Source organism: Kitasatospora sp. NPDC036755, from assembly GCF_040636595.1.
Taxonomy (GTDB): domain Bacteria; phylum Actinomycetota; class Actinomycetes; order Streptomycetales; family Streptomycetaceae; genus Kitasatospora.
Genome location: NZ_JBEZUT010000002.1, coordinates 1 through 95,817 on the forward strand (window position 1 = coordinate 1; position 95,817 = coordinate 95,817).

At 73.4% G+C, this 95,817-nt stretch carries 66 protein-coding genes, 1 tRNA gene and 3 pseudogenes; 38 read left to right on the forward strand and 32 right to left on the reverse strand.

The features are described 5' to 3' along the window. The 5 genes and pseudogenes from AB0E96_RS00615 to AB0E96_RS00635 all read right to left on the reverse strand — a co-directional run. Positions 1 to 332, reverse strand: a 332-nt coding sequence (locus AB0E96_RS00615; protein WP_359816884.1) for a hypothetical protein, incomplete at its 3' end; no start/stop codon positions are given. A 217-nt stretch (positions 333 to 549) separates the two neighbouring features. Beyond that, a complete protein-coding gene (locus tag AB0E96_RS00620) occupies positions 550 to 1,557 on the reverse strand; it encodes an asparagine synthetase A (RefSeq protein ID WP_359816886.1) in 1,008 nt (335 codons plus the stop codon). 388 nt (positions 1,558 to 1,945) lie between these two features. Beyond that, positions 1,946 to 2,134: pseudogene (locus AB0E96_RS00625) on the reverse strand (helix-turn-helix transcriptional regulator); the annotation flags it as partial. Positions 2,135 to 2,920: 786 nt separating this feature from the next. Further along, positions 2,921 to 3,154, reverse strand: coding sequence for a hypothetical protein (locus AB0E96_RS00630; protein ID WP_359816888.1), 234 nt, complete (start codon positions 3,152 to 3,154; stop codon positions 2,921 to 2,923). A gap of 180 nt (positions 3,155 to 3,334) precedes the next feature. Further along, a complete protein-coding gene (locus AB0E96_RS00635; RefSeq protein ID WP_359816890.1) occupies positions 3,335 to 3,559 on the reverse strand; it encodes a hypothetical protein in 225 nt (74 codons plus the stop codon). A 330-nt stretch (positions 3,560 to 3,889) separates the two neighbouring features. Between AB0E96_RS00635 and AB0E96_RS00640 the strand changes: the two genes are divergently transcribed. The 4 genes and pseudogenes from AB0E96_RS00640 to AB0E96_RS00655 form a co-directional block, all read left to right on the forward strand. Then, complete coding sequence (locus AB0E96_RS00640) at positions 3,890 to 4,897, forward strand: LuxR C-terminal-related transcriptional regulator (RefSeq protein WP_359816892.1); 1,008 nt, start codon at positions 3,890 to 3,892, stop codon at positions 4,895 to 4,897. A gap of 264 nt (positions 4,898 to 5,161) precedes the next feature. Continuing rightward, on the forward strand, positions 5,162 to 5,452 hold the full coding sequence (locus AB0E96_RS00645) for a hypothetical protein (protein ID WP_359816894.1): 291 nt from the start codon (positions 5,162 to 5,164) through the stop codon (positions 5,450 to 5,452). A 16-nt stretch (positions 5,453 to 5,468) separates the two neighbouring features. Continuing rightward, positions 5,469 to 5,933 carry a hypothetical protein gene (locus AB0E96_RS00650; protein WP_359816896.1) on the forward strand — a complete coding sequence of 155 codons (465 nt, stop codon included), beginning with the start codon at positions 5,469 to 5,471 and terminating at the stop codon, positions 5,931 to 5,933. A 188-nt stretch (positions 5,934 to 6,121) separates the two neighbouring features. Beyond that, positions 6,122 to 6,280: pseudogene (locus AB0E96_RS00655) on the forward strand (restriction endonuclease); the annotation flags it as partial. A 133-nt stretch (positions 6,281 to 6,413) separates the two neighbouring features. On the opposite strand, the gene AB0E96_RS00660 reads toward AB0E96_RS00655, so the two are convergent. Then, positions 6,414 to 8,618, reverse strand: a complete 2,205-nt coding sequence (locus AB0E96_RS00660; RefSeq protein WP_359816898.1) for an MMPL family transporter — start codon at positions 8,616 to 8,618, stop codon at positions 6,414 to 6,416. Positions 8,619 to 9,187: 569 nt separating this feature from the next. On the opposite strand from AB0E96_RS00660, the gene AB0E96_RS00665 reads away from it, so the two are divergent. Further along, positions 9,188 to 10,417: a sensor histidine kinase gene (locus AB0E96_RS00665; protein WP_359816899.1), complete on the forward strand. Its 1,230-nt coding sequence runs from the start codon at positions 9,188 to 9,190 to the stop codon at positions 10,415 to 10,417. Further along, positions 10,414 to 11,115 carry a response regulator transcription factor gene (locus AB0E96_RS00670; protein ID WP_359816901.1) on the forward strand — a complete coding sequence of 234 codons (702 nt, stop codon included), beginning with the start codon at positions 10,414 to 10,416 and terminating at the stop codon, positions 11,113 to 11,115. Before AB0E96_RS00665 ends, AB0E96_RS00670 begins: the two co-directional genes overlap by 4 nt. Positions 11,116 to 11,325: 210 nt before the next feature. Here AB0E96_RS00670 and AB0E96_RS00675 read toward each other — a convergent pair whose 3' ends face one another. The 3 genes from AB0E96_RS00675 to AB0E96_RS00685 all read right to left on the reverse strand — a co-directional run bounded on the left by AB0E96_RS00675 (position 11,326) and on the right by AB0E96_RS00685 (position 14,508). Further along, complete coding sequence (locus AB0E96_RS00675) at positions 11,326 to 12,444, reverse strand: serine hydrolase domain-containing protein (RefSeq protein ID WP_359817001.1); 1,119 nt, start codon at positions 12,442 to 12,444, stop codon at positions 11,326 to 11,328. 182 nt (positions 12,445 to 12,626) lie between these two features. Continuing rightward, entirely contained in the window at positions 12,627 to 13,730 is a 1,104-nt protein-coding gene (locus tag AB0E96_RS00680; protein ID WP_359817003.1) for a serine hydrolase domain-containing protein, read from the reverse strand. A 556-nt stretch (positions 13,731 to 14,286) separates the two neighbouring features. After that, positions 14,287 to 14,508, reverse strand: coding sequence for an MbtH family protein (locus tag AB0E96_RS00685; protein WP_359816903.1), 222 nt, complete (start codon positions 14,506 to 14,508; stop codon positions 14,287 to 14,289). Between the two features lie 689 nt (positions 14,509 to 15,197). Between AB0E96_RS00685 and AB0E96_RS00690 the strand changes: the two genes are divergently transcribed. The 8 genes from AB0E96_RS00690 (at position 15,198) to AB0E96_RS00725 (ending at position 24,646) form a co-directional block, all read left to right on the forward strand. Further along, positions 15,198 to 16,019, forward strand: coding sequence for a winged helix-turn-helix domain-containing protein (locus tag AB0E96_RS00690; protein WP_359816905.1), 822 nt, complete (start codon positions 15,198 to 15,200; stop codon positions 16,017 to 16,019). Between the two features lie 773 nt (positions 16,020 to 16,792). Continuing rightward, positions 16,793 to 17,947 carry a pyruvate carboxyltransferase gene (locus AB0E96_RS00695; RefSeq protein WP_359816906.1) on the forward strand — a complete coding sequence of 385 codons (1,155 nt, stop codon included), beginning with the start codon at positions 16,793 to 16,795 and terminating at the stop codon, positions 17,945 to 17,947. After that, positions 17,947 to 19,350, forward strand: a complete 1,404-nt coding sequence (leuC, locus tag AB0E96_RS00700; protein ID WP_359816908.1) for a 3-isopropylmalate dehydratase large subunit — start codon at positions 17,947 to 17,949, stop codon at positions 19,348 to 19,350. Before AB0E96_RS00695 ends, leuC begins: the two co-directional genes overlap by 1 nt. A gap of 8 nt (positions 19,351 to 19,358) precedes the next feature. Next, complete coding sequence (leuD, locus tag AB0E96_RS00705) at positions 19,359 to 19,994, forward strand: 3-isopropylmalate dehydratase small subunit (protein ID WP_359816910.1); 636 nt, start codon at positions 19,359 to 19,361, stop codon at positions 19,992 to 19,994. Beyond that, positions 19,991 to 21,166, forward strand: coding sequence for an aminotransferase class I/II-fold pyridoxal phosphate-dependent enzyme (locus tag AB0E96_RS00710; protein WP_359816912.1), 1,176 nt, complete (start codon positions 19,991 to 19,993; stop codon positions 21,164 to 21,166). The genes leuD and AB0E96_RS00710 overlap by 4 nt, the downstream gene beginning before the upstream one ends. Positions 21,167 to 21,175: 9 nt before the next feature. Continuing rightward, complete coding sequence (locus AB0E96_RS00715; RefSeq protein ID WP_359816914.1) at positions 21,176 to 22,204, forward strand: isocitrate/isopropylmalate dehydrogenase family protein; 1,029 nt, start codon at positions 21,176 to 21,178, stop codon at positions 22,202 to 22,204. A 106-nt stretch (positions 22,205 to 22,310) separates the two neighbouring features. Then, the gene (locus AB0E96_RS00720) at positions 22,311 to 23,333 is read left to right on the forward strand and encodes a TauD/TfdA family dioxygenase (RefSeq protein WP_359816916.1); all 1,023 of its coding nucleotides are present in this window, start codon (positions 22,311 to 22,313) and stop codon (positions 23,331 to 23,333) included. Continuing rightward, positions 23,330 to 24,646: an MFS transporter gene (locus tag AB0E96_RS00725; protein WP_359816918.1), complete on the forward strand. Its 1,317-nt coding sequence runs from the start codon at positions 23,330 to 23,332 to the stop codon at positions 24,644 to 24,646. The genes AB0E96_RS00720 and AB0E96_RS00725 overlap by 4 nt, the downstream gene beginning before the upstream one ends. Positions 24,647 to 24,699: 53 nt before the next feature. Here AB0E96_RS00725 and AB0E96_RS00730 read toward each other — a convergent pair whose 3' ends face one another. After that, positions 24,700 to 25,362: a response regulator transcription factor gene (locus AB0E96_RS00730; RefSeq protein WP_359816920.1), complete on the reverse strand. Its 663-nt coding sequence runs from the start codon at positions 25,360 to 25,362 to the stop codon at positions 24,700 to 24,702. After that, positions 25,350 to 26,642, reverse strand: coding sequence for a sensor domain-containing protein (locus AB0E96_RS00735; protein WP_359816922.1), 1,293 nt, complete (start codon positions 26,640 to 26,642; stop codon positions 25,350 to 25,352). The genes AB0E96_RS00730 and AB0E96_RS00735 overlap by 13 nt, the downstream gene beginning before the upstream one ends. 282 nt (positions 26,643 to 26,924) lie before the next feature. Between AB0E96_RS00735 and AB0E96_RS00740 the strand changes: the two genes are divergently transcribed. The 7 genes from AB0E96_RS00740 to ddaH all read left to right on the forward strand — a co-directional run bounded on the left by AB0E96_RS00740 (position 26,925) and on the right by ddaH (position 56,338). After that, positions 26,925 to 27,641, forward strand: a complete 717-nt coding sequence (locus tag AB0E96_RS00740) for an ABC transporter ATP-binding protein (RefSeq protein WP_359816924.1) — start codon at positions 26,925 to 26,927, stop codon at positions 27,639 to 27,641. 3 nt (positions 27,642 to 27,644) lie between these two features. Continuing rightward, positions 27,645 to 30,215, forward strand: coding sequence for an FtsX-like permease family protein (locus tag AB0E96_RS00745; protein ID WP_359816926.1), 2,571 nt, complete (start codon positions 27,645 to 27,647; stop codon positions 30,213 to 30,215). Between the two features lie 344 nt (positions 30,216 to 30,559). Beyond that, positions 30,560 to 31,837 carry a serine hydrolase domain-containing protein gene (locus AB0E96_RS00750; RefSeq protein WP_359816928.1) on the forward strand — a complete coding sequence of 426 codons (1,278 nt, stop codon included), beginning with the start codon at positions 30,560 to 30,562 and terminating at the stop codon, positions 31,835 to 31,837. 147 nt (positions 31,838 to 31,984) lie between these two features. Then, on the forward strand, positions 31,985 to 38,332 hold the full coding sequence (locus AB0E96_RS00755) for an amino acid adenylation domain-containing protein (RefSeq protein WP_359816930.1): 6,348 nt from the start codon (positions 31,985 to 31,987) through the stop codon (positions 38,330 to 38,332). Between the two features lies 1 nt (position 38,333). Further along, a complete protein-coding gene (locus AB0E96_RS00760) occupies positions 38,334 to 50,825 on the forward strand; it encodes an amino acid adenylation domain-containing protein (protein WP_359816932.1) in 12,492 nt (4,163 codons plus the stop codon). A 3-nt stretch (positions 50,826 to 50,828) separates the two neighbouring features. Next, on the forward strand, positions 50,829 to 55,421 hold the full coding sequence (locus tag AB0E96_RS00765) for an amino acid adenylation domain-containing protein (protein ID WP_359816934.1): 4,593 nt from the start codon (positions 50,829 to 50,831) through the stop codon (positions 55,419 to 55,421). A 71-nt stretch (positions 55,422 to 55,492) separates the two neighbouring features. Further along, complete coding sequence (gene ddaH / locus AB0E96_RS00770; RefSeq protein ID WP_359816936.1) at positions 55,493 to 56,338, forward strand: dimethylargininase; 846 nt, start codon at positions 55,493 to 55,495, stop codon at positions 56,336 to 56,338. Positions 56,339 to 56,740: 402 nt separating this feature from the next. On the opposite strand, the gene AB0E96_RS00775 is transcribed toward ddaH, so the two are convergent. Beyond that, positions 56,741 to 57,259 carry a SigE family RNA polymerase sigma factor gene (locus tag AB0E96_RS00775; protein WP_359816938.1) on the reverse strand — a complete coding sequence of 173 codons (519 nt, stop codon included), beginning with the start codon at positions 57,257 to 57,259 and terminating at the stop codon, positions 56,741 to 56,743. Positions 57,260 to 57,409: 150 nt separating this feature from the next. Here AB0E96_RS00775 and hrpA point away from each other — a divergent pair, with 150 nt between their 5' ends. Together hrpA and AB0E96_RS00785 are read left to right on the forward strand one after the other, a co-directional pair. After that, positions 57,410 to 61,390, forward strand: coding sequence for an ATP-dependent RNA helicase HrpA (gene hrpA, locus AB0E96_RS00780; RefSeq protein ID WP_359816940.1), 3,981 nt, complete (start codon positions 57,410 to 57,412; stop codon positions 61,388 to 61,390). A gap of 141 nt (positions 61,391 to 61,531) precedes the next feature. After that, positions 61,532 to 61,605: transfer RNA gene (locus AB0E96_RS00785), tRNA-Asp, on the forward strand. A 357-nt stretch (positions 61,606 to 61,962) separates the two neighbouring features. Here the strand turns inward: AB0E96_RS00785 and bldC are convergent. Further along, the gene (bldC, locus tag AB0E96_RS00790) at positions 61,963 to 62,169 is read right to left on the reverse strand and encodes a developmental transcriptional regulator BldC (protein WP_014137253.1); all 207 of its coding nucleotides are present in this window, start codon (positions 62,167 to 62,169) and stop codon (positions 61,963 to 61,965) included. A 487-nt stretch (positions 62,170 to 62,656) separates the two neighbouring features. After that, positions 62,657 to 63,595 (reverse strand): hypothetical protein, encoded by a 939-nt coding sequence (locus AB0E96_RS00795; RefSeq protein WP_359816942.1) that lies wholly within the window; start codon positions 63,593 to 63,595, stop codon positions 62,657 to 62,659. Positions 63,596 to 63,821: 226 nt separating this feature from the next. Here AB0E96_RS00795 and AB0E96_RS00800 point away from each other — a divergent pair, with 226 nt between their 5' ends. Next, the gene (locus AB0E96_RS00800) at positions 63,822 to 64,937 is read left to right on the forward strand and encodes a Glu/Leu/Phe/Val dehydrogenase dimerization domain-containing protein (protein WP_359817005.1); all 1,116 of its coding nucleotides are present in this window, start codon (positions 63,822 to 63,824) and stop codon (positions 64,935 to 64,937) included. 386 nt (positions 64,938 to 65,323) lie between these two features. Next, positions 65,324 to 65,581 (forward strand): DUF3073 domain-containing protein, encoded by a 258-nt coding sequence (locus tag AB0E96_RS00805; RefSeq protein WP_359816943.1) that lies wholly within the window; start codon positions 65,324 to 65,326, stop codon positions 65,579 to 65,581. 151 nt (positions 65,582 to 65,732) lie between these two features. On the opposite strand, the gene purM is transcribed toward AB0E96_RS00805, so the two are convergent. The 3 genes from purM to AB0E96_RS00820 all read right to left on the reverse strand — a co-directional run bounded on the left by purM (position 65,733) and on the right by AB0E96_RS00820 (position 69,715). Then, the gene (purM, locus tag AB0E96_RS00810) at positions 65,733 to 66,866 is read right to left on the reverse strand and encodes a phosphoribosylformylglycinamidine cyclo-ligase (protein ID WP_359816945.1); all 1,134 of its coding nucleotides are present in this window, start codon (positions 66,864 to 66,866) and stop codon (positions 65,733 to 65,735) included. Positions 66,867 to 66,967: 101 nt separating this feature from the next. After that, positions 66,968 to 68,551, reverse strand: a complete 1,584-nt coding sequence (gene purF / locus AB0E96_RS00815) for an amidophosphoribosyltransferase (RefSeq protein WP_359816947.1) — start codon at positions 68,549 to 68,551, stop codon at positions 66,968 to 66,970. A 318-nt stretch (positions 68,552 to 68,869) separates the two neighbouring features. Continuing rightward, the gene (locus AB0E96_RS00820; RefSeq protein WP_359816949.1) at positions 68,870 to 69,715 is read right to left on the reverse strand and encodes a diacylglycerol kinase; all 846 of its coding nucleotides are present in this window, start codon (positions 69,713 to 69,715) and stop codon (positions 68,870 to 68,872) included. Between the two features lie 126 nt (positions 69,716 to 69,841). Between AB0E96_RS00820 and AB0E96_RS00825 the strand changes: the two genes are divergently transcribed. Together AB0E96_RS00825 and AB0E96_RS00830 are read left to right on the forward strand one after the other, a co-directional pair. After that, entirely contained in the window at positions 69,842 to 71,125 is a 1,284-nt protein-coding gene (locus AB0E96_RS00825) for an adenylosuccinate synthase (RefSeq protein WP_359816951.1), read from the forward strand. Between the two features lie 148 nt (positions 71,126 to 71,273). Further along, entirely contained in the window at positions 71,274 to 71,876 is a 603-nt protein-coding gene (locus AB0E96_RS00830; RefSeq protein WP_359816953.1) for a GNAT family protein, read from the forward strand. Between the two features lie 70 nt (positions 71,877 to 71,946). Here AB0E96_RS00830 and AB0E96_RS00835 read toward each other — a convergent pair whose 3' ends face one another. Then, positions 71,947 to 72,102 carry a hypothetical protein gene (locus AB0E96_RS00835; RefSeq protein ID WP_359816955.1) on the reverse strand — a complete coding sequence of 52 codons (156 nt, stop codon included), beginning with the start codon at positions 72,100 to 72,102 and terminating at the stop codon, positions 71,947 to 71,949. Positions 72,103 to 72,427: 325 nt separating this feature from the next. Here AB0E96_RS00835 and AB0E96_RS00840 point away from each other — a divergent pair, with 325 nt between their 5' ends. The 3 genes from AB0E96_RS00840 (at position 72,428) to metG (ending at position 75,373) form a co-directional block, all read left to right on the forward strand. Continuing rightward, a complete protein-coding gene (locus AB0E96_RS00840) occupies positions 72,428 to 73,276 on the forward strand; it encodes a helix-turn-helix transcriptional regulator (RefSeq protein WP_359816957.1) in 849 nt (282 codons plus the stop codon). Then, positions 73,273 to 73,476: a DUF397 domain-containing protein gene (locus AB0E96_RS00845; RefSeq protein WP_359816959.1), complete on the forward strand. Its 204-nt coding sequence runs from the start codon at positions 73,273 to 73,275 to the stop codon at positions 73,474 to 73,476. The genes AB0E96_RS00840 and AB0E96_RS00845 overlap by 4 nt, the downstream gene beginning before the upstream one ends. 163 nt (positions 73,477 to 73,639) lie before the next feature. Continuing rightward, the gene (gene metG, locus AB0E96_RS00850; RefSeq protein WP_359816961.1) at positions 73,640 to 75,373 is read left to right on the forward strand and encodes a methionine--tRNA ligase; all 1,734 of its coding nucleotides are present in this window, start codon (positions 73,640 to 73,642) and stop codon (positions 75,371 to 75,373) included. A gap of 51 nt (positions 75,374 to 75,424) precedes the next feature. On the opposite strand, the gene cutA is transcribed toward metG, so the two are convergent. Continuing rightward, the gene (gene cutA, locus AB0E96_RS00855; RefSeq protein WP_359816963.1) at positions 75,425 to 75,775 is read right to left on the reverse strand and encodes a divalent-cation tolerance protein CutA; all 351 of its coding nucleotides are present in this window, start codon (positions 75,773 to 75,775) and stop codon (positions 75,425 to 75,427) included. Positions 75,776 to 75,898: 123 nt separating this feature from the next. Between cutA and AB0E96_RS00860 the strand changes: the two genes are divergently transcribed. After that, on the forward strand, positions 75,899 to 76,738 hold the full coding sequence (locus AB0E96_RS00860; protein ID WP_359816965.1) for an alpha/beta hydrolase: 840 nt from the start codon (positions 75,899 to 75,901) through the stop codon (positions 76,736 to 76,738). A 36-nt stretch (positions 76,739 to 76,774) separates the two neighbouring features. Here the strand turns inward: AB0E96_RS00860 and AB0E96_RS00865 are convergent, their stop codons facing one another. The 3 genes from AB0E96_RS00865 to AB0E96_RS00875 form a co-directional block, all read right to left on the reverse strand. After that, positions 76,775 to 77,725 (reverse strand): class I SAM-dependent methyltransferase, encoded by a 951-nt coding sequence (locus AB0E96_RS00865; protein WP_359816967.1) that lies wholly within the window; start codon positions 77,723 to 77,725, stop codon positions 76,775 to 76,777. A gap of 110 nt (positions 77,726 to 77,835) precedes the next feature. Then, the gene (locus tag AB0E96_RS00870; protein ID WP_359816969.1) at positions 77,836 to 78,858 is read right to left on the reverse strand and encodes an NAD(P)/FAD-dependent oxidoreductase; all 1,023 of its coding nucleotides are present in this window, start codon (positions 78,856 to 78,858) and stop codon (positions 77,836 to 77,838) included. A gap of 80 nt (positions 78,859 to 78,938) precedes the next feature. Then, positions 78,939 to 79,874, reverse strand: coding sequence for a hypothetical protein (locus tag AB0E96_RS00875; RefSeq protein ID WP_359816970.1), 936 nt, complete (start codon positions 79,872 to 79,874; stop codon positions 78,939 to 78,941). A 175-nt stretch (positions 79,875 to 80,049) separates the two neighbouring features. Between AB0E96_RS00875 and AB0E96_RS00880 the strand changes: the two genes are divergently transcribed. Continuing rightward, positions 80,050 to 81,105, forward strand: a complete 1,056-nt coding sequence (locus AB0E96_RS00880; RefSeq protein ID WP_359816972.1) for an aldo/keto reductase — start codon at positions 80,050 to 80,052, stop codon at positions 81,103 to 81,105. 111 nt (positions 81,106 to 81,216) lie between these two features. On the opposite strand, the gene AB0E96_RS00885 is transcribed toward AB0E96_RS00880, so the two are convergent. Then, positions 81,217 to 81,786 (reverse strand): GNAT family N-acetyltransferase, encoded by a 570-nt coding sequence (locus AB0E96_RS00885; RefSeq protein WP_359816974.1) that lies wholly within the window; start codon positions 81,784 to 81,786, stop codon positions 81,217 to 81,219. Positions 81,787 to 81,809: 23 nt separating this feature from the next. Continuing rightward, complete coding sequence (locus AB0E96_RS00890) at positions 81,810 to 82,709, reverse strand: NAD(P)-binding domain-containing protein (protein WP_359816976.1); 900 nt, start codon at positions 82,707 to 82,709, stop codon at positions 81,810 to 81,812. Positions 82,710 to 82,813: 104 nt separating this feature from the next. Between AB0E96_RS00890 and AB0E96_RS00895 the strand changes: the two genes are divergently transcribed. After that, positions 82,814 to 83,161, forward strand: a complete 348-nt coding sequence (locus AB0E96_RS00895) for a helix-turn-helix domain-containing protein (protein ID WP_359816978.1) — start codon at positions 82,814 to 82,816, stop codon at positions 83,159 to 83,161. Positions 83,162 to 83,264: 103 nt separating this feature from the next. On the opposite strand, the gene AB0E96_RS00900 is transcribed toward AB0E96_RS00895, so the two are convergent. Next, complete coding sequence (locus AB0E96_RS00900) at positions 83,265 to 83,687, reverse strand: DUF350 domain-containing protein (protein WP_359816980.1); 423 nt, start codon at positions 83,685 to 83,687, stop codon at positions 83,265 to 83,267. A gap of 137 nt (positions 83,688 to 83,824) precedes the next feature. Then, positions 83,825 to 84,313 carry an LURP-one-related family protein gene (locus AB0E96_RS00905; protein ID WP_359816981.1) on the reverse strand — a complete coding sequence of 163 codons (489 nt, stop codon included), beginning with the start codon at positions 84,311 to 84,313 and terminating at the stop codon, positions 83,825 to 83,827. Positions 84,314 to 84,507: 194 nt separating this feature from the next. Here AB0E96_RS00905 and AB0E96_RS00910 point away from each other — a divergent pair, with 194 nt between their 5' ends. After that, positions 84,508 to 85,020, forward strand: a complete 513-nt coding sequence (locus AB0E96_RS00910; RefSeq protein WP_359816983.1) for a GNAT family N-acetyltransferase — start codon at positions 84,508 to 84,510, stop codon at positions 85,018 to 85,020. 92 nt (positions 85,021 to 85,112) lie between these two features. After that, on the forward strand, positions 85,113 to 86,957 hold the full coding sequence (locus tag AB0E96_RS00915; RefSeq protein ID WP_359816985.1) for an NHL domain-containing thioredoxin family protein: 1,845 nt from the start codon (positions 85,113 to 85,115) through the stop codon (positions 86,955 to 86,957). 163 nt (positions 86,958 to 87,120) lie between these two features. Here the strand turns inward: AB0E96_RS00915 and AB0E96_RS00920 are convergent, their stop codons facing one another. Together AB0E96_RS00920 and AB0E96_RS00925 are read right to left on the reverse strand one after the other, a co-directional pair. Continuing rightward, on the reverse strand, positions 87,121 to 88,428 hold the full coding sequence (locus AB0E96_RS00920) for a M18 family aminopeptidase (RefSeq protein WP_359816987.1): 1,308 nt from the start codon (positions 88,426 to 88,428) through the stop codon (positions 87,121 to 87,123). A 291-nt stretch (positions 88,429 to 88,719) separates the two neighbouring features. Then, positions 88,720 to 90,549, reverse strand: coding sequence for an acyl-CoA dehydrogenase (locus AB0E96_RS00925; RefSeq protein ID WP_359816989.1), 1,830 nt, complete (start codon positions 90,547 to 90,549; stop codon positions 88,720 to 88,722). A 282-nt stretch (positions 90,550 to 90,831) separates the two neighbouring features. Here AB0E96_RS00925 and AB0E96_RS00930 point away from each other — a divergent pair, with 282 nt between their 5' ends. Both AB0E96_RS00930 and AB0E96_RS00935 read left to right on the forward strand, forming a co-directional pair. Beyond that, positions 90,832 to 91,266 carry an SseB family protein gene (locus tag AB0E96_RS00930; protein WP_359817007.1) on the forward strand — a complete coding sequence of 145 codons (435 nt, stop codon included), beginning with the start codon at positions 90,832 to 90,834 and terminating at the stop codon, positions 91,264 to 91,266. 124 nt (positions 91,267 to 91,390) lie between these two features. After that, positions 91,391 to 92,350: a pirin family protein gene (locus AB0E96_RS00935; protein ID WP_359816991.1), complete on the forward strand. Its 960-nt coding sequence runs from the start codon at positions 91,391 to 91,393 to the stop codon at positions 92,348 to 92,350. Positions 92,351 to 92,506: 156 nt separating this feature from the next. Here the strand turns inward: AB0E96_RS00935 and AB0E96_RS00940 are convergent, their stop codons facing one another. Beyond that, positions 92,507 to 93,328, reverse strand: a complete 822-nt coding sequence (locus AB0E96_RS00940) for a protein phosphatase 2C domain-containing protein (protein WP_359816993.1) — start codon at positions 93,326 to 93,328, stop codon at positions 92,507 to 92,509. A 202-nt stretch (positions 93,329 to 93,530) separates the two neighbouring features. Between AB0E96_RS00940 and AB0E96_RS00945 the strand changes: the two genes are divergently transcribed. After that, positions 93,531 to 93,689: a hypothetical protein gene (locus AB0E96_RS00945; protein WP_359816995.1), complete on the forward strand. Its 159-nt coding sequence runs from the start codon at positions 93,531 to 93,533 to the stop codon at positions 93,687 to 93,689. A 34-nt stretch (positions 93,690 to 93,723) separates the two neighbouring features. On the opposite strand, the gene AB0E96_RS00950 is transcribed toward AB0E96_RS00945, so the two are convergent. The 3 genes and pseudogenes from AB0E96_RS00950 to AB0E96_RS00960 form a co-directional block, all read right to left on the reverse strand. Next, on the reverse strand, positions 93,724 to 95,046 hold the full coding sequence (locus AB0E96_RS00950) for an amidase (protein ID WP_359816997.1): 1,323 nt from the start codon (positions 95,044 to 95,046) through the stop codon (positions 93,724 to 93,726). 68 nt (positions 95,047 to 95,114) lie between these two features. Then, on the reverse strand, positions 95,115 to 95,348 hold the full coding sequence (locus AB0E96_RS00955; protein ID WP_359816999.1) for a hypothetical protein: 234 nt from the start codon (positions 95,346 to 95,348) through the stop codon (positions 95,115 to 95,117). Between the two features lie 167 nt (positions 95,349 to 95,515). Further along, positions 95,516 to 95,817 (reverse strand): annotated as a pseudogene (locus AB0E96_RS00960) (hypothetical protein); the annotation flags it as partial.

Genomic DNA, 95,817 nt, shown 5'->3' on the forward strand with positions numbered 1-95,817 from the left:
CGGGCCAGCTCCGGCAGGGTGGCGCCCGGGGCCGGGTCGAGCCGGACGGGCAGCGCGCGGTGGCCGGGCGCCGGGACGGCGACGAGCGGGTCGGCTCCGGGGCGGATCCGGCCCAGGAAGGCGGCGGTGAGCGCGACCAGCACGGCCTCCGGGCCGGTGCCGGCCAGCTCGGCCAGCTCGTGCAGGCCGGCCACCGCGCTGTCCGTCAACTGTCCGGTCACCGGGGCGGGTTCGCCGTCCTCCGGGGTGACGGGCAGCAGCGGCCCGGTCTGTCCGGTGAGTCCGGCGAGCCGCTCCTGCCACCACTGCTGCTCGTCACGATCGGCCGACATCTCGCTCACTCCGCCTTCTCTGCTGCTGTCTCTCGGTACGGTGATGTGTTCGCCCGGCCCCGGGCGTTTTCCCGGACCGGTGTTCCGGGGCCGGTGTTCCCGTTCGGTGTTCCGCGTTCGGTGTTCGGTGTTCCGTGGGCGAATCGTTGGACCGAAACACCGGACCGAAACGCCGGGCCGAAACACCGGCTCGAACCTCGGCCCGGGAATTCCGGGATCAGGCCGAGTGGACGCCGGGGACCTTCGGGTAGGCGCTGGCCTGCCAGACGTATTCGACGCCGGTGATGTACCGGGTCAGCCGCTCGAATCCGATGCCGAAGCCGGCGCTGCCCGGAATTCCCTCCCGGACCATGTCCAGGTACCAGCCGTACTTCGCCGGGTTCTCGCCGGTCTCCCGCATGCGGGTCACGATGCGGGCGTACTCGAACTCGCGCTCGCTGCCGCTGGCCAGCTCGCCGTAGCCCTCGGGGGCGAGCAGGTCGAAGTTGCGCAGCAGGCCGGGCTGTTCGCGGTTCTCGCGGTCGTAGAAGCCGCGGGAGCCCTTGGGGTAGTCGACGACGAAGAACGGGCGGGAGGCCTCGCGGGAGATCTCGGCCTCGGCGGCCCAGTCGATCTCGGCGTGCGGGTCGCCGCCGGTCCGGTCGATCGCCGCGGTGTGGGTGATCACGTCGAAGGGGTTCTCCAGCAGGTCGGCGAAGGCCGCCGGGTCGCGGTCGAGCTTCTTCAGCTCGTCCGGCATGGTGGTGACGATCTCGCGGACCGCGGCCACCACGACGTCCCGGGCGACGCCCATGATCTGCTCGCGGGTGTAGCCCGCCACCTCGACGTCGATCTGGTGGAACTCCGCGAGGTGCCGGCTGGTGTTGGCCGTCTCCGGCGGCTCCAGGCGGACGTTGGGGGCGATGCAGAAGATCTTGTCGAACGCGTTCAGCGCGGCCTGCTTGTAGAGGATGGCGCTGGTCATCAGCTTGTAGGGGCGGCCGTAGTAGTCGATGTCCACCTGCTTGGCGCCCCGGCAGCCCGGGTCGGTCACCGGGCCGATCACGGGGGCGTGCAGCTCGGTGAATCCGTTCTCGTCGAGATGACGGCGGATCGCCATCAGCATGCGGTGCTGAATTCGCAGGACGGTGCGGGTGGTATGGGAGGAGAGGTGATCGCGGGGGGTCCCGGGAAGCGGGCGCTCCACCGTCGCGATCGGTGATTCCTGCTGCTCGTGCTCGGACATGCCGGGGCCCTCGCTTCTTTGTGGGCGTCTTCGTGGAATTCCTGCAGGGGTGAATCTAGGCGGTGGAATTCCGGCCGGGCGGCAGTTCCGGGCGGCAGCTTCCCGTCACCCTTCAGCGGCGGATTTCCGGCCGGTGGGGGAGGGTTCACCCCTGGTCGAGCCGGCGCTCCAGGAACGCGACACCGCGGTCGACGGTGACCAGTCGCCAGTTCTGCTTGGCCATGTCGTTGAGCGCCTCGGCCCAGTCGCCGTCGCCGGAGTCGACGGACAGCGATTCGAGCAGCATCGTGGCGTACTCGAACTCGATCTCCCTGGGCGATAGCCGGAGCTCCACGTAGTCGGACCGGTCGATGTCGGGGCACGGAATCGCGGCGCGCTCGAAGGCGTCGCGCCGGTCGGCCTCGAGCCGCAGGGCGTCGGCGAGCATCCGGACGGTGTCGCGGCGGGGCCGTTCGGCCCGGCCGCGCTCCAGATCGCGGATGGCGCGGACGCTCATCGCGGAGAAGTCGGCGAGCTGTTGCTGGGTCATGCCCTCCTCGGCGCGGAAGAGCTGGAGAAGGGATCCGAAGCGATTCACCTTGTGAGACGTCTGCACTGCTTCTCCACTGGGGTGGCTGGTACGAGGTGAGGGTGGTGTCGGGTGGTCGGCCCGTGCGGCCCGTGCGGGCATGGGGGCGGGGCGGCGCGGGCCGCGGCGGCGTTCGGTCGACGGGCGCGTGCGGGCAGGCGAGTGCTGCCCTCCGGGGCCGGGGTGTGCTCGGCGGCCCGTCCCGGCTGTCCCGAGGCAGGGGTCAGGCCGGGGCTCCGTCGGTCGTCGGTGGGGGCCCTCGACCCTGGCCGGTTGCGGCCTCGGCGGTCCGAGCGGTCCGAGCGGTCCGGGCGGCTCGGCGTGACGAGCAGCGCGACGGCGCGGGCACGCGGGCACGCGGACGGAGGGCCGGGGTGAGCGGCGTGAACGAGGCGGATGAGGTGATCGAGGTGGATCGAGGTGAACGGACCGGACGGGGACGTCACCGACCGGTGCGCGGCGTGACGGCCCTCCGGTCCGGCGGGCGCGCGGTGCGACGGCGGTCCGGCGCGACGGAGCCGCGCCCCGGGCGGGAGCGATCGCTGTGACTGCTGTGACTGCTGTGACTCATGGGGCCTGTGGGGTGGCTGGGATCACCGTCGCTCGTCGGGGCACGGCGTTCGCGTCGGCGGATGGCCGGTTCACGCCTTCAGTCGCCGACGGTGATGTGGTACAGGACATTCCGGTTCCGGGTGGTGCCGGGACGCTCCGGATTCTGGCCGGAAAGGGCCGGTGGCGGCCGGAAGGGGTCGGCGGGGCCCTTTCCGGCCAGGGGTGCCCGGGCGGGGCCCGCGGTCAGTCCCAGCCGGTGGTCTTGGTGGCGGTGCTGCTGGGGGTGGGTGTGGCGACGGCCGGCGCCGGGGCCTGCCGCTGGGGGGTCGTCGTGTCCGTCTCGGTGGACGAGGCCGAGGTCCGGGCGCCGGTGTGGGAGCCGGTGGCCGCGGACGTGGTGGCGGCGAGGCAGAGGATCGGGGCGGCGACGAGGGTGATCACGGCGGCGGACTTGACGGACGACAGACGGCTGAACACGACGGGCGTCTCCTCGTTTCGTTGGGGGTGCGTGTCGGTGGATCGGGGGCACGTGCGGTGGTGCTCGCGGCGGCCGGGCCCGGTCGGGACCTGGTGGTTCCGGCCCGGCCCGGGTTCCGCGGTTCGCGGAGGTCGCTCCCCGGCCGGTGACATCAGGTTCCCGTGCCGGAGCGTTCCACGCTAGCTCTGATCGCTGTCCTGAAGCGGCAGTCGCATAGTCCGTCCATCACGACCGGGGAGTTCGAGCAGGCGGTCGTAGTACTCGGTCACCAGGGCGCCCGAGCAGGTGAGCAGGACGGACCCCCGCAGGACCGCCTCGCGTTCCAGGGCGCGTTCGGTGACGGTGCGCGCGACGCGTTCGGCGGTGATCAGTGACCGTGTCGCGACGTAGAAGCTGATGGTCACCTCTCCTGGGTCCAGGAGGTGGACACAGAGGTGTTCGACTTCCGTCTGTGGTGTGGCGTGGCGGAGGAAGGCCTCCGTCAACGGCTCGGGCTCGGCGGGCGCTGTGGCGAGTCGGACTCGCGCCTGGACAAGATGCACCGTTCGAGCTTGGGTACGGGGCCCCGGCGGGGGCAAGGCGGGTCGGCGTCCGCTGTATGCAGGGTCATAAACCGGCCAGTGTGGACGGCGGTCGCGTCGATACGCCCCGGTTCAAGAAGGATGGCACCAATCGACTTTATGTTCGGCGTGTTTTGATGCGACCCTCGTGGCAATTGCGTGACTCAAGGGGGGGTGAGTTTCGTGCTGGACGCGCTGGGCCTGGACGGCACCTGCACGAATGTCTATCGGGCACTGCTCGCGAATCCGGATGCCGGGGTGGGGGAGCTCTGCGCCATCCTCGGAATGGCCGAGAGTGACCTGAGGGCGGCCCTCGACAAGCTCGGCACGCTGGCGTTGATCCGCCCGTGTCAGGACGAGCGGCGGGTCTACCGCGCGGTCGACCCGGAGCTGGGTCTCCAGGCGCTGATCGTCCAGCAACAGGAGCGGCTGGCGGCCGAGCAGCAGCGGGTCGAGCAACTCCGGCTGGCCGCCGTGCAGTTGGCGGCCGACCTGGCGGTGCACCGGCCGCGGCACAGCGTGCCGGACATCGAGCGGCTGAACGGCATCGCCGAGATCCGGGACCGGATCCGGGTGCTGGTGCGAGAGGTGCGGAGCGAGGTGATGACGCTCGCTCCCGGTGGCGCCCAGAGCGCGGCCAGCATGGAAGCGGCCAAGCCGCAGGACGAGGAGCTGCTGGGCCGCGGGGTCCGGATGCGGACCCTCTACCTCGACAGCGTGCGCAACAGCCCCGCCACGGTGGCGTACGCGAAGTGGCTGTCGGCGCTGGGCGGTGAGGTCCGTACGGCGCCCTCGCTGCCGATCCGACTGATGATCATGGACCGGAGCGTGGCGATCGTGCCCACCGACGGGGAGAACAGCGCTGCCGGCGCGCTGGTGGTGACCGGCAACGGCACGCTCACCGCGCTCTGCGCGCTGTTCGACTCGGTCTGGGACCAGGGCGTCCCGCTCGGCTCGGCCGCCCGCGACCGCGACGGGCGCGGCCTGACCGCCCAGGAGTCCGAGGCGCTGAGGATGCTGGGCCAGGGCCTGACCGACGAGGCGGTGGCCAAGCGGCTGGGTGTCTCGCCGCGCACCGCCCGTCGGATCGCCGCCGACCTGATGGAGCTGCTCGGTGCCCGCAGCCGCTTCCAGGCCGGCACCCGGGCGGTGACGCGGGGGTGGCTGACGGGCGAGGAGTGAGCCGGCGCGGGGACGGCTGACCGGCGGGGAACACGTCGGCGCGGGGCGCGTCGGCAGGAGTGCTTCGGCAGAGGCGCTTCGGCAACGGGGAGCCCCGGCGGAGCCGGCACCGGCAGGGCCCAACTGCCGCCGCCAACTGCCGTCCCCCGGCACCGGACCTTCCTAGAGTGGCGGCCGGCCGAGGACAGGGCGCTACTCCTGTTGCCTGCGCCCGAAGTCCGGTCGTTCGACCCCACTCGACCCGCTCGACTCAGGAGAGGCTCCATGAAGCACACCCGAATCACCGCCACCGGCGCGGCCGCGCTGATCGCCGCCGGTCTCGCCGTCGCCGGCGCCGCCCCGGCGAGCGCCGCCCCCGTCAAGGCCGAGCGCATCACCTCGGCGCAGCAGCTGCACGAGAGCCTGCGGCAGGCGGTCGCGCTCGAGCAGACCCGGATCGGCGAGCCGAGCGCCGGCGCGGTGGCCGGCGGTGCCCCCGTGCTGAGCCAGAACAGCGTCGGGCGGGTCGCCCAGGCGAGCATCGGCGCCGGTTCCGAGATCCCCACCCCCTGCTGACCCGGAGGTGAGCACCGTGGGAACCGACGAGTCCACCCGGTCCTGGTGTCCGAGCGGCGACGCGCACGCCCCGGAGGCGGTCGTCCTCGGGGTGCGCTCCGGCGCGGACGGCCAGGTGACCTACCTGGCCGACCCGGTGCCGGCGGCCGACGTACTGGGAGCCGTCCCGGAGGGGATCTCCCCGACCCGGGTGCTGCGGTTCGCGTCGCACTGCGTCTCGAACTGCATCAACCGCGAGGGCGACAGCTGCACCCTGGTCGACCGGGTGCTGACCGTGCCGTCCACGGCCGAGGCCCGTGCGGTTCCCCGGTGCCACCTGCGGGCCCAGTGCCAGTGGTGGCGCCAGCGTGGCGTGGACGCCTGCCACCGCTGCCCGGCGGTCTCCACCTCCCACTACCAGGACGACGAACTGTCCGAGCTGGTGGCCGATCCGGCCACCACGCCCGAGCAGCTGGCGGCCTGGATCGCGGAGACCGGCTGACCGCCCGAGACCGCCCTGCCACCCGGGGCCCGGCCCACCACGGACCGGCCCCGGGCCTTCGCGTGCCCGCGGTCAGGCGAATCACGGGCGCGGCCTGACGTTCGCGGTGCCCCCAAGGGGGGGATGGTTGTGCGGCTGTGGTGGTGTCGGTGCCGCGGAACACGCTGGGCGGTCATGGACCGGCTGGAGCGGGTGGCGAGCTGCGGTACAGCGCGGTCGAGGGGGAGTCGAAGCGGCTGCTGGAGGAGTACGGGCCGTCCCATCCGGCCACCCCCGCGTACCCGTTCCATCATCCGGTGAGTGACGGCGTGTGGGAGGTCGGGACCGATCAGGGGCTCGGGAGCCCCTGACCGTGGCTCGTGCCGGCTGACGGAGGCTGCCCGGGCGCCGCATGCGGAAAGTGCCTTCCGGGCCGGGACGGTGTGGGTCGTCCGTACCGGCGGGAAGGCACTTTCCGTGTGGGTGCTACCCGGTCGCGTTTTACGGGTGGTGGCTCGGTCGGGCCCAGGTGTGGTCCGTGCCGTGGTCCTCCTGCGGCGCGTACGGCTGGGGGTAGGGGTAGGGGGAGGGGTAGCCGTCCTGGTGGGGCGGCGTGGGCCACTGGGGCGCGGGCGGTGTGTCCGTGTGCTGCTGGGGGGTGGGCCGGGGGGTGGTGCGTCCGGGGCGCAGGGGCCACCACAGGCTGCGGCCGAGGATCGCGGCCAGGGCGGGCACCAGCACGATGGACAGCAGGAAAGCGGAGAGCAGGATGCCGAGTGCGGTGGCGAAGCCGATCTGCTGGTTGGAGGGTTGCGGGGTGACCGCGAGGCTGGCGAAGGAGCCGGCCAGGACGAGGCCCGCCGTCGCGATGGCCGGGGCGGTGTGCCGCAGGGCGCGCGCGACCGCTGCCCGGGGCGGTCCGGGGTGTTCCATCTCCTCCCGGATCCGGTCGCTGATCAGGATGTTGTAGTCGGTGCCGAGCGCGACCACGAACAGGAACAGGACCAGGGGCAGCATGAAGTTGACGCCCGGCTTGTCCATCGCGTGCTGGAACGTCAGGGCGGCCGCGCCGAGGGTGGCCGCGAAGCCGAGGCCGACGGAGAGCATCAGGACGACCGGCGCCAGCAGGCTGCGCAGCAGCAGGAGGAGGATCACCGCGATCAGTGCCGCCGCGACCGGGAAGACCAGCCGGAGGTCGCGCCCGGCGGCGGTGGAGACGTCGGCGAAGATGGCCGGGGTGCCGCCGACGTGCGCGTTCAGTTCGGCGGGCGTGTTCTGGGCGACGGCGGCGCGGATCGGGCCGGAGACCAGGTCGCGGGCCTTCTGGGACTGCGAGTCCTCGGTGAGGAAGAGGTCGATCCGCGCGGCCTGTCGGCTGTCGTTCAGGACCGGCGCGGCCACCTGGCCGACGCCGGCGACCCGGGTGAGGTGCTGGGTCAGGCCGTCGAGTGCGCCCGGGGAGAGGGGGGCGGCGTTCTTGGTCTCGACGTAGACGCTGGTCGGGTCCGCCACACCGGCGGGCAGCGCGCGGGCGATTTCGAGGGCGGTGGTCTGGGACGCGGTGCGCGGGCCGCCGCCGCCGACGCCGTAGTCCATCTTGATCCCGGCCAGCCCGCCGGCCAGGGCGCCCAGGAGGGCGAGCGAGGCGACGACCATGGTCAGCGGCCGGCGGGTCACCAGGTCGGCGAACCGGGCCGCGGCGCCGGCGCGGGGTTCGGCGTCGAGGGAGCGGGAGGGCCAGAAAAGCTTGCGTCCGCAGGCGGCGAGCAGGGCGGGCATCAGGGTGAGGCTGGCCAGCAGCATGACCAGGACCGAGATCGCGACGGCCGGGCCGAGTATCCGGAACTGACCGAAGCCGGCGACGCCGAGGGTGGCGAAGGCGGCGACGATGGTCAGCGCGGCCGAGGTGATCGCGGTGCCGACCTTCTGGCTGACCTCGGCGGCGGTGGCGCGGTGGTGGCGGTCGGGCCGGGCCCGCAACTGCTCGCGGAACCGGAACATCAGGAACAGGAAGTAGTCGACGCCGATGCCGAGGAGCACCACGCTGATGAGGCTCGGGACGGAGGCGTCGAGCTTGATGCCGGTGAGCAGCGCGGCGCCCACGACCGCGCCGGCGGCCACGCCGCCGATGAGGGTCACCGCGATCAGCGGCAGCAGGGCGGCCAGGACGCTGCGGAACACGAGGACGTGGAGCAGCACGATCAGCGCGAAGGAGCCGACGGAGGCGATGATCTTGAGGGTCTTCCCGTCGTCGGCGGCGTCGATCTGGTCGGGGAGCATGCCGGTGAATCCGGTGCGCAGGCCCTGGGCGGCGAACTCCGCCCTGGCGTTGTCCCGGAACGCCCGGAAGGTGTTCTCCAGGCCCGGGTCGGCGGGGTTGCCGGTGAGGTTGACGGAGAGCAGTTGGAAGGTTCCGTCGGGTGCCGCCATGGCCGGCCCGACCTCGGGGACCTGCGAGTAGTCCCGCTGGAGGGGAGCCGCGTCCTTGGGCTTGGGCATGGTGACCTTGAGGCGGCTCAGCCGCTTCGCCCCGGCGTCGATCTGCTCGCGGTCCGCGGGGGTCAGGGCCCGGCCGTCGGTCCGCGCGACCAGGACGGTCACCGGGTTGGCGTCGGGCTTCGTCCCGAAGCGGTCGTGGGCGATCTGCATGGCGGCGGCCGAGTCGTAGCTCTTCGGCAGGAAGTCGGCCGTCTGCGTTGCGGTCACCCGGTAGATCAAGGTTTGGCTCAGGACGGTCAGGAGCATTCCCAGGACCGCCCATACGGCGATGACCTTCCACGGATTCCTGGTGGAGAATCCGGTCAGGGCGCGGATCACGATGTCCTCCGGCTTCGGTGCTTCAGCCGGGGAGTTCCGGCACGTCTCCAGACCATCACGGCGTACCGGGCGTTCTCGTCCGAGCGGGGGAGGAGAACGCGGTCGGGACCGGGGCCCGGTACACGGCTCCGACCAGGACCAGGGTCCTGGTCGGGGATCGGTCCGGGGTACGGGCCCGGGTCCGGGCGCCGCTGCGAGAATGGGCCGCGAAGGCTTTTCCCCGGGGGCCTCGGACCGTCGCGGGACCGGCACCCGGCACCCGGCACCCGGCACCCGGGATCCGGCTCACCTCACGGCTCAGGGCTCAGCGCTCAGGGCTCACGGCTCACGGCTCAGCGCACACGGCTCAGGGCACAGGGAACGCCGCACAGGGAACGCGGCTCACGCAGGACGGACGACGGTCACGGTGAACGGGCGGAGGCCGGCGCCGACCGGCCACAGAAAGGACCAGCACCAGCATGTCGACGCACCACGAGCCCCCGCCGCCGGCGCCGAGAACCGACGGCCTGCCCTGGACGGCCGGTGACGCGCTGCTGGCCGTCGGCGCGGCCGTCCTGGACCTCCTCGGCTACACGGTCGGCGGTCCGGACGGAAGCCGGCCGGTCGCCCTGACCGCGCTGGTCCTGCTCGTACTGGCGGCCATGCCGCTGCTCACCAGGCGCCGCTACCCGCTGGCGTCACTGGCGGTCGTGCTGGTGCTCGGTCTGGCACTGAACCTGAGCGGGCCGGTGCCGCACCACTTCAACTGCACGCTGTGCGTCGCGCTGTTCGCGGTGGCCCGCTCCCGCGGCCTCGCGGTGGCGGCGCCGGCCGGCCTGGCGGCGGTCGCCGTGCCCCTGGTGGGCCCGGGGCACCCGCTGCCCCCTCCGGTGGGGGACGTGGCGGCCAACGTGCTCGCCGCGGCGCTGGTCATCCTCGCCGCCGAGGTGCTGAAGCGCTGGCAGCAGGAGGTGGAGGTCAGGCGCAGGCTGCTGGCCGACCGCGCGGTGGCGCAGGAACGGCGCCGCATCGCACGGGAGCTGCACGACATCGTGGCCCACCACATCACCACCATGCAGCTGATGGCCGGCGGGGCCCGGGCGAACCTCGGGCGTGACACCGAGGTGGTGCGCGACGCCCTGGTCACGCTGGAGGGCTCCGGGCGGATGGCGCTGCGCGAGATGCGCCAGCTGCTCGACGTGCTCCGGGCCGGCGACGCGCTGGAGGAGGCGGACGGTGTTCCGGCCGCGCCGCAGCCAGGTGTCGGGCACCTCGAAGGGCTCGTCGAGGAGTCCCGCAGGGCCGGTCTGCCCACGGAGTTCGCCGTCCTGGGGGAGGAGCGTCCGCTGCCGCCGAGCACCGGCCTGGCGGTGTTCCGGATCGTCCAGGAGTCCCTCACCAACACCCGCAAGCACGCCGGCCCGGCCCAGGCACGGGTCCTGCTGACGTACCACCCGGACCGGGTCACCGTCGAGGTGTCCGACAACGGCGCCGCCGTGCCGGCCGACGCCCTGGTGGGAGCCCTGGCGGGGGCGGGTGGTGCGGCCGCACCGGGGGCGGGCCGCTCCGGGTACGGTCTGATCGGCATGCGCGAACGCGTCGCGCTGCAGGGCGGCAGCTTGGTGGCCGGCGGGGTCGACGGAGGTGGCTTCCGGGTGGTGGCCAGCCTGCCGGTGGCGCCGGCCGGCGGAGAGGAACGACTCGGATGACGGGAACCCCGGAGCGGATCAGGGTACTGATCGCGGACGACCAGCCGCTGGTGCGGCGGGGCCTGGCCCTGATCCTGGGGCCGGACCCGGCGTTCGAGGTGGTGGCCGAGGCGGACGACGGGCAGCGAGCGGTCGACCTCGCGCACCTGCACCGGCCGCACGTCGTGGTGATGGACATCCGGATGCCGGTTCTCGACGGCGTCCAGGCGACCGAGCGGATCGCGCGGGAGCTGCCCGAGTGCCGGGTCCTGGCGCTGAGCACCTTCGACATGGACGAGTACGTGGTGGCCGCGCTGCGGGCCGGCGCCTCCGGGTTCCTGCCCAAGGACGTCTCGCCGGAGGAGCTCGCGGCGGCCGTGCGCACCGTGCACACCGGGGAGGCGGCGGTGGCGCCGCGCCTGCTCACCCGGCTGATCTCCACCTACGTCACCACGCCCAGCCTGCCGCGGACGCCGTCGCCGGTGCCGGTGTCCGACTTCGGTGAGCTGACGCCGCGTGAGGTCGAGGTGTGGCACCTGCTGGCCACCGGGCTCGACAACGCCGAGATCGCGTCGGCGATGGGCATCAGCGTCTCCACGGTCAAGAACTACATCACCAGCATCTTCGCCAAGCTGAATGTCCGCGACCGCGCCCAGGCGGTGATCGCGGCCTACGAGTCGGGCCTGGTGGAGGCCCGGGGCGCGAACCCGGCGGGCTGAAGCGGGCCGGACGGGGTTCGGACCGGACCGGACCGGGTCGGGTCGGACCGGGCCGGACCGGGTCGGCGCTCGGCCGGCAGGTCGCGCAGAGGACGGGGGGAGAGCGGGCAAAGGCCCCGGCCGTCACGGAGTCGTCCGACGTTCCGTGACTGCCGGGGCCTGGCCGTGCGCCCCACCCCGAGGGGTGGGGCAGGCGACCCGAGGGGCGGGTCAGCGACAGAGGGCCGCGTCCAGGGCGTCCGCCATGTGCTGTGCGGCGACCTCGCCCGGGACGGTGGTGACCGTGATGGCGGCGGCGCGGCCGTCGTCGGTGACCCCGTTGCGGGAGCGGTAGCTCGCGGTGGTCCCGCCGTGGCCCCAGAGGACGCCGCCGCAGGAGAGCGGCTTGCTCTGCAGGCCCAGCCCGTAGCGGACCCCCGGGCCCAGGAGCTCGGCGGGGACGGTGGTGCGCATCTCGGCGAGCTGCGCCGCGGGCAGGAGCCGGCCGCCGAGGAGCGCGGTGTAGAACGAGATGAGGTCGGTGTTGGTGGAGACGATCGCCCCCGTCGCCCAGGCCGCCGAGGAGTCCGCCTCGGTGTAGTCGACCAGAGCCGCGTCCGGCGAGCTGCGGTAGTAGCCGTGCGGGTGGGCCTCGTGGATGCTCATGTCCCCGGGCGTGGGGAAGTAGGTGTGGCGCAGGCCGATGCGGTCGATGACGCGCTTGGTGATCTCCTCGCCGACGGGCCGGCCGGTGACCTTCTGGACGAGGAGTCCGGCGACGATGTAGTTGGTGTTGCTGTACTCGAACTTGGCGCCCGCGGGGAAGCGGGCCTTCAGGGCGAGGGCGCCGTCGAGGAGGTCGCGGGGCTCGAAGTAGCGGTACTGGATCGTGGCGAAGTCCGAGACCGACGGGTCCTCCATGTAGTCGGGCAGGCCGCTGGTGTGCTGGAGCAGCTGGCGGACGGTGATGGCGCGGCCGTCGATGCCGTCGCCGCGCAGCAGGCCGGGGAGGTAGGTGTCGACGGGGGAGTCCAGGCCGACCTTTCCTTCGGCGACGAGCTGGAGGACGACGACGGCGGTGAATGTCTTGGTGTTGCTTCCGGCGCGGATCTGCCCGTCCATGGGGACCTTGGCTCCGGTGGTGAGGTCGCCGACGCCGGCGGTGTAGGTGCGGGTGCGGCCGTCGCGGCCCTTGACGGAGGCCAGCGCGGCGGGCATGCCGTCGTCCTTCACCAGCGCGTTCAGGCCCGCCTGGACGGTATCCGGCCTGCCGCCGGCGACCGCCGCGGTGGGTGTCACTGCCGAGGCCGCCACGACGCCGACGGCCAGGGAGGCCACGGCCGCCGCCAACCCGCGCCGGCCGCGCCCGCCGTGGCGGCGCCGGTCGGCCCGGTCGTGCTGTACGTGCTCGTTCACGGAGGAACTCCTGTGCTGCGAAAGGGAATCGGTGGGGAGGGCGGGTTCTGCGCGCAGGTGCGCGCAGAACCCGCTGCTCGTTCCGGCGCGGATGCTCAGGCCGGATCGGGGGAGGGTCAGCGGCACAGGGCGGAGTCCACGGTGGCCCCCACGTGCTTCTTGACCGTCTCGCCCGGGATCATGGTCACCGTGAGGCTGATGGCGCGGCCGTCGTCGGTGGCGCCCCCCGCGCTCTCGTAGCCCGGAATGGTCCCGCCGTGGCCCCAGTACACGCCGCCGCACGACAGCGGCCTGCTCATCAGGCCCAGTCCGTAGCCGATGCCCGGATCCATTCCCTCGGCGGGGACGGTGGTGCGCATCTCGGCGAGCTGCGCCGCGGGCAGGAGCCGGCCGCCGAGGAGCGCGCCGAAGAACGCGTTGAGGTCGCTGTTGGTGGAGATGGCGGCGCCCGCCGCCCAGCCCCAGGACGGGTCCAGTTCGGTGTACTCGCGGAACGAGCCGTCGGCCTCCTGGTGGTAGCCCTTGGGGTGGGCCTCGCGGATGCTCATGTCGCCAGGGGTGGGGAAGTAGGTGTGGCGCAGGCCGATGCGGTCGACGATGCGCCGGTTGATCTCCTCGCCGAGCGGCCGCCCGGTGACCTTCTGGATGATCAGGCCCGCCATCAGGTAGTTGGTGTTGCTGTACTCCCAGCGCGCGCCCGGGGCGAAGTGGGCCTTCTGGGCGAGGGCCAGGTCGAGCAGCTCACGCGGCTCGTAGTACCGCGTCGGCCCGGAGAGGATCATGTCCTTGTTCACGTACTCGGGCAGGCCGCTGGTGTGCTGGAGCAGCTGGCGGACGGTGATGGCGCGGCCGTCGATGCCGTCGCCGCGCAGCAGGCCGGGGAGGTAGGTGTCGACGGGGGAGTCCAGGCCGACCTTTCCTTCGGCGACGAGCTGGAGGACGACGACGGCGGTGAAGGGCTTGGTGTTGCTGCCGATCCGTATCTGCCCGTCCATGGGGACCTTGGTCCGGGTGGTGAGGTCGCCGACACCGGCGGTGTAGGTGCGGGTGCGGCCGTCGCGGCCCTTGACGGAGGCCAGCGCGGCGGGCACGCCGTCGTCCTTCACCAGCGTGTTCAGGCCGGCCTGGACGGTGTCCGGCTTTCCGCCCGCGAACGCCGCGGTCGGCGCCAGCGCCCCGGCCGTCACGACCCCGGCGGCCACGGCGGTCACGACCGCCATCGCCCGGTGCCGGCCGCTCCGGCGGGAGAGCGGGAAGCGGCTGTGCTGTGCGTGCTCGTTCACGAAAGGACCCCTCCGATGAATGGCGCGGGTGATTCCCGGCCTTCATCAAGAGGACCATTCGGGGGCGGGGGAGTTCGTCCGCACGCGGAACGAGACCGCGCCCGGGAGCAGACTCCGGGAGGCGCCCCGGGCCGGGACCGTGGTCCTGGTCATCGGTGCCGACGCCGGAGGCCGCCGGGTACGTCGAGGTGCGCGGGGCCTGCGGTGGAAGGCGCGGTCGTGCCCGGCTCTCCCCGCCGTTGCCGGACTGGCCGCGGTGGAGCGGTTCCTGACGGCCTGTCGGAAGATCGGGGCCGGCCCTCCGGGGCTGATGCGTCGGCGTGAGCCACCGGCGGGCCCGGAGCGGAGGAAGGGGCTTCCGGCCGGTGGCCTGTCGGCCCTGGGTGGCTGTGCCGCGATGGCGGCGGGTCCGGGGCGGTTCAGCGATCGGGGTCGAAGTCGAGGCCGAGGTCGAGGCCGAACAGGGCGGCCGGGGCCGGGAGTCGGCCCGGCGTCAGGACTCGGTCCGGGGGTCGATCGCCCCGGCCAGGCTGCGGGGGCGCAGGTCGGTCCAGTGCTGCTCGACGTAGTCGAGACAGGACTGGCGGTCGTCCTCGGGGTGGGCGGTTCGCCAGCCCGCGGGAGCCGGCAGGGCGGCGGGCCACAGTGAGTGCCGGCCCTCGTCGTCGACCAGCACCAGGAAGCGGCCGTCGGGGTCCTCGAAGGGGTTCGACACGGTGGAGGTGTTCCTTTCGTTCCGGGGTGCGGTGGGTCCGGGCATGCCGCTGCCAACGCTCGGAGAGGAGGACCTCTGCCAGCCTGCCTCCGCACCGCTGCGGGCCGCCACGTTTTTTAGGTGGGGTGAAACAACACAGGTCAGGGGCGGTCGATAGAGCCGGGGCGCGGACGGCTCCGGGTGTCCAGGGGCAGTTTTCTGCACCCCAAGACGGCAGCCCACCCCCCTGCCCCGTCCGTCGGGCCGGGCTAGGGTTCGCTGAGCGAAAACCCGGAACCCGGCAATCCCTTTGTGGCCGAATCTGTTCATGCTTCTCCACCTGTCCGCCATGGTCAACTGGCGTGCACAGTGGGGTTGTTGACCTACCGTGAGAGGCCGTGGAAGCATGCACAGATCAACTTGTGGACGAATCACGTCACCTGGTAGGAACGTTCACATTGTGAAGATTCCCAGTGGATCGTCGATGGTCGCCGGTTCAGTCGGCCGACTCGACCCGTTCAACCCCTCCGCCGTCCGGCAGAGGGGTTGCTTCGCGGTGGAGTGGTGGCTGCAGAAAGGTTAACTCACAGCAGATCGGAAGAAGCGCAGAGCTGTCGTTTGCCATATACGGGGGTGGGAGAGTGACACGCCTTATACTGTCGTCTGCGAGTCTCGCGAAGACGCGAATCCTGGATGAGCCGGAAGAGCTCGTGGAGACGCTTCTCGCACTGGAATTGTTGGGTTCCGGAAGAGGTAGCCAGGAATTCGCGCCATGGCGGGCGCACGCCCTGGCCTCACCTGGTCTCCGGGCCCTTTTCAAGCTGACACCGACCCTGCGCCCGCTCCCGGACATCCATGACATCGTCAGACGCGCGATCGGCCGGGAAAGCGCTCCCGAGGGGCAGTCGGGTGAATCCGGCGCCCGGATCCTCCGGGAGGTCAGGGAGTTCTACCGGCACGCGATCGCGCCCTACTGGCAGCGCATCGGCGGCCGGCTCGCCATCGACCGCGCGGCCCGCGGCCAGGTCATGCTCAGCGGCGGCATGGAGAAGGTGCTCAGCACCCTGCACCCCGCCGTGCACTGGGACTCACCCGTCCTCGAAGTCCCCGGCACGGACGGAGAGCTGAGGATCGGTGACGACGGGCTGCTGCTGGCGCCCTCGCTCTTCCTGCACTCGCGGGCGCCCGTCCTCCTGAACGCCTCGTCGGGGGCCGGCACGCCGGTGCTGGTCTACCCGATCCCGGTGAAGCAGAAGTGGATGGCCGCCATGTGGGCGGACGACCCGGCCCAGGACAACGCGCTCGGCGCCCTGCTGGGCCGCACCCGGGCCGCCGTCCTGCGGGCCCTCGCCGACAGCTGCAGCACCACCGAGCTCGGCAACCGGGTGGGCATCTCCGTGGCGGCGGCCAGCCAGCACGCGTCCATCCTGCGGGGCGCCGGGCTGGTGACGACCCTGAGGTCCTTCAACACGGTGACGCACACGCTCACCCCGCTGGGCAACGCCCTCCTGCGCGAGCAGCTCATCGCCTGAGCGGGGGCGGCGGCGGACGGGACGCGATCGGCGTCCCGTCCGCCGGCGTGCGCACTCACGGGAAACCGCGGCACGCCGCGGAGGCCGACGGCCGGGGGAGAGCCGTCGCCTCGTTCGCGGCATGCCGACGGGACGGCGCGCGGGGGCGGCTGGGGAGTCGGCCGGCCCCGGCCGTCGTACGGACTGCGCGGGGTGCTACGCCAGGCTGAGCGTCACGTTGATGCAGACGCCCACCACCACGATGGCGAGCAACACCCAGGGCCACAGCGGACGTTCTTTTTGGGGTCGCCATCCAGACATCGCATTTCCTGTTCGCCTGAGGGGTGGAAGGTGAAGGTCAGCGGCTGGTCGCCCGCTGCTCTTCGAGGCTAACCCGGCGGAGCGGCCCTGACAGTCGGGTTCCCTGCCGTCCCGAGGTGCAGTTCTCTGCACCCCGCGGCCGGGCCGGCGCCCCTCCGCGGCCGCCGCCGAACGCCCGTGCGACGGCCTCGCCGGAACTCCTCGAACACGATTCGACCAGGGCTATTCGGTCACTGCGAAAAGACGTAGCGACGTCCGGCGGGGTGATCTTAAATCAAGGGTGTGCTCAGGGTGACGGGGAGTTCCCCCGAGCATTCCGACAAGTCGGCATGCCGGTTTCCGCGCCGCGGTTCCGGCACCCATTTCCACAGATCACCGTTGTCGCCGAGGCGAATACTGGACGACCGCGCCGGCGGTAATGGGGGAAGGCCTTACAGGTGGTCACGAAAACTGGAGAGACCCGCCGCATTTCCGTGTTCGACACCACGCTCCGCGACGGCGAGCAGGCGCCCGGAAACGCCATGACGGCAGAGCAGAAACTCGACGTGGCGCTCGCGATCGAGAGCCTGGGCGTCGACGTCATCGAGACCGGCTTCCCGGCGGCCTCGCCGACGGACTTCAAGGCGACCCGGATGATGTCCGACCAGCTCCGGAAGGAGACCAGGCTCGCCTCGTTCTGCCGGTCGGTGCCCAAGGACGTGGAGATCGCCGTCGAGGCCGGCGGCACCGAGCGGCACCAGATCCAGCTCCTGGTCACCGGCAGCGACCTGCACCTGGAGCACAAGCGCGGCATCACCCGCGAGCAGGCATACTCCGAGGTCCGCGGCGCCATCAAGGCCGCGAAGGAACTCGGCGTCACCGACATCTCGGTCGGCGTCGAGGACGCCAGCCGCGGCGAGCACGACCTGCTGCGCGGCTACTGCGAGATCGTGATGGAGTCGGGCGCCACGACGATCGCCCTGGGCGAGACCTCCGGCTGCATGGTTCCGGCCGAGTTCGCCGACCTCACCCACACGGTGCGCCAGTGGATCCCGGACGAGACCGTGCTCTCCGTCCACTGCCACGACGACTTCGGCCTCGCCGTCGCCAACACCCTGGCCGGCCTCGAAGCCGGTGCCGACGAGATGCAGGTGACGCTCGGCGGCATCGGCGAGCGCGCGGGCAACGCCGCCCTCGAGGAGCTCGCCGCCGTCCTGCTGTACAAGGCCGGCCACTACGGCTTCAGCACCACCATCAGAACCGAGCGCCTCTTCGAGGCCTACCAGGTGCTCGCCCGGGCGATCTCGATGGAGACCCCGCGCAACAAGTCCATCTTCGGCCAGTACTCCTTCGCCACCCAGGCCGGCATCCACCAGGCCGGCATGCTGGCGCGCCCGGAGACCTACGAGTACCTGGAGCCCACCCGGGTGGGCCGGGAGCGCTCGATGCTCGTCGGCCGCCACTCCGGCCGCGTCATCCTGGCGCACCTGCTGGAGCAGCTCGCCGTGCCCGCCACCCCGGAGCTCCTGGACGAGCTCTACCAGGAGTACATCGCCAGCCGCACCGGCGGTGAATGCGACGAACTGCACGTCGTGCGCGCTAGCCTGGCCGAGCGGTTCGCCGTCCAGTCGATCGGGACCCCCGCGTGATGACCAAGGCCCCCCTCACCCTCGCCGAGAAGCTGTGGGACGCGCACGTCGTGCACCGGTCCGACGGCGAGCCCGACCTGCTGTACATCGACCTGCACCTGACCCACGAGGCGACCTCCCCGCAGGCGTTCGACGGCCTGCGGCTGACCGGCCGCACCGTACGGCGCCCGGAGCTGACGGTCGCGCTGGAGGACCACAACGTCCCGACCGACTCGACCGTCATCGAGGACCCGGTCAGCCGCCTCCAGATCGACACCCTGCGGCGCAACTGCGAGACCTACGGCGTCGAGCTCTACCAGCTCGGCCACCGCCGCCAGGGCATCGTGCACGTGGTCGGCCCGCAGCTGGGGCTCGTGCAGCCCGGCATGGCGATCGTCTGCGGCGACAGCCACACCTCGACCCACGGCGCCTTCGGGGCGCTGGCCTTCGGCATCGGCACCAGCGACGTCGAGCACGTGCTGGCCACCCAGTGCCTGGCCATCGGCCGGCCCAGGACGATGGCGGTGGAGTTCACCGGCGACGTCCCGCCGGGCGTGGGCGCCAAGGACCTGATCCTCGCCCTGATCGCGCGGATCGGGGCCAACGGGGCGCAGGGCCACGTCATCGAGTACCGCGGCGCGGCCGTCCGGGCGCTGTCCATGGAAGCCCGCATGACGCTGTGCAACATGAGCATCGAGGCGGGCGCCCGGGCCGGTCTCGTCGCCCCCGACGAGACCACCTTCGACTACCTCCGGGGCCGTCCGCACGCGCCGAGCGGCGCGGACTGGGACGCCGCCGTGGCCCACTGGCGGACACTGCGCACCGACGAGGGCGCCGCGTTCGACAAGACCGTCGAACTGGACGTGTCCGGGCTGTCCCCGCTGGTGACCTGGGGCACCAACCCCAGCCAGGCGGTGCCGCTGAGCGAGCGGGTGCCGGCCCCGGAGACCTTCGCCGACCAGGCCGAACGGGCCGCGGCCGAGCGGGCGCTGGAGTACATGGCCCTGGAGCCGGGCACCGCGCTGCGCGACGTCCCGATCGACGTGGTCTTCCTCGGCTCCTGCACCAACGGCCGGATCGAGGACCTGCGGGCCGCCGCCGGGGTGCTGCGCGGCCGCACGGTCGCGGACTCCACGCGGCTGCTCGTCGTGCCCGGGTCCGTGCAGGTGCGCGAGCAGGCCGAAGAGGAGGGCCTGGACAAGGTGTTCCTCGACGCGGGCGCCGAGTGGCGGCTGCCCGGCTGCTCGATGTGCCTGGGCATGAACACCGACCGGCTCACCGGGCCCCAGCGATCCGCTTCCACCTCCAACCGCAACTACGAGGGCCGGCAGGGAGCCACCGCCCGCACCCATCTGGTGTCGCCGGTGGTCGCCGCGGCGACCGCGGTGGTCGGGCGGCTGTCGGCTCCCGCCGACCTGGAATGAGAGAGGCCATGCAACCCCTGATCACGCATACCGGGCGGGCGGTGGCGCTGCGTCGCGACGACGTCGACACCGACCAGATCGTCCCCGCCGAGTACTGCAAGCGCGTCGTCAAGAGCGGCTACGAGGACGCCCTGTTCGCCCGCTGGCGCCAGGAGCCCGAGTTCGTCCTCAACCGCCCGGAGCACACCGGGGCGACCGTCCTGCTGGCCGGCCGCAACTTCGGCATCGGCAGCTCGCGGGAGCACGCGGTGTGGGCGCTGAAGGACGGCGGCTTCGTCGCGGTCGTCGCCACCGGCTTCGGCGACATCTTCCGGCGCAACGCCATGAACAACGGCCTGATCCCGGTCGACCAGCCGGTGGAGGTGGTCGAGGAGCTGATGGCCGAGGCCGAGCGCGACCCGGCCTTCGCCGTCACCGTCGACCTCCGGGAGCTGAAGCTCCGGGCGGGCGACCGCAGCTGGGACTTCGAGGCCGAGCAGCGGGCCCGGGAACTGCTGCTGCAGGGCCTGGACACCATCGAACTGACCGTACGGCGCGGCGAGCTGATCGAGGCGTACGAGCGCAACCGCCCGTCCTGGCTCCCCACCGTCCCCCGGGGATCGGGGGCCGAGTTCGCAGAGTTCGCCGCGGGGGGAGCACGGTGAACCCGTCCCACCCCCGCACCACCCCGACCAGCCGTCCGCTGGGGGCCGAGCGCGTGCGCCGGCTCCCCGGCGGCGGCCTGGTCGGGCTGCTCAAGGCGGCCGGCGGCGACGTGGTGAACCTCGCCGCCGGCACCCCCGGGTGGCCCGCCACCCCGCCCGAGCTGATCAAGCACGCCGTGCACGCGCTCCACGAGGGCGTGAACCAGTACGAGAACCCGGACGGGAACGCGCTGCTGCGCGAGTGGATCGCGTGCTCCCTCCCGGGCCGGCCCGACCCGGCCACCGAGCTGACGGTCACCGCCGGCGCCAGCGAGGCGCTCGCGGTGGCCCTGCTGGCCGCCGTCGACCCCGGCGACGAGGTCATCCTCCTGGAACCCTTCTACGAGAACTTCCTCAGCGCCGTCGCGCTGGCCGGCGGGGTGCCGCGGTTCGTGCCCGCCCAGGGCCCGGACTGGGCCCCCGACCCGGCCGCGCTCACCGCCGCCTTCGGCCCGCGCACCAGGGCGATCGTGCTCAACAGCCCGGCCAACCCGACCGGCCGGCTGCTGACCGACGAGGAACTGGACCTGATCGCCGAGCAGTGCGCCACGTGGGACGTGGTCGCCGTCTCCGACGAGGTGTACGCCCCGTACGTCTACGACGGCGCCCGGCACCGCTCGGCCGCCGAGGTGCCCGGGCTCGCCGAGCGGAGCATCGTGCTCGGCAGCTTCTCCAAGAGCCACTCCGTCAGCGGCTGGCGCCTGGGGTACCTGCGCGCCGCCGAGCCGTGGACCCGGCTGCTGCGCCAGGTGCACATCGCGACCACCGGCGGCGCCGCGGCGCCCCTGCAGCACGCCATGGCGCACGCCGGGCCGGCCCTGCACGACGGCTGGGACCCGGCCGAGTCGATGCGCACGATGCGCGACCACGCCGTCCGGGCGCTCACCGAAGCGGGCTTCAGCTGCTCCGCGCCCCGGGGCGGCATCTACGTGATGGCCGGGATCGCCGGCCTCACCGACGAGCCCAGCCCGCGGTTCGCCCGCGAGCTGGCCGAGCGGACCGGGGTGCTGGTGGCCCCGGCCACCCCGTTCTTCGCCGACCCGCGGCACGGCGACCCGTACGTGCGGGTGGCCTTCAACCGACCCGAGGCGACCCTCCTCGAAGCCCACCGCCGCCTGACCGGCCGACCCTAGGACGATCCCGTGCAGAAGATCATCGTGATACCCGGTGACGGCATAGGCCCCGAAGTGACCGAGGAGGCCCTCAAGACGCTCCAGGCCCTCGGCGCGGACCTGGAGTTCACCGTCCTCGACCGGATCAACGCCGACCGCTGGCTGCGGGAGGGCGTGGCCCTGACCGACGACGAGCTGGAGCTCATCCGCGGCACCGGGACGGTGCTGTTCGGCGCCGTCGGCGACCCGCGGGTGACCAGCACCGACTACGCCCGCGGGGTGCTGCTCAGGCTCCGCACGGAGCTGGACCTGTTCGTCAACTACCGCCCGGCGGTCCTGCTGGACGACCGGCTCAGCCCGCTGCGCGACGAGTCCCGCCGCGGCATCGACTGCGTCGTGGTGCGCGAGAACACCGAGGGCCTCTACAGCGGCGTCGGTGGCATCCTGCGGGGCGGCACACCCGACGAGGTCGCCGTCGACCAGGAGATGAGCACCTACCTGGGGGTGTCGCGGGTCGTCGAGTACGCCTACGGCATCGCCCGCCGGTCGGTGTGCGTGGTGGACAAGTCCAACGCGGTGCCGTTCGGCGGCCGGCTGTGGCAGCGGGTGCGGCGGGAGGCCGTCGCGCGCCACCCCGAGCTGGAGTCGACCCACCTGTACGTGGACGCCGCGGCGATGAAGCTCGTCAACGACCCCACGTCCTTCGACGTGATCGTCGCCAACAACTCCTACGGCGACATCCTCAGCGACCTGACCGCCGAGCTCGCCGGCGGGCTCGGCACCGCCGCCTCGGCGAACATCAACCCGCTGACCGGCGTCGGCCTGTACGAGCCGGTGCACGGCAGCGCGCCCGACATCGTCGGCAAGGGGCTCGCCAACCCCGCGGGCGCCGTGCTGAGCGCCGCGTTGATGCTGCGCGACCGGGGGCTGAAGAGCGAGGCCCAGGCGCTGGAGCAGGCGGTGCGCCGGACCATCGCCGAGCGCCGCTGCACGCCGGACCTCGGCGGCACCCTGACCACGCGTCAGGCCGGCGAGGCGATCCGGGCGGCACTGGACTGACCCCGGCACCACGCCGCCGGGCGGCGGGCCGAACGGGCGGCCGTCGCCCCTCCCCAACGGACCGAAGGATCCGGCAGGAGCCGGACAACAGGAGGAGCACGTTCCCATGACCTCAGCGATCACCCTGGAAACGGAGCGCCGGCTCGGCGGGCTGGTCTGCGGGGTGTCCAGCCCGGGCCGCCACGCACTGACCGAACTCGGCGTCCAGCACGGCCCGTTCATCCGCGAACGGGTCGTCGAGCACGGCGCCGCACTGCTGAGTGGATACGACTGGGCCGACTGGAACGACCTGGACGCCTTCGTCAAGCACGTCGTCGGCTCGCCGCTGGACTACACCGAGCGCTCCTCGCCGCGCACCGAACTGCACCCCGGCGTGTTCACGGCGACGGACCACCCGCCGACCGAGGAGATCTTCCTCCACACCGAGCAGTCCTACAACCTCACCGTGCCGCGCTACCTGTTCTTCTTCTGCCGGCAGGGCGCCCCCGTCGGCGGGGCGAACCGGCTCGCCGACTGCCGGGCCATCCACGACGCGCTGCCGCGCGAGGTCGTCGAGCGGTTCGACCGGGAGGGCTACCTCCTGGTGCGCAACTTCCTGCCCGGGCTGGGCCTGACCTGGCAGCAGGCGTTCGGCACCGAGGACCCGGACCAGGTGCGGCGCTACTGCGCGGACAACGGCATCGAGGTGGAGTGGCTGGCCGAGGACCACGTCCAGACCCGGCAGGTGCGCTGGGCGGTGGGAACCCACCCGGAGACCGGCAGGAAGACGTGGTTCAACCACATGACGTTCTTCCACTCCAGCTCGCTGGACCAGGACCTGGCCGAGCTGCTGCTGGAGGAGTACGGGCCCCGCAGCATCCCGACCAACACCTTCCACGCCGACGGCACGGAGATCGCCCCGGACGTCATCGAGGCGCTGCACGCCGGCTACCGCGACCACCAGCTCGACGTGACCTGCCGCACCGGTGACGTGCTGATCGTGGACAACCTGAGCGTGGCCCACGGCCGGGCGCCGTTCGTGCCGCCCCGCGAGCTGTTCGTGAGCATGGCGGACGCGCTGTCCTGGGCCGAGCTGCGCCCGGTGGAGCGGACCGCGCTGCCCGGCGGCCCCGCGGGACACTCGGGGTGAGGGAGCGGACCGAGCCGGCGGCGGCGCGGTCCGACGGGCGGGCGGAGGAGACGACGCCCGCCCGTCCGCTGGGCCGCAACCGCGAGTACAACCTGCTGTGGACCAGCAACGTGCTCTCCCAACTGGGCTCCCAGGCGACGCTGTTCGCCTATCCGCTGCTGGTGATCGCGATGACCGGCTCGGTCTTCCAGGCCTCGCTGGTGGAGTTCGCGGTCGCCGCCTCCCGGATGCTGGCGGGGCTGCCGGCCGGTGCGGTGGCGGACCGGTTGCCGCGCAAGCGGGTGCTGCTGGCGTCCGAGGCCGCGCGGGCCCTGGCCCTGGGAGTGCTGGCCGTCGCCATCGCCGTCGGGCGGGCGCCGCTCTCCCTGATCCTGGCGGTGGCCGTGGTCGAGGGCGTGGCCACCGCGCTGTTCAGCGCCGCCGACCAGGCCCTGCTGCCGATGGTCGTGCCGCGGGAGCAGCTGTCCTCGGCGGTGTCCCGCAACACCGCGCGCTACTACGTCGCCACGATCACCGGACCGGGCCTCGGCGGGGTGTTGTACAACGCGATGCGGGTGCTGCCGTTCGCGGCCCAGGCGGTGGCCTCGCTGGGCGCGTTCCTCACCCTGCTGTTCCTGCGGGCGCCCGAGCCGCGGCGGCAGATCGCCGCCGCCGGCTCCGGGGGCCTGCTGCACGACACCCTGGCGGGTCTGCGCTGGCTGTGGGCCCACCGCCTGGTGCGGGTCACGGTGGGGCTCACCATGGGCTTCAACGCGGTCTTCAGCGGGCTGCTGCTGGTGGCCATCGGCATGGCGCAGCAGGCCGGGGCCGGGGGACAGGTCGGGGCGATCGGGATGCTGATGGGCGCGGGCGGCGTCCTGGGCGCGCTCGCCGCGCCCCGGCTGCGGCTGCGGCTGACGCCGTACACCGCGCTGACGCTGCTGAGCTGGGGGGCGAGCGTCCTGGTGCCGCTGCTGGCGGTGCTGCCCGCCGGCTACGCGTACGGGGCGGTGCTCGGCTGCGTGGCGTTCCTCGCGCCGACCGCGACGGCGATCATCGTCACCCACCAGATGACGACCACGCCGGACGAGATGCGCGGCCGGCTGGCCGGGGCGATCGGGGTGAGCCTGGGGGCGGCCTCCGCCCTGGGCGCGGTCGCGGGCGGGGCGCTGCTGGAGTTCTCCGGGGCGGTCGCCACGGTGCTCTCCGCCACGGCGGTCCTGGTGCTGCTGGCGCTGGCGGCCACGTTCAGCGGCGCGATCCGCGCGCTGCCCGGGCCCGGTGCCCCGGCGCAGGCGCCGGAAGCGCCGGAGACGGCGGAAGCGGCGCAGTGAACGGCCGGGCCCGTGCCACGGGCCCGGCCGTTCCGTTCCCGCCGGCACCCGGCTCAATCGCCCTGTGCCGCTATCGAGTTCAGGTAGGTGAGCACGGCGCGGACCCGGCGGTGGCCGCCGTCCGCGGCCGGCAGCCCGAGCTTCACGAAGATGTTCCCGATGTGCTTGTTCACGGATGTCTCGGCGATGAACAGCAGCTTGGCGATGGCGCCGTTGCCGTGCCCCTCGGCCATCAGCGAGAGCACCTCGCGCTCGCGCGAACTGAGCGCGTCCAGCGGGTCGTTGCGCACCCGGCGCACCATCAGCTGGGAGATCACCTCCGGGTCCATGGCGACCCCGCCGCCCGCGACCCGGTCCAGTGCCTGGAGGAACTCCTCCACCCGCCCGACCCGGTCCTTGAGCAGGTACCCCACGCCGGAGGCGCCGTGGACCAGCAGCTGGGCGGCGTAGGCGTGTTCGACGTACTGGGACAGCACCAGCACCGGCAGGTCGGGGAGCTTCTCCCGGGCGGTCACCGCGCCGCGCAGGCCCTCGTCCCGGTAGGTCGGCGGCAGCCGGACGTCGAGCACGGCGATGTCCGGGCGGTGTTCGAGGAGCGTGGGCAGCAGGCTGTCCCCGTCCTCCACCGTCGCGCAGACCTCGTGGCCCACGCTGGTCAGCAGGAGTGACAGACCCTCCCGCAGCAGGGCGTTGTCCTCGGCGATCACGATCCGCACGGAAGCTCCACTCGAAGTACTGTCGGTCCACCGGGCGGGCTGTGCAGCTCGGTGACGCCGTCGAACGCGGCGACGCGGCGCTTGATGCCGCTGATCCCGCTGCCGGGGCCGGTCCTCGCCCCGCCCTTGCCGTTGTCCCACACGGCGATGTGAATCCTGCTCTCGGTGGTGCGCAGCTGCACCTCGCTGGCCTCGGCCCCGCTGTGCTTGGCGACGTTCGTCAGCGCCTCGGAGATGACGAAGTAGGCCGCGGCCTCCACGGCGGCGGGCGCCCTGGACCCCTTGCTGCCGTACTCGAGGTCCAGCTTGGTGGGGATCTGGCAGGACGCCACCAGGGAGCGGGCCGCCTCGGCCAGGCCGTGGTCGACCAGCACCGGCGGATAGATGGACCGGACGGCGGTGCGCAGCGACTGCACCGCCTGGTCGGTCAAGTCCCGGGCCTGGTCGATCATTTCGGGCAGCTTCTCGGGATTGTCCTTCAGTACCTGCTTCATCACGGCCAGCCGCAGCGAGACCGACACCAGCCCGGCCTGCGCCCCGTCGTGCAGGTCCCGCTCGATGCGGCGCAGTTCGGCGGCGTGCGCCTCCAGCGCCTCGGCCCGGGTGATGGTCAGCTCCTCGACGCGCTTGGCCAGCGAGGTCCGGCGCTTGCGGGGCTTGAGCAGGGCCCGGGTCATCAGGGCGTGCAACCGGGCGTACCAGGGCAGCAGATAGGCGGCGAGCACGCCGTAGGCCAGGCCGGCGAAGGAGGCCCCCAGCGCCGCGCCCCACGAGTCGATGTTCCAGACGATCAGCTCCGCCGGCCTGGGCACGATCTGCCACCACAGCGGGATGGTCAGCCAGCTGGCCGTCCCCGCGCACAGCCCTATGGCCAGCGCGGCACCGATCGTGCCCAGCACGGCGTGGGCGAACAGCCACAGCAGGTCGGTGTAGGTGGCCTTGTCGGTGAGCATCACCTGGGCGCGGACCAGGACCTTCCCGCCGGACTCGCGGTAGGAGGACGGGATCTCGCAGCCCAGCAGCTCCCCGGCGCGCCGGCGGTGGGCGTCGGCCACCCGGCGGAGCCGGGCCAGGCAGAGCGGTAACAGCACCAGCCCGGGGCCCACCAGGCTCAGCACGAACACGGCGAGGAGGGCGTAGAAGCCGAGGAAGGCCACCAGTGCGGTGCCGCCGGCGGTCACGAGGTACCTCAGGGAGAGGCCGAAGCGCTCGACGAACTCCTGCCGCACGACCGGCGGGTCCGCGTCACGGCGGACCGGCCGCTGAGGATCGTCACCCATCGTCGCCAAAGCCCCCAACCGCCCGTTTCCGCCCACGCTATCACTGCGGGGTGCTGACCGTGCGTCATCACCCGAACAGGGGGGCAGACAGCTGCACCTTTTGAACTCCAGTAAACGTCATGGTTCTGACGGGTCCCGACGCCCTAGCGTGAGTGCGGTACGTCGTGAGTGGTGCGGGAAGGGAGACGTGCGGTGGCGCACGGCGAGGTCACTAGGCAGCAGTTCGGCGGCACGCATCCTGGTGCTGAGCCCGGGGCCGGCGAGCCCCAGAGCCGCTGGGCGGTGGAGCTGCGATCGGTCAGCAAGAGGTACGGCCGGGACGCCGGGGAGGTCTACGCGCTGCGCGACCTCACCATCAACTTCGAACGCGGGTCGTTCACCGCGGTGATGGGCCCCTCGGGCGCCGGCAAGAGCACCTTCCTGCACTGTGCGGCCGGCCTGGACCGGCCGACCGAGGGCTCGGTGTGGCTGGGCGGGACGGATCTGGCGACGCTGGACGAGGCGCAGCTGACGATGCTGCGCCGGGAGCGGGTCGGGTTCATCTTCCAGGCGTACAACCTGCTGGGGTCGTTGACGGTGGCGGAGAACATCACGCTGCCGCTGATGCTGGCCGGGCGGATGGCGGAGCGGGACTGGCTGGAGGAGGTGGCCCGGCGGGTCGGGCTGTCCGACCGCCTGCAGCACCGGCCGGCGCAGCTGTCCGGCGGGCAGCAGCAGCGGGTGGCGGTCGCCCGGGCGCTGATCACCAGGCCCGAGGTGATCTTCGCCGACGAGCCGACCGGCGCCCTCGACAGCCGTACCGGCCGCCAGGTGCTCGCCCTGCTGCGGGAGATCGTGGACCGGGACGGCAACACCGTCGTCATGGTGACCCACGACCCGGTGGCCGCCTCCTTCGCGCAGCGGGTGGTGTTCCTGCGGGACGGCGCCTTCGCGGAGGTGATGGAAGCTCCGACTCCCGACCGGGTGGCCGCGCGCATGACCCGCCTCGAGGAGTGGTAGCAGGTGGAGTTCAAGCTCGTCCTGATGACCTTGCGGGAGCGCAAGGCAGGACTCGTCGGGGCGTTCATCGCCCTGGTCGGGGCGTCGATGCTGATCACGGCGTTCGGCGTCCTGCTGCAGTCGGGCCTCGGCTCGGGGGTGGCGACCCAGCGCTACGCCGGGGCCCCGGTGGTGGTCGGCGGCAAGCAGTCGTTCAAGGTCACCGACGGCAAGACCAAGTCGAAGTCGCTGCTCCAGCCCGCGCCGCTGAACAGCGACGCGGTCGACAAGGTGGCCTCCGTCGAGGGCGTCCAGCGGGCGGTGCCGGACGTCAGCTTCCCCGCCGAGGTGGTGGACGGGCACGGCGGGCTGGACGACGGCGGCGGTGAGCAGGCGTCGGCCGGCCACAGCTGGTCCAGCTCGGTGCTGGGCCCCTTCGTGCTGGACAAGGGGCAGGCGCCGCAGCGCGCGGGCGAGGTGGTGCTGGACTCGCGGCTCGCCGAGCGGGTGAAGGTCTCGCCCGGGCAGAAGGTGCGGCTGGCGACCACCCAGGAGGCGCGGGAGTACACCGTCACCGGCGTGGCCTCGCTGAAGGACCAGGGCGGGCCGCTGCGCTCGGCGGCGCTGTTCTTCAGCGACGGCGAGGCGACCACGCTCTACGGCCACCCCGGCAAGATCGACGCGGTCGGGGTGCTGGTCGCGCCGGGCACCGACCCGGGCAAGGTGGCGGACCGGATCGACAAGAAGCTGGCCGGGTCCGGCGCCGACACCTACCTGGGCGAGGACCGCAGCCAGGTGGAGTTCCACGACGTGGCCTCCGCCCAGTCCAACCTGGTCGAGCTGGCGGGCTCGCTGGGGGCGACGGTCGTGCTGATCGCGATGATCGTCGTGGCCAGCACCCTCGCCCTCAACGTGCACCAGCGCCGCCGGGAGCTGGCCCTGCTGCGGGCCGTCGCGGCCACTCCGCGCCAGATCTACAAGATGATGGCGGCCGAGGTCCTGATCATCTCCCTGGTGGCGTCGGTGATCGGGTGCCTGCCGGGCATCCTGGTGGCCAAGGTGCTGATGGGCGCGCTGAGCGTGATCGGCATGGTGCCCGGCGACTTCGCGTTCTCCGCCGGCCCGATCCCCTGTTTCGTCGCCGTCGTCGCGTCGGTGATCGCCGCCGAGGCGGCCGCCGTCGGGGTGGCCCGCAAGGCGGTGGCGATCAAGCCGGTGGAGGCGATGGGCGAGGCCCAGATCGAACCGGCGAAGCTGGGCCGGGGCCGCGCCTTCTTCGGTGTGCTGCTGTTCCTGCTCGGCGTCGGGGCGTCGCTGCTGCCGCTGTTCTTCGGCAGCGTCTTCGCGGTGGCCGGCGCGGGCACCGGCGGGCTCGTCATGATCATCGCGGTGCTGATGCTGGCGCCGCCGGTGGTGAGCATGGCCAGCCGGCTGATGTCCGGGCCGGTCCGCCGGCGCACCGGCCCGCACGGCTACCTGGCGGTCGCCAACACCCGGGCCAACGCCCGCCGGCTGGCGGCCGGCATCGGGCCGCTCACCCTGGCGATCGGCTTCGCCCTGGTGCAGCTGTGCATCCCGACGACGACCTCGGCGGCGGCCTCGGACCAGGCCGAGGCGGGCATCGTCGCCGAGTACACCCTGCAGGGCGGGCCCGGCGGGCCGCCGATCGGGGTGGTCAAGGAGGCCGCGGCCGTCCCCGGGGTCGCGGCGGCCACGGGGGTGATCCGGGTCCAGGTGCACGGCTCCCGGAAGGTCATCGACTCCCCGGAGATCTTCAAGTACCAGGCGCAGGGCGTCACTCCCGACGGGGTGGCGAAGACCATGGACCTGGGCGTCACCGAGGGCAGCCTGGACAACCTGCGCGGCGACGTGGCGGCCATCAGCGGCGGCGCGGCCGCCACGCTCGGCGCGCACGTGGGCGACCGGGTGCGGCTGAACCTCCCGGACGGGGCCGAGATCAAGCCCACGGTGGTCGCGGTGTACGACCGGGGCCTCGGCTTCGGCGACGTGACGCTCCCGCAGGAGACGGTGCTGGCGCACAGCACCCGCCAGCTGGAGGACGCGGTGTTCGTCAAGACCGCGCCGGGCGCCGACAAGGGGCAGGTCGGCAAGGCGCTGCGCGGCCTGTCCGGCCGGTACCCGGGCCTCAAGGTCCTGGACCAGGGCGGGCTCTCGGCCGCGCAGCAGGACCAGGCCACGTCGTCGGTGCTGACCAGCGCGCTGCCGCTGGCGCTGGTCTTCGGCTACCTGGCGATCTCGGTCGCCAACACGCTCGTCCTGGCGACCCTGGGCCGGGTGCGGGAGTTCTCGCTGCTGCGCCTGGTGGGCGCGCCGCGGGACCAGGTGGTGCGGATGATGCGGGTGGAGGCCGGGATGGTGGTGGCCATCGCGGTGGTGGTCGGCACCGTGGTGCCGCTGCTGCCGCTGGTCACGGTGAGCCTGGGGCTGACCGGCTCGCCGGTGCCGCACTTCCCCGTGCTGCTGTACCTGGGGATCGTCGCGGTGACCGCGCTCATCGGGCTCGGCGCGATCCTGGTGCCGACCAAGCTCGCGCTGCGGACCCGCCCGGTGGAGGGCATCGGTTTGCGCGAATAGCCGCCCGCCGGCCCGGTCACGGCCCGTGGCGCGTCCGTCCGGACGCGCCACGGGCTTTTCTCGTGTGATCGGCCCCACACGAATCTCCTCTTCCGGACACTCTTCCGGTGTGTAGCCCCCGGCAACCGCAGAATGCCAACCAGCGTTTTTCACAGTTGACTTAAGGACGCTGACCGGCGGAAAACCCCCGTGCTAGCCTTCAGGGAAACAAGTCGATCTTCCCGAGTCGCGGACCATGGCATCCCGTGGAATTCGCGGCTTTCCAGGCTGTCTGCTGCCCGTCGCGAAAAGCAGAGTAGAGGGGGTTCCTGGTGTCACCGGGACTTGTCGCCGAATTCCATCGAATGGCCGCCGATTTCGGCGTGCCGCACGCCCAGCTCGCGCTGCTCGACGACACGGGAGTGCGGACGGCCCACGTCGGCGGGCCGGAGGCGGCCGCGCTGCGCTTTCCCTTCGCCTCCGTCACCAAGCTGTTCACCGCCACCCTGGCGATGCAGCTGGTGGCCGACGGCGACCTCGACCTGGACGCCGAACTCGCCCGGTACGGCGAGGAGTTCGCGGCCGCGCCGAACGGTCTGGGGGCGGCGACCCTGCGCCACCTGCTGAGCCACACCAGCGGCCTGGTCGGTGACCTGGACGGCGACGAGTGGACGCCGCGCGGCTTCACGGCCGCCGCCGGAAAGCCCGACCTGCTCTTCCCGCCGGGCAGCGCCTTCTCCTACTCCAATGCGGGCTTCGCGCTCGTCGGCCGGCTGATCGAGTCCGTGACCGGACTGACCTGGCGCGAGGCCGTGGACACCTTCCTGCTCCGCCCGCTCGGCATCACCCCCGCCCACCTGCCCGGGCCGGGGCAGACCGCCGCCGACCCGTCCGTGGCCGTCGGCCACGCCGTCACCGCGACGGGCGCCGTGCCGGTGGAGGTCCTCGTCCCCGCGGCCCTGGCGCCGGCGGCGGCACTGGCCGGCACCGTCGAGGACCTGGTCGCCTTCGCCCGGTTGCACCTCGCGGTGCGCGACGCCGCGCACGACGCGCTGCTCGACGAGGAGGGCGTCGCGGCGATGCGGGGCCCCGCGCCGGGCGCCGAACCGTACGGGCTCGCCGACGGCTTCGGCCTGGGCTGGGCCCGGTACGGCGACCCGGACCGGCCGTGGCTCGGCCTGGACGCGATGGGCGGCGGCACCACCTGCAACCTGCGGATCCAGCCGGCCGACGGCACCGTGCTGGCCCTGGTCACCGACTCCACGGCCGGGCTCGCCCTGTGGCGCGAGCTCACCGACGGGCTGCGCGCCCGGGGCCGGGACGTCGGCTCGCCCCCGTCCGGACAGCCCGGGCCGGGCCCGGCCGCCGCCCCCGGCGGACCGGACCTGACCGGCACCTGGGCCAACGGCACCCTGGTCTACCGCGTCACCGGCGCCGCCGGCGGACCGCTCCACCTCGACGACGACACCGGGGCGCGCTACCGGCTCGACCTCGACGACCGGGGCCGCTTCTCGGCCCACCGGACCGATCTCCCGGAAGCCCCGTACGCCGGCCGGTTCCTGCCGCACCCGGCCCCCGGGAACGGCCCGCTCCTGCAGTTCGCCGGACGCGTGCTGCGCCGTGACGTGCCGTACGCGGAATGAATCGGGAACTCCTCCGTGAACAGCCCCTGAAATTCTCTGATCAATGCTGCCTCCCTTCTCGCGCGACTTATTCGGTGGAGTATGGAAGTGACAGGAACGAACAGCACCCGGCGCGTTTATCCGGAATCCGACGCCACGCCCGGCGGATTGTCCCCCGTCCAGCTGCGGCTGTGGTTCTTGAACCGGCTCCAGGAATCCGGTGCCGGAGAGACGCTCGCCCGCGCCACGAGGCTCGTCGGCGCCCTCGACCAGGCCGCGCTCAGAGCCGCGCTGGCCGACCTGCTGGCCCGTCACGACCTGCTGCGCACCGTCCACACCGAGCAGGACGGCCGCTGCCGGCCGGAGCCGCGCCCCGCGCGGGAGCCGTTCGCCGACCTGGCGGTGCGCCCCGCCGACCCGGACGGGCTGGACCGCGAGCTGGCGGAGGCGGCGGCCCGCCCCTTCGACCTGACCAGGGACGTTCCGCTGCGCGCCGAGGTGTTCCGGCTCGCCCCCGACGAGCACGTCCTGCTGCTGGTGCTGCACCGCATCGCCGGGGACGAGGCGTCCTGGCGGCCCCTGCTGGACGACCTGGCCGACGCCTACGCCGCCCGCGCCCGCGGCGGGAGCCCCGCACCGGACCGGCCCGTGCAGTACGCCGGGCCGGCGGCCCGGCAGGCCGAGGCGCTCGGCACCGTCGAACGGCCGACCCCGGTCACCACGACCGAACTGGAGTTCTGGCGCGGGGCCCTGGCCGGCGCGCCCGAACAGCTCCAGCTGCCGGCCGACCGCCCGCGCCCGGCCGTCGCCGGCTACCGCAGCGCCCGGCTGCGCCTGCGCCTGGACGCCGACGGCCACCGGGCCGTCGAGGACCTGGCCGCCCGCACCGGCACCGACTCCTTCGCCGTCCTGCACGCCGCGTTCGCCGCCGTGCTGCGCCGCTTCGGCGCGGGCGACGACCTGCCGCTGGGCACCACGCTCAGCGGCCGCGGCCAGGACGAGGCGGCCGTGGTCGGCCCGCTGGAGAACACCGTGGTGCTGCGCACCGCCGTGCCGGACGGCGGGAGCTTCGCCGACCTGGTGCGCGCCTGCGCGGCCACGGCCGCCGCCGCCCGCGCCCACGGCGCGCTGCCCTTCCCGTGGCTGGTCGACGCGCTGCGCCCGGACCGGGCGCTCAACCGGCACCCGCTGTGCCAGGTCGTCCTCGACCTCGCCCGGCCGGTGCCCGCCCCGGACGCCTTCGGCGACCTCGCCGCGCGGCCCCAGGACGTGCCCGCCACCAGCTCGCCGTACGACCTCCACGTGCGGGTGGTGCCGGAGCACCGGGACGGCGCCCCGCAGGGCCTGGACGTCCTCGTCGAGTACAGCCGCGAGCTGTTCGACGAGCCGACCGCGCGCCGCCTCGCCGAGGCCTTCCCCCGGCTGCTCGCCGAGGCCGTCGACGCCCCCGAGCGGGCGCTCGACAGCTTCGACGTGCTGGACGACGCCGAGCGCGAGCGGGTGCTGACCGAGTGGAACGCCACCGCCCGGCCGGTGCCGGACCGCACCGTCGCCGACCTCTTCGAGGAACGGGCGCGCGCCTGCCCGCAGGCACCGGCCGTGGTGCACGCCGGTCGCACCACCAGCTACGCCGAACTGGACGCCCGCGCCAACCGGCTCGCCCGGGCCCTGGCCGACCGGGGCGCCGCCCCCGGCGCCTTCGTCGCCCTCGCGCTGCCCCGCGGCACCGATCTGGTGGCGTCCCTGATCGCGGTCTCCAAGACCGGCGCGGCGTACGTGCCCATCGACCCGGAGTACCCGGCCGAGCGCATCGCCCACGTGCTGTCCGACACCGCGCCCGTCGCCGTCGTCACCGAGCGCGGCGCCGCGGGACGGCTCGCCGGCGACCCGGCCCGGCTGCTCCTGCTGGACGAGCCGGACACCGCGCGCGCACTCGCCGCGCTGCCGGACACCCCGCCGGTCGAGCCGGCGCGCCGCACCCTGGCGGGCGTCGACCAGGCCGCGTACGTCATCCACACCTCCGGCTCCACCGGCCGGCCCAAGGGCGTCGTCGTCGGCCGCCGGGCCCTGGCCAACTTCCTGTCCACCATGGCCGACCTGCTGCCGCTCGGCCCCGCCGACGTGTGGACGGCCGTCACCACCATCGCCTTCGACATCGCCGCCCTGGAGCTGTACCTGCCGCTGGCCCACGGGGCCACCCTGGTGCTCGCCGACCGCGAGACCGCCCGCGACCCGCGGGCCCTGGCCGAGCTGATCACCGGCACCGGCACCACCGTCGTGCAGGCCACCCCCAGCCTGTGGCAGGCGCTGTGCGAGCAGCAGCCCGAGGCCGCGCGCGGACTGCGGATGGCCGTCGGCGGCGAGGCGCTGCCCGCCGCCCTCGCGCGGACGATGCGGGAGCTGGGCACCGAGGTCGTCAACCTCTACGGCCCGACGGAGACCACCATCTGGTCCACCGCCGCCCGGCTCGACGACCGCCCCGGCGCCCCGACCATCGGCCGGCCCGTCGCCAACACCCGGGTCCACGTCCTGGACGCGGCGCTGCGGCCGGTGCCGGTCGGCGTGGCCGGCGACCTGTACATCGGCGGGGCCGGCGTCGCCCACGGCTACCTGGGCCGCCCCGGCCTCACCGCGGAGCGCTTCGTCGCGGACCCCTTCGCCGGCGAGCCCGGCGCGCGCCTCTACCGCACCGGCGACGTGGCCCGCTGGGGCGCCGACGGCAACCTGGAGTTCCTCGGCCGCGGCGACCACCAGGTCAAGGTCCGCGGCTTCCGGATCGAACTCGGCGAGATCGAGGCCGTCCTGGAACGGCACGCCGACGTGGCCCAGGCCGTCGTGGTGGCCAAGGAGCTCCGCCCGGGCGACGTACGGCTGGTGGCCTACGCCGTCGCGGCCGCCGGCCGGCAGCCCGACCCGGCCCGGCTGCGCGAGCACCTGGCGACCGCGCTGCCCGACTACATGGTCCCGGCCGCCGTCGTCCCGCTGACGGAGCTGCCGCTGACCCCCAACGGCAAGGCCGACCGGGCCGCGCTGCCGGTGCCCGCGCTCGGTCCGACCACGGCCCGGCGCGCACCCCGCGTCGCCCGGGAGGAGCAGCTGCACGCGCTGTTCTGCGAGGTGCTGGGAGTCGACGGGATCGGCATCGACGACAGCTTCTTCGACCTCGGCGGGCACTCCCTGCTCGCCACCCGGCTGGTCAGCCGGATCCGGGCCGCGCTGGACGACGAGGTGTCCGTCCGCACCCTCTTCGAGGCCCCGACCGTGGCCGCCCTCGCCCAGCGCCTCGGCGGCTCCGGCACCGGCGGCGGCCCGGTGCGCACGGCCGACCTCGACGGGCCGCTGCCGCTGTCGTACGGACAGCAGCGGCTCTGGTTCCTGCACGAGTTCGAACCGGGCGGCATCGAGTACAACTCGCCGCTGGCCCTGCGGCTGACCGGCGAGCTGGACGCCGCGGGCGCCGAGGAGGCGCTGCGCGGGCTGGTGGCCCGCCACGAGGCGCTGCGCACCACCTTCGACGTCGTCGACGGCCGGGCGAGCCAGCGGGTGCACGACACCGCGCAGGTGCCGGTGCGGCACCTGGACCTGTCCGCGCGCCCGGCCGCCGAGCGCGACCGGGAGCTCGACGCCCTGCTGCGCGAGCACGCCGCCCGCCCCTTCGACCTGCGCCGCGGGCCGCTGCTGCGGGTGGTGCTGGTGCGGCTGTCCGAGCGGGAGCACCTGCTGCTGCTGGACATGCACCACATCGTCACCGACGGCTGGTCCAAGGACGTGCTGGCGCGGGAGTTCTGCGCCCTGTACGAGCAGGCCGCGACCGGCGAGCCGGCGGCCCTGGCCCCGCTGCCGGTGCGGTACGCGGACTACGCCGTGTGGCAGCGGGCCGAGGAGGAGCGGCGCAGCGGCGCCGGACCGCGCGAGGACCTGGCCTACTGGCGGCGCCAGTTGGCCGGCGTCGGCCCGCTGGAGCTGCCGACCGACCGGCCCCGCCCGCAGGTCCGTACCACGGCCGGCGACCAGCACGTGTTCACCGTCCCCGCCGAACTCTCCGAGCGGCTCGCCGAGTTGTGCCGGGAGCAGCCCACCACGCTGTTCGGCACGCTGGTGGCGGCCGTCCAGCTGCTGCTGTCCCGCTACGCCCGCCAGCGGGACGTGGCGGTCGGCACGATCGTCTCCGGCCGCGACCGGGTCGAACTGGAGAACGTGCTGGGCTACTTCGTCAACACCCTCGTCCTGCGCGGCGAGGTCCGCCCGGAGGCGACGGTCGGGGAATTCCTGGCCGGGACCCGGCGCACCGTGCTGGAGGCCCTGACCCACCAGGAACTGCCGTTCGACCGGCTGGTCGAGGAGCTGCAGCCGGAGCGGGACCCGGGCCGCACCCCGCTGTTCCAGGCGGGGGTGACGCTCAAGCGGGTGCAGGCCGTCGAGTCGCGCGGGCTGCGGGCCGAGGAGGTCCGGCTGCCCAGGATCAACGCCATGTTCGACCTGGGCTTCGAGTTCGAGGAGCGGGACGGCGAGCTGTCCTGCCGGCTGGAGTACAACACCGACCTGTTCGACCGCACCACCGCCGAGCGGATGGCCGAGCACGTGCTGGTGCTGCTGGCGGGGCTCTCCTCCGGCGCGCACCGCACGCTGGGCGAGCTGCCGCTGATGACGGAGGAGGAGCGGCGGCTGGTCACCGAGCGGTGGAGCGGCCCCGCGGCCCCGCCCGCCGGGCGCGACCACCCGAGCGTGCCCGCGATGCTGGCCGAGCAGGTCCGGCTGCGCCCGGGGGCGACCGCCGTGGTGTCCGGCGACCGCACCCTCACCTTCGAGGAACTGCACGCGTGGGCCGACTCGCTCGCCCACCGCCTGGTGCGGTGGGGGGTCCGCCCGGGCAGCGTCGTCGCCGTGCGCACCCGCCGCGGCCCGGAGATGACCGTCGGCCAGCTGGCCGTCCTCAAGGCGGGCGCCGCCGCGCTGCCGCTGGACCCGGCCGTCCCGGCGGACCGGGCCGACTACATCCTGCGCGACGCCGCCGTGCGCGTCGTCGTCACCCAGCGGGAGCTCGCCGACGGCCCGGTGCCCGAGGACGGCCTGGTGCTGTACGTCGAGGACGACGACGGCCAGGACGCGGGCGGACCGCCCGAGGTCCGCACCGGCCGCGGCGACCTCGCGTACGTGTTCTACACCTCGGGCTCCACGGGCCGGCCCAAGGGCGTGCAGATCGAGCACGGCAACGTGCTGAACCTGATGCGGTGGTACCACGAGCACTACCGGGTGGGACCGGAGGACCGGGCCTCGCAGCTGGTCGCGCCGGGCTTCGACCCGACCGTGCTGGAGCAGTGGGCCAACCTCTCCGCCGGGGCCGGCCTGTGGTTCGTCCCCGACGAGGCGCTCGACGACCCCTACCTGCTCACCGAGTGGATCGTGGCCAACCGGATCACGCTCGCCGTCGTCCCGGCGCCGCGGCTGGAATCCGTGCTGGACCAGCCCGGCGTCTACCGGGGAGCGCTGCGCTACATGCTCACCGGCGCGGACGTGGTCCGCCGCCGGCTGCCCGCGGACGCCCCGTTCACGCTGGTCAACCACTACGGCCCGACCGAGACCACGGTGCTGACCACGGCGGCCGTGCTGCGCGAGCGCGGGGACGCCAGTGACGAACGGCTGCCGTCCATCGGCTCGGCCATCGCCGGGACCCGCACCTACGTGCTCGACGAGCACCAGCGCCCGGTGCCGGTCGGCGTGCCCGGCGAACTGTACGTCGGCGGCCTCGGCGTGGCCCGCGGCTACCTCAACCGGCCGGAGCTGACCGCCGAACGCTTCGTCCACACCGCGTTCGCGCCGGGAGAACGGCTGTACCGCACGGGCGACCTCGTGCGCTGGCTGCCCGACGGCGAACTGGACTTCATGGGACGCCTGGACAACCAGGTCAAGGTCCGCGGCTACCGCATCGAACTGGGCGAGGTGGAGACCGCCCTGCTGCGGCTGCCCGGCGTGGCCAAGGCCGCGGTGGTGGCCGAGACCGGCGGCTCCGGGTCCGCGGTGCTGACCGGGTACGTCGTGCCGGACGGCGCCGGCGAACCCGACCCCGAGCAGCTGCGGGAGAAGCTCGCCGCCGACCTGCCCGAGTACATGGTCCCGGCGCACCTGCTCGTCCTGGCGGCCTTCCCGGAGACCACCAGCGGCAAGATCGACCGCAACGCCCTGCCCAAGCCGTCCGCCAGGCCCGGCCACCGGCGCACCTACACCGCGCCCCGCAACGCGGTGGAACGGGCGCTGACCGCCGTCTGGGAGGAGGTCCTGGACACCGAGCGGATCGGCGTCCTGGACGACCTGGCCGCCCTGGGCGCCAGCTCCGTCCTCACCCTGCTGACCGTCTCCCGCATCCGCGAGGTCTTCGGCGTCACCGTCTCGGTGCGCGAGGTCTTCACCGCACGGAACGTCGCCGACCTGGCCGGCGTGGTCCGCACCAAGGCCCGCGCCCAGCTGCGCCGGCCCGAGCCGGACGCCGCCACCCGCACCAGCGCCCGAGGGGAATGACATGTACGACCAGACCGCCGGTGCACCCGAACCGGACGACTTCGACCTCATGGACGACGCCGCCCTCGACGCGCTGCTGGAGCAGCGGCTGAACGACCGGGCGGGCGCGGCGCAGGAGCGGACCGACACCCTCCGGCCCGTCGACGACGACCTGCCCGCCCCGCTCTCCTTCGGGCAGGAGCGGCTGTGGTTCCTCGACCGCTACGAGTCCGGCGGCATCGAGTACAACTCGGCCGTCGGGCTGCACCTGCGCGGCGAGCTGGACACCGCGGCCCTCACCGCCGCGCTCGGCCGGCTCGTCGAGCGCCACGAGCCGCTGCGCACCACCTTCGCCGTCGTCGACGGCCGGCCGCGGCAGGTGGTGCGCCCCGCCGCCCCGGTCGACCTCGACGTGCGGGACCTGACGGACCTGCCCGAGCGGGACCGGCCGGCGCGGGCGGACGACCTGCTGCGGGCCGAACTGGGCCGCCCCTTCGACCTCGTCGAGGGGCCGCTGCTGCGGGCCGTGCTGCTGCGCCTGGGCGCCACCGAGCACACCCTGCTGGTCAACATGCACCACATCGCCGCCGACGGCTGGTCCAAGGGCGTGTTCGCCCGCGAGCTGGGCGTGTTCTACGCGGACGCGGCGCAGGGCCGGGACGGCGGGCTGCCGCCGCTGCCGGCGCGCTACCGCGACTACGCCGCCTGGCAGCGCGAGCAGCTGACCGACGATCGGCTGGAGTCCGAACTCGCCTACTGGAAGGGCGCCCTGGCGGACGTCGAGCCGCTGGAGCTGCCCACCGACCGGCCCCGGCCCGCCGTCCGCACCACCAACGGGGCGCTGGCGCCGTTCCGCGTCCCGGCCGAGGTCGGCCGGGCCCTGGCCGACCTCGGGAAGCGGCACGACGGCACCCTGTTCTCGGTGCTGGTGGCCGCCACCCAGGTGCTGCTGGCGCGCTACTCCCGGCAGCGGGACATCGCCGTCGGCACCGTCTCCATGGGGCGGGAGCGCAGCGAACTGGAGCCGCTGGTCGGCTTCTTCGTCAACACCCTGGTGCTGCGCTCGGAGGTGGACGCCGACCTGCCCTTCACCGAGTTCCTGGGCCGGGTCACCGACACCGTGTGGGACGCCCTCGCCCACCAGGACCTGCCCTTCGACCGGCTGGTGGACGCGCTGCGCATCGAGCGGGACCCGAGCCGCACCCCGCTGGTGCAGGCCGCGGTCGTCCTGCAGAACACCCCCGCGGGGGAGGTCGAGCTGCCCGGCCTGGACGTGACGGAGTTCCGGCCGCCGTCGGTGTCCTCGATCTTCGACCTGACGCTGGAGTTCGCCGAGACCGCCTCAGGGGAGCTGACCGGCACCGTCGAGTACAACACCGACCTGTTCGACGCCGGGACGATGGCCCGCTTCACCGGGCACCTCGGCGAACTCCTCGCCGGTATCGCCGCCGACCCGGCCCGCCCAGTCGGGGACCTCCCGCTGCTGACCGCCGAGGAGGACCACCTCCTCGCCCGCGAGTGGGGCGACAACCGGATCCCGTACCCGGCCGACGCCACCGTGCACGGCCTCGTCGCCGACCGGGCCCGGAGCGGCCCCGACGCCGTCGCCGTCGACGGCCCGGCCGGCCGGCTGTCCTACCGCGAGCTGGAGGAGCGCGCCAACCGGCTCGCCCGCCACCTCGTGGCCCGCGGCGCCGAGCCCGGCGGCCACGTCGCGGTCTGCCTGCCGCGCGGCGCCGACTTCTACGTGGCACTGCTGGCCGTCCTCAAGGCGGGCTGCGCCTACGTGCCGCTGGACCCGGACCACCCGGCCGAGCGGCTGGCGCACATCCTGGACGACACCCGGGCACCGCTGTGCCTCACCGACCGGGACCTCGCCGGCCGGCTGCCCGCCGGCCGCACCGGCACCGTCCTGCTGGACGAGGAGGCCGAGGCGATCGCCGCCCTCCCGCAGGACGACCCCGGGGTGGCCGTCGGCCCCGGCGACGCGGCGTACGTGCTGTACACCTCCGGCTCCACCGGCACGCCGAAGGGCGTCGTCGTCGAGCACCGCTCGATCGTCCGGCTGGTCAGCGGCAACGACTACGCGCCGCTGCACCCGGACGACGTGGTGGCCCAGGCCGCCGACGTCACCTTCGACGCCGCCACCTTCGAGATCTGGGGCGCCCTGACCGCCGGCGCCCGGATCGTCCCGGTGGACCGGGAGACCCTGCTGGACGCCCGGGCGCTGACTGCGGCGATCGACCGGCTGGGCGTCACCACCATGTGGCTGACCGCCGGGCTGTTCGACCAGGTGGCGGCCGTCGACCCGGCCGCCTTCGGCAAGCTGCGCAACCTGCTGTTCGGCGGGGACGCCGTCAACCCGCGCCGGGTGGCCCAGGTCCTCGCGGCCGCGCCGCCGCAGCGCCTGGTCAACGGCTACGGCCCCACCGAGACCACCACCTTCGCGACCTGGCACCACGTCGTCGAGGGCGACGGGACCACCCCCGTCCCGATCGGCCGGCCCATCGCCAACACGTCGGTGCACGTCCTGGACGAGCGCCGCGCGCGGGTGCCGGTCGGCGTCCCCGGGGAGCTGTACATCGGCGGGCCGGGCGTGGCCCGCGGCTACCTCAACCTGCCCGAGCTGACCGAGGAACGGTTCTGCGCCGACCCGTACTCCGACACCCCGCAGGCCCGCCTCTACCGCACCGGTGACCTGGTGCGCTGGCGCTCCGACGGCACCCTGGAGTTCCTGGGCCGCACCGACCACCAGGTCAAGGTGCGCGGCTACCGCATCGAACCGGGCGAGATCGAGTCCGTCCTCGAACAGCATCCGGCGGTCTCCGCCGCCGTGGTGACGGTCCGTCAGGACGGCGGCCGCAAGCAACTCGTCGGCTACGTGCGGCAGTCCGACGGCGGTCAGGTCGACCCGGCCGGGCTGCGCGCCTTCGCCGAGTCCCGGCTGCCCGGCTACCTGGTGCCCTCCGCCCTCGTCGTCCTCGCCGAGTTCCCGCTCACCGCCAGCGGCAAGCTGGACCGGCGGGCCCTGCCCGTGCCCACCGAACAGCACACCCCCGGCGCCGACTTCACCGCCCCGGCCGGCGAGGCCGAGCAGGCCCTGGCCCGGGTGTGGACCGAGGTGCTCGGCATCGAGCGGGTCGGCACCCGCGACAACTTCTTCGACCTCGGCGGGGACTCCATCCTCAGCATCCAGGTCGTCGCCAAGGCCCGGCAGGCCGGGTGGGAACTCACCTCCAAGGACGTCTTCGCCCGGCAGACGGTCGCGGAGCTGGCGCGGGCCGCCGTCCCGGTCACCGCCGCGGTCGACACCGCGCCGGTCACCGGGGAGGCGCCGCTCACCCCCGTGCAGCGCTGGTTCTTCGCCCACCACACCCGCGCCCCGCACCACTTCAACCAGTCGGTGCTGCTCACCCTCGCCCCGGGCACCGACGAGCGGGCGCTGGCCGAGGCGCTGCGCGCGGTGGTCACGCACCACGACGCGCTGCGGATGCGCTTCCCCGGCCGGGGCGCCGCCCTGCGCCAGGTCAACCTGCCGGTGGGGGAGGACATCGCCCTGGAGCGGGTGGACCTCGGCCACCTGGCGGCCGGGGAGCGGCGCGACGCCGAGGCCGCGCTGGCCGAACAGGCCCAGGCCGGCCTGGACATCGAGGACGGGCCGCTGCTGCGCGCCGTGCTGTTCGCCGGCGCGCCGGACGAGCCGTCCCGGCTGTTCCTGACCGTCCACCACCTGGTCGTCGACGGGGTGTCCTGGCGGATCCTGCTGGACGACCTGGAGCGGGCGGTCTCCCAGGCGGCGGCCGGCCGGCCGGTGGACCTGGGAGCCAAGACCACCTCCTTCCTCGACTGGGCCCGCCGACTGGCCGGGCACGTCGCGGACGGCGGGTTCGACGCCGAAGCGGACCACTGGCGGCAGGTGGCCGCCCTGCCGGCCGCCTCCCTGCCGGTCGACCGCGACGGCGAGAACACCATGGCGGCGGTGCGCGAGGTGCGCGCCGGGCTGGACGCCGAGGCCACCGACGCCCTGCTGCGGCAGGTCCCGGCGGTCTACCGCACCCAGGTCAACGACATCCTGCTCGCCGCGCTCGGCCGGACCCTGTGCCGGTGGACCGGCGAGGAGCAGGTGGTCGTCGACCTGGAGGGGCACGGCCGCGAGGAGATCCTCGACGGGGTCGACGTCTCGCGGACCGCGGGCTGGTTCACCTCGATCTTCCCCGTCCTGCTGAGCGCCCCGCACGGGGCCGGCGCGGGCGACCTGATCAAGTCGGTGAAGGAGGGCCTGCGGGCCGTCCCGCAGCGCGGCATCGGCTACGGCGGGCTGCGCTACCCGGCCGACGGCCCGTCCGCGCTGCCCGAGTGCGCCCCCGCCGTCAGCTTCAACTACCTGGGGCAGTGGCAGGACGTCGCCGACGACGGCCTGTACGCGGCCGTCGAGTTCGACTTCGGCCGGGACCACAGCCCGCTCGAGCTGCGCCCGCACCTGCTCGACATCGTCGGCGAAGTACGCGGCGGCCGACTGGAGTTCACCCTCCACTACGCGAGCGACGTGCACGACGAGGCGACCGTGCGGGCCCTGGCCGACGGACTGGTCGACGCGGTGCGCGCCCTGATCGGCCACTGCCTGCGGCCGGGAGTCGGCGGCGCCACCCCCTCCGACTTCCCGCTGGCCGGCCTCGACCAGGCCGCCGTGGACCGCCTGGTCGGATCCGGCGACCGGGTCGAGGACGTCTACCCGCTCACGCCCATGCAGAGCGGCATGCTCTTCCACGCCCTCACCGAACCCGACGGCGCCTACCTCGACCACGTCTCCTTCCTGCTGGAGGGCGCCGGCGACACCGACGCGCTGGGCACGGCCTGGCAGCGGGTCGTCGAGGCGACCCCGGCCCTGCGCACCCACCTGGTGTGGGAGGGCGTCGACCGCCCCCTGCAGGTCGTCCGCTCCGACGTCCGTCCGGACGTCCGGACGCTCGACTGGCGCGGCCTCGACGAGAAGGAACAGGCGCGCCTGCTCGCCGAGTTGACGGCGCAGGAGCGGCGCGCCGGGCTGGACCTGGCGGCCGGCCCGCTGAGCCGCGTGGTGCTGGCCCGGGAGGCCGACGACGCCACCCGGGTGGTGTGGACCTTCCACCACGTCGTCCTCGACGGCTGGAGCATCTCCCGGATCCTCGGCGACCTCTTCGCCCACTACCGGGCACTCGCCGACGGCACGGCGGTACCCGAGGACACCCTCCGGGCCCGGCCCCCGTTCCGCGACTACGTCCAGTGGCTCGCCCGCCAGGACGCCGCCGCGGCCGAGGGGCACTGGCGCCGGGTGCTGGCCGGGCTGACCTCGCCCACCCCGCTGCCCTACGACCGCCGCCCCGCCCCGGGCCACCAGTCCGAGGCCGCCGACCGGATCCGGGTGGAGCTCGCGCCGGAGGACTGCGCCGCGCTCTCCGAGCGCGCCCGCGGCCACCGGCTCACCCTCAACACCATGGTGCAGGGCGCCTGGGCGCTGCTGCTGTCCCGCTACAGCGGCGAGGAGGACGTCTGCTTCGGCTCCACCGTCGCGGGGCGCCCGGCCGACCTGCCCGGCGTGTCGGAGATGGTCGGCAACTTCCTCAACACCATTCCGGTGCGCACCCGGGCGGCCAGGGACCAGGACGTGCTGGCCTGGCTGCGGCAGCTCCAGGACGAGCAGGTCGAGGCCCGCGGCTACGAGTACTCACCGCTGACCCAGGTGCAGGCCGCCTCCGAACTCCCGCGCGGCACCCGGCTCTTCGACAGCATCGTGGTCTTCGAGAACTACCCGGGCAACGGGCAGGCCGCGGCCGAGCACGGACTGGCCGTCACCGGCGTCACCGCGGTGGACACCACCAGCTACCCGCTGGACCTGACCGCCTACCTCGACGGGGACCGCCTCGCCCTCCAACTCGCCTACGACGCCGCCCTGTTCGACGGCGAGCGGGTGTCGCGGATGGCCGATCACCTGGCCGAGCTGCTGCGCGGCATGGCCCACGGACCGGACCGGACCGTGGCGGAGCTGCCGATGCTCCCCGAGCGGGAACGGGAGCTGCTGCTCGGCGGTCTGAGCGGATCGACGCTGCCCTTCGACCGCGACACCTGCCTGCACCAGCTGATCGCCCGGCAGGCCCGGCGCGTCCCGGACAACGACGCGGTGGTCTTCGGCGGAGCCACGCTGAGCTACGCCGAACTGGACGAGATGGCGGACCGGCTGGCCCAGGAGCTCGCCGCGCGCGGCGTGGGCGCCGGCTCGGTCGTCGCGATCTGCGTGGAGCGCGGGCTGCACATGGTCGTCGCCCTGCTCGGCGTGCTCAAGGCCGGCGGCGCCTACCTGCCGCTGGACCCGGCCCACCCCGCCGACCGGCTGGAGTACGTCCTGGCCGACAGCGCCGCCGCCCTGGTGATCACCCAGTCCGCGGTGGCCGGCCGGATCCCCGGCGAGGTGCCGCTGCTGCGCCTGGACGAGGAGTGGCCGCGGATCGCCCGGCTCCCCGCCCGGACCCCGGACTCCGGCGTCACCCCCGGCCACCCCGCCTACCTGATCTACACCTCCGGCTCCACCGGGCGGCCCAAGGGCGTCCTGGTCGAGCACCGCAGCGTGGCGTTCGCCGCCGAGTCCTGGAAGCTGGTGTACCGGACCGGGGAGGAACCGCCCGCCCGCCAGCTCAACGTCGCCAGCATGTCCTTCGACGTGTTCGTCTCCGACCTGGCGCACGTGCTCTGCCACGGCGGCGCGCTGGTCATCGCGCCCGCCGAGGCCACCACCGAGCCCGGGCAGCTGCTGGACCTGATGCACAGCGCCCGGGTCACCCACCTGGAGACCGTCCCCTCCCTGGCCAACGCGCTGGTCGAGGAGGCCGAGCGGCGCGGCACCGGACTGCCGCCGCTGCGCTTCCTCGCCGTCGGCTCCGACAACTGGCGCACCCAGGACTGCCGCCGGCTGCTCGCGCAGACGGCCGAGGGCACCGTCGTCCTCAACTCCTACGGCGTCACCGAGGCCACCGTCGAGTCCTGCGCGTACGTCGTGCACGCGGACCGGCTGCCGGACGGCCCCGGCGTACCGGTCGGGCAGGCGATCCCCGGCGTGCGCACCTACGTCCTCGACGAGGCGGGCCGGCCGGTGCCGGCCGGCGTGGTCGGCGAGCTGTACCTGGGCGGCCCCGGCGTGGCCCGGGGCTACCTGAACCGGCCCGAGCTGACCGAGGAGCGGTTCCTGCCCGACCCCTTCTCGGCCGAGCCCGGAGCCCGGCTGTACCGCACCGGCGACATGGTCCGGCGCCGGGCCGACGGCGACATCGAGTTCGCCGGCCGGGCCGACGACCAGGTCAAGATCAGGGGCTTCCGGATCGAACTGGCCGAGGTCGAGGCCGCCCTGCGGCGCCACCCCGCGGTGGCCGACGCGGTGGTCGCCGCGCGCACCGACGGCGGCACCCCGGCCCGGCTGGTCGGCTACGCCGTGACCGCGGCGGGACACCCGTTCGCCGCCGCCGAGCTGCGCGCCCACCTGGAGGACGTGCTGCCGCGCTACATGGTGCCCGCGGTGCTCGTCGAACTGGCCGCACTGCCGCTGAACAGCAACGGCAAGGTCGACCGCCGTGCCCTGCCCGCCCCGGCCCCGGAGGCGGCGCGCGGCAGCGGGCACCTGGCACCGCGCAACCCCGTGGAGGAGGCCCTCGCCGAGGTCTGGGCCCAAGTCCTCCGGGTCGACCGGGTCGGGGTCGAGGACAACTTCTTCGACCTCGGCGGCGACTCCATCCTGAGCATCCAAGTCGTGACCCGAGCACGGCAGAAGGGGATCACATTGTCGTCCAAGGACTTGTTCGCCCATCAGACGGTCGCCGAGCTGGCGTTCGCGACGACCGCCGCCGACCCGGCCGGGAAGACCGTCGAGACCCGGCGCTCCGAGCCGGCGGTGGGCCGGGTACCGCTGACCCCGATCCAGCGCACCTTCTTCGACCGCCACCGGGTCGCGCCCCATCACTCCACCATGTCGGTGCTCGTCACCCTCTCCGGGGCGCCGGACACCGCCGCGCTGCGCCGCGCCCTCGACGCCCTGCTCGACCACCACGACCAGCTGCGCGCCCGCTACACCAGCGCGTACGGGCGGTGGCAGCAGGAGGTGACCGCCCCGGGCGCCGGCTGGCCGCTGGAGGAGGTCGACCTGGCCGGGCACGACGCGCCCGAGGAGGAGATGCACCGGGCCGCGACCGCCGCCCAGGCCGGCTTCGACCTCGCCGCCGGCCGCCCGGTCGCCGCGGTGCTCTTCCACCCCGGCGAGGGCCGCGACCACCAGCTCTTCCTGACCGCCCACCACCTCGTGGTCGACGCGGTGTCCTGGCAGCTGCTGCTCACCGACCTGGAGACCGCCTACGCGCAGGCCGCGGCGGGCCGGACGGTCGACCTGGGCGAGCGCACCACCTCCTTCCGCGACTGGGCGCTGCGGCTGTCCGAGCACACCGCGGCGGGCGGCTTCGACGGCGAGCTCGACCACTGGGTGGCCACCGGCCGCCGGGCCGAGGCGGCCCTGCCGGTCGACCGCCCCGGCGAGGCGACGATCGCCTCGGCGGGCGAGGTGCGGGTGACCGTCGGCGAGGAGGACACCCGGGCGCTGCTGCACGACGTCCCGGCGACCTACCGCACCCAGGTCAACGACGTCCTGCTCACCGCGCTCGGCACCGCGCTGGCCGACTGGACCGGCCGCGGGAGCGTGCTGTTCGACCTGGAGGGCCACGGCCGCGAGGACCTCTTCGACGACGTCGACACCAGTCGCACGGCCGGCTGGTTCACCAGCGCCTTCCCGGTGGCCCTCACCCCGTCCGGCGCGGACTGGGGCGAGCGGCTGAAGCAGGTCAAGGAGCAGCTGCGCGCCGTACCGGGGCGCGGCATCGGCTACGGCGCGCTGCGCCACCTGAGCCCGGCCGGCTCGCCGGCCGAGATCCTCGCCGAGGCCCCGTCGGCGCAGGTGTGCTTCAACTACCTGGGCCAGGAGGACGAGCCGGCCGCCGACGGCGGACTCGTCCGCGGCGCCCGGCTGGGCTTCGGCACCGAGCAGGCGCCCGAGGAGACCCTGGAGTACCTCCTGGACGTCGTCGCCCAGGTCAGGGCCGGCCGGCTGGAGATCAGCCTGTACCACTCCTCGGCCGTGCACGACACCGCGACCGTCGAGCGGTTCGGCGAGCGGCTGGTCGCCGCGCTGCGCGGCATCGTCGCGCACTGCGCCGAGGCCGGGACGGGCGGCGCCACGCCCTCGGACTTCCCGCTGGCCAAGGTGGACCAGACGACCCTGGACCAGCTCACCGCGCACGGCGGCCGCATCGACGACCTCTACCCGCTGACGCCCATGCAGGGCGGGCTGCTGTTCCACAGCCTCAGCGAGCCCGGCGAGAGCATCTACCTGGGCCACCTGTCGTTCGTCCTGGACGGCGTCGACGACCTGAACGCGCTGGCCGAGGCCTGGCAGCTGCTCACCGACCGCAACGCGATCCTGCGCACCGCCGCCGTCTGGGAGAACGTGGACGACCCGCTGCAGGTGGTGTACCACGACGTCCGGATGCCGGTGCAGCTCCTGGACTGGACGGGCCTCACCGAGGCCGAGCGGGCCGAGAGCTTCGAGCGGCTCCTCGACGAGGAGCGGGCGCGCTCCATGGACCTCACGGTCGCGCCGCTCTCCCGGGTCGTCCTGATCGCCGAGACCGAGCGCAGCGTGCGCACCGTGTGGACCTCGCACCACGTGCTGCTGGACGGCTGGAGCAGCGCGGACCTGCTGGCCGAGCTGCTGGAGCACTACCTGCGGGTGCGCGGCCTCAAGGACGGCCCGCTGCCGGCCCGCCGGCCCTTCCGGGACTACGTGGCCTGGCTGGACCGGCAGGACCCGAGGGCCGCCGAGCGGCACTGGCGCGGCGTCCTGGAGGGCCACACCGAACCGACCCCGCTGCCGGTCGACCACGACCTGCCGGGCACCGAGTGGACCGGGTCGCGGGCGCGGATCTCCTTCCAGTTCGAACAGGAGACCTCCGACCTCCTCGCCGAGCTGATCAAGCGCCACCGGCTGACCGTCAACACGCTCGCGCAGGGCGCCTGGGCGCTGCTGCTGTCCCGCTACTCGGGGCGCACCGACGTGTGCTTCGGCTCGGCGGTGTCCGGACGGCCCGCCGACCTGCCCGGCGTCGAGACGATCGCCGGCATCTTCATCAACAACATCCCGGTGCGCACCCGGGTCACCCCCGAGAGCCGGCTGCTGGACTGGCTGGCCGAACTGCAGCGGGAGCAGACCGAGGCGCGCAGTCACGAGTTCGTGTCGCTGTCGCAGATCCGCGGCTGGGCCCAGGTCCAGGCCGGCACCAGCCTGTACGACAGCTACATCGTCGTCGAGAACTACCCGTACGAGGGCGAGATGGGCGCCGAGTACGGGGTGAGCCTGCGGGACCCGCAGGCCATGGAGTTCACCAACTTCCCGATGGTGCTGGCGGTGTTCCCGGCCGGGCGGCTGGCCTTCCGGCTCGCCTACGACCCGGTGCTGTTCGAGCCGGAGACCGCCGAGCGCGTCCTGAACGACCTGCGGGCCGTGCTGGAGGAGATCGCCCGCGAGCCGGAGCGCACCCTCGGCCGGCTCGGCGAGCTCAGCGCCGAGCACCGGCAGGAGGCCATCACCGCGCACCAGGGCCCGCGGATCGCCTTCGACGACCGCCCGGTGCACCTGCAGTTCGCCGAGCAGGCCGAGCGCACCCCGCAGGCCGTCGCCGTCGCCGACCGCGAGGGCCGGCTGACCTTCGCCGAACTCGACGCCGCCGCCAACCGGTTGGCGCACCACCTGGCCGAGCGGGGCGTCGGCGCCCAGACCCCGGTGGCGGTGCTGCTGGAGCGCGGCACGGACCTGGTCACCGCGCTGCTGGCGGTGCTCAAGGCCGGCGGCACCTACTCGCCGGTCGACCCGGCCGCGCCCGCCGAGCGGCTGGCGCTGCTGCTGGAGGACACCGCGGCCCCCGTCGTGATCACCCACGCCGCGCTGCGCGAGCGGCTGCCGCGGGGCGCCGCGGTGGTGACCCTGGACGAGGAGCGGGAGGCGATCGCGGCCCGGCCCGGCACCGCGCCCACGAGCGCCGTCTCCCCGGACGACGCCGCGTACGTCATCCACACCTCCGGTTCGACCGGGCGCCCCAAGGGCGTGGTGGTCGAGCACCGGAGCCTGGCCAACCTGCTGGACAGCCACCGGCGCACCGTCTTCGGCCCGGTCCGGGAGACCGCGCAGGGCCGGCCGGTCCGGGTGGCGCACCTGGCCCCGGCGTCCTTCGACGCCTCCTGGAACCCCGTGCTGTGGCTGGTCGACGGCAACGAGCTGCACATCGTCGACGACACCACCCGCCGGGACGCCCAGGCCCTCGCCGACTACGTCGTCGAGCACGGCGTCGAGTTCCTGCAGACCACCCCGTCCTACGTCCAGCAGCTGTTCGACACCGGCCTGCTGGAGCGGCCCGGGCTGCGGCTGCGCGGACTGGCGCTGGGCGGCGAGCCGATCGGCCAGGCGCTGTGGGACCAGCTGCGGGCCCGCCCCGAGCTGGTGAGCTTCAACTTCTACGGCCCGACCGAGTGCACGGTGGACGCCGTGATCACCCGGCTCGCCGACAGCACCCGCCCGGTGCTGGGCCTCCCCGTGCAGAACACCCGGGCCTACGTCCTGGACGAGGAGCTCAAGCTGCTCCCGGTGGGAGCCCCCGGCGAGCTGTGCCTGGCCGGCGCCGGACTGGCCCGGGAGTACCTGGGCCGGCCCGAGCTGACCGAACGCGCCTTCGTCCGCGCCCCGTTCGGCTCCGGCGAGCGGCTGTACCGCACCGGCGACCGGGTGCGCCGGCTGCCCGACGGCACGCTGGAGTACCTGGGCCGCCTGGACCACCAGATCAAGCTGCGCGGCTACCGCATCGAGCCGGGTGAGATCGAGTACGCGCTGGCCGGCCACCCCGGCGTCGAGGAGGCGGTCGTCGCCGTCCTCGGCGAGGGCGAGGCCAGGCGCCTGGCGGGCTACGTCCGGGTCGCCGACCCGGCGGCCTTCGACGCCGAGGCGGTGACGGGCCACCTCGCCGAGCGGCTGCCGGACTACATGGTGCCGCCCGTGCTGGTGCCGCTGGCGCAGTTCCCCCTCAACCCCAACGGCAAGGTGGACCGCAAGGCCCTGCTGGAGACGGGCACGCCGCAGGCCGAGGGCTCCGGCTACGTGGAGCCGCGGACCGACACCGAGAAGGCGCTGGCGAAGATCTGGGCCGACGTCCTGGAGGTGGACCGGGTCGGCGCCCACGACAACTTCTTCAGCCTCGGCGGGCACTCCATCCTCAGCCTGAAGACGCTCTCCCAGATCAAGCGGGCCTTCGGCGTCCGGCCGACGTTCCGCGAGCTGCTGGACACCCCGACGCTCGCCGGCTTCGCCGAGCTGATCGAGGAGACCCTGCTGCGGGAGCTGGAGAAGGCCGCGGCCGCGGACGCCGGGGCGGGCGACGCCGACACGGAACGGAAGGCCTGAGCCGTGACCACATCACGCGAAGACCGGATCGCCGCACTGCCCGCGCACCTGCGCGAGCAGCTGCTGCGCCGGATGTCCGGGGCGTCCGCGCCGGACGAGGGGGCCGACGCCGGGCCGGCCGAGGAACCGGCCATCCCGGCGGCCCCCCGGGACGAGCCGCTGCCGATGTCCTTCTCCCAGCAACGCCTCTGGTTCCTCAGCGAGTTGGACCCGGAAGCGGTCGGCTACAACTCCTGCTTCGGGCTGCGGCTGACCGGCGAGCTCGACGCCGGGGCGCTGCGGGACGCCCTCGCCGGGGTGGTGCGGCGCCACGAGGCGCTGCGCACCACCTTCGACACGGTGGACGGCCTGCCGGTTCAGGTCCCGCACGAGGAGGTCGAGCTGCCCTTCGAGCGGATCGACCTGAGCGCCCTCGACGACGCCGGCCGGCAGGCGGAGCTGGACCGCGCCGTCGCCCGGGACCTCTCCCGGCCCTTCGACCTGCGCACCGGCCCCCTGCTGCGGGCCCTGCTGGTCCGCCTGGCCGAGCGGGAGCACGTCCTCGTGCTGACGCTGCACCACATCAACCACGACGGCTGGTCGATGAGCGTCGTCACCCGGGAGCTCGGCGAGCTGTACCGGGCCGGCCGCGAGGGCCGGCCGGCCGACCTGCCGCCCGTACCGCTGCAGTACGCCGACTTCGCGGTCTGGCAGCGTGCCCAGCTCTCCCCGGAGGCGCTGGCGCGCTCGCTCGACCACTGGAAGGAGGAACTGGCCGGCCTGGCGCCGCTGGAGCTGCCGGCCGACCGGCCCCGGCCGGCCGTGCGCACCTCGGCCGGGGACGTGGAGTCCGTCGAGGTGCCGGCCGAGGTGGCCGACGGGCTGCGCGCGCTGTCCCGGCGGTGCGGGGCCACGCTGTTCATGACGCTGACCGCCGCCACCCAGGTGCTGCTGGCACGCTGGAGCGGCCAGTCCGACCTCGCGGTCGGCACCCCGGTGGCCGGGCGCAAGCACCCGGGCCTGGAGGATGTCGTCGGCTTCTTCCTGAACACCCTGGTGCTGCGCGCCCGGCTCGAACCCGGGCGGTCCTTCACCGAGCTGCTGGCGGGCACCCGCGAGACCGTGCTGGAGGCCTTCCAGCACGAGGACGTGCCCTTCGAGCAGGTGGTGGACGCGGTCCAGCCGGAGCGGGACCCGGCCCGGATGCCGCTGGCGCAGGTCCTGGTCGTCCTGCAGAACGCCCCGGAGGCGCGGCTGGAGCTCAGCGGGCTGACCGTCGAGCAGTACCGGCTGCCCCAGGCCAGCACCGGCTTCGACCTGGTCCTCGGCTACGAGGAGCGGCCCGACGGCACGCTCGGCGTGGACGTCGAGTACAGCGGCGACCTGCACGACGCCGCCACGGTGCGGCGGCTGTGCGGGCACCTCGTGACGCTGCTCGGCTCGATCGCGGCCGAACCCGGCCGCCCCTGGGACGAGCTGCCGCTGCTGACCGGCGACGAGTACCGGCAGCTGACCGAGGACTGGGCCCGGACCCCGGCCCCGGCCGTCGAGGACGCCGGCGTGCACGAGCTGATCGCCCGGCGCGCGGCCGAACACCCCGGCGCGATCGCCGTGGAGTGCGGCGATCGGCAGCTCACCTACGGCGAACTGGACGCGCAGGCGGGCGAGTTGGCCCGCCGCCTGACCGCGCTCGGGGTGGCCCCCGGCTCGGTCGTGGGCGTCTGCCTCGACCGCGGCCCGGAGCAGATCGTGGCCATCCTGGCCGCGCTGAAGACCGGCTCCGCCTACCTCCCGTTGAACGCGGACTTCCCGGCCGCCCGGCGGGCGCTGATGCTCACCGAGACCGAGGCGCCCGTCGTCCTGACCCAGCGCTCCCTGCTGGACGACTTCGCGGGCCTGGCCGCCCGCGCGGTCGCCGTGGACGCGCCGTGGCCCGGCGAGGCCGCCGCGGAGCCTGGCGCCACACCCCGGGTGACCGGGGAGGCGCTGGCGTACGTCATCTACACCTCCGGCTCCACCGGCACCCCCAAGGGCGTGCTGCTGGGGCACCGCGGACTGGTCAACCTGGTCACGACCACCGCCGAGCGGTTCCGGCTCGGGGTCGGCGGCCGGGTGCTCCAGCTCTGCTCGCCCAGCTTCGACGGCGCGGTGTGGGAGATCTTCGTCGCGCTCACCTCCGGCGCCACGCTGTGCCTGCCCGAGCGCGGAGCCGACACGATCGGCCCCGAGTCGGTCGGCCGGCTGGCGAAGGGCGAGCCGGTGGTGATGAGCCTGCCGCCCGCGGCGCTGGCGGCCCTGGACCCGGACGCCCTCGCCGCCGGCTCGACCGTCCTGGCGGTGGGCGACCGCTGCCCGGTCGAGCTGGCCCGCGCCTGGTCGGTCCGGCACCGCTTCGTCAACGGGTACGGGCCCACCGAGGCCACCGTCGGCACCGCCCTGTTCGAGGGCGGGATCCCCGCGGACGCCGTCCGGCTGTCCGTCGGCAGGCCGATCCCGGGAGCCGAGGTCTTCGTCCTCGACGAGCGGCTGCTGCCGGTGCCCGTCGGCGTGACCGGCGAGCTGTACATCGGCGGTCGCGGGGTGGCCAAGGGCTATCTCGGGCGCCCCGAGCTGACCGCGCAGCGCTTCGTCCGCCACCCCTTCAGCGACGACCCGCAGGCCCGGCTGTACCGCACCGGAGACCTCGGCGCCTGGCTGCCCGGCGGGGAGCTCGACTTCCGGGGGCGCACCGACGACCAGGTCAAGATCCGCGGATTCCGGATCGAGCTGGGCGAGATCGAGACCGCGCTGGCCCGGCTGTCCGGCGTGGACCAGGCGTGCGTCCTGGCCCTGGATCACGGCGGGCGCAAGCAGCTCGTCGGCTACGTCGTGCCGGCCGCCGGCGTCGAGCTCGAACCCGGCCGACTGGCCGACGAACTCGGTTCCGCGCTACCGGAGTTCATGGTCCCGTCGACCATCTCCACGCTCGCCGAGCTGCCGCTGACCGTCCACGGGAAGGTGGACCGCAAGGCCCTGGCCGAACTGCCGGTGGCCACCCGGACCGAGCATGTGGCGCCGCGCAACGGGCGGGAGGAGTCCCTGGCGGAGGTCTTCCGCACCGTCCTCGGCGTCGAGCAGGTCGGCGTGCACGACGGCTTCTTCGACCTCGGCGGCGACTCGATCCTCTCCACCCAGGTGGTCGCCCGCGCCCGGCAGGCCGGACTGGAACTGACGGTCAAGGAGCTCTTCCGGCTCAGGACCGTCTCCCGGCTCGCCGAGGTGGCGCGCACCGCCGGCACCGCCGGGGACCACCGGGACGAACGGCCCGAGACCGGGCCGGTGCCGCTGACACCCGTGCAGCACTGGTTCTTCGAGACCCACCCCGTCAACCCGCACCACTTCAACCAGTCGGTCCTGCTGGAACTCGCGCCCGGCACCGACCCGGCCGCCCTGCGCGCCGCCCTGGCGGCCATCGTGGACCGGCACGACGCCCTGCGGCTGCGCTTCGGCCGCGCCGAGGACGGCCGGTGGCACCAGGAGGTCGTCGAACACGCCGACGACCGCTGGCAGTTCACGCCCGTCGACCTCTCCGGCGCGGCGGACGAGGAGCTGCCCGGGCGGATCGACGAGGCGGTGCTCGCCGCCCAGACCGGCCTGTCCGCCACCGACGGCCCGCTGCTGCGCGCGGTGCTCTTCACGCTCGGCGAGGGCCGGCCGCCGCGGCTCTTCCTGACCGCGCACCACCTCGCCGTGGACGGCGTCTCCTGGCGCGTCCTGCTGGACGACCTGCGGATCGCGTACGGGCAGCTGGCGGCCGGCAAGGAGGCCGACCTCGGCCCGCGCAGCACCTCCTACGGGCAGTGGGCGCGGCGTCTGGAGGAGTACACGGCGGCCGGCGGCTTCGACGACCAGGCCGGGTACTGGCAGGCCGCCACCGCGGGCACCGGGCCGGCCCCCGACCCGGGCCGGGTCGAGGACTCCCGGGCCGTCCACGAGCGGCTGAGCGCCGAGGAGACCGACGCGCTGCTGCGCAAGGTCCCCGGGGCGCACCGGGCCCGCATCAACGAGGTGCTGCTCGCCGCGCTCGGACGGGCGCTGACCGGCTGGACCGGCCGGGACCGCTCGCTCGTCGAGGTGGAGGGCCACGGCCGGGAGGACCTCCTGGAGGGCGTCGAACTCTCCCGGACGGTCGGCTGGTTCACCGCCGCCCACCCGCTGGCGCTGGCCGTGCCGGCCGACGCCCCGATGTCCGCGGCCGTGCGCACCGTCAAGCGGCAGCTGCGCGCGGTGCCGCAGCACGGCGTCGGCTACGCCGCGCTGCGCCACCTCGCCGCCGACCGGCCGGACCGCCCGGCCCTGGAGCCGGTGCAGGCCCTCGTCGGCTTCAACTACCTGGGGCAGTGGGGCTCCGGAACCACCGGCGACGAACTGGTGCTGCGGCCCCTCCCGCACGGCGGAGCGGACCACGACCCCGCGGAGCGCCGGGTGCACCCGCTGGACGTGGTCGGTTCGGTGGAGGACGGGCGGATGGAGTTCAGCTGCAGCTACCCCGCGGACCAGTACACCGAGGAGCGCGTCGCCGAACTGCTGCGGGCGATGGTGGACGGACTGCGCGAGCTGGTCCGCGCCACGCCCTGAACGTCCACTCCGAGCCCCGGGCGCCGTCCCCGCGTTCCCTACCTTCCTTCGTAACCCTCCCGAGGAGAGACATGACGCACCGAGAGCAGTCCGCCCGCCCCGCCCGCGAGGCCGTCCGGCGTCGCTACCTCATGTGCCGTCCCACGCACTTCGAGGTCACCTACCGGATCAACCCGTGGATGGACCCGGCCAAGCCGGTGGACACCGACCTGGCCGTCGCGCAGTGGGAGAAGCTGCGCGCGCTCTACCTGGAGCTGGGCCACGACGTGGAGCTGATCGAGCCGCTGCCCGGGTACCCCGACATGGTCTACGCGGCCAACGGCGCCACCGTGGTCGACGGCAAGGTCCTGGGGGCCCGCTTCCGCAACGTCGAGCGGTCCGCCGAGGGGCCGGCCTACCTCGCCTGGTTCCGGGCCAACGGCTTCACCGCACTGCACGACCCCGAGCACGTCAACGAGGGCGAGGGCGACTTCCTGGTGGCCGGGAGCGTGATCCTGGCCGGCACCGGCTTCCGCAGCACGCCCCAGTCGCACGCCGAGGCCCAGGAGTTCTTCGGCTGCCCCGTCGTCAGCCTGGAGCTGGTCGACGAGCGCTACTACCACCTGGACACCGCGCTGGCCGTGCTCTCCCACGACGAGGTGATGTACAACCCGCAGGCGTTCTCGCCGGGCAGCCGCGCCGTCCTGGAGCGGCTGTACCCCGACGCGGTGCAGGCCTCCCCGGAGGACGCGGCGGTGTTCGGGCTCAACGCGGTCAGCGACGGGCGGCACGTGGTGCTGCCGGAGGCGGCCACCGGGCTGGCCCTCCAGCTGCGCGAGCGCGGCTTCGAGCCGATCGGCATGGACCTGAGCGAGCTCCTCAAGGGCGGCGGCAGCGTCAAGTGCTGCACCTTGGAGATGCGCGAACCCGCTGCCTGACGCCCCGGCGGTGGGGGCGGGGGGGGCCGCCCCCCCCCCCCCCCCCCCCCCCCCCGGCGGGGGGGGGGGGGGGGGCCCCCCCCCCCCCCCCCCCCCCCCACCCCGCCGCCCCCCCCCCCCCCCCCCCGCCGCCGCCCCCCCCCCCCCCCGCCACCGCCACGGTCGAGACCGCGTGCCGGCCGCTGTCGCCGAGCACCGCCGTCCCCCCGGCGATCGCCGCGACCAGCACCGCCGCCGCCCCGGCGGTCAGCAGCCGCCGGCGCCGCAGCCGCCGCCGTCCGCCGGCGACCAGCCGGTCGTACGGGGCGGTGCCGACGTCGACGCTCCCGGCCAGTTCGCCCAGTGCCCGTACGGCCGCCGGCTCGTCGCCGGCCGCCGCGTCCCCGGGCAGGAAGTCGTGGCTCATCTTGTCCCTCCGATGCTCGTCAGTCCGATGAGTGAGGAGGCCCCGCGGAGTTTGGCCAGCCCTCTGGCCGCCTGGCTCTTCACCGTCCCGACCGAGCAGCCCATCGCCGCCGCGGTCTGGGTCTCGCTGAGGTCCTCCCAGTACCGCAGCACCACGGCCTGGCGCTGGCGCGGCGGCAGCGCGGCGAGTGCGGCGAGCAGCACGGCCCGGTCGTCCGGGTCGGTGCCGGCCGGTGCGGGCCGGTCCGGGAACGCGGTGACGGGGTACTCGACCAGCCGCCGCCGGAACCGTCTGGCGTGTTCGTTGATCACGATCCGGCGCACGTAGGCGTACGGGTCGTCTGCGGCCCGGACCCTGTTCCACGCCGCGTACGCCCGTTCCAGCGCCTGCTGGACCAGGTCCTCGGCGCCGTGCCGGTCCCCCGCGAGCAGGTACGCCGTCCTGAGCAGCCGTGACCACGCGCCGCCGACGAACGCCCGGAACTCCTCGTCCCGGGCGGTCTTGTGGGCTCCCATGAGCACCTCCTCAACCCCCCGGAGCCCAGGACGGCCTCGGACCGTTGCCCGTCGTTCGCGATTCGCCGCCCCCGGCTGTGACACTGGAGGGGCTCGAAAACCGAGGTGCGCTCCGCCGTGCCTCCTTGCGAACCTAGAGGGATGCCCGCAGTGAGTTCTCCCGCAGTCCAGTCCGCCACCGTACCCGCCGAGGGCCCCGGAATAGGTGAGCTGGCCGCCCGCCTGCCCGAGCTGACCCTGCGCGACCAGGTGCGGCTCGGGCGCCGGCTGGAGGGGGCCCGTCGGGTCCGCAGGCCCGAGGCCCGGCAGAAGATCGCCGCCGAGATCGCCGCCGACATCGAGCGCGCCGAGCTGGTCGTCGAGCGGCGCCGGCAGGCCGTCCCGGCGATCGGCTACCCGGCCGAGCTCCCGGTCAGCCAGAAGAAGGACGAGATCCTGGCGGCGATCCGGGACCACCAGGTGGTGATCGTCGCGGGCGAGACCGGCTCCGGCAAGACCACCCAGATCCCGAAGATCTGCCTGGAGCTGGGCCGCGGCGTGCGCGGCCTGGTCGGCCACACCCAGCCGCGCCGGATCGCCGCCCGCACGGTGGCCGAGCGGGTCGCGGAGGAGCTGGACAGCCCGCTGGGCGAGGCGGTCGGCTGGAAGGTCCGGTTCACCGACCAGGTCGGCCAGGACACCCTGGTCAAGCTGATGACGGACGGCATCCTGCTGGCCGAGATCCAGACGGACCGCGACCTGCACCAGTACGACACCCTGATCATCGACGAGGCGCACGAGCGCAGCCTCAACATCGACTTCATCCTCGGCTACATCAAGCAGCTGCTCCCCCGCCGCCCCGACCTCAAGGTCGTGATCACCTCCGCGACCATCGACCCGGAGCGCTTCGCCCGGCACTTCGGCGACGCCCCGATCGTCGAGGTCTCCGGCCGCACGTACCCGGTCGAGGTCCGCTACCGGCCGCTCGTCGAGGACGGGGCCGAGGAGGACGAGGACACCACCGAGGCGGACCGCGACCGGGACCAGGTCCAGGCCATCTGCGACGCCGCCGAGGAGCTCCAGGCCGAGGGCCCGGGCGACATCCTGGTCTTCCTCTCCGGCGAGCGCGAGATCCGCGACACCGCGGACGCCCTCGGCAGGCTGAAGCTGAAGAACACCGAGGTCCTGCCGCTGTACGCCCGGCTCAGCTCGGCCGAGCAGCACAAGGTCTTCCAGCGCTCGCGCAGCCGCCGGATCGTGCTGGCCACCAACGTCGCCGAGACCTCGCTGACCGTCCCCGGCATCAAGTACGTGATCGACCCGGGCACCGCCCGGATCTCCCGCTACAGCCACCGCACCAAGGTGCAGCGGCTGCCGATCGAGGCGATCAGCCAGGCCAGCGCCAACCAGCGCAAGGGCCGCTGCGGCCGCACCTCGGACGGCATCTGCATCCGGCTCTACTCGGAGGAGGACTTCCTCTCCCGCCCCGAGTTCACCGACGCCGAGATCCTGCGCACCAACCTGGCCTCGGTGATCCTGCAGATGACCGCGGCCGGCCTCGGCGACATCGCCGCCTTCCCGTTCCTGGACCCGCCGGACTCGCGCAACATCAAGGACGGCGTCCACCTGCTGCACGAGCTGGGCGCGCTCGACCCGGACGAGAAGGACCCGCGCAAGCGCCTGACCCAGCTCGGCCGCAAGCTCGCCCAGCTCCCGGTGGACCCGCGGATGGCCCGCATGGTGCTGGAGGCGGACCGGAACGGCTGCGTCCGCGACGTCATGGTGATCGCCGCCGCGCTCTCCATCCAGGACCCGCGCGAGCGCCCGGCCGAGAAGCGCCAGGCCGCCGACGACCGGCACCGCCGGTTCAACTCGGAGACCTCCGACTTCCTCGCCTACCTGGCGATGTGGCGCTACGTCCGGGAGCAGCAGCGGGAGCTCTCCTCCTCGGCGTTCCGCCGGATGTGCAAGGCGGAGTTCCTCAACTACCTGCGGATACGGGAGTGGCAGGACATCTACGTCCAGCTGCGCACCGTCGCCAAGCAGTTGGGCGTCACGGTCGAGGAGCCGCACCCCGACGCCGAGCCGGACGCCGACCGGATCCACCAGTCGCTGCTGGCCGGCCTGCTCTCCCACATCGGCCTGTTCGACGCGGAGAAGCGCGAGTACGGCGGCGCGCGCGGCGCCCGCTTCGCGGTCTTCCCGGGCTCGGGCCTGTTCAAGAAGCCGCCGCGCTGGGTGATGTCGGCCGAGCTGGTGGAGACCTCGCGGCTCTGGGCGCGGATCAACGCGAAGATCGAGCCGGAGTGGGTCGAGCCGCTGGCCGGTCACCTGATCAAGCGGAGCTACAGCGAGCCGCACTGGGAGAAGAAGGCCGGCGCCGTGATGGCGTTCGAGAAGGTGACCCTCTACGGGATGCCGGTCGTCGCCCAGCGCAGGGTCAACTACGGGCGGATCGACCCGGAGCTCTGTCGCGAGCTGTTCATCCGCAACGCGTTGGTCGAGGGCGACTGGGAGACCCACCACCGGTTCTTCGCGGAGAACCGCAAGCTGCTCGGCGAGGTCGAGGAGCTGGAGAACCGGGCCCGCCGCCGGGACATCCTGGTGGACGACCAGACCCTGTTCGACTTCTACGACGCCCGGCTGCCCGAGGAGGTCGTCTCCACCCGGCACTTCGACTCCTGGTGGAAGAAGGCCCGGCACGAGCAGCCGGACCTGCTGAACTTCGAGAAGTCGATGCTGATCAACGACGCCGCGGACGGCGTCACCGAGGCCGACTACCCGGACCACTGGCAGCAGGGCAAGCTCCGCTTCCGGCTGACCTACCAGTTCGAGCCGGGCAGCGACGCGGACGGCGTGACGGTGCACATCCCGCTGCCGGTGCTGAACCAGGTCACCGCGGAGGGCTTCGACTGGCAGATCCCCGGTCTGCGGGAGGAGCTGGTCACCGCGTACATCAAGTCGCTGCCGAAGGCGATCCGCCGCAACTTCGTCCCGGCGCCGGACTTCGCCAAGGCGGCGCTGCGCGCGGTGAAGGACCGCCAGGAACCCCTCCTCCCGGCCCTGGAGCACGCCCTGAAGCGCCTGACGGCGGTCACCGTGCCTCCGGAGGCCTGGGACGACGAACGGGTCCCCGACCACCTCAAGGTGACCTTCCGGGTGGTGGACGGCAAGCGCAGGCTCGCCGAGTCCAAGGACCTGGAGGAGCTGCGGCTGAAGCTCAAGCCGAAGCTCAAGGAGACGCTCTCCTCGGCCGCCTCCGGCCAGGGCATCGAGCAGAGCGGGCTGACCGCCTGGCCGGCCTCGCTCCCGGTGCTCCAGCGCACCTTCGAGCAGCGCTCGCGCGGCCACTCGATGCGCGCCTACCCGGCCCTGGTGGACGAGGGGCAGTCGGTCGGCGTCAAGCTGTTCGACACCCCGGAGGCGCAGGCCCGGTCGATGTGGGAGGGGAGCAGGCGGCTGCTGATGCTGACCACCAACTCCCCGGCCAAGTCGATCCAGGGCCGGCTGGGCAACCAGGCGAAGCTGGCGCTCTCGCACAGCCCGCACGGCTCGATCGCCGCCCTGTTCGAGGACGTCGTGGCGGCCGCCACGGACCGGCTGATGACGCTGTCCGGCGGCCCGGCCTGGGACGAGGCGGCCTTCGCCAAGCTGCACGACAAGGTGCGCGCGGACCTGTACGAGCTGTCCGCGGACACCACGCTGAAGACGGCCACCGCGCTGATCGCCTTCCACAAGGCCTCGACCCGGCTGAAGACGGTGAGCAGCCCGGTGCTGCTGAACGCGGTGAACGACGTCCGGCTGCACCTGGCCTCGCTGGTGCACCCGGGCTTCGTGACGGCCACCGGCTGGCAGCGGCTGCCGGACCTCAAGCGCTACCTGCTCGCGGTGGACCGCCGTCTGGAGGCGCTGCCCAACCACCCGCAGCGGGACGCCCAGCAGCTGCTGAAGGTGCAGCAGGTGCAGCAGGCGTACGGGGAGCTGCTGGCGGCGGTGCCGGCCGGGCAACAGCCCTCCCCGGAGGTGCGGGCGATCCGCTGGATGATCGAGGAGCTGCGGGTGAGCTTCTTCGCCCAGTCCCTGGGCACGCCGAGCCCGGTCTCGGAGAAGCGGATCGTGAAGGCGATGGAGGCGGCGCGGGCGACGCTCTGACCCGCCCGGGGCGGCGCCGCCCGCTCGGCGCCGTGAGCTGCGGGTGGGCCTTCAGGAGCCAGTTCGACCTGGGGGCCCACCATGGGCTACAGTCTGTCTTGTTCGCAGCGCGGCAAGCGAGTGAACGAGATCAGGAAATCTGGTCCCGTGGAGCAGTTGGTTAGCTCGCCACCCTGTCAAGGTGGAGGTCGCGGGTTCAAGTCCCGTCGGGATCGCCGCAGCGCGAGAGGCCCGGAACCGTCAGGTTCCGGGCCTCTCGCTTTTGACCGTTCGGCCCTTTACCCCGAGTAGGTCTAGACCACAAGTGACGGACCGTGTGACGGTCGTCACCAGAGATCATCCGGAACCGGTCCCGGGCGACCCCCTCCGGAACGCCCTTAATTTAATATGTAAAATTGTACAGCTATTCACTGTAAATCCCCCCCACCCCACGCGCATCAAATCGTTATCCGGAGTTCAACATTCCGACCACTCGGCCGACGCGGAACACCCTCGGACGGGCATGACAAAGGGGCCGCTTACCGGACCCGGCGGAGTCCGGTAAGCGGCCCCTTTAAAGAGCCTTTGGCCTATCAGGCCTCAGTGCGCTGGGCAGGAATCCCAGCAAGCAGAGCGCGCACCTCCGCCTCACGGTAACGACGGTGACCGCCGAGCGTGCGAATCGACGTCAGCTTGCCCGCCTTGGCCCAGCGGGTGACCGTCTTCGGGTCCACGCGGAACATGGTGGCAACCTCTGCCGGCGTCAGCAGCGGCTCAGCATCAGGGGTACGAGCGGTCATGAGCGGCCTCCTCGGGAGAACCGAACCAGGGCGGTTCTATCCTTCAAATTCTGCACCTTGGCCCGCGATGCCCGAAATGGCATAGACGGGCCGAGTCGGTTATAGGACGAACGGCTTGTCCTGGTGTCTACAACTACACCATCCGTCCAGCCCTATCGACCAAACCGCCAAAATTGACCCCTCACGGGTTCAAGGCCGACGGATGGCGATGGACCACCCCATAACGGACAGTCACATAGTGATGACATCCGGTTACGAAGGGACCAGACCCTCCGTTTCCCCGCAAAGCACGCATCGACTCCAGAACCACCCAAAAGTGGGCACGCTCACGTGAAGTTGGGCTGGTTGTCCCATTTTTGCACATAGGGGTAAGTTCGCGTCAACGGTGAGTAGTGTCACGTTCGGCAGCTATTGACCCGAACCAGGACCTTGGTCATCGACCGTGCGGCCCTTAGGCCTCTTACAGTCATACACGCGCGGTCGGACGTCAGTTCGCGTTCCGCAGCGCCAGCACCCGGCGCCACCGCCCCGTCAGCTCCCGGTACACCCGCAGCGCCCCGTCGGTGTCCCCCGCCCGCAGCGCGCGCAGCCCCTCCTCCAGCTCCCCCGCCGAACGGTCCGCCAACAACCGTTCCGGGCCCAGCAGATGCACCAAGCCCCCGTAGTCCAGTTCCACCAGCGAACGCGGATGGAACTCCTCCAGCCAGCGCCCGACCCGCTCCGCCCCCAGCACCAGCTCCCCGTCCGGCACCGCCTCGCGCAGCGCCCGGAGGGCCCGCGCCACTCGCCGGCGCGCCTGCGCCATCGGCACCAGGTAGAACAGCGCCGCCGGCCCGCCCGCGCGCTCCCCCGCCCCTTCCCCTCCGTCCACCGCGCCGTCCACCGCGTCGGCCACCGCGACGGCCTCGCCCGGCACGAAGCAGCGGTCCTCCTCCCCGAACGGGAGGAACCAGCGCACCGGCACCTCCCAGCGGCTGGTCAGGATCCACGGCCGGGCGTCCGGGTGGCCGGCCCGCCAGCGCTCCCGGTCCGCCTCGGCGGCCTCCCGGGTCACCGGCGGCAGCACGGCGTCCAGCAGCGCCACCGGCGCCCCCGCCCGCAGTTCCTCCAGCGCCTGCCAGCTGCGCAGCCTGGTCGCCCACGGGCAGACGTACAGGACGCCGTCCACCACCCGCAGGTAGGCCCGCCCGCTCTCCCGCTCGGGCAGCGCCCTGGGCGTGCGGGCGGCCAGCCCGGCGAGCGCCTCCCGCTGCTCCTCCAGCACCGCCGCCGCCACCGGCCGCTCCGGTTCCGCGGCGTCCGGCCCGTGCTCCGCCGCGTAGGCCTGCCAGCGCGTCCGCTCGGGCTCCGGGTACGCGGCCAGCGGCTCGTAGACCCGCAGGTGGGCGGCGTAGGGCGGTTGTACGGAAGTGCGTACGACGGTCACGTCCTGCATGGTCGCACGCGCCGCCCGGCGCCGGGAGGGTGCGCCCCGTACCGCCGACCGTCTCACGCCTCGGACGTCCGGCCCCAGCTCGGACAAGACAGCGGATCGACGGCCTCCGCGCGGCTACGCTTCGCCTTAGGCGCCCGCACCACCGCAGCGGGCCTTCGATACTGGAGTCACCACAGTGACCGACGTACAGACCCCCGCCACGCACCCCGCACCCGGCGTGCTCAGCAGGATCTTCCGTACCGAACAGGACGGCACCCCCGGCGACGGTCACGAGCAGGTCGTCCTCTGCCACGACCGCAGCTCGGGCCTGAAGGCGATCATCGCCATCCACTCGACCGCCCTGGGCCCGGCCCTCGGCGGCACCCGCTTCTTCCCGTACGCCTCCGAGGAGGCGGCGCTGGAGGACGCGCTGAACCTGTCCCGCGGAATGTCCTACAAGAACGCGCTGGCCGGCCTGGACCTCGGTGGCGGCAAGGCCGTCATCATCGGCGACCCGAACAAGGACAAGAACGAGGCGATGCTCCGGGCCTACGGCCGCTTCGTCGAGTCCCTGCGCGGCCGCTACATCACCGCCTGCGACGTGGGCACCTACGTCCAGGACATGGACGTCATCGCCCGCGAGACCGAGTTCGTGACGGGCCGCTCGCCCGAGCACGGCGGCGCCGGCGACTCGTCCATCCTGACCGCCTTCGGCGTCTTCCAGGGCATGCGCGCCACCGCCCAGGCCCGCTGGGGCCAGCCGACCCTGCGCGGCAAGCGGGTCGGCGTCGCGGGCGTCGGCAAGGTCGGCCACTACCTGGTCGGCCACCTGGTCGCGGACGGCGCCACCGTCGTCGTCACCGACCCCTTCGAGGCCGCGGTCAACCGCGTGCGCGCCGCCCACCCGGAGGTGGAGGTGGTCGCCGACACCACCGCCCTGCTCCAGGCCAAGCTGGACGTCTACGCCCCCTGCGCCCTCGGCGGCGCCCTGACCGACCCGGTCGTCGCCGCACTGGGCGAGTTCGGCACCTCGATCGTCTGCGGCGCGGCCAACAACCAGCTGGCCCACCCGGGCGTCGAGAAGGACCTGGCCGACCGCGGCATCCTCTACGCGCCGGACTACCTGGTGAACTCCGGCGGCGTCATCCAGGTCGCCGACGAGATCGACGGCTTCAACTTCGAGCGGGCCAAGAACAAGGCCACGAAGATCTTCGACACCACCCTGGAGATCTTCACCCGGGCCGCGGCCGACGGCGTCCCGCCGGCGGTCGCCGCCGACCGCCTGGCCGAGAAGCGGATGCGCGAGATCAGCGCCCTGCGCACGGTGCTGCTGCCCGGCGCCCGCCGCGCCTGATCCGGCCGGCGACCCGCCCGGTGGTGCGCGGGGGGCGGTCACTGCGGCCCCCCGCGCATCACGATGTGGAACCGGATTCTCACTTCTCCGCCCGAACGGGTGATCCGAGGCCCCCCCAGGGGGGATAATCAGTCCTGGAACGACGGACCTCAGACACCTCCGGACAGCGCGAAAACCGCCGCAAAACCTCCCTTGACCTGGAAAGACCTGGTCTCGGGTGCAGTCGGTGCGCGCCACGTCACACCGACGACGTACCGTCCAGCGGCGGAAACAGGTACCGTTAATGCTCCAAGGGACGGCTTCTCCCATTCGGGCAGGCGCCGGTCCTGATCATGAACACGTGTCAGACTCGGGGCCGTGAGCCCCATCGTTGAGGGGGTCGACCCATGGGGCGCGGCCGGGCCAAGGCCAAGCAGACGAAGGTCGCCCGCGAGCTGAAGTACAACAGCGGCGGGTTTGACGCTAACCGTCTGTCCAACGAGCTGGGCGTATCGCCGTCCACCTCTTCGATCGAGCCGGAGCCGATCGAGGAAGTGGAGGACGACGACCCCTACGCGGAGTACGCCGCCCGCTACGCCGACCTCGACGACGAGGACGACAGCGGGCCGGGTACCGGGGCCTCCCAGGCCTCCCGCCGCTCGTAACGAAGCAGTCCCGCCGGACCGGTCCGGGCGCCCACGGCGCCGGGCCGGTTTTCGGCGTTCCCGCCTCCGGGGGCGGGTCCCGCGGCGACGCCCGGGACGCGGGAGGGCCCCTCCGGTGCTCCGGAGGGGCCCTCCCGTCGTCGCGGTCCGGTCAGCTCGCCCGGAAGCCCTCGTAGGCGTTGTAGAGGGCCGCGCCGCCCTCGTGCTCGTCGGTGCGCTCGACGATGTCGCCGAGCAGCCAGGCCTCGACGCCGCGGTCCTCCAGGATCGACAGCACGACGTCCACCGAGTGCGGCGGGACGACCGCGACCATGCCGACACCCATGTTCAGCGTCTTCTCGATCTCCAGGGTGGCCACCCGGCCGACCTCGGCGACGGTCTGGAAGACCGGCAGCGGGGTCCAGGTGCCGCGGTCCAGGCGGGCGTGCAGGCCGGCCGGGATGACCCGGTCCAGGTTGGCCGCCAGGCCGCCGCCGGTGACGTGCGAGAAGGCGTGCACCTCGGTGGCCCGGGTGAGCGCCAGGCAGTCCAGCGAGTAGATCCGGGTCGGCTCCAGCAGCTCCTCGCCGAGGGTGCGGCCGAACTCCTCGACCTTGCGGTCCAGCTTCCAGCCGGCCTCGTTCAGCAGCACGTGGCGGACCAGCGAGTAGCCGTTGGAGTGCAGGCCGGAGGCGGCCATCGCGATCACCACGTCGCCGGCCCGGACCCGGTCCGCGCCGAGCAGCGCGTCGGCCTCCACCACACCGGTGCCGGCGCCCGCGACGTCGTACTCGTCCGGGCCCAGCAGGCCCGGGTGCTCGGCGGTCTCGCCGCCGACCAGGGCGCAGCCGGCCAGCGCGCAGCCCTCGGCGATGCCCTTGACGATCGCGGCGACCCGCTCCGGGACGACCTTGCCGACGCAGATGTAGTCGGTCATGAACAGCGGCTCGGCACCGCACACCACCAGGTCGTCGACGACCATGCCGACCAGGTCGTGGCCGATGGTGTCGTGCTTGTCCATGGCGGCGGCGATGGCCACCTTGGTGCCCACGCCGTCGGTGGCCGAGGCCAGCAGCGGCCGCTCGTAGTTCTTGAAGGCGGACGCGTCGAAGAGGCCGGCGAAGCCGCCGAGACCGCCGACCACCTCGGGGCGGTTGGCCTTCTTCACCCACTGCTTCATGAGCTCGACGGCGCGGTCGCCCGCCTCGATGTCGACACCGGCGGCGGCGTAGGTGGCGCCGTCGGAGGGGCGACGTGCGGCGTCTCCGTCGGGCGTGGTGGTGGGCGACTGGTGGGAGCTGGTCACGGCGTGCGGCCCTCTCGGGTCAGGTGGGGGTGGTTCTTCGGAACAGCGAGGGGGTGGAACAGCGGTGGGGCCCCGGTTCGCGGGACCCCACCGTCGGTTCGCTACGGCCGGCGCAGCGCGTCGGCCGCGCCCGCCCCGCCGAGCAGCGACTGGACGCCGTCCAGGTCGCTGCCGCTGGTCGGCTTGCCGCGGACGGCCGGCTGCTGCTGGCCGCCCTTGATCTCGGCCTCCAGCAGGAGCTTGCCGAGCAGCGCCGGGTCCGGCAGCTCCATCGGGTACTCGCCGTCGAAGCAGGCCCGGCAGAGCCGGTCCTTGGGCTGCTTGGTGGCCTCGATCATGCCGTCGATCGAGATGTAGGAGAGCGAGTCGGCACCCAGGGTGCGGCCGATCTCCTCGATGGTCATGCCGTTGGCGATCAGCTCCGCGCGGGTGGCGAAGTCGATGCCGAAGAAGCAGGGCCACTTCACCGGCGGCGAGGAGATCCGGATGTGCACCTCGGCGGCGCCGGCCTCGCGCAGCATCTTCACCAGCGCGCGCTGGGTGTTGCCGCGCACGATCGAGTCGTCCACGACCACCAGGCGCTTGCCCGCGATGACCTCGCGCAGCGGGTTGAGCTTGAGCCGGATGCCGAGCTGGCGGATCGTCTGGCTGGGCTGGATGAAGGTGCGGCCCACGTAGGCGTTCTTCACCAGGCCGGAGCCGTACGGGATGCCGCTGGCCTCGGCGTAGCCGATCGCGGCGGGGGTGCCGGACTCGGGCGTCGCTATCACCAGGTCGGCCTCGACGGGCGCCTCCTTCGCCAGCCGGCGGCCCATCTCCACGCGGGAGAGGTGCACGTTGCGGCCGGAGATGGAGGTGTCGGGGCGGGCCAGGTAGACGTACTCGAACACGCAGCCCTTGGGCTTCGCCTCGGCGAACCGGGAGCTGCGCATGCCGTTCTCGTCGATGGCGATGAGCTCGCCGGGCTCGACCTCGCGGATGAAGGAGGCGCCGCAGATGTCCAGCGCCGCCGTCTCGGAGGCGACCACCCAGCCGCGCTCCAGCCGGCCGAGCACCAGCGGGCGGATGCCCTGCGGGTCGCGGGCGGCGTAGAGGGTGTGCTCGTCCATGAAGACGAGCGAGAAGGCGCCCTTGACCTCGGGCAGCACGACCTTGGCCGTCTCCTCGATGGAGAGGTCCGGGTGGCCGGCCAGCAGGGCGGTCACCAGGTCGGTGTCATTGGTCGCGGCGGTCCGGCCGGAGCGCGAGACGTGCTCCTCGCCGGGCAGTTCGGCGACCATGGCCGCCAGTTCGGCGGTGTTCACCAGGTTTCCGTTGTGCCCGAGGGCCAGCGAGCCGTGAACGGTCGCCCGGAAGGTCGGCTGGGCGTTCTCCCAGACCGAGGACCCGGTGGTCGAGTAGCGGGCGTGTCCGACGGCGATATGCCCGTGCAACGACCCCAGCGAGGCCTCGTCGAAGACCTGGGAGACGAGCCCCATGTCCTTGAAGACGAGAATCTGGGAGCCGTTGCTCACTGCGATGCCCGCGGATTCCTGACCGCGGTGCTGCAGGGCGTAAAGGCCGAAGAACGTGAGCTTGGCGACCTCCTCGCCGGGAGCCCAGACACCGAAGACGCCACACGCGTCCTGGGGGCCTTTCTCACCGGGAAGAAGATCGTGGTTGAGTCTTCCGTCACCACGTGGCACGCCTTCGAGTCTAGGGCAGTTGACGCGGGCTTCCGGACCCCGGGACTGCGGGTTTGTCCGCCGACCGCCGGTTAACGCGCGTAGACAAAACCCCTTACGGGCCCGGGATTTCGGGTGGGGGGAATTCCGGCGAGTGGCGGTTGGCCTTGCGGTTCGCGCCTGTTGGGGAGTTCGGCGGGTACGGCGGAGGGTGTCCGGGCACGGAGGAACGTGAGCCTGCTCACCCGGGGTTCTCCCACCGGTCGCCCGCCGGTCGCCCTCCCGTCGGCCGCCGATCGGTCGGGTCGCAGGGTCGGGCCGCAGGGCCGGGCCGACCGGTCAGGCCGCCGGCAGCAGCAGGCCCCAGGCCCCCGGGTGCACCGTCCAGGTCCGGGCCCGGACCGGGCCGACCGGGTGGCCGTCCGCCTCGTAGCCGAAGCCGCGCCCGACCACCGAGACGCTCGCCGCCCGGGCGCGCACCAGGGCGCCGGAGGCGGCGACCACCACCTCCATCTCGCCCACCCCCTCCGAGGCACCGGCCGGGAGCGTGACCTGGACCAGCCGGACCGGCCGGTGGACGTCCGCGAGCAGCCGGCCGTCCGCCTCGACCCGGACCCGGGAGCCGTGGTCGGCCCCGTCCGGCGTGAGTGCGTTCGCCTGCTCGGCCGCAGCCAGTTTCGCCCATAGCGAACGCCAACCGCCCGCACGGCCCACCGGGCGGCGGGCGGCCCCGCCGGTGATCCGCACCCCGCCCAGCGCCACGCCGCCACCGTCGTCCACCAGCAGGTCCAGCCGGCGCGGCACGCCCGCCAGCACCGCCCGCGCGGCCCGGACCGGCTCCCCCGGCACGCCGAGCGCGCGGGCCGCGAGCAGCTCCTCCGAGCGTCCGACCGGAACCATCCCCACCGGTTCCGACCCCAGCTCACGCTGGCGATGCAGGGCCTGGAGCACCCTTTGCAGCGCGAGGTCGGAACCGATCACCACCGGTCGCCTGCGACCCCGGTGCGAAAGCACCCGGTCGAGCTCGGACGGGCTCTCCGGGAAGGCCACCTTGGCGTCCGCACCTCCGCAGAGCACGTCCTTCGCGATCCGCACCGACTCGCCGTCGGTCTGCCGGGCCACCGGGTCGAGGAGCAGCAGGAGCGGCTCCGGGCCGCCGGTAGCAGGCGTGGACAGGGACGACACGACCGGTCCTTCCTCAGGTAATCTCTCGGTGCAAGAGCCCCTTGCGCCATTGCGCCAGGGGCTTCGTCTATCTCGGGGCAGACTGCGGCCTACGCAGGATGCCCCAACCGGAAGGGGTGTACGCCTGTGCCGGCACTCGTGCTCGTTGGTGCTCAGTGGGGAGACGAGGGCAAGGGGAAGGCCACCGACCTCCTCGGCGGCTCCGTCGACTACGTGGTCCGCTACCAGGGCGGCAACAACGCCGGTCACACGGTGGTCATCGGCGATCAGAAGTACGCCCTCCACCTGCTCCCTTCCGGAATCCTCAGCCCGAACGTGACGCCGGTGATCGGCAACGGCGTCGTGATCGACCCGGCGGTGCTGCTCTCCGAGCTGGCCGGCCTGAACGAGCGCGGCATCGACACCTCGAAGCTGCTGATCTCGGGCAACGCCCACCTGATCACGCCGTACCACCGCACCCTGGACAAGGTCACCGAGCGCTTCCTCGGCAAGCGCCGGATCGGCACCACCGGCCGCGGCATCGGCCCGACCTACGCGGACAAGATCAACCGCGTCGGCATCCGGGTCCAGGACCTGTTCGACGAGTCGATCCTGCGCCAGAAGATCGAGGCGGCGCTGCACGACAAGAACCAGGTCCTGGTCAAGCTGTACAACCGCCGCACCATCCCGGCCGACCTGGTGGTCGAGGAGTACCTGGGCTACGCGGAGAAGATCAAGCCCTTCCTCTCCGACACCACCCTCGTCCTGGACGAGGCGCTGAAGGCGGACAAGGTCGTCCTGCTGGAGGGCGGCCAGGGCACCCTGCTCGACGTCGACCACGGCACGTACCCCTTCGTGACCTCGTCGAACCCGACCGCGGGCGGCGCCTGCACCGGCGCCGGCATCGGCCCGACCAAGATCGACCGGGTCATCGGCATCCTCAAGGCCTACACCACCCGCGTCGGCTCCGGCCCGTTCCCGACCGAGCTGCTCGACGAGGACGGCGAGGCGCTGCGCCGGATCGGCGGGGAGCGCGGTGTCACCACCGGCCGCGACCGCCGCTGCGGCTGGTTCGACGCCGTCATCGCGCGCTACGCGACCCGGGTCAACGGCCTCACCGACTTCTTCCTCACCAAGCTGGACGTGCTGACCGGCTGGGAGCAGATCCCGGTCTGCGTCGCGTACGAGATCGACGGCAAGCGCGTCGAGGAGCTCCCCTACAACCAGTCGGACTTCCACCACGCCAAGCCGATCTACGAGACCCTGCCGGGCTGGACCGAGGACATCAGCAAGGCGAAGACCTTCGCCGAGCTGCCGAAGAACGCCCAGGCGTACGTGAAGGCGCTGGAGGAGATGTCGGGCGCGCCGATCTCGGCCATCGGCGTCGGCCCGGGCCGCGACGAGACGATCGAGATCAACTCGTTCATCTGAGGCCGGCCGGCCGGCCGACCGTCGGCCGAGGCCTCTTCGAGGGCCCCGCGGGATCCGTCCCGCGGGGCCCTTCGCGCTGTCCGCGCCCATTAATGCACTAGTTCAAAAATCTATTGCACCTAGTGCAGGCTGCGGCTACGTTTGGATCATGACTGCGACACTGCCCTCACCCGTCGTCCTCACCGGCCGCCACATCCGCCTGGAGCCGCTGGAGCGCCGCCATCTCGCCGACCTCTGGGCCACCGTCGGCTCCGACCCCGAGATCTGGCGCTGGACGATGCACCTCCCGCCCGCCTCGGAGGAGGAGTTCGGCGCGGTCCTGGACACCCGGATCGCGGAGGCGGCCGCGGGCGAGTCGGTGAACTTCGCCGTGATCGACCTCGCCGGCGGCCGGGCCGTCGGCGCCACCGGGTACCACGACTACAGCGCCCGCGACGAGGGCGTGGAGATCGGCGGCACCTGGTACGCCCGCTCGGTGTGGCGCACGGCGGTGAACACCGAGGCCAAGCTGCTGCTCCTCTCCCACGCCTTCGAGGACCTCGGCATGGGGCGCGTCTTCTGGAAGACCGACGCCCGCAACGAGCGCTCCCGCACCGCCATCCAGCGCCTCGGCGCCCAGTACGAGGGCACCCACCGCCGCCACCGTCTGCGCCCCGACGGCACCTGGCGGGACAGCGCCTACTTCTCGATGCTCGCCGACGAGTGGCCGACGGCCAAGTCCCGCCTGTCGGAGAGGCTTTCACGGGGCTGAGCCGCCGATCGGCGGACCACGACGGACACCCCGACGGATCACGACGGCCCCGCGGCCTGGCGCGGGACGGCTATTTCCGCTCACCGCGGGCGGAATGGCCGGCCGCCAACTCGTGTTTCGCCGCACGGAGTTCGTAAGGCTGGATGTTCACCAGCCAGACCAGCCAGCCGACGAACAGGACGGCGAGCAGGAGCGCCGACAATCCGGCGACGAGGAGGGCATTCACCGCGGTGCGGAATTGCGCTGGTGCGGAAGGGGCCGGTGGGGAAGGCGGAGATGCGAGGGGAGGGGCATGGCTGTCTCCGGTCGGTGATTTCGGGTGTCGCGACCGTGCGTCTGGCGTGTTTCCTGCGGGGCGCTGACGACTGTTTAGGCGGCAACATGTCAGCGAGTGACACGGACGACCATAGGGTCAAGGTGCCAGAGTTGCTACCGAGCCCGAGAACGTTCACTCCATCGTGGTGTATCCCCCATTTCAGTAGCTAGGGCCAGGTGTGCGCGGCACACTTCACCGGAAGCATCGACGCAGCCGCGACCCGGAGAAGAGAGTCATGCCACCCCGCTTGTCGCCGACCGTGCGCCAGCAGCGCCTCGGGATCGAGTTGCGCAGGATGCGCGAACGCGTGGGCGTCACGCCCAAGACCCTGGCCGCCACCATCGGCACCGACCTGCCCAAGATCTCCCAGATGGAGAACGGGAAGTCGGGCATCAGCGCCGAGCGGCTGCGGACCTGGGCCCGCACCTGCGGCTGCGAGGAAGGCCCTTACCTGGAAGCGCTGTTGGCGATGACCCAGGACCGGCGCAAGTACTGGTGGGACAGCTACCGCGGCCGGCTGCCGAACGCGATCATCGACATCGCGGAAATGGAGCACCACGCCTCCTCCCTCTCCATCCTGAACAGCACCTTCATTCCCGGCCTGCTGCAGACCCCGGAGTACGCCGCCGCGGTGTTCGAGCGGCTTCCCCCCCAGTACCGGCAGGAGGCGGACATCCGGAAGGCGTTCCGGATCCGGCGCCAGCAGATCTTCGTCGACCACCCGAAGCCGTACAGCGCGTTCCTCCACGAGTCCGCGCTGCGCATGCAGTTCGGCGGTCCGGACGTGCTGCGCGACCAGCTGCTGGGCCTGCTGGAGAACTCCGAGCGCCCCGGGGTGGAGATCCGGGTGATCCCGTTCAGCGTGCCCACCTACACCGGCTCCGGGGAGAGCCTCTACCTCGCCCGCGGACCGGTCCCCGAGCTCGACACCGTCCAGATCGACCTCTCCCACGGACCGAAGTTCGTACACAGCCAGGTCGAACTCGCCTCCTACCGCCGGATCAAGGAGGAGACCGCGGGGATCGCGCTCGGGTCGGAGGAGTCCAGGGACTTCATCCGGTCCCTGTTGAAAGACTTCGCATGAGCAGGTGGCGCAAGGCCACGGCCAGCGGGGAGAGCACCGACTGCGTCGAGGTCAGAGCCGGGGCGGGCGGGCTGGTCGAGATCCGCGAGTCCGACCGCCCCGAGGTCGTGGTGCGCACCACGCCGCGCAAGTGGGCCGCCTTCCTCCGCGGGGTGAAGTCCGGGGAGTTCGACCGGTACGGGGACTTCTCCCGGCCGTGACGTCCGGCCGGCCGTGGGCTCCGCCCGGCGTTGACGTCCGCCCGGCCCGCCGCGCGCGCCGGGACCCCCTGTTTGCCCTAGGCTTGCAGCCCGAATGGACCCCTGCGCCCGCCACGGCACTCCGGGTGGGGTGCGCGTGCGGGAGAAATCGGAGCATCCGAGGATGGCTCGGCACCTGATCACCAGCGCCCTTCCGTACATCAACGGGATCAAGCACCTGGGCAACATGGTCGGGTCCATGCTCCCGGCGGACGTCCACGCCCGGTACCTGCGCCGGCGCGGGCACGAGGTGCTGTTCATCTGCGCCACCGACGAGCACGGCACCCCCGCCGAACTGGCCGCCCAGGAAGCCGGGTTGCCGGTCGCGGAGTTCTGCGCCCGGGCCCACGACGCGCAGCGGGCGGTGTACGACGGCTTCGGGCTCTCCTTCGACCACTTCGGCCGCAGCTCCTCGCCGCAGAACCGGGAGATCACCCAGGAGATCGCCCGCGAGCTCCAGCGCAACGGCTTCATCGAGGAGCGCGCGATCCGCCAGGTGTACTCCAACACCGACGGCCGCTTCCTGCCGGACCGCTACATCGTCGGCACCTGCCCGCACTGCGGCTACGACAAGGCCCGCGGCGACCAGTGCGAGAACTGCACCCGGGTGCTGGACCCGACCGACCTGCTGGAGCCCCGCTCGGCGATCAGCGGCAGCTCCGACCTGGAGGTCCGGGAGACCCGCCACCTGTTCCTGCTCCAGTCCAAGCTCACCGAGGAGGTCGAGGGCTGGATCGACACCCACGCCGACGACTGGCCGGTGCTGGCCTCCTCGATCGCCCGCAAGTGGCTGACCGAGGGCCTCCAGGACCGCTCCATCACCCGAGACCTGGAGTGGGGCGTCCCGGTGCCGGCCGACGTGTGGCCCGAACTGGCCGCCGAGGGCAAGGTGTTCTACGTCTGGTTCGACGCCCCGATCGAGTACATCGGCGCCACCAAGGAGTGGGCGGACGCGGCCCCGGCCGGACAGCTGCGGGACTGGAAGTCCTGGTGGTACGAGGCCGACGAGACCGTCCGCTACACCGAGTTCATGGCCAAGGACAACGTCCCGTTCCACACCGTGATGTTCCCGGCCACCCTGCTCGGCTCCCGCCGCCCGTGGAAGAAGGTCGACCACGTCAAGGCCTTCAACTGGCTGACGTACTACGGCGGGAAGTTCTCCACCAGCCAGAAGCGCGGCATCTTCACCGACGTCGCGCTGGAACTGCTGCCCGCCGACTACTGGCGCTACTTCCTGGTGGCGCACGCGCCCGAGTCGGACGACTCCAGCTTCACCTGGGACCTGTTCGCCTCCGTGGTCAACAAGGACCTCGCCGACACCCTCGGCAACTTCGTCAACCGGGTGCTCACCTTCAGCCGCAAGCGCTTCGGCGACGACGTCCCCGGCGGCCACCCGGCGGGCGAGGCCGAGCAGCGCCTCGGCGAGCAGGTCGCCGCCCTGCTCGCCGAGTACGAGACCCAGCTGGACGCGCTCAACTTCCGCAAGGCGGCGCAGGCCCTGCGCGCGCTGTGGAGCGCCGGCAACGCGTACCTCGACGAGAAGGCGCCCTGGCTCCAGGTGAAGACCGACCCGGACGCGGCGGCACTGACCCTGCGCACCGCGATGAACCTGATCCACCTGTACGCGGTGGTCTCCGAGCCGTTCATCCCGGCCACCGCGGCGGCGATGCGCGGCGCCTTCGCGCTGCCCGAGGACTCGCCGGCCGCCACCCGCGACTGGATCGACCCCCGGGAGGCACGGGCGCTGGACCTGGTGCCCGCCGGGACGGCGTTCACGGTGCCGCCGGTGCTGTTCGCCAAGATCACGGACGAGGACCTGGCGGCCTGGACGGCGCGCTTCGGCGGCTCGGCGGAGTGACGCCGGCGGGTGCCGGGGCCGTCCCGGCCTCCCCGCAGGTCGCGCCCTGAGCTACTCCGCCGTGCCCGGCGGGCGCCCGTCGGTCTCACCGGCCACCCAGGCCAGGTAGTCCGCACGGCCGCCCGCCACCGGCACGACGATCACCTCGGGCGTCTCGTAGGAGTGCCGCTCCGCCAGGAACTCGCCCACCCGGTCGGCGAGTTCGGCCCGGGTCTTGAGGTCGATCCGCCACTCCTCGGCGTCCCGCACCTCGCCGTCCCACCAGTACACCGACCGCACGGGGTACACCTGGGCGCAGGCCGCCAGCCGCTCCCGCACCACGGCGGACGCCAGGGCCCGGGCCCGTTCCTCGCTCTCGTGGGTGGTGGTCACCACGACGAAGCGCTGCTCGCTCGCTGTCATGCCCCGACCGTACCCGGGCCGCGCCCCCGCTCCCGGGCCGCGCCCCCGCGGACCGGCCCGCATCACCGCGGCCCGGCCGCATTCCCGTTGCCCGGCCCGCCCGTCGGTTGCCACGATCGCCCGATGACGACCTTCACCGGCCACGACGGCCTCCGGCTCCGCTACCGCGTCCTCGGCCAGGGCGAGCCGCTGCTCGTCCTCGCCGGCGGTGCGATGCGCGACTCCGAGTACCTCGGCGACCTCGGCGGCCTCTCCGCGCACCGCGCCCTGCACATCCTCGACCTGCGCGGAACGGGCCGGTCGGAGCGCCCGGCCGACCCGACCGGCTACCGGGTGGACCGGCAGGTGGCGGACGTCGAGGCCTTCCGGGCGCACCTCGGCGCGGACCGGGTGGACCTCCTCGGCCACTCCGCCGGCTGCTCGCTCGCGACCCTGTACGCCCTGCGGCACCCCGGGCGCACCGGACGGCTGGTCCTGGTCACGCCCAGCCTCCGGATCTTCGGCCGTACCGGCACCGAGGAGCACTTCCGCGAGGCGGCCGAGGCCCGCGGTCTCGGCGGGGAGGAGTGGTACCCGGCCGCCCGGGCCGCCGTCCGCACCGCCTTCGCGGGCGGCGCCGCCGACCCGGACGCCCTGGCGCCGCTCTTCCACGGCGACTGGAACGCCACCGCCCGCGCCCACGAAGCCACCCGCGCCGCCCAGAGCCACCCCGTCGCCGCCGCGGCCTACCACGACGGCGGTTACGAGCCCACCGCCGTCCGCGCCGGAGTCGCCGAACTCGCCTCCCCGGCCCTGCTGTTGGCGGGCGAGTACGACCCCGACCCGCGGCCCGGGGCGGTCCGTGCCACGGCCGCGCTGTTCCGTGCCGGCCGTACCGCCGTCCAGCCCGCCGCCGGCCACTACCCGTGGCTGGACGACCCGGCCGCCTTCCGCCGCACGGTGGCCGACTTCCTCGACTCCTGACCGGCGGTGCGGCCCGGCCCCGGCCGCGCCGCCGGATCAGTCCCGGCGGGCCGTGTGGACGGTCATCGCGGAGAGGTAGAAGGCGTCCGGGCGGTGCAGGATGCCGGTGGGGGCGTCCTGCGCCAGCAGGGCGTCCAGGGTGGCCAGGTCCTCGGCGTCGAGCTGGTCGGCGAGCTGGTCGCGCCGCCGCGCCAGCTGGGTGTGCAGGTAGCCGCGGACGGGGCCGGCGAGCGGGGCCGGGTGGTCGACCAGGAAGGTGCGGGTGCCGGTCGGGGTCAGCCCGGCCCGGCCCAGCATGGCCGGCCAGTCCTCGATCTCCTCGGTGCTGCCGGGCAGTTCGGCCCGCATCGCGCTGAAGCCGTCCTCGTGGGCGGCGTCCAACCGGGCCTGGAAACCGGGCCGGCCGAGCCCGAAGTCCCGCGGCAGGTAACGGGCCGGCAGGCCGCGCTCGGCGACGGCGAGCAGGCCGCCGGGCCGCAGCACCCCGGCGAGCGAGGTGAGCGCGGCCTGCTGGTCGCCCAGGTGGTGGATGGCGTTGCCGGACCAGATCAGGTCGGCCTCGCCGAGCTTGTCGAACTCGGCGGGCAGGTCGGCCTGTCGGGTGCCGACCCGGCCGCCGGCGCGGGTCCCGGCCCGCTCCAGCAGGGCGGCCGACTGGTCGACGGCCACCACCTCCGCCGCCGGGAACACCTCCGCCAGTAGTCCGGCGATCACCCCGGGACCGGCGCCGACGTCGAGGATCCGCCGCACCGCGCCCTCCCCGGTCGCCTCGCCCGCCCCGTGCAGGGCGAGCAGCCAGCGCCCGGCCTCGGTGACGGCGTCGGCCCGCAGGTCGGCCTCCACCTCCAGGTGTGCGGCGAGGGCGTCCCAGTCGAGGTCGGCGGCGGAGGCGTGGGTGTGGGAGTGGCCGTGGGCGTGCCCGTGGCCGTGGCCGTGGGAAGCGCCGTGGGAAGCGCCGTGGGAGTGGTCGTGCTGGTGCGCTGACATCCGGATTCTCCGATCGCGGTTCGGCGGATTGCTGGTCGTGGCTTGCGGGTTGCGGGTTGCGGGTTGTGGCGCGCGGGTTGCGGCGCGCGGGTCGACGAGAGTCTCCCCGCTCAGACGGACAGGGCGGCTCCGGACGCGCGGTACCGCTCGACCGCCCGGTCGACGTCCTCCGCCACCAGGTCGTGGTCGAGCGCGAAGCCGGCTGCCGCGCCCGCCCCGGCGGCGATGACCACCTGGGCGCGCGGGTCGGCGACGTTGCCGACCGCCCAGACGCCGGGGAGGCTGGTGCGGCCGGTCCGGTCGGTGGTGACCCAGCCGTCGGCGTCCCGGGCGCAGTCGAGGCCGAGGAGCAGGGCGTCCCGGGGCACCGGCTGCGGGGAGACGAACACCGCCTCGCGCGGCACCGTCCGCCCGTCGGCGAGTTCGACGCCGCGCAGCCGCCCGTCGTCGGAGACCAGGCGGACGATCCGGCCCTCGACCACCCGGACGCCCCGGGCGGCGAGCCGTTCCCGCTCGGCGTCGGTCGGCACCAGGGTGTGCGCGAGCAGCACCACGTCCGCCGACCACTGCCGCAGCAGCAGCGCCTGGTCGACCGCGCGGGGACCGGTGCCGAGCACCCCGAGCGGGCGGTCACGGACCTCCCAGCCGTGGCAGTACGGGCAGTGCAGCACGTCGCGGCCCCACCGCTCGGCCAGGCCCGGCAGCTCCGGCAGGCCGTCCCGCAGCCCGGTGGCGACGACCACCCGGCGGGCATGCAGCACCGGCCCGCCGGCCAGGTGGACCACGAAGCCCGACCGGCCCGCACCGCCCGACCCGCCCGACCCGCTCGGCTCTGCGGGCTCCGCGGGCTCGATGTGCTCGACCCAGCCGTCGAACAGGTCCGCCCCGTACCGGGCGGCCTCCTCCCGCCCGACCGCCAGCAGGGCCGCCGGGGGCATCCCGTCCCGGCTCAGGTAGCCGTGCATGTGGGCGGCGGGCGCGTTGCGCGGCTCGCCGGCGTCCACCACCGCGACCCGGCGCCGGGCCCGGCCCAGCACCAGCGCGGCGTTCAGTCCCGCCGCTCCGGCGCCGACCACCACCGCGTCGTAGCGCTCGCCCTCGCCGTTCCCGGCCGTACGTGTCGTCTCACCCATGGCGCTCACCTCCACCGCCAGGCTGCGGCCCGGCCCGCCGGAACGGCAAGCAATGTTGCCGACTCAGCAAACCAGCGTCGTCACGCCCCCGTCCGCCGCCAGTACGACCGGGCCGCCACCACCAGCGCGACCCCGTACCCGGCGAACCCGCACATCCCGACCCAGCCGACCTCCAGCGCGCTCAGCTCGCTCGGCAGCGCGCCCAGCCTGATCCGCGTCACCCCGGCGGTGCACAGCGCCAGATAGCCGATCCCGCACAGCCCGTACGGCGCCAGCGTGGCCGCGCCCAGCAGCGCCGGGGTGAGCGGCAGCCAGCGCGGCACCCGGCGGCCGCTCAGCGGCAGGACCCAGCGCGGGAAGACCTGCCCCCACGGACGGACCAGCCCCCAGAGCAGGAACACCCCGAGCAGCGCCAGCAGCATCGTGCCGTCCAGCCCCCGGCGCTCCAGCAGCAGCCAGAACCCGGAGGAGCCGTTGCGCACGTACCCGGCGTACATCTCGTCGCCGCTGATCCCGGCGAAGGTCCCGCCGAGCGCCCAGACCAGCTTCATCAGCACGTACGGGAAGAACGCCACGGTGCCCGCCCAGGCGGCGAGTTGGACGGTCGGCGGAGCCGCCGTGGGGGCCGGTACGGCACGGCCGGCCGGTCCACCGCGGGCTCCGGGCCGCAGGCCCAGGGCGGTGCGGGCCAGCAGCACCGCCCCCACCGCCGCCAGAACACGCCCCGCCGCGTCGGGAACGCTGTCCACCCGCTGGCCGAACAGCAGCGTGACCAGGTCCATCAGCAGGCTCCAGGCCCCCACCGAGGCCGCTGCGCACAGCAGCCACACCAGCCACCGGACCGGTCCGCGGCGCGCCACGGCCACGCCCGTGGCCGCCGACGCCACCCCCACCCCGGTCACCGCCCACGCCGGCCACCCCGCGCCGAACAGCCCCGTCCCGCTCAGCGCGCACCCCAGCCCGAACCCGGCGTACCCGAGCCCCCAACCGGCCACCACCCACCCGTTCTTCACCATGCCGCCAGACTCGCCCGCACCACCCGCGCCGCCCCTCCCCCGGCGCGGTGATCCCGCTCCCCCGCCCGGGGGAACCCGGCACCCCTTGCGCTGGAGCCGGCACCCCTTGCACTGGAGTCCACTCCAACTCCTAACCTCTGAGCCATCACTGACTCAGCACCAGGGGAGCAGCACCATGCGCTACCGCGTCCTCGGCGGCACCGGCATCGAGGTGAGCACCTACTGCCTCGGCACGATGATGTTCGGCGCCGTCGGCAACCCCGACCACGCCGACTGTGCCCGGATCATCGACACCGCGATCGACCGGGGCGTCAACGTCATCGACACCGCGGACATGTACTCGGCCGGCGAGTCCGAGGAGATCGTCGGCAAGGCGCTGGCCGCCCGCGGCGACCGCGACGACATCGTGCTCGCCACCAAGGTGCACTTCCCGATGGGCGAGGGCCGCAACCGGGGCGGCAACGCGCGGCGCTGGATCGTCCGCGAGGTCGAGGAGAGCCTGCGCCGGCTGCGCACCGACCGGATCGACCTCTACCAGGTCCACCGGCCGGACCACACCACCGACATCGAGGAGACCCTCGGCGTCCTCGGCGACCTCGTCCGGGCCGGCAAGATCCTCGCCTTCGGCTGCTCCACCTTTCCCGCCGAGCAGGTCGTGGACGCCCACCACGTCGCCGAGCGCCGCGCGCTGCCGCGCTTCCGCACCGAGCAGCCGCCGTACTCGCTGCTCGCCCGGGGCGTGGAGCGCGATCTGCTGCCGGTCGTCCAGCGGCTCGGCATGGGCGCGCTCACCTGGGGCCCGCTCGCCGGCGGCTTCCTGACCGGCCGCTACCGCAAGGGCCGTCCGATCGACCTCAGCCGGGGGCGGGCCGCCCGCAACCCGGACCGGTTCGACCCCGAACTGCCCTCCACTGCAGCCAAGTTGGATGCCGTCGAGGCCCTCACCGCACTCGCCGAGGAGCTCGGCCGCACCCTTCCCGAGCTGGCCGTCGCCTTCCCGCTCGCGCACCCGGCCGTCACCTCGGTGATCATCGGACCGCGCACCATGGAGCAGCTCGAATCCGCGCTCAGGGCCGCCGACCTGGTCCTGGACGACGCCGTCCTCGACCGGATCGACGCCATCGTCCCGCCCGGTACGGACCTCTACCGCGCCGACGGCGTCTGGCAGCCGCCGGCCCTCACCACGCCCGCCCTGCGCCGACGCCCCGTCCCCGACCGCTCCGCGGCCTGAGCCCCCGGGCCGCCGACGTCCCGGAGCCCCGATGCCCCGGCACTGCGGCACTTCGGCGGCCCGGCGTCCCTGTCGATCCCGCCCGGCCGTGACGGCCGGGCGGGCCGCGGCTCAGCCCCTCGGGGCCGCGAAGCAGTGGACGGTGACGGTCCGTCCGGAGGCCCACTGCTGGTCGCCGGTGCCGAGGTGGGTCCAGCCGAGGCGGCGGTAGAGGGCCACGGCGGCGGTGTCGGTGGCGAGCACGTCGAGCACCGGGTGCAGGCCGAGGGCCCGCGCGTGCGCCACGGCGCAGGCCAGCAGCCGGGCGCCGACGAAACGGCCGCGCGCCCGGGGGGCGACGTAGAGCCGGCCGATCACGCTGGTGAGCTCCGGGCGGCCGCCGGTGCGGTGGCTCCACAGGGCGGGGGCGAGGTCGCCGGGGGCGCTGCGGGCGAGGCCGACGTGCCCGGCGAGCCGGCCGTCCGCCTCGGCGATCCAGGCGGCGAGCAGGCCGCCCGGGGTCAGCCAGTCGGCGGGGCGGTCGGGCCAGTCGGCGGGGTAGCCGTCGGCGGCGTGGACGTCGCCCAACACCCGGACGCAGTCGGCGAGGTCGTCGGCCCGGCGCGGCCGGACCACCACCCCCGCTCCGGCCTGCTCTGGGTCGGACGCGACGACGGTGGCGCGTTCTTCGAGGTCTGCCATGCCGGTACGTTACCGGCCCGCCCTCACCGTCGCAGCAGGTCGACGACCCCGGTCAGGTCCTCCTCGCCGCTGCCTATCTCCAGGCGGCGCTCCATCAACCGGAAGTACGGCTGGAGGAGTTCGGCGCTCACCCGCTGCTCCTCGGCGGTGCGCAGCAGCGTCTGCCGGCCCGCCACCTGCATCGCCAGGTTGGACACCACGTCCCGGGTGTAGTCGCCGCTCTCCAGCTGCTCCGCGGTCCTGGTCACCGAGCCGGACATCGCGGCGAGCCACCCGCCCAGCAGCGGCGCCAGCTCGCCCGGTGTCACGGACTCGCCGCGGACCAGCGCGAAGGCGTGCGCGATCCCGGCGAACATCCCGTACATCCCGCTGAGCAGCGCCACGTCGTGCAGCGCCGCGGCCCCGGGGTCCGCGCCCACGTACCGGGTGCCGGCCGGGACGGCGAGGGTGCCCCCGTGCTCCTCGAACAGCTCGGACGAGCCGCTGTAGAACACGTACGCCCCGGTCTCCGGGACGCCGATCATCGGCGGGACGGCCATGATCCCGCCGTCCAGGTAGCGGGCGCCGCGCCGCTCGGCCCAGGCGGCGCGGGCGCGGGCCTGTCCGGGGGTGCTGGTGACCAGGTTGACCAGGTCCTTGCCGGTCAGGTCGACGCCGTCCAGCGCCGCCGGCACGGAGGCGTCGTCGAGGAGGCAGACCGCGACCAGCCGGTTCGCGGCGACGGCCTGCTCGACGGTGGCGGCTGCGGTGGCGCCGCGGGCGGCGAGCCCCTCGGCGCGGGCGGGGGTGCGGTTCCAGACGGTCAGCGGGTGCCCGGCGGCGAGCCAGGCCTCGGCCAGCGCGGTGCCCATCGCGCCGAGGCCGAGCAGGGTGAGCGGGGTTCGCGGAGTCTCGGACGGGTGCTCAGCAAGGTTGGTTTCCATGGCGGTCAGCCTCCGTTCCGGCCCCGGAGACGATCAAGTACGCACTTCGAAGTGGGTGGTTACCCTGGGGTGAGCATCGAGGTCGTGGGGGCGGAAGGGTGGGCATGGCGATCGTGTCGAGGCCGGGGGCGCACGTCTGCGGGACGGACGCCGCGATGGACGTGATCGCCGGCAAGTGGAAGGTGTCGATCCTCTGGGCCCTGGGCGAACGCCCGTACTGCCGCTTCGGCGAGCTGCGCCGGCTGCTGCCGGGGATCACCGAGAAGGTGCTGGCCGCGCACCTGCGCGAGATGGAGGCGCACGGCATCGTGCACCGGGAGTCGTACGACGAGGTGCCGCCGCGGGTCGAGTACGCGCTGACCGAGGCGGGGCGCCGCCTCAACACGGCGCTGGGACCGCTCGGGGCGTGGGGGCGGGAGCACCTCCTGGGCGAGGCGCCGTCCCCGGCGTAGCGCGGCCGTGGCGTAGCGCGGCCGTGGCGTAGCGCGGCCCCGGCGTAGCGCGGCCGTGGCGAGCGGGGCCCGCTCGGCGATCGGGCCCTCGGCGATCGGGCCGTCAGGCGATCGCGGCCGAGACCACCGCCGCCACCGCGATGTTGCAGGAGGCGGACACCCACACCGCCGGGTGCGGCTCCGGCTCGACCAGGATCGCACCGAGCCTGCCCGGCGTCAGCAGGTCCACCAGCCAGAACGCGACGGCCATCAGCAGCAGCCCGAGCAGCCCGTAACAGGCCGTCGAGAGCAGGCCCTTGCCGAAGTCGGCGTAGGTGTACATGATCGCGGTGAAGACGATCCCGCCGATGCCGAGCAGCGCGGAGCTGAGCAGGACGGCGGCGTTGCGGTTGCGCTCGACCCAGATCTGGTGACCGAGCCTGCCGGGCGTCAGCAGGTCGACCATGCCGATGCCGAGGAGCAGCAGCACCACGCCGAGGGCGCCGTAGGCCGCCGCCGCGCCGAGCCCGTGCAGGATGTCGTTCATCGTGGTCCCAGCCCCCGGTCCGCTCACGCCTTCCCCCCGGCCGAGCCGGTCAGGGCCCCGACCACCATGGTCAAGGGTTGGCAAAACATACCCCACCCGGGTGAGGAGCGGACCGGGATCCGGAAACCGGGGACGGGTCAGTCGTCCTCGTGCACCAGGTGGTCGACACAGGCCGCGACGGCCAGCAGCAGACCGGTGTCCGCGCCGTCCGCGATCTCCACCCCGTAGGTGTCCCGGACCCGGAACCACTTGCGGCTGATCCGGGCCAGGTCGTCGCCGTGCTGGTTCTCGATCCGGTAGTCCTTGTCGATCAGGTTGCCGTGGATCTTCAGCTCACCGCCGGAGGCCAGCTCCACCAGGTACTTGTCCCGGAACGGGGTGAACAGCTTCTCCCGGACGGTGGCGACCACCTCGCCGTCGGCGTCCTCGATCCTCATCGCGTCACGGACGGTGAGCATCTTCTCCTTCACCACCGCGACCACCCGCCCGTGGGCGTCCTTCAGTTCGAAGGTGTCCCGCAGCCGCAGGACCTTGCCGTCCACCAGGTACGCCTTGTGGCCCCGGTCGTCCTCGATCCAGTAGTCGTCGCCGACCGCGAACAGCTTCTCCCTGACCAGATACCGCACCGTACGGCCTCCTCCGTGTTGACGCCGGTCGACGCCCGTTGGCGTCGCCCCATTCGAACCCGATCCCCCGGCCGCGGGAAAGCACCGCCACGAAGCACCACCGCGGGCACGCCGCGGCACCGGCCCGCACATCGCCCCGCACACCGGCCGGAATTCCCTCGCCCGGCGCCTCCGGGATGGCCTTCAATACCGCCATGCACACCGACCTCACCACCGCCGAGCTGCGCAGCGAGCGCCTCGACCTGCTGCCGATCGCCCCCGGCCACGCCGAGGAGCTGGCGGCCGCGCTCGCCGACCCGGCCCTGCACGCCTTCACCGGCGGCCGCCCGGCCGGCGTCGAGGAACAGCGCGCCCGCTGCGCCCGGCTCGCCGCCGGCTCCCCGGACCCGGCCGAGGCCTGGGGCAACTGGGTGCTGCGGCTGCGCGCCGACGGCGCCCTCGTCGGCTACGTGCAGACCACCGTCCGCCCCGACGAGGCCGAACTCGCCTGGGTGATCGGCACCCCCTGGCAGCGCCGCGGCCTGGCCCGCGAGGCCGCCCGCACCCTGCTCGCCCACCTCGCCGCCGCCGGCACCACCACCGCCGTCGCCCACATCCACCCCGACCACCGCGCCTCGGCCGGGATCGCCCGCGCCCTCGGCCTGCGCCCCACCGCCCGCACCCGGGACGGCGAGACCCGCTGGCAGGCCGACCTCACCCGCCCATAGCCGCCCGCCCGGAGGCCCCGCCCCCGCCCCCGGCACACCCGGTCCACCCGGTACCCGGAATGCGGATCCCCCGCGTGCGGTTTGATGGACGCATGGCATCTCGTGCACGTGTACGCGCCCCCGAGCTGGTCGGGGCAGGCGGTTGGCTGAACACCGGTGGCAAGGAGCTCACGCTCACCGACTTCCGGGGCAAGATCACCATCCTGGACTTCTGGACCTTCTGCTGCATCAACTGTCTGCACGTCCTGGACGAGTTGCGGGAGCTGGAGGAGAAGCACCGCGACACCGTGGTGATCGTCGGGGTGCACTCGCCGAAGTTCGTGCACGAGGCCGACCACCAGGCCGTCGTCGACGCCGTCGCCCGCTACGAGGTGCACCACCCGGTGCTGGACGACCCGGCGCTGGCCACCTGGAAGCAGTACGCCGTACGGGCCTGGCCGACGCTGGTGGTGATCGACCCGGAGGGCTACGTGGTCGCCCAGCACGCCGGTGAGGGCCACGCCCACGCGCTCGCCCGGCTGGTCGAGGAGCTGGAGGCCGAGCACGCCGCGAAGGGCACGCTGCGCCGCGGCGACGGCCCGTACGTGGCGCCGGAGCCCGCCGCCGGGGACCTCGCGTTCCCCGGCAAGGCGGTCCGGTTGCCGAACGGCCACTTCCTGGTCGCGGACTCCGGCCACCACTCGCTGGTGGAGCTGGCCGAGGACGGCGAGACGGTGGTGCGCCGGATCGGCGACGGGCAGCGCGGCCTGGTGGACGGCGACGGCACGGACGGCGCCGGCCCCCGGTTCAGCGAGCCGCAGGGCCTCGCGCTGCTGCCGGAGGGCTCGGAGTACGACGTGGTCGTCGCCGACACCGTCAACCACGCCCTGCGCGGCGTGCGACTCGCCGACGGCCGGGTGACCACCCTGGCCGGCACCGGCCGCCAGTGGTGGCAGGGCTCGGCCACCGAGGGCCCGGCCCGCGAGGTGGACCTCTCCTCGCCGTGGGACGTCGCCTGGTTCGACGGTCGGGTGTGGATCGCGATGGCCGGCGTGCACCAGCTGTGGTCGTACGATCCGGCCGCCGACACGGTGGCGGTCGCGGCCGGCACCACCAACGAGGGCCTGGTGGACGGGCCCGTCGCCGAGGCCTGGTTCGCCCAGCCGTCCGGCCTCGCCGTCTCCGCGGACGGCGAGCGGCTCTGGGTCGCCGACTCCGAGACCTCCGCGCTGCGCTGGGTTTCACGTGAAACAGGCACGGTCGAAACCGCCGTCGGCACCGGCCTGTTCGACTTCGGCCACCGCGACGGGGCGGCCGGCCAGGCGCTGTTCCAGCACCCGCTGGGCGTCACCGTGCTGCCGGACGGCTCGGTGGCCGTCGCGGACACCTACAACCACGCGCTGCGCCGCTACGACCCGGCGAGCGGCGAGGTCAGCACGCTGGCCACCGACCTGCGCGAGCCCTCCGGGGCGGTGCTGGTGGACGGCGACATCGTGGTGGTCGAGTCGGCCCGGCACCGGCTGACCAGGCTGCGGCTGCCGGAGGAGGCGGTGCGGGTCGAGTCGGTGGCGCACCGCACCCAGCGCGCGGCCACCGAGGTCGCCCCCGGCGCCTTCCGGCTGGACGTGGTCTTCGAGGCCCCGAGCGGCCAGAAGCTGGACGAGCGGTACGGCCCGTCGACCCGTCTGCTGGTCAGCGCGACCCCGCCCGAGCTGCTGGTCTCCGGCGCGGGCGCGGACACCGACCTCTCCCGTGAGCTGGTGCTCTCCGCCGAGGTCGCCGAGGGCGTGCTGCACGTCTCGGCGATGGCCGCCTCCTGCGACGACGACCCGGAGATCGAGTACCCGGCCTGCCACGTGCACCAGCAGGACTGGGGCGTGCCGGTGCGGCTGGTCGCCGACGGCGCCCGCCGTCTTCCGCTGGTCCTGGCCGGGATGGAGCGGTCCGGAACGGAGTGACCCGGGCCGGCACGGCCCGGAACACCAGCGGCACGGAACACCAGCGGCACGGCCCGGAACGGCGGCACGGCCCGGAACGGCGGCACGGCCCGGAACGGCGGCACGGCCCGGAACGGCGGAAGGGGCCCGGCGGACGAACGCCGGGCCCCTTCCGCTGCCGTCCTCAGCCCTCCAGGAAGGCCTTGAGCGCGCTGGCCAGCAGGTACGGGTCCTCCGCGCCGCACAGCTCGCGCGCCGAGTGCATGGAGAGCGCCGCGATGCCGCAGTCCACCGTCCTGATGCCCAGCCGCGCCGCGGTGATCGGGCCGATCGTCGTTCCGCAGGGCATGGCGTTGTTGGAGACGAAGCTCTGCCACGGGACGCCCGCCTTCTCGCAGGCGGCCGCGAACACCGCCCGGCCGACGCCGTCGGTCGCATAGCGGTTGTTGACGTTGACCTTGAGGATCGGACCGCCGTTCGGCATCGGGTGGTGGCCCGGCTCGTGCCGCTCGCTGTAGTTCGGGTGGACGGCGTGGCCCATGTCCGAGGAGAGGCAGACCGTGCCGGCGAGTGCCCGGGCGCGGTCCTCGGTGGTGCCGCCGCGCGCGTGGATCGTCCGGTCCAGCACGGTGCCGAGCAGCGGGCTCTGCGCGCCGGTGTCGGACTCGCTGCCGGTCTCCTCGTGGTCGAAGGCGGCCAGCACCGGGATGTACGGCAGGCTGGCGGCGTCGGCCGCGGTGGCGACGGCGGCGAGCGCGGCGGTGGCCGCGTGCACCGAGAGCAGGTTGTCCAGGCGCGGGGCGGCCAGCAGTTCGCGGTCGCGGCCCAGGTAGGAGGCGGGCTGGACGTCGTGGGTCATGAGGTCCCAGCCGACCACGTCGGCGGCGGCCAGGCCGGCCCGCTGGGCGACGTAGGAGATCAGCGCGCCCTCGTCGACCGGGCCGAGGCCCCAGATCGGGGTGAGGTGGCGCTGCTTGTCGAGCTTCATGCCCTCGTTGACCTGGCGGTCCAGGTGGATGGCGAGCTGCGGCACGCGCAGCAGCGGCTCGTCCAGCTGGACCAGCCGGGCGGTGCCGTCCTTGAGCGCGAGCCGGCCGGAGATGCCGAGGTCGCGGTCGAGCCAGGTGTTCAGCGGGACGCCGCCGTAGATCTCCACGGCGACCTGCCGCCAGCCCTCCGAGCCGGTGTCCGGCACCGGCTTGACCCGCAGGTTGGGCGAGTCGGTGTGGGTGCCGACGATCCGGAACGGCGTCTCGGGGCCGGTTCCCTGCGGCAGGTACCAGGCGATCAGCGCGCCCCCGCGGATCAGGTAGCGCCCGCCGGCCGCGTCGTCCCACGCGTCCGTCTCGGCGACCTGCCGGAAGCCCGCCTTCTCCAGCCGCTCCGCGGCGCTCGCGACCGCGTGGTACGGCGAGGGCGAGGTGCCGAGGAACGCGATCAGGTCGTCGCTGTGCGTCCGGTCGAAGAATGCCTGGCGGGCGGCGGTCGACATGCTGCTCCTGGGTCGAGTGAGGGCCGGAACCGGATGGGGAGTCGGCTCCGCACCTGAGCATATGCCCGTGCACAGACAGGGCATTCGGAACGCCTCAACCGCGAACCGCCCGGTACGGCGCCGTGCGGCCCGAGCCTTCCGCCAGCGGGCACGGGCACCGGGCACGGCCCAGGACGCACCGAAGGGCCCGGTGGCAGCCGGGCCCTTCGGTGCGAGGGTGTGTCAGGCGGTTCGGGAGGAGGTGTCACGCACCGCGGGCCCCCGGGACGGGGGCCGCGGGTGACGGGTGGATCAGAAGGCCTCCTCGGCCAGGTCCATGATCTCGTGGTCGATGCCCTCGGCGATCAGGCGCTGCGGGGCGACGGTCGGCAGGACGTTCTTGGCGAAGAAGCGGGCGGCCGCGACCTTGCCCTGGTAGAAGGGGACGTCCTTCTCCGAGGCGCCGGCCTCCAGCTTGGCCAGGGCCACCGCGGCCTGGCGCAGCAGCAGCCAGCCGACCACGACGTCGCCGGAGACCATGAGCAGGCGGGTGGTGTTCAGGCCCACCTTGTACATGTTCTTGACGTCCTGCTCGACCGAGGTCAGGTCGGCGATCAGCTTGCCGACGATGGCCTCCAGGTCGCCGGCGGCCTTGGCGAGCAGCTCGCGCTCGGCGGCCAGGGCGTCGCCGCCCTCGGCGGAGCCGATGAACTTCTGGATCTGCTCGTTGAGGGCGGTGAGCGCCTGGCCGCCGTCCTTGACGATCTTGCGGAAGAAGAAGTCCTGGCCCTGGATCGCCGTGGTGCCCTCGTACAGGGTGTCGATCTTGGCGTCGCGGATGTACTGCTCGATCGGGTACTCCTGGAGGTACCCGGAGCCGCCGAAGGTCTGGAGCGACTGGGCGAGCTGCTCGTAGGACCGCTCCGAGCCGTAGCCCTTGACGATCGGCAGCAGCAGGTCGTTGAGGCGCTCGGCGGCCTCGTCGCGCTCGCCGCGCAGCTTGGCGGCCGTCATGTCGTCCTGGGTGGACGCGGTGAACAGCACCAGCGCGCGCATGCCCTCGGCGTAGGCCTTCTGGGTCAGCAGCGAGCGGCGCACGTCGGGGTGGTGGGTGATGGTGACGCGCGGGGCGGTCTTGTCCATGAACTGCGAGATGTCGGCACCCTGCACGCGCTCCTTGGCGTACTCCAGGGCGTTCAGGTAGCCGGTGGAGAGGGTGGCGATGGCCTTCGTGCCGACCATCATCCGGGCGAACTCGATGATCTTGAACATCTGGCGGATGCCGTCGACCTTCTCGCCGAGCAGCCAGCCCTTGGCCGGGTGCTTGGCGCCGAAGGTCATCTCGCAGGTGTTCGAGGCCTTGAGGCCCATCTTGTGCTCGACGTTGGTGGCGTAGACGCCGTTGCGCTCGCCCAGCTCGCCGGTCTCCCAGTCGAAGTCGAACTTGGGGACGATGAACAGGCCCAGGCCCTTGGTGCCCGGCTTGCCGCCCTCGGGGCGGGCCAGCACCATGTGGATGATGTTCTCGGACATGTCGTGCTCGCCCGAGGTGATGAAGCGCTTCACGCCCTCGATGTGCCAGGAGCCGTCCTCCTGCTGGACCGCCTTGGTGCGGCCGGCGCCCACGTCGGAGCCCGCGTCGGGCTCGGTGAGGACCATGGTGGAGCCCCACAGGCGGTCGGTCATCCGCTTGGCGATCTCCAGCTGCTCCTCGGTGCCCTCCTCGGCGATGACGCCGGCGAAGGCCGGGCCGGAGGAGTACATCCAGATGGCGGGGTTGGAGCCCAGGATCTGCTCGGCGAAGGCCCAGATCAGCGAGTTCGGGGTGACCTGGCCGCCGATCGACTCCGGGATGCCCAGCCGCCACCACTCGGCGTCCATGAAGGTCTGGTAGCTCTTCTTGAAGGTGGCCGGGACCGGCGCCGTGTTGGTCTCGGGGTCGAAGACCGGCGGGTTGCGGTCGGTGTCGGCGAACGACGCCGCGAGGTCGTTCTCGGCGAGGCGCGAGATCTCGCTGAGGATGTTCTTCGCGGTCTCGACGTCCATGTCCGCGAACGGTCCGGTGCCGTACACCTGCTCGCGGCCGAACACCTCGAAGAGGTTGAACTCCACGTCCCGCAGGTTGGACTTGTAGTGACCCATGGCCGTTATCTCCGGTTCGTCGCTTCCGGGAGACCGCCGCGTTCCGGCGCCCCGTACCCACCAGTAGGCATCATGATGCTACCCAGCGGTAACTTGGGCAAGCCCCCGCCGGGGAATCCGCTATGAACGTGGTCACGTCCCACAGCCACGGAGGCCACTCCTTGTCAGGATCGGCGCCAGCGGAGGAGGGTGCGCGACCGCTAGCCTGTCCGTGTGTACGGATATGACCAGAACACATACCCGGGCGACCCCTACCAGCAGCAGGCGGGACCGCAACAGGGCATGAACGGCATGCCCGGACCGGACGCCTACGGCGGGCAGGCGCAGGCCCCCCAGCAGTCCCTGTACCCCGAACCCTCGCCGCCCTCACTCGCGGACGCCGTGCGGGCCTTCACCACGGGCTCGATGGCGGTCGAGGACTTCCAGGCGATCTTCATCACCTCGAAGGTGCACTGCCCCCGCGGCGACCGCCCCGGCTTCCTGGCACTGCACAACACCCCGACGCCGGTGATCCCGATGTTCAGCTCGCTGAAGGAGCTGCGCCGCTACGCCGGCAAGGACTCCAAGCACTTCACCGTCACCGGCGCCGAGGTCCTGGACCTGCTGCCGACCGGCTACGGCTTCGCGCTGGACATGGAGGGCGAGCACCGGATGGTGTTCGACGCCAAGGCCGTCGAGCAGATGGTCGACTTCACGATGCGCCGGATGTACGGCTGATCCATCCTGGAGGAGGAGCCCCGCGCTCCTTCGTCACTACATAGTTCAACTTTCAACTTGCTTGTTGTTGAGAATTGAACTAACCTCGTGCACGTAGGCCAGACACCCCCCGAAGGAGGCCGACATGCCCGCCGTGACCGTCGACAACCCGCTGACCCTCCCGCGCGTCACCACGCCGGACCCCGCCGTCACGAGCGCCCGGCCGGTCCTCACCGTGGCGACCGCCCCCGAGGGCTTCGAAGGCGAGGGCTTCCCCGTCCGCCGCGCCTTCGCCAAGATCAACCAGAAGTACCTCGACCCGTTCATCATGATGGACCAGATGGGTGAGGTGGACTACGCGGCCGGCGAGCCCAAGGGCACCCCCTGGCACCCGCACCGCGGCTTCGAAACCGTCACCTACATCATCGACGGAACGTTCATCCACCAGGACTCGCACGGCGGTGGCGGCACCATCACCGACGGCGACACCCAGTGGATGACGGCCGGCTCCGGCCTGCTGCACATCGAGAGCCCGCCGGAGTCGCTGGTGAAGTCCGGCGGCCTCTTCCACGGCCTCCAGCTGTGGGTGAACCTGCCGGCCTCGGACAAGATGATCGCCCCGAAGTACCAGGACATCCGCGGCGGCAGCGTCAAGCTCCTCAGCACCGAGGACGGCGGCGCGCTGCTCCGGGTGATCGCGGGCGAGCTCGACGGCCACCAGGGCCCCGGCACCACCTTCACCCCGATCACCATGATCCACGCCTCGATCAACCCCGGCGCCCAGATCACCCTGCCCTGGCGCCCCGACTTCAACGCCCTCGCCTACGGCCTGGCCGGCAACGGCTCGGCGGGCACCGAGCACCGCCCCTTCCACCGGGGCCAGGCCGTCGTCTTCGGCGACGGCGACTCGCTCACCATCCGCGCCGACGAGAAGCAGGACTCCCGCGACCCCAGCTTCGAGGTCGTCATCCTCGGTGGCCTTCCCATCCGCGAACCCGTCGCCCACTACGGCCCGTTCGTGATGAACAGCCACCGCGAGCTCCAGCAGGCCATGGAGGACTTCCAGGCCGGCCGGCTCGGCACCATCCCCGCTTCCGGCCGCTGAGGGCTCCGGAGCCGGAACGGCGGAACGGCCGCAGGCACCACCTGCGGCCGTTCCGCCGTTCCGTTGCGGCGCCGTTCCGTTGACCCGCGGTTCCGCCGTTCCGCCGCCCCGTTGCTCCGCCGTTCCGCCGTTCCGCCGTTCCGCCGCCCGGGTCGGCTACAGCAGCGCGTAGACCGCCGAGGCGTCGTCGTGGGTCTTGCCGCGCGGCCAGCGCGCGCAGTCGGCGTCCGCCCGCTCCACCGCCCGGACCTGGGCGATCAGCTCGCCCGGCCCCGACTCGGCGAGCAGCCGCAGCACGTCGCCCCAACTGCCCAGCCCGAAACGCTCGGTGTAGCGCGAGGCGCCGTCGGTCAGGGCGGCCAGGGCGTGCAGCCGGTCCAGCCGGACGAAGCCGGTCTCGGCGTGCTCGGCCGCCCGCGGGCTGGCGGCGGCGATCCACGGGCCGGTGCCCCGGTTGCGGGCGGCACGCACCGCCAGCACGTACTCCAGGTGCAGCGCGGCCCGCTCGGCCGAGCCGGGGACGGTCTCCCAGACCTGGCGGCGCAGCTCCTCCCCGCCGGGGAAGCGCTGGTTGTCCCCGATCACCTTCGGCGGGCCGTCCTTGAACTCCAGCACCAGAAGGGAGTCCCCGAGCACCAGGTACTCCAGGGCCTCACCGTGCCGCCGGGCCGCGACGACCATCGCGGCCGGGGTGTTGGGGTGGGCCAGGTCGCAGCGGCCGCCGTGCAGCGCGGCCGTCTCCACGATGGCGTCGGCCAGGCACTCGGCGATCGCCCGGTCCGCCCGGTCGGTGAGCCGGGCCAGCAGGTGCACACCCAGCCGGCGCACGTACCAGGCCGTCCCGTGCCGGCACCCGGAGTCCAGGCCGGTCGGCGAACTCGCGCCGTCCAGCAGGACCAGCGCCTCCGGCGAGGCCGCCGCGAAGTCCTCGCTCTCGCGGTCGGGCCGCCGTGCTTCCCCTGCGAGCTGTAGCTGCATCCCGACAGTGTGGCCGCCGCCCCCGGCCCGCGCCCAGACCCGTGCGCGGTGTGGCGCGGGCCGGGCCGCGCCGCCCGGTGGCAGCCGGGGTGATTCGGCCATACCGTCGGACAGTGACCGGACGGTTCGGCCCCTCGGAGCGGGCCGGGTCCGGGATCCCCTCCGGGTGACCGGGGCGCCCGCGACTGACGAGGAGCGGAAGATGTTCTGGCAGTTCATCGTGGTGCTGGCCGCTTCGCTCGGCTTCCCGACCGCCGCACTGCTCTTCCTGATCGGCGGACCGCGCTTCCCCGACGAGCAGCGCGGCCCCGAGTCCCGCGGCACCGCGGCGCGGGGCACCGGCGCCTCCCGCATGTCGTAGCGGCCGGGCCCGGCCGCTACGCGGCACACGCCCCCTAGCGCCCCGTCAGGAACGGCTCGATCCGAGCCGCCCGGGCGAGCAGCCGCTCGTCCCCGCCCTCCGCGCCGACCACCTGGAGGCCCAGCGGCAGCCCCTCCGGGGTCCGCCCGGCCGGCAGGCTCAGCGCCGGCCGCCCGAGGAAGCTCCACGGCAGCGACATCACCGCGTCCCCGGTGCTGTGCAGGCCCTCCGGCGCCCCGCCGGTCGCCGAGGGCGCCAGCCACAGGTCCACCCCGGCCGCCGCCTGCGCCGCGGCCACCCGTTCCCGCAGGTGTTCCCGGAACCGCAGGGCGGCCAGCCGGTCCTCGGCGGCGACGCCCTGGCCGGCCCGGACGGCCGCCGCCGTCTCCGGCCGGTAGAGCCCGCCGAAGCGGGCGAACCAGTCGGCGTGGCTGCGGGCCAGCTCGAAGCGGTTGACCGTCTGCAGCTGCCGGACGACCTCGTCGAAGTCCGGGAACAGCTCGACCCGGCGCACCGTGAACCCGGCCCGCGCCAGCCGGGCCAGCTGCTCCTCGAAGGCGCGCAGCGCGGCCGGTTCGGCGCGCCGCAGGTACGTCCCGTCCGGCACCCCGAGCACGGGCGGCGCCCCGGACCCGGACGGCGCCCCGGGCTCCGCCCGCCAGCCGTCGCAGAGCAGCGGCGCCGTCAGGGCCACGCCCGCCAGGTCGGCGGTGAACACCCCGAGGGTGTCGAAGCTCGGCGCGTTCGGGATCACCCCCGCGATCGGGATCCGCCCGTACGTCGGCCGGAAGCCCACCACCCCGCAGTACGCGGCCGGGCGGACCACCGAGCCGACCGTCTGGGTGCCGATCGCCAACGGCACCAGCCCGGCCGCGACCGCCGCCGCCGACCCGCTGCTGGAGCCGCCCGGGGTGTGCCCCGGATGGTGCGGGTTGCGGGTCGGCCCCGGAGCGCTCACGGCGAACTCGGCGGTCACCGTCTTGCCCGCGACCAGCGCGCCCGCCGCCCGCAGCCGGTCCACCACCACGGCCTGCGGCCCGGCCAGCACCCCCGGGGGCAGGGCCGAACCGCCGTGCGTGGGCAGCCCGTCCACGTGCACGATGTCCTTGACGCCCACCGCCACCCCGTACAACGGCGGCCGCCCGCCCGGCTCCGGGTGGCGCGCGGCCAGCGCACGCGCGTGCGCGCTCAGCCGGTCGTGCCGCCCGGGCTCCGGCACGAAGGCGTGGACGAGCGGGTCCACCCGCTCGATCAGCCCGCACAACCGGTCCACGTACACGGGAAGTTCGGGCACACCGGCACGCAGCCCGGCGGCCTCATCGGTCAACGGCCTTGGCCGGACGAGGGGTTGCTCCATGGCGGTCACAGTAGACGGCGGTCACGGCGTACGGCGGCCACAGCGGACGGCGCCGCGGCGGACCGGCGTCACGGCTGGTGTTCGGCCGCCAAGTACGGCGCCTCGCGCAGGAAGTACGCCCCGCAGGTGTGGCAGCACAGCTCCGGGGTCCTCCCCCAGTCCGTCGCCTCCCGCACCCGCGCGCCCGGGTCGAGCTCCCGCCCGCACATCGCCACGCTCTCCTCACCCCGGACCATGTGCCACAGCCGCACCCCCGCGGCCGCACCGCCGTCGCCGTACTCCGCTCGCATCTGGTGCCTCATGTCCCCATCGTCCGGCCCCCTCCCACCCCCGGCAACCGGAGGCCCGGGGCGTCGCCCCGGGGCGATCCGGCCGGTGGGTGCGCAGACGAACGGCCCCGGAGCACAGCGGCTCCGGGGCCCAAGTCGACGGATTTCAGCCGCACTTCGCCCCGCCCAGGCGGCCGCGCTCAGGAGGCCGCCCGCAGCAGCGCGCCGTCCTGCCACTTGAGGATCTTGTCGAAGCTGACGATCGCCCCGCGCAGGGGGTGGTTGCGGAGCTGGACGTGGTCGGTGAGGGCGTGGATGAGGAAGAGGCCGCGGCCGGACTCGGCGGTGAGGTCCGGGAGGGTGTCCAGGTCGACCGGGCGCAGGGTGGGGGCGCTGGGGCGGTGGGGCAGGACGTGGGTGTCGTACGGGTGGCCGTCGCGGCGGGGGCGGTGCGCGGTGAGGACGCGGGCCGGGACGGTGGCGCGGCCGCGGCGGGTGCGGC

Excerpts from the sequence above, each read along its gene's own strand:
- AB0E96_RS00775 (WP_359816938.1), bottom strand. The coding sequence starts at position 57,259 with ATGGGAGCCCACAAGACCGCCCGGGACGAGGAGTTCCGGGCGTTCGTC.
- AB0E96_RS00955 (WP_359816999.1), bottom strand. The coding sequence starts at position 95,348 with ATGAGGCACCAGATGCGAGCGGAGTACGGCGACGGCGGTGCGGCCGCG.
- AB0E96_RS00760 (WP_359816932.1), top strand. The coding sequence starts at position 38,334 with ATGTACGACCAGACCGCCGGTGCACCCGAACCGGACGACTTCGACCTC.
- ddaH (WP_359816936.1), top strand. The coding sequence starts at position 55,493 with ATGACGCACCGAGAGCAGTCCGCCCGCCCCGCCCGCGAGGCCGTCCGG.
- AB0E96_RS00670 (WP_359816901.1), top strand. The coding sequence starts at position 10,414 with ATGACGGGAACCCCGGAGCGGATCAGGGTACTGATCGCGGACGACCAG.
- AB0E96_RS00680 (WP_359817003.1), bottom strand. The coding sequence starts at position 13,730 with ATGGCGGTCGTGACCGCCGTGGCCGCCGGGGTCGTGACGGCCGGGGCG.
- AB0E96_RS00865 (WP_359816967.1), bottom strand. The coding sequence starts at position 77,725 with ATGTCAGCGCACCAGCACGACCACTCCCACGGCGCTTCCCACGGCGCT.
- leuD (WP_359816910.1), top strand. The coding sequence starts at position 19,359 with ATGCAACCCCTGATCACGCATACCGGGCGGGCGGTGGCGCTGCGTCGC.
- AB0E96_RS00915 (WP_359816985.1), top strand. The coding sequence starts at position 85,113 with ATGGCATCTCGTGCACGTGTACGCGCCCCCGAGCTGGTCGGGGCAGGC.
- AB0E96_RS00885 (WP_359816974.1), bottom strand. The coding sequence starts at position 81,786 with ATGGCAGACCTCGAAGAACGCGCCACCGTCGTCGCGTCCGACCCAGAG.
- AB0E96_RS00720 (WP_359816916.1), top strand. The coding sequence starts at position 22,311 with ATGACCTCAGCGATCACCCTGGAAACGGAGCGCCGGCTCGGCGGGCTG.
- AB0E96_RS00750 (WP_359816928.1), top strand. The coding sequence starts at position 30,560 with ATGGCCGCCGATTTCGGCGTGCCGCACGCCCAGCTCGCGCTGCTCGAC.
- leuC (WP_359816908.1), top strand. The coding sequence starts at position 17,947 with ATGACCAAGGCCCCCCTCACCCTCGCCGAGAAGCTGTGGGACGCGCAC.
- bldC (WP_014137253.1), bottom strand. The coding sequence starts at position 62,169 with ATGACCGCTCGTACCCCTGATGCTGAGCCGCTGCTGACGCCGGCAGAG.
- AB0E96_RS00880 (WP_359816972.1), top strand. The coding sequence starts at position 80,050 with ATGCGCTACCGCGTCCTCGGCGGCACCGGCATCGAGGTGAGCACCTAC.
- cutA (WP_359816963.1), bottom strand. The coding sequence starts at position 75,775 with ATGACAGCGAGCGAGCAGCGCTTCGTCGTGGTGACCACCACCCACGAG.
- AB0E96_RS00875 (WP_359816970.1), bottom strand. The coding sequence starts at position 79,874 with ATGGTGAAGAACGGGTGGGTGGTGGCCGGTTGGGGGCTCGGGTACGCC.
- AB0E96_RS00620 (WP_359816886.1), bottom strand. The coding sequence starts at position 1,557 with ATGTCCGAGCACGAGCAGCAGGAATCACCGATCGCGACGGTGGAGCGC.
- AB0E96_RS00935 (WP_359816991.1), top strand. The coding sequence starts at position 91,391 with ATGCCCGCCGTGACCGTCGACAACCCGCTGACCCTCCCGCGCGTCACC.
- AB0E96_RS00910 (WP_359816983.1), top strand. The coding sequence starts at position 84,508 with ATGCACACCGACCTCACCACCGCCGAGCTGCGCAGCGAGCGCCTCGAC.
- AB0E96_RS00645 (WP_359816894.1), top strand. The coding sequence starts at position 5,162 with ATGAAGCACACCCGAATCACCGCCACCGGCGCGGCCGCGCTGATCGCC.
- AB0E96_RS00830 (WP_359816953.1), top strand. The coding sequence starts at position 71,274 with ATGACTGCGACACTGCCCTCACCCGTCGTCCTCACCGGCCGCCACATC.
- metG (WP_359816961.1), top strand. The coding sequence starts at position 73,640 with ATGGCTCGGCACCTGATCACCAGCGCCCTTCCGTACATCAACGGGATC.
- AB0E96_RS00860 (WP_359816965.1), top strand. The coding sequence starts at position 75,899 with ATGACGACCTTCACCGGCCACGACGGCCTCCGGCTCCGCTACCGCGTC.
- AB0E96_RS00925 (WP_359816989.1), bottom strand. The coding sequence starts at position 90,549 with ATGGGTCACTACAAGTCCAACCTGCGGGACGTGGAGTTCAACCTCTTC.
- AB0E96_RS00920 (WP_359816987.1), bottom strand. The coding sequence starts at position 88,428 with ATGTCGACCGCCGCCCGCCAGGCATTCTTCGACCGGACGCACAGCGAC.
- AB0E96_RS00735 (WP_359816922.1), bottom strand. The coding sequence starts at position 26,642 with ATGGGTGACGATCCTCAGCGGCCGGTCCGCCGTGACGCGGACCCGCCG.
- AB0E96_RS00930 (WP_359817007.1), top strand. The coding sequence starts at position 90,832 with ATGAACGGCATGCCCGGACCGGACGCCTACGGCGGGCAGGCGCAGGCC.
- AB0E96_RS00895 (WP_359816978.1), top strand. The coding sequence starts at position 82,814 with ATGGCGATCGTGTCGAGGCCGGGGGCGCACGTCTGCGGGACGGACGCC.
- AB0E96_RS00805 (WP_359816943.1), top strand. The coding sequence starts at position 65,324 with ATGGGGCGCGGCCGGGCCAAGGCCAAGCAGACGAAGGTCGCCCGCGAG.
- AB0E96_RS00665 (WP_359816899.1), top strand. The coding sequence starts at position 9,188 with ATGTCGACGCACCACGAGCCCCCGCCGCCGGCGCCGAGAACCGACGGC.
- AB0E96_RS00845 (WP_359816959.1), top strand. The coding sequence starts at position 73,273 with ATGAGCAGGTGGCGCAAGGCCACGGCCAGCGGGGAGAGCACCGACTGC.
- AB0E96_RS00840 (WP_359816957.1), top strand. The coding sequence starts at position 72,428 with ATGCCACCCCGCTTGTCGCCGACCGTGCGCCAGCAGCGCCTCGGGATC.
- AB0E96_RS00950 (WP_359816997.1), bottom strand. The coding sequence starts at position 95,046 with ATGGAGCAACCCCTCGTCCGGCCAAGGCCGTTGACCGATGAGGCCGCC.
- AB0E96_RS00945 (WP_359816995.1), top strand. The coding sequence starts at position 93,531 with ATGTTCTGGCAGTTCATCGTGGTGCTGGCCGCTTCGCTCGGCTTCCCG.
- AB0E96_RS00940 (WP_359816993.1), bottom strand. The coding sequence starts at position 93,328 with ATGCAGCTACAGCTCGCAGGGGAAGCACGGCGGCCCGACCGCGAGAGC.
- AB0E96_RS00870 (WP_359816969.1), bottom strand. The coding sequence starts at position 78,858 with ATGGGTGAGACGACACGTACGGCCGGGAACGGCGAGGGCGAGCGCTAC.
- AB0E96_RS00890 (WP_359816976.1), bottom strand. The coding sequence starts at position 82,709 with ATGGAAACCAACCTTGCTGAGCACCCGTCCGAGACTCCGCGAACCCCG.
- AB0E96_RS00900 (WP_359816980.1), bottom strand. The coding sequence starts at position 83,687 with ATGAACGACATCCTGCACGGGCTCGGCGCGGCGGCGGCCTACGGCGCC.